The organism is Chryseolinea lacunae, from assembly GCF_016735595.1.
GTDB classification, from domain to species: Bacteria; Bacteroidota; Bacteroidia; order Cytophagales; family Cyclobacteriaceae; genus Chryseolinea; species Chryseolinea lacunae.
The window spans coordinates 669,024-784,366 of sequence record NZ_JAERRB010000002.1 but is presented as its reverse complement, the minus strand read 5'-3'; the positions used below and the strand labels follow the sequence as shown (position 1 = coordinate 784,366).

105 protein-coding genes and 1 pseudogene (2 of these 106 cut by a window edge) are annotated in these 115,343 nt (G+C 52.5%); 32 read left to right on the top strand and 74 right to left on the bottom strand.

The features are described 5' to 3' along the window. The 3 genes from JI741_RS08975 to JI741_RS08965 all read right to left on the bottom strand — a co-directional run. On the bottom strand, positions 1 to 340 hold the 5' portion of the coding sequence (locus tag JI741_RS08975; protein ID WP_202008703.1) for a polysaccharide deacetylase family protein. 299 nt of this gene lie to the left of the window's left edge; only the first 340 of its 639 coding nucleotides appear in the window; it begins with the start codon at positions 338 to 340; its stop codon lies off the left edge, out of view. Between the two features lie 68 nt (positions 341 to 408). Further along, on the bottom strand, positions 409 to 1,635 hold the full coding sequence (locus JI741_RS08970) for a GAF domain-containing SpoIIE family protein phosphatase (protein WP_202008702.1): 1,227 nt from the start codon (positions 1,633 to 1,635) through the stop codon (positions 409 to 411). Between the two features lie 68 nt (positions 1,636 to 1,703). Beyond that, the gene (locus JI741_RS08965) at positions 1,704 to 2,837 is read right to left on the bottom strand and encodes a glycosyltransferase (RefSeq protein WP_202008701.1); all 1,134 of its coding nucleotides are present in this window, start codon (positions 2,835 to 2,837) and stop codon (positions 1,704 to 1,706) included. Between the two features lie 53 nt (positions 2,838 to 2,890). Between JI741_RS08965 and ruvC the strand changes: the two genes are divergently transcribed. Then, positions 2,891 to 3,436 (top strand): crossover junction endodeoxyribonuclease RuvC, encoded by a 546-nt coding sequence (gene ruvC / locus JI741_RS08960; protein WP_202008767.1) that lies wholly within the window; start codon positions 2,891 to 2,893, stop codon positions 3,434 to 3,436. A gap of 30 nt (positions 3,437 to 3,466) precedes the next feature. Beyond that, positions 3,467 to 4,615, top strand: a complete 1,149-nt coding sequence (locus JI741_RS08955) for a glycosyltransferase family protein (RefSeq protein ID WP_202008700.1) — start codon at positions 3,467 to 3,469, stop codon at positions 4,613 to 4,615. 6 nt (positions 4,616 to 4,621) lie between these two features. Here the strand turns inward: JI741_RS08955 and JI741_RS08950 are convergent, their stop codons facing one another. The 8 genes from JI741_RS08950 to miaA all read right to left on the bottom strand — a co-directional run bounded on the left by JI741_RS08950 (position 4,622) and on the right by miaA (position 13,819). Further along, the gene (locus tag JI741_RS08950) at positions 4,622 to 5,260 is read right to left on the bottom strand and encodes a PIG-L deacetylase family protein (RefSeq protein WP_202008699.1); all 639 of its coding nucleotides are present in this window, start codon (positions 5,258 to 5,260) and stop codon (positions 4,622 to 4,624) included. A gap of 33 nt (positions 5,261 to 5,293) precedes the next feature. Continuing rightward, positions 5,294 to 7,096 carry a T9SS type B sorting domain-containing protein gene (locus JI741_RS08945; protein ID WP_202008698.1) on the bottom strand — a complete coding sequence of 601 codons (1,803 nt, stop codon included), beginning with the start codon at positions 7,094 to 7,096 and terminating at the stop codon, positions 5,294 to 5,296. 105 nt (positions 7,097 to 7,201) lie between these two features. After that, a complete protein-coding gene (locus tag JI741_RS08940; RefSeq protein WP_202008697.1) occupies positions 7,202 to 8,290 on the bottom strand; it encodes a TDP-N-acetylfucosamine:lipid II N-acetylfucosaminyltransferase family protein in 1,089 nt (362 codons plus the stop codon). A gap of 3 nt (positions 8,291 to 8,293) precedes the next feature. Beyond that, a complete protein-coding gene (locus JI741_RS08935; protein ID WP_202008696.1) occupies positions 8,294 to 8,956 on the bottom strand; it encodes an acetyltransferase in 663 nt (220 codons plus the stop codon). A 7-nt stretch (positions 8,957 to 8,963) separates the two neighbouring features. Beyond that, complete coding sequence (locus JI741_RS08930; protein WP_202008695.1) at positions 8,964 to 10,046, bottom strand: DegT/DnrJ/EryC1/StrS family aminotransferase; 1,083 nt, start codon at positions 10,044 to 10,046, stop codon at positions 8,964 to 8,966. A gap of 40 nt (positions 10,047 to 10,086) precedes the next feature. Next, positions 10,087 to 11,532, bottom strand: a complete 1,446-nt coding sequence (locus JI741_RS08925; RefSeq protein WP_202008694.1) for a lipopolysaccharide biosynthesis protein — start codon at positions 11,530 to 11,532, stop codon at positions 10,087 to 10,089. A gap of 55 nt (positions 11,533 to 11,587) precedes the next feature. Beyond that, positions 11,588 to 12,913: a glycosyltransferase family protein gene (locus JI741_RS08920; RefSeq protein ID WP_202008693.1), complete on the bottom strand. Its 1,326-nt coding sequence runs from the start codon at positions 12,911 to 12,913 to the stop codon at positions 11,588 to 11,590. A gap of 3 nt (positions 12,914 to 12,916) precedes the next feature. After that, positions 12,917 to 13,819 (bottom strand): tRNA (adenosine(37)-N6)-dimethylallyltransferase MiaA, encoded by a 903-nt coding sequence (miaA, locus tag JI741_RS08915; RefSeq protein ID WP_202008692.1) that lies wholly within the window; start codon positions 13,817 to 13,819, stop codon positions 12,917 to 12,919. Between the two features lie 186 nt (positions 13,820 to 14,005). Here miaA and JI741_RS08910 point away from each other — a divergent pair, with 186 nt between their 5' ends. From JI741_RS08910 to JI741_RS32475, 3 genes are read left to right on the top strand one after another with little or no spacing between them, the layout of a single operon-like run. Then, the gene (locus JI741_RS08910) at positions 14,006 to 14,275 is read left to right on the top strand and encodes a hypothetical protein (protein WP_202008691.1); all 270 of its coding nucleotides are present in this window, start codon (positions 14,006 to 14,008) and stop codon (positions 14,273 to 14,275) included. Further along, on the top strand, positions 14,272 to 15,036 hold the full coding sequence (locus tag JI741_RS08905) for an MBL fold metallo-hydrolase (protein ID WP_202008690.1): 765 nt from the start codon (positions 14,272 to 14,274) through the stop codon (positions 15,034 to 15,036). Before JI741_RS08910 ends, JI741_RS08905 begins: the two co-directional genes overlap by 4 nt. 60 nt (positions 15,037 to 15,096) lie before the next feature. Then, positions 15,097 to 16,647 carry an NFACT RNA binding domain-containing protein gene (locus tag JI741_RS32475; RefSeq protein ID WP_202008689.1) on the top strand — a complete coding sequence of 517 codons (1,551 nt, stop codon included), beginning with the start codon at positions 15,097 to 15,099 and terminating at the stop codon, positions 16,645 to 16,647. Between the two features lie 86 nt (positions 16,648 to 16,733). Here the strand turns inward: JI741_RS32475 and pyk are convergent, their stop codons facing one another. After that, the gene (gene pyk, locus JI741_RS08895) at positions 16,734 to 18,164 is read right to left on the bottom strand and encodes a pyruvate kinase (protein ID WP_202008688.1); all 1,431 of its coding nucleotides are present in this window, start codon (positions 18,162 to 18,164) and stop codon (positions 16,734 to 16,736) included. Positions 18,165 to 18,223: 59 nt separating this feature from the next. After that, on the bottom strand, positions 18,224 to 18,646 hold the full coding sequence (locus JI741_RS08890) for an IPExxxVDY family protein (protein ID WP_202008687.1): 423 nt from the start codon (positions 18,644 to 18,646) through the stop codon (positions 18,224 to 18,226). Between the two features lie 115 nt (positions 18,647 to 18,761). Here JI741_RS08890 and JI741_RS08885 point away from each other — a divergent pair, with 115 nt between their 5' ends. From JI741_RS08885 to JI741_RS08840, 10 genes are all read left to right on the top strand, one after another. After that, positions 18,762 to 19,001 (top strand): acyl carrier protein, encoded by a 240-nt coding sequence (locus JI741_RS08885; protein ID WP_025537672.1) that lies wholly within the window; start codon positions 18,762 to 18,764, stop codon positions 18,999 to 19,001. Between the two features lie 39 nt (positions 19,002 to 19,040). Then, complete coding sequence (gene fabF, locus JI741_RS08880; RefSeq protein ID WP_202008686.1) at positions 19,041 to 20,291, top strand: beta-ketoacyl-ACP synthase II; 1,251 nt, start codon at positions 19,041 to 19,043, stop codon at positions 20,289 to 20,291. A gap of 129 nt (positions 20,292 to 20,420) precedes the next feature. Further along, positions 20,421 to 21,155, top strand: a complete 735-nt coding sequence (rnc, locus tag JI741_RS08875) for a ribonuclease III (RefSeq protein WP_202008685.1) — start codon at positions 20,421 to 20,423, stop codon at positions 21,153 to 21,155. Between the two features lie 55 nt (positions 21,156 to 21,210). After that, positions 21,211 to 23,046, top strand: a complete 1,836-nt coding sequence (nadE, locus tag JI741_RS08870; protein WP_236675963.1) for an NAD(+) synthase — start codon at positions 21,211 to 21,213, stop codon at positions 23,044 to 23,046. Between the two features lie 139 nt (positions 23,047 to 23,185). Beyond that, positions 23,186 to 24,301: a prolipoprotein diacylglyceryl transferase gene (locus JI741_RS08865; protein WP_202008684.1), complete on the top strand. Its 1,116-nt coding sequence runs from the start codon at positions 23,186 to 23,188 to the stop codon at positions 24,299 to 24,301. Positions 24,302 to 24,417: 116 nt separating this feature from the next. Further along, on the top strand, positions 24,418 to 25,824 hold the full coding sequence (locus tag JI741_RS08860; protein ID WP_202008683.1) for a POTRA domain-containing protein: 1,407 nt from the start codon (positions 24,418 to 24,420) through the stop codon (positions 25,822 to 25,824). Positions 25,825 to 26,187: 363 nt separating this feature from the next. After that, on the top strand, positions 26,188 to 27,009 hold the full coding sequence (locus tag JI741_RS08855; RefSeq protein ID WP_202008682.1) for a PorV/PorQ family protein: 822 nt from the start codon (positions 26,188 to 26,190) through the stop codon (positions 27,007 to 27,009). Beyond that, positions 27,006 to 29,054, top strand: a complete 2,049-nt coding sequence (locus JI741_RS08850) for a helix-hairpin-helix domain-containing protein (RefSeq protein WP_202008681.1) — start codon at positions 27,006 to 27,008, stop codon at positions 29,052 to 29,054. Before JI741_RS08855 ends, JI741_RS08850 begins: the two co-directional genes overlap by 4 nt. A gap of 255 nt (positions 29,055 to 29,309) precedes the next feature. Next, on the top strand, positions 29,310 to 30,044 hold the full coding sequence (locus tag JI741_RS08845) for a head GIN domain-containing protein (protein WP_236675962.1): 735 nt from the start codon (positions 29,310 to 29,312) through the stop codon (positions 30,042 to 30,044). Between the two features lie 63 nt (positions 30,045 to 30,107). Then, a complete protein-coding gene (locus tag JI741_RS08840; protein WP_202008679.1) occupies positions 30,108 to 30,935 on the top strand; it encodes a maleylpyruvate isomerase N-terminal domain-containing protein in 828 nt (275 codons plus the stop codon). A 5-nt stretch (positions 30,936 to 30,940) separates the two neighbouring features. Here JI741_RS08840 and JI741_RS08835 read toward each other — a convergent pair whose 3' ends face one another. After that, entirely contained in the window at positions 30,941 to 32,125 is a 1,185-nt protein-coding gene (locus tag JI741_RS08835; protein ID WP_202008678.1) for a DUF5009 domain-containing protein, read from the bottom strand. Positions 32,126 to 32,470: 345 nt separating this feature from the next. Between JI741_RS08835 and JI741_RS08830 the strand changes: the two genes are divergently transcribed. The 4 genes from JI741_RS08830 to JI741_RS08815 all read left to right on the top strand — a co-directional run bounded on the left by JI741_RS08830 (position 32,471) and on the right by JI741_RS08815 (position 36,390). After that, positions 32,471 to 33,601, top strand: coding sequence for a glycoside hydrolase family 18 protein (locus tag JI741_RS08830; protein ID WP_202008677.1), 1,131 nt, complete (start codon positions 32,471 to 32,473; stop codon positions 33,599 to 33,601). Between the two features lie 184 nt (positions 33,602 to 33,785). Beyond that, complete coding sequence (gene rbp / locus JI741_RS08825; protein WP_202008676.1) at positions 33,786 to 34,112, top strand: RNA-binding regulator; 327 nt, start codon at positions 33,786 to 33,788, stop codon at positions 34,110 to 34,112. Between the two features lie 232 nt (positions 34,113 to 34,344). Next, positions 34,345 to 34,797 carry a DoxX family protein gene (locus tag JI741_RS08820; protein ID WP_202008675.1) on the top strand — a complete coding sequence of 151 codons (453 nt, stop codon included), beginning with the start codon at positions 34,345 to 34,347 and terminating at the stop codon, positions 34,795 to 34,797. Between the two features lie 96 nt (positions 34,798 to 34,893). Further along, positions 34,894 to 36,390, top strand: a complete 1,497-nt coding sequence (locus tag JI741_RS08815) for a gluconokinase (RefSeq protein ID WP_202008674.1) — start codon at positions 34,894 to 34,896, stop codon at positions 36,388 to 36,390. Position 36,391: 1 nt separating this feature from the next. Here the strand turns inward: JI741_RS08815 and JI741_RS08810 are convergent, their stop codons facing one another. From JI741_RS08810 to JI741_RS08755, 12 genes are all read right to left on the bottom strand, one after another. Beyond that, positions 36,392 to 37,666: a metallophosphoesterase gene (locus JI741_RS08810; protein ID WP_236675961.1), complete on the bottom strand. Its 1,275-nt coding sequence runs from the start codon at positions 37,664 to 37,666 to the stop codon at positions 36,392 to 36,394. A gap of 106 nt (positions 37,667 to 37,772) precedes the next feature. Then, entirely contained in the window at positions 37,773 to 39,008 is a 1,236-nt protein-coding gene (locus JI741_RS08805) for a metallophosphoesterase (protein ID WP_236675960.1), read from the bottom strand. Positions 39,009 to 39,408: 400 nt separating this feature from the next. Then, complete coding sequence (locus tag JI741_RS08800; protein ID WP_202008672.1) at positions 39,409 to 42,825, bottom strand: efflux RND transporter permease subunit; 3,417 nt, start codon at positions 42,823 to 42,825, stop codon at positions 39,409 to 39,411. Positions 42,826 to 42,870: 45 nt separating this feature from the next. Further along, positions 42,871 to 44,001 (bottom strand): efflux RND transporter periplasmic adaptor subunit, encoded by a 1,131-nt coding sequence (locus JI741_RS08795; protein WP_202008671.1) that lies wholly within the window; start codon positions 43,999 to 44,001, stop codon positions 42,871 to 42,873. Between the two features lie 31 nt (positions 44,002 to 44,032). Continuing rightward, the gene (locus JI741_RS08790) at positions 44,033 to 45,493 is read right to left on the bottom strand and encodes a TolC family protein (protein WP_202008670.1); all 1,461 of its coding nucleotides are present in this window, start codon (positions 45,491 to 45,493) and stop codon (positions 44,033 to 44,035) included. 11 nt (positions 45,494 to 45,504) lie between these two features. Continuing rightward, entirely contained in the window at positions 45,505 to 46,146 is a 642-nt protein-coding gene (locus tag JI741_RS08785; RefSeq protein WP_202008669.1) for a TetR/AcrR family transcriptional regulator, read from the bottom strand. 126 nt (positions 46,147 to 46,272) lie between these two features. Continuing rightward, complete coding sequence (locus JI741_RS08780; protein WP_202008668.1) at positions 46,273 to 46,644, bottom strand: hypothetical protein; 372 nt, start codon at positions 46,642 to 46,644, stop codon at positions 46,273 to 46,275. Between the two features lie 12 nt (positions 46,645 to 46,656). Further along, entirely contained in the window at positions 46,657 to 47,220 is a 564-nt protein-coding gene (locus JI741_RS08775; RefSeq protein WP_236675959.1) for an RNA polymerase sigma factor, read from the bottom strand. A gap of 568 nt (positions 47,221 to 47,788) precedes the next feature. Further along, positions 47,789 to 48,688, bottom strand: coding sequence for a bestrophin family protein (locus JI741_RS08770; protein ID WP_236675958.1), 900 nt, complete (start codon positions 48,686 to 48,688; stop codon positions 47,789 to 47,791). 95 nt (positions 48,689 to 48,783) lie between these two features. After that, a complete protein-coding gene (locus JI741_RS08765) occupies positions 48,784 to 49,251 on the bottom strand; it encodes an adenine nucleotide alpha hydrolase family protein (RefSeq protein ID WP_202008666.1) in 468 nt (155 codons plus the stop codon). An 86-nt stretch (positions 49,252 to 49,337) separates the two neighbouring features. Beyond that, complete coding sequence (locus JI741_RS08760; RefSeq protein ID WP_202008665.1) at positions 49,338 to 50,708, bottom strand: HAMP domain-containing sensor histidine kinase; 1,371 nt, start codon at positions 50,706 to 50,708, stop codon at positions 49,338 to 49,340. Continuing rightward, the gene (locus tag JI741_RS08755) at positions 50,705 to 51,391 is read right to left on the bottom strand and encodes a response regulator transcription factor (RefSeq protein WP_202008664.1); all 687 of its coding nucleotides are present in this window, start codon (positions 51,389 to 51,391) and stop codon (positions 50,705 to 50,707) included. The genes JI741_RS08760 and JI741_RS08755 overlap by 4 nt, the downstream gene beginning before the upstream one ends. Before the next feature lie 261 nt (positions 51,392 to 51,652). Between JI741_RS08755 and JI741_RS08750 the strand changes: the two genes are divergently transcribed. Continuing rightward, a complete protein-coding gene (locus tag JI741_RS08750; protein WP_202008663.1) occupies positions 51,653 to 54,139 on the top strand; it encodes an ATP-binding protein in 2,487 nt (828 codons plus the stop codon). A gap of 6 nt (positions 54,140 to 54,145) precedes the next feature. Here the strand turns inward: JI741_RS08750 and JI741_RS08745 are convergent, their stop codons facing one another. The 3 genes from JI741_RS08745 to JI741_RS08735 all read right to left on the bottom strand — a co-directional run bounded on the left by JI741_RS08745 (position 54,146) and on the right by JI741_RS08735 (position 56,658). Further along, positions 54,146 to 55,504, bottom strand: coding sequence for a sigma-54-dependent transcriptional regulator (locus tag JI741_RS08745; protein WP_202008662.1), 1,359 nt, complete (start codon positions 55,502 to 55,504; stop codon positions 54,146 to 54,148). A 95-nt stretch (positions 55,505 to 55,599) separates the two neighbouring features. Beyond that, positions 55,600 to 55,902: a hypothetical protein gene (locus JI741_RS08740; protein ID WP_202008661.1), complete on the bottom strand. Its 303-nt coding sequence runs from the start codon at positions 55,900 to 55,902 to the stop codon at positions 55,600 to 55,602. Positions 55,903 to 56,316: 414 nt separating this feature from the next. Then, on the bottom strand, positions 56,317 to 56,658 hold the full coding sequence (locus tag JI741_RS08735; RefSeq protein WP_202008660.1) for a DUF6249 domain-containing protein: 342 nt from the start codon (positions 56,656 to 56,658) through the stop codon (positions 56,317 to 56,319). Positions 56,659 to 56,873: 215 nt separating this feature from the next. Between JI741_RS08735 and JI741_RS08730 the strand changes: the two genes are divergently transcribed. The 4 genes from JI741_RS08730 (at position 56,874) to JI741_RS08715 (ending at position 59,776) form a co-directional block, all read left to right on the top strand. Further along, positions 56,874 to 57,434: an RNA polymerase sigma factor gene (locus JI741_RS08730; RefSeq protein WP_202008659.1), complete on the top strand. Its 561-nt coding sequence runs from the start codon at positions 56,874 to 56,876 to the stop codon at positions 57,432 to 57,434. A gap of 3 nt (positions 57,435 to 57,437) precedes the next feature. After that, positions 57,438 to 57,968: an anti-sigma factor family protein gene (locus JI741_RS08725; protein ID WP_202008658.1), complete on the top strand. Its 531-nt coding sequence runs from the start codon at positions 57,438 to 57,440 to the stop codon at positions 57,966 to 57,968. Between the two features lie 106 nt (positions 57,969 to 58,074). Further along, positions 58,075 to 59,409: a sugar porter family MFS transporter gene (locus JI741_RS08720; protein WP_202008657.1), complete on the top strand. Its 1,335-nt coding sequence runs from the start codon at positions 58,075 to 58,077 to the stop codon at positions 59,407 to 59,409. Between the two features lie 34 nt (positions 59,410 to 59,443). Continuing rightward, on the top strand, positions 59,444 to 59,776 hold the full coding sequence (locus JI741_RS08715) for a hypothetical protein (protein ID WP_202008656.1): 333 nt from the start codon (positions 59,444 to 59,446) through the stop codon (positions 59,774 to 59,776). 30 nt (positions 59,777 to 59,806) lie between these two features. On the opposite strand, the gene JI741_RS08710 is transcribed toward JI741_RS08715, so the two are convergent. Together JI741_RS08710 and ahcY are read right to left on the bottom strand one after the other, a co-directional pair. Then, complete coding sequence (locus JI741_RS08710) at positions 59,807 to 60,109, bottom strand: hypothetical protein (RefSeq protein WP_202008655.1); 303 nt, start codon at positions 60,107 to 60,109, stop codon at positions 59,807 to 59,809. A gap of 121 nt (positions 60,110 to 60,230) precedes the next feature. Next, on the bottom strand, positions 60,231 to 61,541 hold the full coding sequence (gene ahcY, locus JI741_RS08705; RefSeq protein ID WP_202008654.1) for an adenosylhomocysteinase: 1,311 nt from the start codon (positions 61,539 to 61,541) through the stop codon (positions 60,231 to 60,233). A gap of 254 nt (positions 61,542 to 61,795) precedes the next feature. On the opposite strand from ahcY, the gene JI741_RS08700 reads away from it, so the two are divergent. Next, positions 61,796 to 62,491 carry a DsbA family oxidoreductase gene (locus tag JI741_RS08700; protein WP_202008653.1) on the top strand — a complete coding sequence of 232 codons (696 nt, stop codon included), beginning with the start codon at positions 61,796 to 61,798 and terminating at the stop codon, positions 62,489 to 62,491. A 53-nt stretch (positions 62,492 to 62,544) separates the two neighbouring features. On the opposite strand, the gene JI741_RS08695 is transcribed toward JI741_RS08700, so the two are convergent. Beyond that, positions 62,545 to 63,840: a sialidase family protein gene (locus tag JI741_RS08695; RefSeq protein WP_202008652.1), complete on the bottom strand. Its 1,296-nt coding sequence runs from the start codon at positions 63,838 to 63,840 to the stop codon at positions 62,545 to 62,547. A 290-nt stretch (positions 63,841 to 64,130) separates the two neighbouring features. On the opposite strand from JI741_RS08695, the gene JI741_RS08690 reads away from it, so the two are divergent. Together JI741_RS08690 and JI741_RS08685 are read left to right on the top strand one after the other, a co-directional pair. Further along, the gene (locus JI741_RS08690; protein WP_202008651.1) at positions 64,131 to 64,718 is read left to right on the top strand and encodes a hypothetical protein; all 588 of its coding nucleotides are present in this window, start codon (positions 64,131 to 64,133) and stop codon (positions 64,716 to 64,718) included. 245 nt (positions 64,719 to 64,963) lie between these two features. Continuing rightward, positions 64,964 to 65,710, top strand: a complete 747-nt coding sequence (locus JI741_RS08685; RefSeq protein ID WP_202008650.1) for a hypothetical protein — start codon at positions 64,964 to 64,966, stop codon at positions 65,708 to 65,710. A gap of 62 nt (positions 65,711 to 65,772) precedes the next feature. Here JI741_RS08685 and flxY read toward each other — a convergent pair whose 3' ends face one another. From flxY to flxA, 26 genes are all read right to left on the bottom strand, one after another. Further along, on the bottom strand, positions 65,773 to 67,068 hold the full coding sequence (gene flxY / locus JI741_RS08680) for a flexirubin biosynthesis putative acyl-CoA ligase FlxY (RefSeq protein WP_202008649.1): 1,296 nt from the start codon (positions 67,066 to 67,068) through the stop codon (positions 65,773 to 65,775). Next, positions 67,065 to 67,421 carry a holo-ACP synthase gene (acpS, locus tag JI741_RS08675; protein WP_236675957.1) on the bottom strand — a complete coding sequence of 119 codons (357 nt, stop codon included), beginning with the start codon at positions 67,419 to 67,421 and terminating at the stop codon, positions 67,065 to 67,067. The genes flxY and acpS overlap by 4 nt, the downstream gene beginning before the upstream one ends. A gap of 14 nt (positions 67,422 to 67,435) precedes the next feature. Then, on the bottom strand, positions 67,436 to 69,097 hold the full coding sequence (locus JI741_RS08670; RefSeq protein ID WP_202008647.1) for a C45 family autoproteolytic acyltransferase/hydrolase: 1,662 nt from the start codon (positions 69,095 to 69,097) through the stop codon (positions 67,436 to 67,438). Then, a complete protein-coding gene (locus tag JI741_RS08665; RefSeq protein ID WP_202008646.1) occupies positions 69,090 to 70,601 on the bottom strand; it encodes a phytoene desaturase family protein in 1,512 nt (503 codons plus the stop codon). The genes JI741_RS08670 and JI741_RS08665 overlap by 8 nt, the downstream gene beginning before the upstream one ends. Positions 70,602 to 70,657: 56 nt before the next feature. Then, positions 70,658 to 74,491 carry a trifunctional MMPL family transporter/lysophospholipid acyltransferase/class I SAM-dependent methyltransferase gene (locus tag JI741_RS08660; RefSeq protein ID WP_202008645.1) on the bottom strand — a complete coding sequence of 1,278 codons (3,834 nt, stop codon included), beginning with the start codon at positions 74,489 to 74,491 and terminating at the stop codon, positions 70,658 to 70,660. Between the two features lie 3 nt (positions 74,492 to 74,494). Next, entirely contained in the window at positions 74,495 to 74,830 is a 336-nt protein-coding gene (locus JI741_RS08655; RefSeq protein ID WP_236675956.1) for a DUF2062 domain-containing protein, read from the bottom strand. A 14-nt stretch (positions 74,831 to 74,844) separates the two neighbouring features. Further along, positions 74,845 to 75,675, bottom strand: coding sequence for a glycosyltransferase family 2 protein (locus JI741_RS08650; protein ID WP_202008644.1), 831 nt, complete (start codon positions 75,673 to 75,675; stop codon positions 74,845 to 74,847). Continuing rightward, a complete protein-coding gene (locus JI741_RS08645; protein WP_202008643.1) occupies positions 75,675 to 76,043 on the bottom strand; it encodes an ApeI family dehydratase in 369 nt (122 codons plus the stop codon). Before JI741_RS08645 ends, JI741_RS08650 begins: the two co-directional genes overlap by 1 nt. After that, positions 76,040 to 76,663, bottom strand: coding sequence for a flexirubin biosynthesis protein LolB2 (gene lolB2, locus JI741_RS08640; protein WP_202008642.1), 624 nt, complete (start codon positions 76,661 to 76,663; stop codon positions 76,040 to 76,042). Before lolB2 ends, JI741_RS08645 begins: the two co-directional genes overlap by 4 nt. Then, positions 76,644 to 77,234 carry a flexirubin biosynthesis/transport protein LolA2 gene (gene lolA2, locus JI741_RS08635; RefSeq protein WP_202008641.1) on the bottom strand — a complete coding sequence of 197 codons (591 nt, stop codon included), beginning with the start codon at positions 77,232 to 77,234 and terminating at the stop codon, positions 76,644 to 76,646. The genes lolB2 and lolA2 overlap by 20 nt, the downstream gene beginning before the upstream one ends. Positions 77,235 to 77,286: 52 nt before the next feature. Further along, positions 77,287 to 78,060, bottom strand: coding sequence for a polysaccharide deacetylase family protein (locus tag JI741_RS08630; RefSeq protein ID WP_202008640.1), 774 nt, complete (start codon positions 78,058 to 78,060; stop codon positions 77,287 to 77,289). Next, a complete protein-coding gene (locus tag JI741_RS08625; RefSeq protein WP_202008639.1) occupies positions 78,054 to 79,085 on the bottom strand; it encodes a beta-ketoacyl synthase chain length factor in 1,032 nt (343 codons plus the stop codon). Before JI741_RS08625 ends, JI741_RS08630 begins: the two co-directional genes overlap by 7 nt. A gap of 38 nt (positions 79,086 to 79,123) precedes the next feature. Beyond that, the gene (locus JI741_RS08620; protein WP_202008638.1) at positions 79,124 to 80,320 is read right to left on the bottom strand and encodes a beta-ketoacyl-[acyl-carrier-protein] synthase family protein; all 1,197 of its coding nucleotides are present in this window, start codon (positions 80,318 to 80,320) and stop codon (positions 79,124 to 79,126) included. 2 nt (positions 80,321 to 80,322) lie between these two features. Next, positions 80,323 to 80,580, bottom strand: a complete 258-nt coding sequence (locus JI741_RS08615; RefSeq protein WP_202008637.1) for a phosphopantetheine-binding protein — start codon at positions 80,578 to 80,580, stop codon at positions 80,323 to 80,325. Continuing rightward, a complete protein-coding gene (locus tag JI741_RS08610) occupies positions 80,555 to 81,193 on the bottom strand; it encodes a beta-ketoacyl-[acyl-carrier-protein] synthase family protein (protein ID WP_202008636.1) in 639 nt (212 codons plus the stop codon). The genes JI741_RS08615 and JI741_RS08610 overlap by 26 nt, the downstream gene beginning before the upstream one ends. After that, on the bottom strand, positions 81,193 to 82,437 hold the full coding sequence (locus JI741_RS08605; RefSeq protein WP_202008635.1) for an NAD(P)/FAD-dependent oxidoreductase: 1,245 nt from the start codon (positions 82,435 to 82,437) through the stop codon (positions 81,193 to 81,195). Before JI741_RS08605 ends, JI741_RS08610 begins: the two co-directional genes overlap by 1 nt. Positions 82,438 to 82,462: 25 nt before the next feature. Next, positions 82,463 to 83,533, bottom strand: a complete 1,071-nt coding sequence (locus JI741_RS08600; protein WP_202008634.1) for a methyltransferase — start codon at positions 83,531 to 83,533, stop codon at positions 82,463 to 82,465. A 3-nt stretch (positions 83,534 to 83,536) separates the two neighbouring features. Beyond that, the gene (locus tag JI741_RS08595; protein ID WP_236675955.1) at positions 83,537 to 84,637 is read right to left on the bottom strand and encodes a beta-ketoacyl-[acyl-carrier-protein] synthase family protein; all 1,101 of its coding nucleotides are present in this window, start codon (positions 84,635 to 84,637) and stop codon (positions 83,537 to 83,539) included. An 11-nt stretch (positions 84,638 to 84,648) separates the two neighbouring features. Beyond that, positions 84,649 to 85,062, bottom strand: a complete 414-nt coding sequence (locus JI741_RS08590) for an acyl-CoA thioesterase (protein WP_202008632.1) — start codon at positions 85,060 to 85,062, stop codon at positions 84,649 to 84,651. A 78-nt stretch (positions 85,063 to 85,140) separates the two neighbouring features. Beyond that, a complete protein-coding gene (locus JI741_RS08585; RefSeq protein ID WP_202008631.1) occupies positions 85,141 to 85,785 on the bottom strand; it encodes a hypothetical protein in 645 nt (214 codons plus the stop codon). A gap of 9 nt (positions 85,786 to 85,794) precedes the next feature. Beyond that, entirely contained in the window at positions 85,795 to 86,220 is a 426-nt protein-coding gene (locus JI741_RS08580; protein WP_202008630.1) for a hotdog family protein, read from the bottom strand. 18 nt (positions 86,221 to 86,238) lie between these two features. After that, positions 86,239 to 87,123: a lysophospholipid acyltransferase family protein gene (locus JI741_RS08575; protein ID WP_202008629.1), complete on the bottom strand. Its 885-nt coding sequence runs from the start codon at positions 87,121 to 87,123 to the stop codon at positions 86,239 to 86,241. 4 nt (positions 87,124 to 87,127) lie between these two features. After that, a complete protein-coding gene (locus tag JI741_RS08570; protein ID WP_202008628.1) occupies positions 87,128 to 87,385 on the bottom strand; it encodes an acyl carrier protein in 258 nt (85 codons plus the stop codon). 2 nt (positions 87,386 to 87,387) lie between these two features. After that, on the bottom strand, positions 87,388 to 88,611 hold the full coding sequence (locus JI741_RS08565; protein WP_202008627.1) for a beta-ketoacyl-[acyl-carrier-protein] synthase family protein: 1,224 nt from the start codon (positions 88,609 to 88,611) through the stop codon (positions 87,388 to 87,390). Between the two features lie 167 nt (positions 88,612 to 88,778). Next, positions 88,779 to 89,507: a flexirubin biosynthesis SDR family reductase FlxB gene (gene flxB, locus JI741_RS08560; RefSeq protein WP_202008626.1), complete on the bottom strand. Its 729-nt coding sequence runs from the start codon at positions 89,505 to 89,507 to the stop codon at positions 88,779 to 88,781. A 1-nt stretch (position 89,508) separates the two neighbouring features. Next, complete coding sequence (flxA, locus tag JI741_RS08555) at positions 89,509 to 91,050, bottom strand: flexirubin biosynthesis tyrosine ammonia-lyase FlxA (protein ID WP_202008625.1); 1,542 nt, start codon at positions 91,048 to 91,050, stop codon at positions 89,509 to 89,511. Positions 91,051 to 91,272: 222 nt separating this feature from the next. Between flxA and JI741_RS08550 the strand changes: the two genes are divergently transcribed. Both JI741_RS08550 and JI741_RS08545 read left to right on the top strand, forming a co-directional pair. Continuing rightward, entirely contained in the window at positions 91,273 to 91,467 is a 195-nt protein-coding gene (locus JI741_RS08550; protein WP_202008624.1) for a hypothetical protein, read from the top strand. Between the two features lie 356 nt (positions 91,468 to 91,823). Continuing rightward, complete coding sequence (locus JI741_RS08545; RefSeq protein WP_202008623.1) at positions 91,824 to 92,468, top strand: hypothetical protein; 645 nt, start codon at positions 91,824 to 91,826, stop codon at positions 92,466 to 92,468. An 81-nt stretch (positions 92,469 to 92,549) separates the two neighbouring features. On the opposite strand, the gene JI741_RS08540 is transcribed toward JI741_RS08545, so the two are convergent. The 6 genes and pseudogenes from JI741_RS08540 to JI741_RS08520 all read right to left on the bottom strand — a co-directional run bounded on the left by JI741_RS08540 (position 92,550) and on the right by JI741_RS08520 (position 98,374). Next, positions 92,550 to 95,390: a tetratricopeptide repeat protein gene (locus tag JI741_RS08540; RefSeq protein ID WP_202008622.1), complete on the bottom strand. Its 2,841-nt coding sequence runs from the start codon at positions 95,388 to 95,390 to the stop codon at positions 92,550 to 92,552. Between the two features lie 369 nt (positions 95,391 to 95,759). After that, positions 95,760 to 95,927, bottom strand: coding sequence for a hypothetical protein (locus tag JI741_RS08535; RefSeq protein ID WP_202008621.1), 168 nt, complete (start codon positions 95,925 to 95,927; stop codon positions 95,760 to 95,762). A gap of 34 nt (positions 95,928 to 95,961) precedes the next feature. Beyond that, a pseudogene (locus JI741_RS33240) lies at positions 95,962 to 96,403 on the bottom strand (DUF6934 family protein). A 194-nt stretch (positions 96,404 to 96,597) separates the two neighbouring features. Continuing rightward, positions 96,598 to 96,738, bottom strand: a complete 141-nt coding sequence (locus tag JI741_RS08530; protein ID WP_202008620.1) for a hypothetical protein — start codon at positions 96,736 to 96,738, stop codon at positions 96,598 to 96,600. A 139-nt stretch (positions 96,739 to 96,877) separates the two neighbouring features. Continuing rightward, positions 96,878 to 97,315 (bottom strand): hypothetical protein, encoded by a 438-nt coding sequence (locus JI741_RS08525; RefSeq protein ID WP_202008619.1) that lies wholly within the window; start codon positions 97,313 to 97,315, stop codon positions 96,878 to 96,880. 135 nt (positions 97,316 to 97,450) lie between these two features. Further along, positions 97,451 to 98,374, bottom strand: a complete 924-nt coding sequence (locus JI741_RS08520) for a lysophospholipid acyltransferase family protein (RefSeq protein ID WP_202008618.1) — start codon at positions 98,372 to 98,374, stop codon at positions 97,451 to 97,453. A 39-nt stretch (positions 98,375 to 98,413) separates the two neighbouring features. On the opposite strand from JI741_RS08520, the gene JI741_RS08515 reads away from it, so the two are divergent. Beyond that, positions 98,414 to 98,917 carry a SixA phosphatase family protein gene (locus JI741_RS08515; RefSeq protein ID WP_202008617.1) on the top strand — a complete coding sequence of 168 codons (504 nt, stop codon included), beginning with the start codon at positions 98,414 to 98,416 and terminating at the stop codon, positions 98,915 to 98,917. On the opposite strand, the gene JI741_RS08510 is transcribed toward JI741_RS08515, so the two are convergent. The 4 genes from JI741_RS08510 to lon all read right to left on the bottom strand — a co-directional run bounded on the left by JI741_RS08510 (position 98,918) and on the right by lon (position 104,974). After that, positions 98,918 to 99,976 (bottom strand): DUF4421 family protein, encoded by a 1,059-nt coding sequence (locus tag JI741_RS08510; RefSeq protein WP_202008616.1) that lies wholly within the window; start codon positions 99,974 to 99,976, stop codon positions 98,918 to 98,920. Between the two features lie 72 nt (positions 99,977 to 100,048). Next, positions 100,049 to 101,455: an ATP-dependent protease ATPase subunit HslU gene (hslU, locus tag JI741_RS08505; RefSeq protein ID WP_202008615.1), complete on the bottom strand. Its 1,407-nt coding sequence runs from the start codon at positions 101,453 to 101,455 to the stop codon at positions 100,049 to 100,051. After that, positions 101,452 to 102,453 carry a type IX secretion system protein PorQ gene (gene porQ / locus JI741_RS08500; protein WP_202008614.1) on the bottom strand — a complete coding sequence of 334 codons (1,002 nt, stop codon included), beginning with the start codon at positions 102,451 to 102,453 and terminating at the stop codon, positions 101,452 to 101,454. Before porQ ends, hslU begins: the two co-directional genes overlap by 4 nt. 61 nt (positions 102,454 to 102,514) lie before the next feature. Then, a complete protein-coding gene (lon, locus tag JI741_RS08495; protein ID WP_202008613.1) occupies positions 102,515 to 104,974 on the bottom strand; it encodes an endopeptidase La in 2,460 nt (819 codons plus the stop codon). A gap of 157 nt (positions 104,975 to 105,131) precedes the next feature. On the opposite strand from lon, the gene JI741_RS08490 reads away from it, so the two are divergent. Next, positions 105,132 to 107,102 carry an OmpA family protein gene (locus JI741_RS08490; protein WP_369411738.1) on the top strand — a complete coding sequence of 657 codons (1,971 nt, stop codon included), beginning with the start codon at positions 105,132 to 105,134 and terminating at the stop codon, positions 107,100 to 107,102. A 67-nt stretch (positions 107,103 to 107,169) separates the two neighbouring features. Here the strand turns inward: JI741_RS08490 and JI741_RS08485 are convergent, their stop codons facing one another. The 4 genes from JI741_RS08485 to JI741_RS08470 all read right to left on the bottom strand — a co-directional run bounded on the left by JI741_RS08485 (position 107,170) and on the right by JI741_RS08470 (position 110,365). Beyond that, entirely contained in the window at positions 107,170 to 107,988 is an 819-nt protein-coding gene (locus JI741_RS08485; protein ID WP_202008612.1) for a DUF4097 family beta strand repeat-containing protein, read from the bottom strand. 109 nt (positions 107,989 to 108,097) lie between these two features. Beyond that, entirely contained in the window at positions 108,098 to 108,988 is an 891-nt protein-coding gene (locus tag JI741_RS08480; protein WP_202008611.1) for a DUF4097 family beta strand repeat-containing protein, read from the bottom strand. 33 nt (positions 108,989 to 109,021) lie between these two features. After that, positions 109,022 to 109,807 (bottom strand): HEAT repeat domain-containing protein, encoded by a 786-nt coding sequence (locus tag JI741_RS08475; RefSeq protein ID WP_202008610.1) that lies wholly within the window; start codon positions 109,805 to 109,807, stop codon positions 109,022 to 109,024. Positions 109,808 to 109,810: 3 nt separating this feature from the next. Further along, the gene (locus tag JI741_RS08470) at positions 109,811 to 110,365 is read right to left on the bottom strand and encodes an RNA polymerase sigma factor (protein WP_236675953.1); all 555 of its coding nucleotides are present in this window, start codon (positions 110,363 to 110,365) and stop codon (positions 109,811 to 109,813) included. A 348-nt stretch (positions 110,366 to 110,713) separates the two neighbouring features. Between JI741_RS08470 and JI741_RS08465 the strand changes: the two genes are divergently transcribed. Then, on the top strand, positions 110,714 to 112,606 hold the full coding sequence (locus JI741_RS08465; RefSeq protein WP_202008609.1) for a CHASE3 domain-containing protein: 1,893 nt from the start codon (positions 110,714 to 110,716) through the stop codon (positions 112,604 to 112,606). A gap of 114 nt (positions 112,607 to 112,720) precedes the next feature. On the opposite strand, the gene JI741_RS08460 is transcribed toward JI741_RS08465, so the two are convergent. Beyond that, a complete protein-coding gene (locus JI741_RS08460; protein WP_202008608.1) occupies positions 112,721 to 113,320 on the bottom strand; it encodes a hypothetical protein in 600 nt (199 codons plus the stop codon). Between the two features lie 202 nt (positions 113,321 to 113,522). Further along, positions 113,523 to 115,343, bottom strand: partial view of a transglutaminase family protein gene (locus tag JI741_RS08455; protein ID WP_236675952.1) — the 3' portion only. The gene runs 156 nt beyond the window's last position; only the last 1,821 of its 1,977 coding nucleotides appear in the window; its start codon lies beyond the right edge, outside the window; it ends in the stop codon at positions 113,523 to 113,525.

Sequence of the window (115,343 nt, the reverse complement as noted above, 5' to 3'; positions counted from 1 at the left end):
TGGCCTGGAGTGTCATTTCCTCCTGGCAGCGTTGCACGTTTTGTTTGTAGTCGGTGGCGTTGTTCTTCCAGCCGTTCATGTGGTTGAAGGTGTGGTTGGCGGTGACGTGTCCTTGCGCTGCGATTCGCCTGAAGATGTCGGGGTGTTTGCGCACGTTGTCGCCTATGCAAAAGAAGGTGGCTTTGGCCTGATAAGCCGCCAGGGTTTCGAGCACAAATTCTGTGGGGCCGGGCACGGGGCCATCGTCAAACGTGAGGTACAATTCTTTGCGGGCTCCTTCCACTCTCCAGGTGAGCGAAGGATAGAGCATGGGCAGAAAGAACGGTGTGCGATGGAGCATAAGCAAAATCCGGAAGTTGTTTCGGAAGCCCGAAACAACACAGTGTTTAAAAACTTAAGTCGAAGCCACTAGCCTACTTTGCACGACAAGATGGTGATGTCGTCGTTGTAGCCATTCTTTCCCTTGAACGTGTCGAGCGCCACGATGATGTCCTGGTGAATCATGCGCAGGGGTTTGTTGAAGGTTTCCTCGTCGCTGAAATAGCTCAGCAACGCTTCCACGCCAAACTCTGCATCTTTTTCGCTGCGTGTTTCGGTGAGGCCGTCGGTGTAGCAGAACAGCAGGAAGTCGTCGAGGTCGGTCACAAAACCTTCGTTCAGAAACGGCAGCGGGTGCATGGCACCGAGCACGGTCGATCCATCTTCCAACAACCGAAGGCCGTTCTTGCGATCGATCAATATCGGCGGATTGTGTCCGGCATTCACATAGACCATGGTCTTCAACCGCAGGTCATAGATGGCGGCAAAGAAGGTGATGAACTTTTCGCCCTTTGTGTTTTCCAACACCTGGAAATTCAACGCCTCAATGATGTCGGTGAGGTTGGGTGTTTGGCGCAGCAGTGTGCGCAACGACGCCTGAAAGTTAGACATCATCAAAGCCGCGGGTATGCCCTTGCCGCTCACGTCGGCCACGCAGATGAGGAATTGATTTTTGTTGATGGGTATGTAGTCGTAGTAGTCGCCGCCCACCATGTCGTGTGGCAGATAGCTGGCTTCCACTTTCAACAACTCGGTGTTGGGAAGTTTGTCGGGGAAAAGAAATTGCTGCACGTCGCTGGCAATTTCGAGCTCTTTGCGAAACGATTCCTGCTCCAGTTGTTTGCGCACCAGCTTTTTGTTTTCGATGGCAACGATAATGATGTTGCTGAGGGCTTGTATGAATTTGATGCCGTCTTCGTTTTCGTAGCGCAGATCGTCTTTCTCCAGGCCGCCCACAAACACCAACGCCAGGGTTGTGCTTTTGTGCGTCACGGGAATGATGATGTCGAACACGGTGAAGTCGCAGTCTTCAAATTCGCGCAGGTGCGTAATGTCTTGTATGGTCTTGAATGCCGGCAGGAGGTCGGCGCGGTGAAAATGTTTTTTGGTGCCGAAGCTCACTTTGCAACTCCACTCGTCGTCGAGCACAAACAGCGCGAGCTTTTGGATGTTGAGGTTTGAGCGAAGGGTGAAGTTATAAATTTTGTAGAGCGACTCTTCCGGCAGGTTACTGTTTATAGCTTGAGTGATCTCCAGCAGCGCGTTTAGCTCGAGCTCTTTGATTTCAAATTTAGCCTTGAGGGTTTGTTCGGTCATGTTACGGTAAAGTTAAACTGAAAAGCGAATTGTACACAACCCTTTTAACAGGCGTTAACATGTTTTACTCACTTCGTGCTGATATGACTGACGGTGAGGGATTTTAGTTTTCTTCCCTTCCACTCAAACGAATGAAAGTTCGAAATCATGCCAATCGTCAAAATATAAAGTGGATAAACAACCAACAACGATAGAAAAGCGGGCCACCTCCACGAAAGGCGAAGAAACGCCGACACACTGCGCAAGAAGCCATATTCAACCAGTGCCTTTGCACTCCACAACACCAACGCCACCGTGGGCGACAGAACACCCCAAAACGCAAGCACCGGAAGAAGAAACACAAGGCATTGAAACACGGCAATGAAAGCCGCCAGCGCTTTGCTAACAAACGATTGGTGATGCCGCCACTTGCCGGCCCAACGAATGCGCTGCTGCACGAAGCTATGCAGGCTTGGGCTGGGCAGTGTGCTCACCACCCCGTGCGGGTCCCGCACAAACGCCACACCACCCGGAAAAGCATGCGCAATTTTACGCAGCAGAAATTCGTCGTCGCCCGAAGGGATGTGCAGGTTGCCGCTATAGCCGCCCACGGCATCGAAGGCCTGCTTGCGAAATGCGAGGTTTGCCCCATTGCACATGGTGGGCGCACCCAACGCCAGGGTGGCTGCCCCCGAACCGATGAGGCTCACAAATTCCAGCGATTGCAGCGACGAAAAATAATGATGGGGTTCAATGCGCACACCGCCAAACACCATGTGTATGCCCTGTGCCGAAGCCGCGGCCACCAGGGTCTCGATCCATGCCGGTGGCAGGCTGCAATCGGCGTCTGTGGTGGCCACCAGCGTTCCCTGCGCCGACTGAACACCCAGCGTTAGCGCCGCCTTCTTTCCCACACCGGTGTTCTTCAGAATCTTGATGGAAATAACTTCGGAGTGACAACTCGCGAGTGCAGTCAACGTCTCGTCTTCCGAATGGTCGTCGACAAAAATCACCTCCAACTTTGCATAACGTTGGGCTTCCAAATCGCGCCACAGCCGCGCGATGTTTGGCGCTTCGTTTCGCACGGCAATGACCACCGTCACCAGCGGTTGTTCACCCACCTGCACCGGTGGCTTTTCGCGAATGGCTTTGCGCCAGCCCGCGAGCAGTGCCAGCACCAGGGCGGTGTAGAGGGCAAATGCGATGAAGATGACGGTGGCCATGCCTTGCAATTTCACTAATTTATAAACGCTACCTATCTTGGGCCGTGGTAAATATTGTGAAAGAGAAGATCATCCTGGGCCTCGATCCCGGCACAAACGTGATGGGCTATGGCGTCATCCTGGTGCGGAAGCCCAAAATCGATCTGTTGCAGTTTGGGGTTATTCACCTCAGCAAGTATGCCGGACACGAGCTGCGGCTGAAAAAAATCTTCGAACGGGTCATCAGCCTCATCGACGAGTTTGGTCCCGACGAGGTGGCGCTGGAGGCTCCCTTCTTTGGCAAGAACGTGCAGTCCATGCTGAAGCTGGGGCGCGCACAAGGTGTGGCCATGGCCGCGGCGCTGTCGCGCGAAATTCCCATCATGGAATATGCTCCCAAGAAAGTGAAGCAGTCGGTCACCGGCAATGGCAACGCCTCCAAAGAGCAAGTAGCCAAAATGCTGATGATGCAGTTTGCCATAAAAGAAGTTCCCAAACTTCTCGACGCCACCGACGCACTGGCCGTGGCCTTGTGCCACCATTTTCAGAAAGGCGATGCAAAAGCCAAGAGCAAAACATGGGAGTCTTTTGTGAAAGAAAATCCGGGCCGGGCCAAATAAAAACACACATCTTTACGAAATTTTTTCCGCATGAAGTCCCTGCTTGTTCTCTGCTTCACCGACCTTAAGAACGACGCCCGCGTGACGCGTCAGGTAAATTTTCTGAAAGAAACCTATCGCGTCACCGCCGCAGTTTTCGATGCCTATCCCGACCCGGGGCGCGAGTTATTTGTGATCAAAAAAACAAACCTTACTTTTTTGCGGAAAGCCGTGGCCTCTGTTTTTCTGTTGCTGGGCATCAACCGCATTGCCTATGCGTTGCTGCACAACTATCAGTCCTATGTGCCCACGCTTCGCGACCGCAAGTTCGACATCATTGTGGCCAACGACATCGAGGCCCTGCCCCTCGCCTTCTCTATTGCCGGCCAGCACAGCAAAGTTTTTTTTGATGCCCACGAATACGCACCACGTCATTTTGAAGACCGTCTCTACTGGCGCATCTTTTTTCAACGCTTCAACACGGCGTTGTGCCGGCACTACATTCCCCGCGTGGCGGGCATGTCTACCATCAACAATGGGCTGGCATCGGAATATGAAAAACATTTTGGTGTGAAACCCATCATCGTCACCAACGCGTCGCCGTTCATCGACCTCCACGCCAACGCCTCCGTGGCCAATCCCATCCGCCTGGTGCACCACGGCATCTTCAACATGTCGCGCCGGCCCGAGCTGATGATCGACATGATGGAAGCACTCGACAACCGGTTCACCCTGGATCTGATCTACCTCCTTCCCGGCAGCGCCTCACCCCAAACCAAAGAATACTTCGAAACCTATAAGGCGAAAGCCGCTGCCACCGGCAAGATCAACATCCTGCCCGCACTGAAGGGCAGCGAAATTGTGCCGTCGTTGCATGCCACCTACGACCTGGGCATCATTCTGATACCGCCCGTGAATTTCAATTACGAAAACGGCTTGCCCAACAAACTCTTCGACTGCATTCAGGCCCGCATCGGCATGGTGGCCGGCCCGCTGCGCGAGATCGCACAAATTGTGAAGCACTATGACATCGGCGTGGTGTCGGAAGATTTCACCGGCCAGGGCATGGCCAACGCACTGAAGGCGCTCACCACAAACGACATTGCCCGCTTCAAAGCCAACACCGACGTTGCCGCCCGCGAGCTGAGTGCAGAACACAATCAGAAAATTTTCCTGGAAGCGCTGGCACGCATCGCCTGAGCGAATTTAGAATATGAGGCGGATCACTTCGAACGCCTCCGCATAGGCGCTGCCGATCTGCACACCGCGTGCTTTGGCCAGCGAGAACACAAACTCTTCGGAGATGTAGTCGCGATGTTGCTGCGATTCGTAGGCTTTGAGGGCATCGCATTTGCGCTGGATGTGTTCCTTGTTCAACTGCACAAAGCAGCTGGTGCTGAACGTGAGGTTGTTCCAGATGAGCTCATAGCCAAGAATGGTGCGTTGCTTGAAGGCCCGCAGTCCCTCCTGTGCCACGGTGCTGTGGTCCTGGTGGATGTCGTGAAGCGAGGGCAGCAACACCAGGTCGGGATTTATTTGCTTGCGCAGCTGAATGAGTCCTTCCAGAATTTCCTGGCGAACATAGTTGAGCTTGCGCACTTCATAGTTGTAGATGATGAGGTTTTCGGGTTTGATGCCCAGGCGAAGGGTGGCGTTCTTCACTTCCGTTTTCAGAATGTCTTTGGGAAAACCGTCGGGCACCGATTGCTCGGCTGTGGAGAAGGCCGCGTAGTATACGTCGGCTCCGCCTTCAATCAGTTTGGCAATGGTTCCTCCGGCGCCCAGCTCACCGTCGTCGGTGTGTGGTGCCAGCACAAGTACTTTGCTGAATTTGGTGATGTCCATGCGAGTGCAGTAAAAGCGAAAGTTAAGGATTAATCAGTTGCCTTTTATTAGCGTGACACTGCCCTTTATTTTTCCAATGCAATCGCCGGTGAGCAGGTAGAAGTAGATTCCGTTTGTCAGGCCCGCCCCATTCCAATCGTTGCGATAGTTCGGGTTGTCATACACCTGTTCGCCCCACCGGTTGTAGACCGAGAACCGCGCGCCAAACAACGATTCCTCGATCATGAAATGTTCGTTAAGCAAATCGTTTCCGGGGGTGATGATGTTTGGAATCTTGTTTTTGTCAAACAACACGGGCGTGAGCGTGATCTTGTCGCTGCTGGTGCCACAAGCGTTTGAGACGGTCACGGCGTATTCGCCAAAGGTGTTCGTTACAAACGTGGAGTCCGTGGAACCATCCTGCCACACAAATTGGTAGCCCTCCGGATTTTTGAGGGGGCTAAGCTTTCGCGGTGTGAGGATGCAAAGTGTCTCATCATCGCCAAGCGAAAACGGTGGTGGGGGTTTCAGGTAGGCAACGGAAATGGTGTCGCGCCCCTTGCTGCAGGTGCCCCCTGCGCGAAGCCAATAGTTGCCCGACGTGGAAACCACGATGGATGCCGATGTTTGGCCAGTGCTCCACAACAAGGACTTGCCGGAAACCGAAGCGGGGGCAGAAAGCGTAATGGCTTTTTGATCGCAGACTTCGATGTCGGGACCGAGGTCGAAGTCTGCATTGCTTGCCGGTATTTTCACAATCTCTGTTCGGTTAAGAATGCTTGTCAAAGGTTGTTCGGCCCAGACATCAACGCTGTTGTTGTTTCGCTGAAAGTTCTTGCAGATGGAAACGCCATCGTACTGATAGTTCAGGTCCATCACATTGTTCACGTCGAAGGCAGCGGCGAAGGTGCCCATGTAGGGCTTCTCGACTTCGGCCAGGTTTAGTCCGTTGGTTTGGGAAGGAATGTCGTTCACGGTGTAGACGTGAACGCCCTCGGGTGTGCCCTGCACGTTAGACACGGTTAGTTTGTCGAGTCCATTCACCAGCGAAACCGTGTTGCCTCCCCACGACGCCGGATATAAATACACGCTCTCATCGCCGATGGGTGCACTGGAATAGACACGTTGCGGATTGCCCATCAATGTGCCATTAAAACCTTTCACCGATTTGTCGGCCACTATGTTTCCCGAAGTCTCATCAAAGTTCCAGTAGCCGATGAGGCCGGTCTCATTGCCTTTCAATTTCTTGCACATCGTTTCGCGGATCTCAGACTCGCTCAAGGCGCGATTCCAGATGCGGAATTCATCCAGCTGGCCCTTATACCGAAAATAGTTTCCGTTGCTAAACCAATAGCCCATCTTGGCCACTTCGCCCGGAGAGTTCGAGTTCATGGGATCATTTGAGTAGCCTTCATAGTCGCCACCTGCATTGATTCCATTCAGATAAATATCCATGTTGGTGGCACCTCTGAAAACCACTGTGACGTTTATCCATTTCCCGGTGGGGTCGCTCATGAGCGCGGCTTTCGATCGGCGGAAGGCCGGGTTGTTTCCTCCCTTGCCATCGCCATAGGTCATGCCCACATGCACATGCGAAGCCACCACGGCAAATCCATTGTAGACAGACGAACCATCCTGGTTGTCGAAGATCGGCACCAGTGCCGTGATGGACGGATCGATGTAGGCCCAGAATGAAACGGTGATGGGAAGGGCGACGTCGTCGTAGATATTTCCAAAGTCAATGTAGTCATCCACCCCGTCAAAGGATATAGCTCTGCCGGCACCGACGTTGTCGACCTGACAAAAGCTTTGTATTGCAGAGAGTAGCAACAACAGAATTAAAACGTATTTAGCCATAACGCCCGAAGGAATAACGTGTACCGGCACGATGCCAATAGCTCCGGCACAAAGCTAAAAACTTAACCGTTATGTTAGGGGTATCGCCGGGGGCGATGTAGTATTTCACTGACTATTGCTGAATAATCCCCTATAAACTTCCAGAAGCCGATCGTGCGAGAAGGCTTGCTGAACCTGAGTCCGGTTCAGGGTCTCCCCTCCTGCGTTTTCGGGAATGGCCTGAAGGGGATGCCATTTGATGTTGAGTTTTGTGAGGTCGGGCAGCGAGATGTTTTCGGTGTTGAAGAACACGGGTTTGTTCATGTACATCATCATGAGAATGTTGCCATAGCCCTGCGGCCGAATGGTGTTCATGACCAACCCGTCGGCTTCGGAAAGAAACGACACATACTCTTCAAATTTCATATACCGATCCACGAACTCCACGCTTCCCAGGCTGTAGCGGAGATTGTCGCGTAGAAATTTTATATAGGTCTTGTCGCCATACGAAACCGGGATCTGAAGATTGGCCTTTATGCCCTGCGTTTCCAGGTAGTGAACAAGGTCGAGGTGATTGTTGGCCGGCGATCCTGAGTTCCCTACAATGAGTGTTGGCGTTTCACGGCGTTGCGTGGAGGCCGACACCAGCGAATCGATTTTGTGATAGGCCTGGTTGTTCTCATAAAAAAAGAACCGGTGTGCGGCGTTCACCGGAAGGTGGTGCTGCGCAAACTGGTATTCATGCTCCATCCAGGTGAGGATGTTGGTGACTTTCGAAAGGGCCTTTCGTCTGTAGGGTGTTTGCGTAACGGCTATCTTCAATTCATAGAGCAGGTTCATCAACGATGTGTTGCGCTTCACATAACGCTGATAGGTTAACGGCAAAAAACAAAACCGCTCCAGCGACCTGAGGTTATACACATCGCCTCCCCAGATCATCCAGTGCAAGGCCTTGAAATTATGTTGCGCTACCCAACGGTAGAGCAGCGGTGTGAAGTAGTGGATAAAGACCTGGTCATACTGCAACGTGTCGCCTACAAGCGCAGCGAATTTGGTGCTGTTCAATTTTGCAAACGGAAGGTCGTGGCGGATCACCGACAGTTTGGCGGCGTTTGTCCGAACCACAAACCGGTTGTTGGGTAAAAGCCCGAGCTCGTTGAGATTATCGTAGAAGGCATTGATGAAACTACTGTCCGGTACGATATGAAGGTTCATGCTTTAGCGAAGAGCGGTGTTAGAAAGTGGCGCGAGGGCTCTTTTGAAAACGGCAGGCACACCGGCCACAACGCAGTTGTCGGGAACGTCTTTTGTGACAACCGCCCCGGCACCAACAATGACGTTGCTCCCCACCGTTACTTTTGGCAGAATCACGGCGTTTGTGCCCAGCACCGTGTAGTTTCCAATCGTGCAATTTCCCGTGATTCTGACGCCCGGCGACAACTCTACAAATTCGCCCACCACGCCATCGTGCGAGAGAATGCATCCGGGGTTCACCAGGCATCCCCTGCCCAGCACAACCTGGCTGGTGATTACCACACCCGAAAGAATGTTGCACCCGTCGCCAATGGAAATTCCATAGCGACCGATATCGGCTTTCGGGCTTATGGTTGAGGTGAGAATGCCACCGGCGTCCAGAAATTTTCTGTACAACTTCAGGCGCAGTGCAGGGTTGCCGAGGCCGAGTGTGAACCGTGAATCGCCCGTGGTTTGAAAGATAGTTTTCACATCTTCCATGGAACGCAGAATGGGAAATGTGTCGAAAAGTTTTTCAGGAATGTCGGCCGACAGGTCATCAAAAAAATAGAGGTCGTTCACGTCGCCACAGAGCGTCAGCACTTCCAGCACTTCTTTTGCAAACCCCTTTGCGCCCACAACCACCATAGCGACCTCAGTTGTTTTGAACTCTCAGAATGATTCTGAAGATCATATCGATTTCTTCAGGCGACAGCGTGTCGTAGAGCGGCAAGCACAGCGCCCGTTGGGCAATGGAGTTTGCCACCGTGCACACGCCGCGCTTTTCCACATAGGGAAGATTTTCCAGCGAGGGAAAGAAATAGCGGCGGGGGTGCACCCAGTTTTGTTGCAACGTGTCGAGCACGCGAACCAGGAGCTTTTCAGAATCAAAGATCACCGGATAGTAGGCATAGTTATAGACCACATCTGCCGAAACTGAAGGCTTGCTTCCCTGGAAGGTGCCCATGAATTTATCGTAGTGCGCCGACAGTTGTTTCCGGGTTTCGATGATGCGGTCAACATAGCGAAGGTTCACCAACCCCATGGCCGCATGAAACTCGGAATTTTTGCCGTTGATGCCCAGCTCGGCAAACCGCTCCGGCCCATCGTGACCAAAGTTTCGCAGGTAGGCCATGCGCTTCAGCAACTCCGGATCTTTTGTGACCACCGAGCCGCCTTCTATGGTGTGGAAAAGTTTTGTGGCGTGGAAGCTGCACGTGCTCACATCGCCATAGTCAAAGATGGAGCGGCCTTTGTATTTCACACCAAAGGCATGCGCGCCGTCGTAGATAACTTTGAGGTTTCTTCGTTTTGCAATCTCATCAATCGCCTCCACATCGCAGGGATTTCCATAGACGTGCGTGGCCAGGATGGCCGACGTTTGGGGTGTGATGGCCGCTTCAATTTTGGCGGGGTCGATGTTGCAGGTAGCGGGGTCGATGTCTACAAACACCGGTGTGCAACCTTCCCACACAATGCTGCTGGTGGTGGCCACATACGAGAACGGTGTTGTGATGATTTCGCCTTTCAACCCCAGCGCCTTTATGGCAAGCTGTATGGCAATGGTGCCGTTGGTGACGTAGAGGAGATGTTTCACCTCCTGGTAGTCTTTCAGCTTCAGCTCCAGTTCGTTCACCAGAGGTCCGTTGTTGGTAAGCCAATTACGCTTCCAGATGTCCTGGAGGTATTGCTCATATTCCTGAATCGGTGGCAGAAAAGGTTTCGTGACGGGGATCATTTTTTACAAATTGCAAATTAGCATTAATTCGGAGGCAATGTTACAAATTTCTGCGGAGGGGGTTGATGAGGGGCAGCTCTTTTCGATAGGCCCACCACAGCAATCCACCACAGCAGACCAGGTAAAATGCATGCGTGATGAAGGGATAGTCTTTTGCCAGCGTCGGCTCCAGCACCACGATGAACGCAAACATGATGAGCGGCGCCAACACAATTTTGAATACGTTATAGCGAAAGGCGAACATGCCCCTGATGTTGCTGCCCAGCAACACAATTTCGATTGCCGCGCTCAACAGCGAGGCCACAATAACGCCATACACATTTAGGTAGCGGATCAACACAATCATGCCCACTACTTTGACAGACGAAATCACCAGATAGATCACGGGCAATGGTTTTGAATATTTCAAGATGCCATAGGGCACCGAGAAAAACAGGCGCATGGTCCGGAAGAAATAAATCAACCCGATGTAGGGTATGTAGGGAATGGCCTGCTGATAGGAAGCCTTGCGCGCAAACAGGTGAATGCCCCAGGGGAGCGCGAGGATGCTGCCACACACCAGCAACATCACCACGGCGGTGAGGCCATGATAGTAGCGATTGATTTCGGGCACAGAGCCTTTCTCTTTCTGCGCAATGAGCGTGCTCACCACTTTGGGATAGAACGAACTGTGAAGACTGTTCATGAGCAGCTCGACGGGAATCAAACACTTGATCGCAAAATCGTATACCCCCACATCGCCCAGCGTGAGAAAAAAAAGCATGAGAATTCTGTCGAACTGGTTGATGACCCACTGCTGCACCTGGTAGATGAACGTGTAGGCGTTGAAGCTGAACGACGACCGAAGCCACGAGAAGTCGTAGTGAAAACCAAACTCGCGAAAAATGCGGGCCAGTGCCCAAAGACCGGGAATGAGCGACGCCAGAAATCTTCCCACCAAAGGTCCGATCAGACTGCCCGGATACAACATCAACCCGATGATGGTTAACGTTGCAATGAGCGAGAAAGAAAGAACATTCGAAAGCAGAAACACTTCGGGCTTCTCACGGCTTTGCAGCAAACTGCTGTGCACTTTGAAGATGGCCTGAAAGATGCCCGCCCCAACCGAAACCAGACCGTAGGGATAGAACGCCACATTTTTTTCGGACAACACCAATCGGAAAACAAAATCGCCGGTGAACGTCAGCAGCACCCCCACGCCCAGCCCCATCAACAACATGAACACAAAGGCCGAACTGACAAAACGCGCCAGCTTTTGCGCGTCGGCCTTCAGCTCATGAAAATGTATGTAGACCGAGGTGTCAAAACTGAACGTGACAAGAATCTGAACCAGCAGCGAAAAAACAAGATAGACCGAAAGTGCACCGTATAGTTCTGTGGACAGTTGGTTGATGTAGAAGGGCAACAAAATAAATCCACTCGCCATCGGCAACGTTCCGGCCACCGTGTAGATAAGTGAACTTTTGATAAACCCTTTGCTAATCACTGTGCGTATCGTTGTGCGTGCAAGTAAATCATTTCATAGAAAGCGGTGGACCGCGTCATAACATTTCCGTGAGTTTGCGGGCAATGGCGCGGCGTGAATATTCTTCGCCCGCATGTTTCTTCGTCTGCGCCGTGCCCTGCTTCCAGTGTTCAAAATGGTGCGCCAGTGTTTCGATGATCACGGCTTGTTTGTCGCCATCGATCATGCGGCCGGCGTTGGTCTTGTTGAGCAGCTGTGCCGCGTCACCGGCTTCGGGGCCGGTGGCCAGGATGGGTAGACCGGTGGCGAGATACTCAAACAGTTTTCCGGGCATGTAGCCTTCGGCATCTTTATAGCCTGTGAGCACCAGCAGCAACAACGCCGCGTCGCCATACTTCGCGATCAACTCGCGGTGTGGCACCGAGGCCGTGAAGGTGGTGATGCCGGCCAGGATAGTTGAGGCCATCACAAACGCGCGGAACTGAGGATGTACTTCGCCCACAAAATCGATCTGCACCAATCTTCCAAACTCCGGGTGGGTTGTTGCCAACGCTTCCACCGCGCGCATGAAGGGACGTGGATCGCACTTCTCGTTCACGATGCCCACGTGGCGGATCACAAACGTGTCGGGCCGGCGGATGACGAGTGTTGCAAAATCATCTTCATCATAGCCGTTGGTCAGCAACGTGACGGGGCGTTTTGCAAGTGCTTCGAATCGCCGCACATAAAACGGCGTGATGGTGGTGACGGCATCGGCGGTTTGCAGCACGCGTGCTTCCCACTGCTGATGTTGCCGCAGAGCGCGCTTGCCCACCATGAGGCTTTCCAGCAGGCCCCACTCGCTCCACGGGTCGCGAAAGTCGGCGATCCAGCGCAGGGTGGGATTTTTCTTTTTCAGCCGGTAGCCAATGAGGTGCATGCTGTGGGGCGGACCGGTGGTGATGATGGTGGTGATGTTTTGTTCTTTTAAAAACGTGTCCAGAAATTTCACAGAAGGCTTCACCCAAAACACACGCGGGTCGGGCACAATGAGGTTGCCGCGCACCCAGGTGCTTAAGGTTTGAAAGAGTGATTTATTTTTTCCCGACACCAGGTCGGTGGGCCTGGCCGATTTCTTTTTGCCGAGCAGCGACGAGATGGCGAAGAAGGCTTCGTAGGGTTCCCATATGGGAAAGCGGATCACCCTGGCTTCAGGGGGCACGTTGCGGGCAAGCGATTCGTCGCGGATGTCGAACGCGGGATTTTCGGGTGTGAACACATAGGGCGTCCATCCCAACCCCGGAAGGTATTTCACAAACTTCAGCCATCGCTGCACTCCGCTGCCGCCGCTGGGGGGCCAGTAGTAGGTTACGATCAATACTTTATTTTCCTTCATGCGATGGCGCAGAATTTTCGATGACACGATTTACGCATTCTTCACGACTTCTATAATCTTTTCAACCTCCCCGGGCGAAAACCACTGCACCCCGGGGTCGCGAGTGAACCACGTGAGCTGACGTTTGGCATAGTGGCGCGAGTTGCGCTTCAGCAAGCGGATGGCTTCTTCGCGGTTGTATTTTCCTTCCATGAAATCAAAGATCTCCTGATAGCCCACGGTTTGCAAGGCGTTGAGTGCCCGCAGCGGAAAGAGCGATTCGGCTTCGGCAAACAGGCCATCGGCAATCATCTGGTCCATGCGCGTGTCGATGCGCCCGTAGAGTTCTTCGCGGGGAAGTGTGAGCCCGGTTTTGATGATGGTGAAATTGTGGGTGCGTTTATTTTGCTTGCGGAAGAAGGCGATGGACTGGCCCGTGCCGATTCTCACCTCGAGCGCGCGCATGAGGCGTTGGGGATTCTGGCGGTCGATCGTCGCGTAGAGTTCAGCGTCGAGCGTCTGCATTTTTTCCTGCAGCACGGCGATGCCGTGTTCCTGAAATTCGGCGGTCAGTTTTTCGCGCACGGCCGGGTCAATTTCGGGAATGTCGTCAAACCCTTCGCACACGGCTTTCACATAGAGACCGGAGCCTCCGCACAGAATCACTTCGTTGTGTTGTGTGAACAGTTCGTGAATGAGCGCCAGCGCATCGTGGCCATACTGGGCCGCGTCGTAGTCTTCGTGGATGGAGTGGCTGTCGATGAAATGGTGACGCACCTGCCCCAATTCATCAGCCGATGGCTTGGCGGTGCCCAGGTGGAGTTCGCGAAAAATCTGGCGCGAGTCGGCAGAAACAATCTCGGTTTGAAAGTGTTTTGCCAACGCGAGGGCCACTGCCGTTTTTCCCACGGCGGTCGGGCCCGCCACCACAATAAGTTTTTTTCTGTTCTCCAAGACCGCAAGTTACGCCACAAGGCATCAATCCTGAAAATATCAGCGCCAAACTTCGGCTAGTGATCGCGCTGCAAACAGACCCGTTTGCCCTGGTTCACAGCCTCTTTTGCCGGGGGTAAACTTCCGGTGGGCGGCTTTCGGACTTCCCCGGTTTCTTGCTATCTTGCCGTCGAAAATATCTGTAGCATGATCAAGTACACAACCCAGTTTTTGACCAAATTCGAGGATATGATCGCAGAATCGGACTACACCCTGCGGTATGAGAAAGGCACGTTCAAGTCGGGTTATTGCGTGTTGAAGGATCAGAAGATCATCATCATCAACAAGTTCTACACCACCGAAGGCAAAATCAACGCCTTGCTGGAAATTATAAAGCACGTGGTGCTGGACGGCACGCGGTTCACAGACAAAAGCCAAAAGCTTTACGACGAACTGCATCACACCGAAGCCGCTTGAAAATAACATTTCTCGGCACCGGAACATCGCAGGGGGTGCCCGTGATCGGCTGCACCTGCGAAGTGTGCCAATCGCTTGACTTCCGCAACAAACGCCTCCGCACCTCCATCCACGTAGAAACCGGGGGACAAAGCTTCATCGTCGACACCGGCCCCGACTTCCGCCAGCAAATGCTCCGCGAAAATGTGAAACGCGTCGATGCCGTGCTGTTCACGCACGCGCACCGCGACCACACGGCCGGCCTTGACGACGTGCGGGCCTACAACTTCATGCAAGGCACCGACATGCCCGTGTTTGGCACACAGCAGGTGCTGGACCAGCTGAAAGTAGAATACGCCTACGCCTTCAACAAAGACGCCTATCCGGGCATCCCGCGCATAACACTCAACCTCATCTCTGAAAAACCATTCGAAGTGGGCGGCGTGCCCATAACCCCCTTGCCGGTCATGCACCTCCACCTTCCGGTGCTGGGCTTCCGGTTTGGCGATTTCAGCTACATCACCGATGCCAACGCCATCGCCGACGAAACGCTTGAGCGCCTTCGCGGCACCAAGGTGCTTGTGCTGAATGCGCTGCAGATTGAACCCCACATTTCGCACTTCAACCTCGACGAAGCCCTGAAGATGATTGCACGCATCAATCCCGGCCGCACCTATCTGACCCACATCAGCCACCGCCTGGGGCTGCACGGCGCCGTAGAAAAAAAATTGCCCGACAACGTGCTGCTCGCCTACGACGGCATGCAGCTTGAAATGAACTAAGCCGATCGTTGTTGCGCACACCGGCCGCGTGGTGCGCGAATAAACTCTTACCTTTCGGCTGTGCACAACAACTATTTCTTCCTTCGTCAGCTCACCACCTCGCTCGAAAAGCGATTGAAAGACACGGTCGTGTCGGAATGTTTCAGCCAGAACAAAGACGAGCTCATCATCCGGTTTGAAACGGCCGGCGATCCGTTTTTTATAAAAGCCAGTTTGCTGTCGTCGTTTTCGTGTGTGTCTTTTCCCGAGAATTTTCATCGTGCGCGCAAGAACAGCGCCGACCTTTTTTCGAACCTCATCGGCCACCGGGTGGCGGGCATCACGCAGTTTGAGAATGAGCGCAGCTTCTCGATCGACTTCAACAACCACGTGTCGCTGCTGTTCAAACTTCACGGCAACCGCTCTAACATCGTGCTGTTTGTGGGCGACAGCATTGACGAACTTTTCAAAAACAACATTCTCGAAGACGAAGCGATAGACCGTACCAAACTTCACCGCACCATCGACTGGTCGTTCGAAACATTTGCCCAGCACATCCAAAATCCGGGCGGCCTCTACTTCACGTTCGGGAAACTGGTGTGGCGCTATCTGGATCTGAAAAATTTTCAGACACTGGCCGACAAAGAAAAGTGGGATGCCATACAAACCGTGTTGCAGGAGCTTGAGCACCCCCACTATTTTATCACGTCGTTCGAAGGCAAAGTCGCGTTTTCGTTGTTGCCCATCGGGGACATCGCGAAAACTTTTTCGGATCCCATCAACGCCATCAACGAATTTTTCCTCACCTATTCGCAGCAGGATGCATTGGGGCGCGAACGGTCGTCGCTCCTGGCTTCGCTCAAGGCAAAGCTCCACAGCAGCGAAGAGTATTTTGCCAAGACCTCCGAAAAACTGGCGGCCCTTCAGGGCGACAACAACTATAAGGTGTGGGCCGACCTCATCATGGCCCACATGCACGAAATCAAAACCGGCATGGACCGCGTGGTGCTTCCCAACTTCTACCTCGAAAATCATCCCACCGAAATCAAGCTGAAGAAAGATCTTTCACCACAGAAGAACGCCGAAGTGTTCTATAAAAAATCAAAAAAGCAACAACTCGAAATGCAACGCATCCAGCAACTGCTGGATGCGAAACAAAAGGACATCGCCAAACTGAAACGCCAGCTGGCCGACGCCGAAGCCCTGAGCGGGCTAAAAAACATCCGCTCGTTTTCGGAAGACCTGGGATGGACCAACGTCAAAGAAAAACAACCCAAGCCTCTCCCCTACAACGAAACTGAATTTAACGGCTATCGCATCTGGGTGGGCCGCAACGCCGAGAGCAACGATGTGCTCACGCTGAAGTATGGCTTCAAGGAAGATCTGTGGCTTCACGCCAAAGACGTGGCAGGTTCGCACGTGCTCATCAAACATCAAGCGGGCAAAAATTTCCCGAAAGATGTAATCGAACGCGCGGCGCAATTGGCGGCCTATCACTCGAAACGAAAAACTGACACGCTGTGTCCTGTGGTGGTGGTGCCGCGAAAGTTTGTTCGCAAACGAAAAGGCGATCCCGCGGGAGCGGTGGTGGTGGACCGTGAGGAAGTGATTATGGTTGAGCCGAAGCGTTAGAAAAAAATCAGTCACAAAAAAAGATGCCGTATCCATCACTGGTCTACGGCATCCTTTGTATGAGCACCCTGAATCAGGGCTTTGCTTTATTTCACAATGTTAATCTTCAACGTGTTGGTTCTTCCCCTTTCCTGGATTGGCATGCTGGCCAGGAAAATGAAGATGTCGCCAGACTTCACGTGACCTTCGGCTTTCAACACGGCCTCTACGTCGGCAATGGTTTCGTCGGTGGAGTTGGTCTTTTCGTAGTGGTAGGCTTGTGAGCCCCACACGAGGTTGATCTTGTTCAACAACGACTTGTTGGCCGTGAACACAAACACATTGGCGTTGGGGCGATAGGCCGACGACTGGTAGGCGGTGTAGCCCGATTGCGTCATGCCCACAATGGCTTTGGCGCCCACGTCTTTGGCAAGCTTACACGCCGCGAGCACAAAGTTGTCGTGAATATAGGTAGGCGATTTTTTGTCTACTTCGCGGAATCTGTAGTAGATATCCGCGTTCTTTTCTACGGAGGCAATGGTGCGCACCATGCTGCGGATAACCTCCAGGGGATATCTTCCCGAGGCGGTTTCGGCCGAGAGCATCAGCGCGTCGGCTCCGTCCATCACGGCGTTGGCCACGTCGTTGGTTTCGGCGCGTGTAGGGCGCGGGTTTTCGATCATGCTTTCCATCATCTGGGTGGCCACGATCACGGGTTTGCCGGCGCGGTTACATTTTTCCACGAGCATTTTCTGCACCATGGGCACTTCTTCCATCCAGATCTCTACACCCAAATCGCCGCGGGCAACCATCACCCCATCGGTGGCAGCAATGATCTCGTCGATGTTGCTGAGGGCTTCGGGCTTTTCGATTTTGGCCACGATGCGGGCCTGCGATTTGGCTTTGTCCATGATGGCGCGCATGGAGTGAATATCTTCTGCCTTGCGCACAAACGAAAGGGCGATCCAGTCCACGTCGTTGGCCAGGCCAAACTCAAGGTCTTTCATGTCCTTTTCGGTGAGCGAGGGTGCCGACACTTTGGTGAAGGGCAGGTTGATGCCCTTGCGCGATTTGAGGGGGCCGCCGTATACCACTTCGGTCACCACATCATCGCCGCGGATTTCGGTTACTTTCAGTTCTATTTTACCATCGTCAACCAGAATCATGTCGCCGATCTTCACGTCTTTGGGCAATGTTTTATAGGACGTGCTCACGATCTCGCGGTTTCCCAGGAGTTCGCGTGTGGTGATGATGAGGGTTTGTCCGCCTTCAATGACGATGCCGGGCTCCATTTCGTTAACACGAATTTTAGGGCCTTGCAAATCCTGCAGCAAGCTGATCTGTGAACCCATTTCGGCGTTCAGTTCGCGCACGTTCTTGATCACTTTGAGGTGATCTTCGTGTGTGCCGTGAGAGAAGTTCAGACGAAACACGTCCACGCCCTCTTTAATTAAAGAGCGAAGCATTTCCTTCGAGTTTGAGGCAGGGCCGACGGTGGCAACAATTTTCGTTTTGTTGAACGATACTTTTTCTAGCATAAGGTTAAAGGTAAAATCAGTGGTGAATGGTCGTTATGAAAAGGCGTACGCATCGCGATTCAGAAGATAAAATTCGATTTGGATTTAAGTCCTTCTAACGGGATGAGGGATACTAACTGAATGGAGGCGATCGGTTTGATCAACTGAATCAACTGCTGATGAGCGTACTGTTCTTCCATAGCAGCCAAAATTATAAAATCGAAGTGAGGAAATTCAGGGATTAGGAAATACTTTCCGGGATCGGTCTCGGAAGGGCGGTTTTTGAACATTTTCAAACGATTGAGCTGAGTTTCGTAGGCATAGTAGGAAAAGCTCTTTTCCTCGTTATTTTTGAAGCCGACCACCAAATCGGGCTGTTTCACCAACTGGATGTTCAACGCTTGGTTCACTTCCCACGCCAGTTTATAGCCTTTTGCCGACGAGGTTAGCCCGAGCAGTTCGAAGTCAAATTCATAGTCGATCACTAATCTGCTTTTCTTCATTTTCGGGCTCTGGAAGCTGGCTTTGACACCAAACAGGCAAGATCAAAAAAGTTTGACAATATTGCCGCAAATCTCTTTATTTGCACAGATTTTTAAATCACTAAACCGTAAAAACATGTCTGAAATTGCACAAAAAGTAAAACAGATCATCATCGAGAAACTTGGTGTTGAAGAATCTGAAGTTACTCCAGAAGCGAGCTTCACCAACGATCTTGGCGCGGACTCCCTTGACACCGTAGAACTTATCATGGAATTTGAAAAGGAATTCAATATCTCCATCCCCGACGATCAGGCTGAAAATATTTCGACTGTTGGCCAGGCTATCTCTTACCTGGAGCAAAACGTGAAGAAATAATTGGTAACTGCCTCAGTACAAACACACACCCCATAAGACATGACATTGAAACGAGTAGTCGTTACAGGACTAGGTGCACTCACTCCCATCGGCAATACCCTTCAGGAATTTTGGGAAGCTTTGAAAGCCGGTAAGAGTGGTGCAGCTCCTATTACGCGGTTCGATGCCACACTTTACAAGACCAAGTTTGCCTGCGAAATCAAGAATTTCGACATCGGTAATTTCATGGACCGCAAGGAGGCCCGCAAAATGGACCCATTCGCGCAGTATGCTATGGTGGCGGTGGATGAGGCCATAAAAGATTCAAACCTCCCGATAGCTGAAGTTGACCCCGACCGCGTTGGCGTGATCTGGGGCTCGGGTATCGGGGGGTTATTAACTTTTCAGGAAGAAGTGAAGTCGTATGCCAGAGGCGACGGAACTCCCCGGTTTAATCCCTTCTTCATTCCCAAGATGATTCCCGACCTCAGCGCAGGCCACATCTCTATTAAATATGGCTTCCGCGGTCCGAACTTCGTAACGGTTTCGGCCTGCGCTTCGTCTACGAACGCGATCTACGATGCTTTCACCTACCTGCGCCTGGGCAAGGCCGACATCATTGTGTCGGGCGGCTCCGAAGCAGCCGTATGTGAAGCCGGTGTGGGTGGCTTCAACGCCATGCGCGCCCTGTCGGAGCGAAACGATTCGCCCGAAACAGCGTCGCGCCCGTATGATAAAGACCGCGATGGGTTTGTGCTGGGCGAAGGCGCCGGTGCCCTCATCCTGGAAGAATACGAGCACGCCAAACGTCGTGGCGCCAAAATCTATGGCGAAATTCTCGGCGGCGGCATGTCGGCCGATGCCTATCACATCACCGCACCCCATCCCGAAGGCGCCGGCATCACCAAAGTAATGAAATATGCCCTCGAAGATTCCGGTGTCACACCCGAACAGATCGACTACGTGAACACCCACGGCACTTCCACACCGCTGGGCGACATTGGCGAAATCAAAGCCATCCAAAAAGTATTCGGCGAGCATGCCTACAAAATGAACATCAGCTCCACCAAATCCATGACCGGCCACTTGCTGGGCGCGGCCGGAGCGATTGAAAGCATTGCCTGCCTGCTGGCCATCAACCAATCGGTGGTTCCTCCCACCATCAACCACTTCACCGACGATGTGGATCTGGATCCACGCCTCAACCTCACCTTCAACACCGCACAAAAACGCGATGTGAAGATTGCCTTGAGCAACACCTTCGGCTTTGGTGGCCACAACTTCTCCATCATTCTGAAAAAAGTGGACTAAGCCACACCTTTCAGCTTGTCTTTTCCCTTCTCATCTTTCTTTGTCGCACCAATCGATTTTCAAGACCCTTGCAGGCCTTTACCGATATTTATTAAATTAGCAGCCGGTAAAACTCAATTCGAATAACACTTGGTCTGGAAGATCCTCACTATTCCGAAAGGAAAATCGAAAACGGATAAACAGCTGGTGGCGGCCATCCAAAACATCGCCGGCTTCACGCCATCCAATCTCGAACTTTACCGTCTCGCCACGGTGCACAGCTCCATTGCCAAAGAAAATGGCACGGGCTATAAAGAATCAAACGAACGCCTCGAATACCTCGGCGACGCCATTCTCGGCGCCGCAGTGGCCGACTTCCTGTTCAAAAAGTTTCCATTCAAGCCCGAAGGTTTCCTCACCGAAATACGCTCACGCATCGTGAACCGCGAAGCCCTCAACCTGCTGGCCCGCAAAATTGGCGTGGCCAACATCGTGCAATACGACCAGAAAAACGCGCACCTGCAACAGGTCATCCTCGGCAACACGCTCGAAGCCATTGTGGGCGCCATCTACCTCGACAAAGGTTATCTGCGCACCAAAAAATTTGTGATCGACAAGCTCATCAATCCCAACTACGATGTTGACGACCTGGTGAACTCCGATTCGAATTTCAAAAGCAAGATCATTGAGTGGGCACAACGCGAAGGCAAAGACGTGCGCTTCGAAATTCTGAACGTGAAAAAAGGACGCAACCACAAGGAATTTACCGCCCAGGTGCTGGTGAACAGCGAAGCCAAAGGCACCGGCTATGGCAACAGCAAGAAAAAAGCAGAACAGGACGCTGCCTTCAAAACCTGCGAGATGCTGAATTTATTGAATAGCTGACACGTTATCTCAGCACCTGCCATCCGGCATTTGATTTCACCGAAATTGCACGATCTTGAAAATAGGAGGAGCCACCGTCAACCAGATTCCGTTCGACTGGAATCATAACACCACCAACATCATCGACGCCATCACCGAAGGCATCCGCCAGGAGGTGAAGATTTTGTGTCTGCCCGAGCTGTGCATTACCGGCTATGGCTGCGAAGACCTGTTCCTGAGCGAGTGGCTCTCGGAGCGCGCATGGCAGGAGTTGCTGCGCATCCGCGAACATTGTCAAAACATCACCGTGAGCGTGGGCCTGCCCATCCGCATGAACGGCATCACCTACAACGGTGCCTGTGTGATCAGCAACAAAATCATTCAGGGCATCACCCTCAAACAAAACCTGGCCCGCGACGGCGTGCACTACGAACCCCGTTGGTTCAACGCCTGGCAGAAAAACGAAACCCGCGACATCGTCTACGGCGGCGAACCCATCACCGTGGGCGACCTCATGTATACCATCGACGGCGTGCGCATGGGTTTCGAAATTTGTGAAGACGCCTGGCGCAAACACAACCGCCCCGGCTACCGGCTCTATGAACGCGGTGTGGACCTCATCCTAAACCCCAGCGCCAGCCACTATGCCATGGGCAAAAGCCTGTTGCGCGAAGACGAAGTGGTGAACGAAGGCTCGTCAAAATTCAATTGCGTCTATGTGTTTGCCAACCTGCTGGGCAACGAAGCCGGCCGCATGATCTACGACGGCGACATCATCATCGGGCAAAAAGGCAAGCTCGTGGCCGTGAACAAACGCCTCTCCTACCAGCCCTTTAACGTGCTGGCTACCGAGGTGAACTTCCAGGATCCCAGCAAAACCGAGGCACTCATTTCGGCAGACATAAAAGAACGAAATGAAGAAGTGACCCAGGCGTTGTCGCTGGCGTTGTTCGACTATGTGCGCAAAAGCAAAGCCAACGGTTTTGTGCTCTCGCTCAGCGGCGGGGCCGACTCCAGCATCTGCGCCGTGATGGTGGCCGAAATGGTGAAGCGCGCCGTGGCCGAGCTGGGATGGGAGAAAACCAAAACCATTCTGCGCCTCAACCCGCAAACCGAACATTGGAAAGCAGCCGTGGGACAAATTCTCACCTGCGCCTATCAGGGCACACGCAACTCATCGACCGACACCTTCGAAGCTGCCCACACGCTTGCACTCTCCGTGGGCGCCGGGTTTCACCGTTGGGACATCGACGAAGAAGTGTCGTCCTATTCTCAAAAAATAGCCCGCGCCATTGGCCGCGAACTGAAGTGGGAAACCGACGACATCACGCTGCAAAACATACAGGCCCGCTCGCGCTCGCCCATCATCTGGATGCTGGCCAACGTGAAGCGCGCCGTGCTGCTCACCACCTCCAACCGCAGCGAAGGCGACGTGGGCTATGCCACCATGGACGGCGACACCAGCGGAAGCCTCGCCCCCATTGCCGGCCTCAGCAAAATCTTTATCCTGCAATGGCTGCGCTGGGCCGAAGAAGCCTTGCAACACGAAGGCCTGAACCCCGTGAACAACCTGCAACCCACAGCCGAACTCCGCCCCCTCGAACGACAACAAACCGACGAGTCGGACCTCATGCCCTATCGCGTGCTGGCCGAAATAGAGAAGCATGCCATCCAGGACCGGAAGTCGCCCGTGCAGGTGTTCGAAGCGATGCGCGGCGATCATGAACCCGAAACCCTGAAACGTCACCTCAAAAAGTTCTTCACCCTCTGGGCGGCCAACCAGTGGAAACGCGAACGCCTGGCCCCCGCCTTCCACCTCGACGATATCAACGTGGACCCGCGGTCGTGGTGCCGCTTCCCCATTCTGTCGTCGGGCTTTGCCGACGAGTTGGCACAGCTAAATGCGCTGTAGGACTGTCTGAGGATGTATTTCGCGCCCTCAGACATCAAACCAACGCCGGCGAACAACCCCTGTTTCCTTCTTTATTTTTTTGTGAAGCCGGGCAGGGCAAACGCTAAGACTTTCGATTAAGGGATTATATTTGCCGCCTATGGCTATCCTGAATTATATCATTTGGAACGGCAGTCCCGAGATTTTCACCCTCGGCAGCTTTCCCCTTCGCTGGTACGGTCTCCTGTTTGCCCTTGCGTTTCTCATCACGCAACAGATCCTGTATTACATCTACAAGCAGGAGGGCAAACCCGAACGCGACGTCGACACCCTCACCATCTACATGGTCATCGCCACCATCATTGGTGCACGCCTGGGCCACGTCATCTTCTATCAGCCGGAATTGATTCTCGAAAATCCTCTGGGCATTTTTCTGCCTTTCAAGCTTCATCCTTTTGAATTCACCGGCCTGCAAGGGTTGGCCAGCCACGGTGCCGCCATCGGCATCCTGTTCGCGTTGTGGCTCTACAGCCGCAAGAACAAGCCGGGTCAGTCCTACTTTCAGGTAGTCGATCGCATTGTGATTCTCGTGGCGCTGGCCGGCGCATTGATTCGTCTGGGAAATTATTTCAACTCCGAAATCATTGGCCTGCCCACCGAAAAACCCTGGAGCGTGGTGTTTGTGAACCGCTTCACCGAAGCCATCACCAGCCGCCACAGCGACCCCGAAGGCATCATCGACAACGTGGCCTACAAAGGCAACGACTCGCTGCCCAAAGGCGCCAACGGACGTGTGCCCATCAACATCTACATCTTCTTCAAGAAAGGCGCATCGCCCACGGCCGCACAAAACATCACCGACATCACCGCGCGCGGCCTGCTCAACAACAGCCTCTATGAATACTTCGACGCCACCGGTGTGAACACCACCACTCAAATGTCGAAGCTGCCCGACGGAACGCTGTCGGCGCGCATTCAAACCTTTGGCATCGCGCGCCACCCTGCACAGCTCTACGAATCCATTGCCTGTGTTATCCTCTTCCTTTTCCTGCTGTGGCTCTGGTCGCTCTACAAAGAAAAGCTGCCCCCCGGACGACTGCTGGGAATCTTCCTCATCTGGTGCTTCGGACTGCGTTTTGTGTTTGAATACCTGAAAGAAAATCAGGAAGCGTTCGAAAACGAATTACCACTCAACATGGGGCAGATTCTGAGCATACCGCTGGTCATCGTCGGCATCATCATCCTGGTGTGGTCGTTCCGAAAAAAGGAAGCCTGAAATTCCAGATTTTTCGAAAAGTAACGTTAAACTTGTTACAACAGTGGGGGTCTTAGCGGTACACAATGCGGGTTGTTTTCTTCCTTTTTGCAAGCTTTTTCTGCGTCTCCGGTGCTTTGGCGGCATCGTTGCGGCCGGCTGTTTCCGACTCGGCCAAACGCGCCGCGCGTCATAAACCGCCGGTAGCCGACACGTCGCGCCACATCCTGCACGTGAACCGCATTTTCATTGTGGGCAACCGCATCACCCGCGACCGCATTGTGCTGCGCGAGCTTTCACTCAAACCCGGCGACACAGTGTCGACCGCCATGCTGCCGCTGGTGATCGAGCGCGACAAACGCAAGCTCATCAACACGCGACTGTTCAACACCGTCGAGATCAAACCTCTTGAATACGAGTCGGACCACATCGACCTGCTCATCGACATCAACGAACGCTGGTACACCTTCCCGTCTCCCATCTTCGAACTGTCGGACCGAAACTTCAACGAGTGGTGGCAAAACTATAACCACGACTTCAACCGCGTCAACTACGGCCTGCGCCTCTATCAATACAACATGCGCGGTCGCAACGAAACACTGCGCCTCACGGCACAATTCGGCTACCAACGCAAGTTCGACATCACCTATCGCTTCCCTTACATTGACCGTCGTCAGCGCCAGGGCCTCATCATCAACGCCGACTTCAACGAAACCAAAAACCTCGCCTACAAAACCGCCGACCACAAACTGGTTTTTGCCGAGGCCGACCAAATCCTGAAAACCACCAGCGGCGGCGGCATCACCTACACCTACCGCGGCTCGTTCTACGACACCCACGCCATACGCGTAGAATACCGCAGCTCCACCATCGCCGACACCATTCAATACCTCACACCAAACTATTTCACCAACGAACTCAAGAAACAACGGTTCGCCATCCTCGGCTATCAGTTCACGTCAGACCACCGCGACTACATCGGCTATCCGCTGCGTGGCTATCACTTCACAGCAGGCCTCGTGAAAGTGGGCTTCAGCAAACACGACGATGTGAAAAAGTTTGAGCTAAACGCCTCCTACTCGCACTTCATCGAATTCAAACGAAACTACTTTCTCTCCAACAACAGCCTCGTGTTTTGGAGCACACCACAAAACCTGGCCTACGCCAACTACAGCGCGCTGGGCTATGGCCGCCAATACGTGCGCGGCTATGAGCTCTACATCATCGAAGGTCCGTGGCACCTGGTGAACAAAACCACGTTCAAGAAGCGCATCTTCTCAAAGGTCTACAACCTCAACGCCATGCCCATACGCCAGTTCCGCTACCTGCCGTTGTCTATCTACATAAAAACCTACGCCGACCTGGGCTACGTTAAAAACTATCCCAACTACACCAACAGCATGCGCCTCACCGACAAAGTGATCTCCGGTGCCGGTGCCGGCCTCGACATCGTGGCCTCCTACGATTCCGTTTTCCGCCTCGAATACACCTTCAACGGCGAAGGCGACCACGGCTTCTTCTTCAACTTCCGCCGCGAATTTTAAAAACTCAACACCACTCCACCATTCTCAGAAGTTCCTCGTCCAGGATTTACAAAGCATATCAGGCGGCCGGACGGGCTATCCACTCCAAGTCCTCGCCCTACCGCACACGCCCACGCAGCTCCGGGCTTTCCGTTGCTATCCCTGGCCGGGCAACATCAAACACCTGCATTCGAAAGCAACAGCTCACAATTCGTTAGTCATTCACCGTTATTCGCATCAGCGTTTCTTTCACACGTGTTCCTTCATCAATTTTCTTTTCATCACACATCATCAACGTTCAAACACGCGCTCAACGATTTCATAAATCTTTGTTGATTTTCCAGTAGCTATTCCGTTACTTCAGAATAACAAATCACCGTTGTCATGAAAGCCACACCGATAGCCTTCGCCATGCTGATTGTTTCTCCGCTCTGCATCGCGCAAAGTTCCTCCACACAAATGAGTGCCCGCGCCCTGGGCATGGGCTACGCTTCCGGTTGCTCGGCCGATGAGTGGTCGCTCTTCAACAACATCGGTGGCCTTTCGGGAGTGACACAAACTACCGCCGCCTTCACCTACAATGCCGTGCCGTCGTTCAAACCTTTCAATCGCACGGCGGCGCTTGTGGCCACACCGCTTTCATTTGGTGTGGTGGGTGCGGGCGTCTATCGTTTTGGCGACGATGTCTACAACGAACACATGCTCAGTGTCGGGTTCAGCAATGCGTTTGGGTTGGCGTCGCTCGGGGCAAAGGCCACCTATGTGCAATACAACATCACCGGGTTTGGCACAAAGGGTGTCGTGAGTGTCAGCTTCGGTGGCATTGCCACGCTCACGTCCAGGCTATCGGTGGGTGCCTACATCACCAACCTCACACAACCCCTACTCTCCACCACAGACAACGAGCGATTGCCTACTGTCATCACGGCTGGCGTCGCGTTCAAAGCGTCAGACAACACCAGCGTCACCACCGAGTTGCAAAAAGATCTAGACTATGCGCTGCTGTGGAAAACCGGGTTGGAGTGTCGCGTACACAAAAAAGTTTTTGCGCGCACCGGCTTCAACCTCCACCCCAACGCCGCCTTTGCAGGCCTGGGCTTCCGGCCAAAACGATTCGCGCTCGACTATGCCTTTCAATACACCGGCACGTTTGGCGCACACCACGAAGCCACCGTTGCCTATCGCGTAAACAGCAAGCAACCATGAAGCCGTGGTTTGTCATCGTTGTTCTTTGCTGGAGCCCGTGGGTTTCGGCGCAGGAATATCCGCGCCAGGATGTGAACCTGAACCAGCTTGCCGACGAATGGTATGGTGTGCCCGATCAAGACCTCGACTACAGCGACCTCTACGAAAACCTGGCACAACTGCTGGCCCATCCGCTCAACCTCAACACGGCATCCGAAGAAGATTTTCGGTTCATCAAAATGTTGTCGGAGCAGCAGATCAAAAACCTGATCGCCTATCGCAGCAACCAGAGCAACTTCATTTCGGTCTACGAACTTCAGGCCGTGCCCGGCTTCGACGTGGAAACATTGCACAAGGTGGCACCCTTCGTGTTCGTGACCGACCCCACCATTGCGCTCGACAAATCTTTTCTCGAACGCATCCGCACACAAAGCAACAACTACATGCTCGTGCGCTACGGACAAAGTCTGCAACATGCACAGCAATATTCCGCGCAGGCCGACTCTGCTTCGCGCTTCACCGGATCGCCCGGCAACCTCTACCTTCGCTTTCGCAGCAGTCGACCTAGTGATTTCAGTTTTGGTTTCACAGCCGAGAAAGACGCCGGCGAGCCGTGGCGATGGAATCCGTCACAACAATATTATGGCGCAGACTATTTTTCGTTTCATGCACAGATTCAGAACAAAGGCCGTCTCAAAAATCTCGTGCTCGGCGACTATCAGAGTCAGTTTGGGCAAGGCCTCATGTTGGGCGGCATCTTTGGCATTGGCAAAGGTGGCGAAACCATTACCACCGTGCGCCGCACAAACATCGGCGTGCTGCCCTACACCTCGGTCTACGAAGCCGGGTACCTGCGCGGTGCCGCGGCCACCGTGGAGGTGAACAAGCATGTGCACATCACCGGCTTCTATTCGCACAAACGTCGCGACGCCGCGGCGTCGGCCGATGCAGACGACGCGTTCATATCGTCGTTTCAAAACACAGGGCTGCACCGCACCGAAAAAGAACTGGCAGCCCGGCACCAGATCGCCGACCAAAGCTGGGGCGGTGTGGTGCAATTCAAAACCGGCATGCTCGATGCCGGCCTCATGTACAATCGCGTCGACTTTGGCGTGGCCGTCCAACCCAACCCTGCACCCTACAACCAGTTTGCCTTTTCCGGAACACAAAACCAGAACGCGGGTGGCTTTCTCAACTACACGTTTCAAAACCTGACGTTCTTTAGCGAATATGCCCGCTCGCTCAACGGTGGGGCTGCAGGCACAGCGGGATTGCTGTGGAGTCTTTCGCAACAACTCGATGTGTCTATGCTCTTCCGGAAGTTTGCAGCCAACTTCTACGCCTTCTATTCAAACGCCTTTGCCGAAGGCAGCACCACCCAAAACGAAGAAGGGTTTTACGGCGGATGGAAATATAAACCAAGCCGCCGCTGGACTATGGCCGGCTACATCGACCTGTTCCGGTTTCCGTGGTTGCGCTTCCGTAGCTATGCGCCCTCCGCAGGACACGAAGGATTGTTGCGCGTGGCCTACCAGCCGTCGCGCACGGTGGTGTTGTTTGTGGAAGCGCGCGAAGAAGTGAAGGCCCGCAATGCATCAAACACCTCGCCCCTCTATGCCACCGCCGACGGCACAAAGCGACTCTTCCGGTTCAACATCGAATATGGTGTGGCGCAGTCGCTTCACCTGAAAACACGCGGACAGCTGAGCACCTTCACCTTCCAGGGCAAACAAACGCAGGGCTTTGTGTTGATGCAAGACCTGGGCGCAAACCTCGGCAGCCTGGAAGTGACCGCCCGCTATGCGCTGTTCGACACCGACGACTACGACAACCGGCAGTATGTGTATGAGAATGATGTGTGGCTGGCCTACTCCATGCCCGCCTACTATGGCCGCGGCGTGCGCAAGGTGCTGATGATGCAATGCAAAGTGAGCCGTGCCCTCACCCTGTGGTTGCGTTATGGCTACACCCGCTATGCCGACCGGCAGGAAATTGAATCTTCTGCGGGCACCATAGCGGGAAATGTGCAAAACGATATTAAATTTCAGCTGCGGATCACCTTTTGAAAACCGTGATCTGAGTTTATCCCCGAAAGGCATGCACGCAACGAAAATGATAACGCCGGACGTCCTGTTGGTAATGTGCATCGGCGGCATTGCCTTTATTCTGATCATGAAAGCCATCTTTCGTAAACCGAAGTAAGATTTCCGGACAATTGTGCGGGGATTTGAGGTAGGTGGCCGACAAACTTCATTTTGAGTCGTCGGGCTGCTTTTCTTATCCCGCCCTCCTGCTGTTATTTGAAACTCTAATTTTAATCCATGGATATGAAAATCAGGCCCATTATCGCCCTTGCCCTGGTTCTTGCTGCTCAGTTATCGCTGGCGCAAACCACCAAGAAAGTTCTTGAACTCCCCGAATTCAAAGGCATCTATGTAAACTCCAACTACACGGTCTACCTGAAGCAGACCAACAAACAGGAAGTGACCGTAGAAGCCCTCACGGAAATATTCTCCGTCAGCGACATCAAAGTGGAAAACGGTATCCTCATGATCAACGTGGACCGCAAGCCCGACACCTCCAACAAAAGCCTCTGGGCCAAAATAGACGACATCAAGCTGAACCCCACCATGAAGCTTTATGTGAGCGTGAAGAACGTGAACGACCTGCAAGTGAACGGCGGCGGCAAGATCATTTCCGAAAACTCCATCGCCACCGACTATGTGACCGTGGGCGTTTCGGGCTCCGGCTCGCTTGACGTCGACATCAAAGGCAACACCGTGAAAGCCGAAGTGAGCGGCAGCGGTTTGCTCACCCTCCGCGGCTATGCCACATCGGTAGACGCTACCGTGAGCGGCACCGGTGGCATCAACGGTTTTAACTGCCCCGTAGAAACTGCCAAAGTGAAAGTGAGCGGCACCGGCTTCGCCAACCTGAACGTGTCGAGCAACATCGACGCCACCGTGTTGGGCAGCGGCACCGTGAAGCACAAGGGCAACACCAAAACTGCACAAAAGAAAATCTACGGCTCCGGCATCGTGGATCGCGCGTATTAAATCAACACACTTTCTAGGGACTGATGCATCGCCTGCTATATTTACAGGCTGATGCACCGGTCCATGAAAGTTCCCATCCCAACCCTGCACCTTTTTCCCCTCCTCGATCAGAAGCTGATCGAACTGCTGCGTTCCCTTTCGCCCACCGAATGGCAGCAACATACCCGCGCCAAACTCTGGACGGTAAAAGACATTGCCGCACACCTGCTCGACGGCAACCTGCGCACCCTCGCCATGTCGCGCGACCGCTACTTTGGTGAGGCGCCTCCCGAACAAAATACCTATCCGGTTCTTGTCAAGTATCTCAATCAACTCAATGCCGATTGGGTGCGCGCCGCCAAACGCGTCAGTCCCATTGTGCTCATCGAGTTGCTGGAGAGCACCGGCAAGGCCTATGCCGAACATCTTCAAACCCTGGATCCTTTTGGCGAAGCCATTTTTTCTGTGGGCTGGGCGGGCGAAGAACGTTCGTTCAACTGGTTTCACATTGCGCGCGAATACACCGAGAAGTGGCATCACCAGCAACAGATTCGTGAGGCCGTAAACAAACCCGGCATTGCCTCGAAGGAGTTATACTATCCCGTGCTCGACACGTTTGTGCAGGCGTTGCCCCATCACTATCGCGATGTGATTGCGCCGCTGGGGGCTGGGCTCAAAGTAAACATCACGGGAGAAGCCGGGGGATCGTGGTTTTTGCTGCGCGAAAATCAACACTGGCGCATCACGAAAGAAAGCGTGCCACATCACGCCGAAGTTATCCTGGACGACGACACCGCCTGGAAGCTTTTCACCAAAGGACTATCGTCTGCCGAAGCCCACCACCATGTGGTGCTCAAAGGCGATGCAGCGTTGGTTAATCCTTTCCTTTCACTGGTGGCCGTTATGGCCTGAGCAACCTAAAGCTGCAATTTGATCTTCAGTTTGTTGAGCACCGTCACCAACGACATCACGGCCACGGCAAACACCAGCGCCCAGACAATGCCCGCAACACCTTGATAAAAAACATCAGGCCACGACACGTGCAGCAGGTGCATGAGCGCGGCGATCACAAACGGAATGATGTAGGTAAGCAATGGATTGGACGCAGCCGGTTTGAAGAACGTTGTCCACGCGCTCTGTTTTTTCAAATCGATAAGCCAATACAAAAACGAGAAGATGATGGTGCACGCGGCTGCGCTATACAAACACCACGTGGGTGTGGCGTAGATTTTTGAAATGTGAAAGTAAGGTCGCAACAGAAAGCCGGCCACCAGCAAAATCACGGTATACACAGCCGCCTCTGCAAAGCGTCGGTTGTCCTTTTTTCCTTTTCCATGAAAGAAGATGATCGATAGGATTATTCCCATCAACACAATGGACGTGTGCGAGGCATGACCTCCCTGGCTAAACAACACCTGCAGACCGGAGTCCTCATTGAGCGTGCGCCCGATGGCATAATATCCCAAACAAAAAACCACGGCGCCAAACAACGCTGCCAGATTTCCTTTCGACACCTGATAGATAATGCAGGCGATAAGATAGGCCCAGCCTATGAGTCCCAATATGCCCCACCACTGCGGCGTCATGTGTCCCGCTCCATCGTCGCCGCCACGATAGAGGAATGCCAGCGCAATGAGCAGCACAATGCCGGCGCCACGTAGCACATACTTCAGCGTTGCGTTGGGAGTTGTGTAGACATTCCAGATAAGGATCACACCCGCATAGAACAACAGCGACCACAACGCGATGGGCATACTCATCGCGGCTTCGTTATATCCTCCTTCAGCGTTCACCATGAACACACCCAACACCACCAGCCCAAGTGTGCGAAACAGGATGTGTCCCTGCAACTGCGCGGTGCTGTCGCCTTTGGCTTTGCGGTTGGCAATGGCGAAGGGAATGGACATGCCCACAATGAACAGGAAGGCGGGGAACACCGCATCCACAAAGGTCATGGCATCGGCATCGGCAGGCATGTGTTTCATCCATGCGGAAATACCCTGCACGCCGGCCAGCTCGTTCACAAAGATCATGGTGAGAATGGTGATGCCGCGCAAGGCGTCGATGGAGAGAATGCGTTGTGTGGTGAGCCCGTGGTTCATAGGGTGGTGTGTATTACGTTGTTTTCGATTGACGTGATCGTGTTGAACTTCCGGCAAACTGCATCCTCAGCACGTTAGCGTGTGCCTGCGCATCAGAAGGTGTTTGTGTTAAAAGATGAATAACCGTGCGTGAGAAGAAGAGAAACAAAAAATAAATGCGCATCATTGCCGTTCCATTTTACGAAAGGCCAAATTAAATTAAATTGAAATCTAAGCGAGACCTCACTGTAAATTATTTTGCAACACACAGCACACACCACAACAATTGTTCATCATGCACATCACACACACGTAACACACGCGCACATTTACCATTTATAAAATCCATCATCCACTGAACACATTATGAAACACAACATCTCCGGCAGCATCCTGTTGCTACTTTTTCTTTGCAGCATACATCCCGCACACGCCGTTGTTCCACCCAAAACCAAGAAGGTGGTGATCGCCTACGTGGGCGGCTTTCACGGGCTTGTCGATGCCAGTGTCATCGACGCGAAGAAGATCACACACATCAACTATGCCTTTGTCAACATCAAAGACAACAAGGCCTGGCTCGAAAATGAAGCGACCGACTCCACCAATTTTCGCAAGCTCAATTTGCTGAAGCGCATCAATCCCGATCTGAAGATTCTTATCTCTATCGGAGGCTGGGCCTGGAGCGACAAATTTTCGGACGCCGTGCTGACGGACGCCACGCGAAAACTTTTTGCCAAGACATCGGTCGACATCGTGCGGCAGTATAAGCTCGATGGTGTTGACATAGACTGGGAATATCCCGGCTTGCCCGGCGAAGACAACGTGTATCGTCCGGAAGACAAACAAAACTACACGCTCATGTTCAAAGCCATTCGCGAAGAACTGAACGTGCTGGAAAAACAAACAAAGAAAAAATATTTGCTCACCACCGCAGTGGGTGGCTTCTACGATTTCATTGCACACACCGAGATGGACAAAGCACAAGCGTATCTGAACTATGTGAACATCATGAGCTATGATTTCAAAACAGGTGTCGATACCATCACGGGCCATCACACCAACCTCTATCCTTCTGTTGGACATGCGGCAGAGTTGTCGACCGATCGCACGGTGAAAGAATTTATCGCGGCCGGTGTGCCGTCTTCAAAGATCGTGATGGGTGTAGCGTTCTATGCAAGATCATGGACAACCACCACCCCCACAAACAGGGGTATGACGCAAAAGGCCGTGCAAGCGCGGTGGGGCGGCGGCTATTCGGTGTTGAAAGACAGCACGGTGAACAAGAAAGGATTCACACGCTATTGGGACGACAAGGCCAAGGCTCCCTATCTATTCAATGCAGAAAAGAAGATCTTCATCTCGTATGACGATGAGATGTCTATCACTGAAAAGTGCCATTATGCCACGAACAACAATCTTGGGGGCATAATGTTTTGGGAATATACGGAAGACCCCAAAGGCTATCTTTTGACCACCATCAGCCAGGAACTGAAGTAATCAGGGTTTAATGGGTGTAAAAGAAGGTGAATGGAGGTCATATCTTTTTCCATTTCATTAAAATTCTTATTACATTTAAATGTTTATTGTCACGCTTTACTGAGGCCCTCTCCCCTTCGAGCAGTAGTTCCAGCACAAGTCTGCCAGTTTACATTAACTAATTTCTCATTTATTCTTTTTAACAATGAACATTTACGTTGCCAACATCCCTTTTAAGGCATCCGAACAGGAATTGAAGGGATTATTCGAAGAGTATGGCGAAGTTTCTTCTGCCAAGATTGTCATGGACAAAGTAACTCAGCGTAGCCGCGGTTTCGGTTTTATCGAAATGTCGGATGATGCTGCTGCCCGTCAGGCTATCACTAGCCTAAACGGTTTCAACTTCCTGGGGAAAACCTTGGTAGTGAACGAAGCAAGACCGAGAACTGATGCACCCCGCAGTGGTGGCGGTGGTGGCTACAGAAGTGGCGGTGGCGGTGGTTTTAACCGCAGAAGCAATAACGAGTATTAATATTCATCGATATTGTATCAGAAAAAGCCCCGGACAACCGGGGCTTTTTTGTTGTCTACCCCTACCGTTGTGAACTATACTTAGTCTATCAGAAAACTATCTTCCCGGTGTGTATCTTTCTCTACACAATCTTGCCCGTCCGTCCTCTTGTTTCAAATTTTAATCTTGCGATAAGCCTTGATTTTGGCTGGGCAGTTTTGTAAACTTTGTATCTCACCAAATCGGAAATGCTATGAATATGATCACCAATGTGGAGCGGTGGGGCAATAGTCATCGCCCTGGATTTCTCGATGCCTTTCGTGTGCTGTTGGGCGTGTTCATTACCTACAAGGGATTGTACTTTATAACCCATATGCAAGATCTGGAAATGACCACGTCGGGTATCAACGTGTATTTTGCTGGTCTCACGCTGGCGCATTATGTCGTGTTTGCACACATCCTCGGCGGTCCACTCATCATGGTGGGGCTGTTCACGCGGATTGTGTGTCTCATCCAGTTGCCCATTCTTATCGGCGCTGTGTTCATGGTGAATTATCCGAAAGGGTTTCTCTCCATCGGGCATCATATGGAACTCTGGGCTTCTCTTGTTGTCTTGGTTGGTTTGATTGTCTTCATGGTGTTTGGTGCCGGGAAATACTCCATCGACGCGAAACGCAGAAGAGAGATGGAGGCAGCTTCTATGTAAAAAATACCTCTATCTAACCTAAACCGAAGGGCATCTGTACGACAGGTGCCCTTTTTGCTTTTATTCTCTATCTTCATGCCCCTTAAGTTTTCGCGCATGAAGTATACCATCGGCATCGACATCGGCACAGGCAGCACCAAGGCGGTAGCTGTAGACACCACCGGCCATGTGCTGGGCACGGCGCAAGCCGCCTACCCCACCCTAAACCCGGAACCGATCTATAGCGAACAAGATCCGGAGAAGATCCGGGCCGCATTTGTTTCGTGTATCAACACCCTTGTGGCCGAGGTTGGACACACGCCCGCGGGCATCGTGATCAGCAGCGCAATGCACAGCCTGCTGTTTGTGGACGCACACGCAAAGCCTTTGCACAACATGATCACGTGGGCCGACAACCGCGGCGCGGCCATCGCGCGGCGCATCAAAGACTCGGCCGAAGGCGAAACCATCTATCGCCAAACCGGAACACCCGTGCATGCCATGGCCCCGCTCAGCAAGGTGGTGTGGCTTAAAGAAAATGATCCCGCCCTTTTTCAACGCGTGGCCAAATTCATCTCCATCAAAGAATACATTTGGTTCAACCTCTTCGGTGTTTTCGAAGTGGACTACTCCATTGCGTCGGCCACGGGGTTGTTCGACATCGCGGCGTTGACCTGGAACAGCACGGCCCTGACGGTGTGCGGCCTCACGCCAGAGCGTTTGGGCACGCCCGTTCCCACGCATCATTCGCGCACGGGCCTCTCGTCGGTGCTGGCCAGCGAACTTGCCGGGGTGAAGGACGTTCCCTTCTTCATTGGTTCGAGCGATGGCTGCATGGCCAACCTGGGCAGCTTTGCCGTGTCGCCGGGCATTGCCGCGCTCACCATCGGCACCAGCGGCGCCATTCGTGTGGCCAACGTCACGCCCACGTTCAACTTCAAGGCCATGACGTTCAACTATCGCCTCAACGAGAACACGTTCATCTCGGGCGGCCCCATCAACAATGGCGGTTATGTTTTGAAGTGGTATGCCGAAGTGTTCCTCCAGCGAAAGCTCAATTCCTCAAACGACTATGCCGCGTTGCTTGACGGGCTAGATCAGGTTGAGGCCGGAGCCAACGGGCTCATCTTCCTCCCCTATCTGCTGGGCGAGCGCGCACCCATCTGGGACAGCGACGCCAGCGGCGCATTTTTCGGGATCCGTAATTTCCACACCCAGGCACATTTCACGCGCGCCGTTGTGGAAGGCATTTCGCTGGCGCTCTACAGCATTGCGCGCGCCATGGAACAGGCCGGCCTGGTTATTCAGCGCGTGCATGTGAGCGGCGGCTTTGTGCATTCCAAAGCCTGGCTACAAATTTTGGCTGACGTGTTTGGCAAAGAGATCTGTCTCATCAACCCCGAAGATGCTTCGGCCCTGGGTGCAGCTTATCTGGGATTAAAATCGCTGGGGCTTGTTCCGGACTATGAAGCCTTGCGTCCCGCAGAACGTGTGTCATATTTTCCAGTAGCCGAAAATCATGAGCGCTACACCAAGACCTTCGCGATGTATGAACGGCTTTATGAAAATCTGAAGGATGAGATGACGGACATTCAGGCGCTGCGGCATTTGTGATCTAGCCGCGCTTCAATTCGATCAAGGTCAGTTCGGGGGGCATGCCGATGCGGCCCGGATAACCCACACAGCCGAAGCCACGGTTCACGTAGAGATATTGCTTGCCTTCCTGATACAAGCCAGCCCATTGCTTGAAGCGATATTGTGCAGGACTCCACGTGAAGCTGCCCACGCTCACACCCAATTGATAGCCATGGGTGTGGCCTGAGAGGGTGAGGTCTATGTCGCCATAGTCGGGTCTGATCTGCGCGTCCCAGTGTGTGGGGTCGTGCGATAGCAGTATTTTCAACGGAGCTTCTTCGGTGCCCGCATGGGCAAGATCGAGCTTGCCGTATTTTGGAAACCGGAGCGGCGGGCCAACACCCCAGTTCTCTACGCCCAGGATTGCAATTTTGTCGCCACCCATTTCCAGGAAACGATGTTCGTTGATCAGCAGGTCGTAGCCCATTTGTTTGTGGGCCGCAATCATGTCTTGCTGATTTTTGCGCTTGGCTTCTGGTGTGGGCCAGGTGCGATAGTTGCCATAGTCGTGGTTGCCGGTCACCGATATCACGCCCAGGTCGGCCTTCAGCTTGTCGAACACGCCGATGTAGTCGTTCACTTCTTTGGTTTCGATGTTCACCAGGTCGCCGGTGAAAAAGATCACGTCGGGTTTTTCCCGCATCAATAGCTCAACCCCACCCTGGATGGCGGTCTTGTTGAAGAGCGAGCCTGTGTGGATATCCGAAATTTGACCCATACGGAGGCCGTCAAACGCTTTGGGAAGATTGGGCAGGTAAATGGTCTGTTTGCGCAAACGGAAGTCGTGAGCCCCCGAAAGAATGCCAAACGAAAGGCCTGCCAACGGAATGCCACCGGCCACCAGGGCGGTGCGCGTCAGAAACTCCGAGCGTGTGATGTGGCCTTCGTCCAGCGTTTCGCCGGGCTTCAGTTTTCGTCGCTTGAAATAGCGTTGTGCCATGCGGATGGCCCGGCGAACATCGTCGGCCAGAATAAACACAATGAGCAGGATCTTGGAGAAGTAGAAAATGGCCAGCACGATGACGACCCACTGCCGCAGCTTTTCGTTCGAGATGTCGATGATGACAACCCAGGCCACAGCCACCACGGCCAGCAGGGTGAATAACCAGAACAATCCCCGCGTAGTGTTTTTCACGAGGCGGTGATAGGCATGGCTCAGGGTGCGTATAGCCTGATAGGTATAGAGGTCAACCAGCACCATCAGCAGGATGCCGCCCGCTGCCATTCCGATCCGATACCAGAGTCCATCGCCCATGCTGTGGTGTTTGATGGTAAAAGTAACGAGAAATCGAAAACTTTTCCTTCAAAACCTGTCGGCTCCGGGAGGACCCTTTGAGCGGGGAATAGGCGATGTGAATGACCTACACGCGCTTCAGCTCAAGGATGGTTAATTCAGGGGGCATCCCAATCCTGCCGGGATAGCCCAGGTAGCCAAAACCACGGTTCACATACAGGTATTGTGAACCTTCCTGATACAGTCCTGCCCATTGCTTGTAGGCATACTGCGACGGGCTCCACTTGAAGCCACCGATCTCCACGCCAAACTGAAAGCCGTGGGTGTGGCCGGCAAACATGATGTCGATGTCGGAATATTGGGGGCGCACTTGTCCATCCCAATGGCTGGGGTCGTGCGACAGCAGGAGCTTCACAGCGGCTTCGTCTGTGCCTGCATAAGCTTTGTCGAGGCGGCCGTATTTGGCAAAGCGTTTCTCGCCCCAGTTTTCGTTTCCGAGGATGGCAATTTTCTCGCCGTTCTGTTCCAGGAAACGATGCTCGTTCATCAGCAGGTCGAAGCCCAGCACACGGTGTGCTTCCATCAGGTCTTTGAAGTTTTTTTGTTTGGCTTGCTGACTGGCCCATGCTTGATAATCGCCATAGTCATGGTTGCCCGTGATGGAGAATACGCCCAGCGGTGCTTTCAGTTTATTAAAGATGTCGATGTAGTCTTTCACTTCGGCCGCTTCATTGTTCACGAGGTCGCCGGTGAAAAAGATCACGTCGGGTTTTTCGTTCAGCATCATTTCAACACCGCCTTTCACAGCCACTTTGTTGAAGAAACTTCCGGAGTGAATGTCGGATAGCTGACCGATGGTTAAACCATCAAAAGCTTTGGGCAGGTTGGGCAGCTTCACCACCTGACGACGCACGCGATAATCGTGTGCACCCGAGATGACACCGTAGGCCATAGCTCCCAGCGGAATGGACGCCGCCACCATGGCCGTCTTCGCCAGAAACTCCGAACGCGGAATGGCCGGGCCCGATGTGTCGCCGCTTGCACCTTTGTTGAAGAACTCCACAACCCAGCGCACACCGCGCTGAATGTCGTCGATGAATAAAATGACGACGGCAAAAATCTTTGAGAAGTAGGTTGCCACAAGGCCCGTCAGCACAAACGTGCGCATCTGGGGTGGATAGTTGTAGGGATCGGCAAACGTCAACCACAGCAACGCGAAGACGCTTAGCACAGTGGGAATCCAGAAGCCGTAGCGCAGGCCATCTCGCCAACCCGGTGTCCAGTTTTTCGACACCACCACGATGGCTTGAAAGACATAATAATCGATCAACAAAAAAATAAGGAAGACAAAAAACATTGTCATAATACGGGGTTTCATCGTTGCATTGATTTCGCAGTGGGCGTGTTGTTTCTCACGGGACGTTTCGCGTGCGACAAATGGCTCACTGGAAAAACTGGATTGTGTGCGGGAATTTTTCCTCACTAACGGAGCCTTGTCAAACCGAGTTGCCCTTCATCCAACACATTTTGATGAACGGCTTTTCAAAAACGTTAAATCCTGGATTCACCGAAGTGAATCCAGGATAACGCGTCTCTTGTTTTTACATCAACACATACTCTTCAACGTTCCGGTGCGCTGTCCCTACATCCTTCACACTTCAGCGCATTCGGAAAACCCAGTAAAAAACAAAAGTCGTCTTACTTTTATAAGACGACTCTTGCTGAATTTTAGTCTACTGTATTTTACTTTTTATGCATTGCGTTTAGTTCAACGCCACGTCACCTTCTGAAACAGTACCTTCTGCTACATGATGCTCGTCGGCGGGTTTCGCTTTGAAAACGCGGGCTTTCAGGCGGGCCACCAACAGATACATTACCGGCACCATAAACAGGGTGAGGAATGTTCCGAAGATCAATCCGAAGATCATCGTCCACGACAAAGGTCCCCAGAAGGCTACGTTGTCGCCGCCGAAGAAGATGTGCGGATTCAATTCCGTGAACAAGGTCACGAAGTCGATGTTGAAGCCTACGGCCAGCGGAATAAGACCCAGTGTGGCCGCCATTGCCGTCAGCAACACCGGTGTCATACGCGTCTTCGCGGCTTCAATGATGGCGGCTTTCAGTTCAATGCCTTGCGAGATGAGCAGGTCGGTGAACTCCACCAACAAGATACCATTCCGCACCACGATGCCGGCCAGCGCCATAACACCCACGCCCGACATAACGATGGAGATTTCCATTTTGAAGAGCGAGAAGCCGATCAGCACCCCGATCACGCTGAACACAATTTCCAACAGGATGATGAGGGGCTTGCTGGTGGAGTTGAACTGGATTACCAGGATCATGAAGATCAATCCCAACGCCACCATACCGGCCACGCCGAGGAAGTCGGAAGTTTCTTTCTGGTTCTCCTGTTCGCCCGTCATCTTGATAGAGATGCCGTCGGGTTTCGAGAGCGACTTCAGGCTTTCCTGAATCGCGGCCACCGTTTCGTTCGGGTTAAAGTCCGACAACACGTTTGACGACAGTGTGATCACGCGTTTCTGATCGATACGCTTGATGCCGGCAAAGCTGTTTGAATATTCAATCGTAGCAAAAGCCGACAGCGGCACTTGTCTTACCACACCCCCCTGACTCATGTCGCGGTAGGTGATGGGAAGGTTCATGAGTGTATTGATGTCGTTGCGTTGGCTTTCCTTGATGCGGAGTTCGATCGGATAATCGTCGTTCACATCGCGGAAGCGCGACACTTCCAAGCCATAGATGGCGGTGTTGAGTATGCTTCCGATTTTCATGGTGGAGATGCCTTCGCGGTTTGCTTTTTCGCGATCGATCTTGATCACAATCTCCGGCTTGTCGCTTTGGAAATCGGATTTCAATTCTTCCACACCGGGTATCTGCAGCGAGTCGAGATAACGTTTTGCACGATCGGCCGTGACCACGAGCAAATCAAAATCTTCGGCGGCAATTTCAATGTTGATGGCTTTGCCGGCGGGAGGTCCGCCTTGTTCCTGGTCAACCGAAATTTCTGCACCACTAATGCCTTTCACAGCATCGCGAATTTTGTCGAGGTAAGGTCGCGACGAACGGCCATTGCGTTTTGCAAAGCTCACGAAGGCCACCGTCACCTTTCCTAGGTGCGGCTGCACCTGGCTTCCGGCAAACTGATCTTCGGATGCACCGATCGACACGTTGGAGATAACCGATTCTACAATGGCGGTGTCCTGACCAATGGTCTTGATCACTTTGTCTTCAACCATGTTGGTGATGGAGTCCGTCACATCCTGGTGTGTGCCAATGGGCATGCGCACATAGGCATAGATAAAGTTAGGATCGCCTTTCGGGAAGAACACCACGGGGGGTTTGCGAATGGCGGTGAAGATGATCGAGAAGATGAAAAGCGCCACCACACCAACAATGACCAGATACGGTTTCCAGCTTTCGAGGCACCAAGTGATCATGTTGGAATAGCCATGCTGCACGGCAGGCCATGCTTTGGTCTGGAAGTTCGAAATGACACGCTCCAGCACAAAGCGATGCAGCGAGTAGATTCCGAACATGAAGACGGTGAAGTTGCCCAACCCGATCGATCCGGTCATATAGAACAGGAATGCCACGGCGGCAAACACCACCAGCGATATGCGAAATCCTTTTGTGAATTTTTTCTGATTCTCATGATCGTGATCGTGTGGCTTCATGAAGTCGGCCGCGAACACGGGATTCATAATATAGGCCACCACCAGCGATGCCAACAGGGCTACAATGAGTGTGATGGGCAAATACATCATGAACTTACCAATAACACCAGGCCAGAAGGCCAGCGGCACAAACGGTGCAAGCACCACCAACGTACCCGACAACACGGGCATGAACACTTCGCCTGCAGCAATCTTGGCGGCTTTGCGAATAGGCACTTTGCCGTTGTCGAACACACGGTGTGTATTTTCAATTACCACAATCGCGTCGTCCACCACAATACCCAAGGCGAGGAGGAACGAGAACAGCGTCATCAGGTTCAGTGTGAACCCGAGCGTGGGGAAGGTAAGGAAGGCGATAAAGCTTGAGATGGGAACCGACAACCCTACAAAGATGGCATTGGTTGCCCCCATGAAGAACATGAGGATGATGGTTACCAGCACAAAGCCGATGATGATGGTGTTGATCAGATCGTGCAGTGTGGTGCGCGTGTTTTCAGACTGATCGCCCGTGATGGTGATCTTCAACCCTTTGGGAAGAATGTTTTCTTCGAAATCTTTTTTGATTTCCAGGATTTGGTCGGACGCATCGATGAGGTTTTCACCACCGCGTTTCACCACGTTCAAGGTCACTACATTCTTTTCGTCGAGGCGCGCAAAGCTTTCCTGTTCGTGGTGTGTGTCGGCCACTTCGGCAATGTCTTTCAAATATACTTTGCCACCTTTGGTAGAACCCACCACGATATTGCCCATTTGTTCGGCCGACGTGAATTCGCCGTTCACACTCATGGAGCGTTTCATACCATCGACGGAGAGTTGGCCGCCGGCAATCAGAATGTTTTCACTGCGCAATGCGCCGGAAATGTCGTCCAGGTCCACACCGGCTTGCGCCATTTTGAACAGGTCGGCATTCACTTGAATTTCGCGGTCAAGGGCACCCACAATGTCGACGCGACGAATCTCTTTCAGCGATTCGATGCGGTCTTGCATTTGCTCGGCATATTCTTTCAGAGTTGCCAGGTCATAGTCGCCCGAAAGGTTCAGGAACAAAATGGGAACCTCTGAAATGTCTACATCCTGCACGATGGGGTCGTCCTGCAAATCGGTGGGCAGGTCGTTCTTTGCTTTGTCTACCGCTTCCTGCACTTCGCGTTTGGCTTCTTTCACCTGCACATCGGTTTGAAATTCGATGATCACGTTCGAGAAGTTCTGCAGCGAGTTGCTGGTCACTTTTTTCACACCGGCAATCGACTTCACCTGTTTTTCGATTTGTTTGGAGATCAGGTTTTCGATGTCTTCGGGAGCACCGGGATAAATGGTAGCCACATAAATTTGCGGGAACACTACTTCGGGAAAGTTCTCCTTCGGCAGGGTGTTATAGGTCATGATACCCGCCAAGCAGATGATAACGGTGGCCACATAAATGGCAACCTTGTTATCAATGGACCAGCTGGTGGGTTTAAATTCTTTTTCTACGTCATGCATAAGGGTATTGGGTTATAGCATTTCATGGGAGGTCACGACCTCCTCTTAGTTTGTTTTGATCACCTGGCCATCGTTCAGGCCCTGGTAGCCAAACGAGATAATTTTGTCGCCGGCCTTCAAGCCCTGCACTTGTGCAAGGTTGTCGTAAACACCGTCTACCGTCACCACTTTTTTACGGGCTACGGCGTTCTTGCCGTCGTTCTCATAGACAAACACCACTTTTTCGTTGTTGATGTTTTGCACCACGTTCACCGGCACCGTGATGGCGTTGGGCTCGGTGTGGAAAATCACTTTGATGACACCGGTCATGTTGGGGCGCAGGTTGGCTTCCGAAGGCAGTTTCACTTCCACGGGGAATGTGCGCGACAGCGGGTCGATGCTTTTTCCAACAAAGGTTACGGTCGCCGAAATTTCTTTCTTCAACTCGGGGATGCTCACCACCACCTTGTTTCCTTTTTTGATTTCGGTCACATAAGCTTCCGACACTTTGGCTTTCAACTTCAGGTTCGAGGTGTTCACGATGCGCACAGCGGGCATGCCGGGTGCGATGTTCTGGCCTATTTTGGCAGTCACTTCATCAACGGTTCCGCTGAACGGTGCCGTGATGCGCGTCTGGCTGTTTTGTTCCTGAATAGACTCCAGTTGTTTTTCCAGGCTTTCCTTGTTGGTCTTGGCTTGCAGGTATTGCACTTCGGTGCCGATCTTTTGTGCCCACAGATTTTTCTGACGTTCGAATACGGTGTTGGCCAGATCGAGTTGTGACCGCATGCCTTCGATGTTGCGTTGGATAACCGAGTTGTCGATTTGCGCGAGCGTCTGGCCTTTCGACACGGCATCGCCTTCTTTCACAAACACGGCCGTGATCACGCCCATGGCTTTTGAGCTTACCTGGATGTTGTCTTCGGCATCAACGCTGCCTTGTGTTTGCACAAAGTAGTCGAACTTACGCGCGGCGAGTTCGGTAACGTTCACTTCTTTGGCTCTCACGGTCACGGAATCCGGATTGGCTTTGGCAATTTCAGTTTCCAGTTTCAAAATCTGTTTGCCGATGTCTGCCTGTTGTTGCTTCAACTTGGTGAGTTCGGCTTTTTTGTCATCCGGGGAGGCGGCACTGCAAGCAACCAAAATGCCGGCAGCGACAATGACAACGAATCGAGTGTATATCGTGGATTTCATAGAATGGTTATTTTTCATTGGGTTTGGTTCTTTATTTAGCCGGTTGCTGAGCGGCATATTTTGTAGGGTCAAGTTTTGCATACGCTTTGTCGAGGTCTACTTTGGCGACGATGGCATCATAGAGCGCGTTGTAATAATTGATCTGCGCTTCTTTGAGGCTGTTCTCGGCGTCTGTCACTTCGATGTTTGAGCCAACGCCCTGTTCGTACTTGATCTTTGTGACGCGTGCTACTTTATCGGCCAGCGCCATGTTTTCACGTTGCGACTTTAATGTCTCCAGTGAGTTCTTGTATACGGTTGTGTTCTGCTCAATGCTGAGGTCGATCGTTTGCTTCAGCGAGTTGTAGTTGTTCTGAATCTTCAACAACGACAGCTTGGATTGCTGAATCTGATAAGTATGCTGCAAGCCTGTGAACAGCGGAACATTCAACGTTATGCCAAAGGCCGTATAGGGATACCATTTGTCGGGACCGAACTCGCTTGTGCTGGGGATGTTGCTTTCAGTTTTGAAGAGACCACCGATGGTGGGCGATTGTGTGCCATAGCCAAGGTTCAAATATCCGGAAAGGCTTGGCATGGAGTTGGAGTATTTATTCTTAATGTCCAACTCCTGCAACTTGCGTTGTGTATCCAGCAATTTGTATTCAATCCTGTTTTTATAGTCCCAGCCTTCTTCGTACTCATTAAACAAATTTTCGTTCACCGTGAGGTCTGTCAAGTTTCCCACAACCGTCAGATCTTTTTCCATCGGATAGTTCATCTGGAATTTCAACAATCCTAAACTGAGGTTTTGAGAATTCAGAAATTTCAAACGTTCGGTCTTGAGATTGTTCAGCGTCACCTGGATGCGATCCACGTCGATAGCCTCAGCAAAACCATTTTGATTGAGGGCCGTCGTGTTTCTCAACAGCGTGTCTACGCGCGCAATGTTATTATCAAAAAGGGAGATGCGTTCGTTGTTGATCAGCACAGCGTAGTAGGCTTTTGTCACATTCTCCAACACCTGGATTTGTGTTTGCTCTTCGGTTTTGTAGGCGAGATCCTTATAGGTTCCTGCAGCTTTCAATCCCACGAGGTAGGTGCTGCTGAACAACAGTTGATTGATTGTGAGGCCTGCCGTGCCGTTGCTGGGCAATTGAAAAACGTTTTGAAACGCCACAACATCGCCGTTGGAAATGCCGGGGATCGTGCTCAGGTCAATGATGCTCGGTTGACCTTCGGTATACTTGGAATAGAACCGGGGCAGTTTCGGGTTGTGCTGCAAGGCCACGCTGCCGCTAACCTGTGGTAGACCGATGCCAAATGTTTCTTTTACTTTGGCTTCAGACATCTGCGCATCAATACGCGCATTCTTCACGCTCACGGTATTTGCTAGGGCATACGAAATGCTTTCGTCCAGGGTGAACGAACTCTTCTCGTCGGGCTGGGTCTGGGCGTTGACCCACAAAGGCACAACTAGACTTAGTACTAAAATTCGATAAAAGGGTTTCATGTTGTCGAGGTTTATCGTTGGTTGATCGGGGTTTCTACTGCTTTCTTGGTTTTATATTTTTCGTAGAGCTTCTTTCCTTTTTCGGTCACGATGCCGTGCACGAAGTGGTCGAAAAGTTGCATCTGCACGTCGGTGAGGTTGAACTCCTTTTGCGGAAACGTGTGGTCGTCGAAGGCAATTTCTACCGTGGCCATTCTCACGAGGCTGAGAATTTTGCTGTTGAGCTCCGGTCTGTAAAAACCTTCTTCTATGCCCTGGTCAAGGTTGGCCTTCACGGAATCATAGATGCACGTGCGCTTGAACTCCTGCCAAAGGGCCCACGCTTTGGGATGGTATTTCTGCAAGTCGAACAACAGAGAAGGGTTGATCTCTTCCATGTTGCGCTTCAGGCACACCGACAGTCCGGCCAGTTCGTCGATGGCGTTTTCGGCGTTTGCCCGGATGGCGTCAAATTCCTTTTGGCCTTCCTGCAAATGCACCTGGCACACCATGGTCACCATGTCTTCCTTATCAGCAAAATGCTGATAGAGGGTTTTCTTGGAGACGGTGAGGTGGCGGGCGATGTCGTCCATCGAGATGCTGCGCACGCCGTAGCGCATAAAGAGGCCTTCTGCTCCTTTTAAAATCTTCCATTTGACGTCTTGTTCTTCCATAAGGGCTGCAAAACTATGGAAACTATTTACATTTTAAAAGTTTCCATAGTTTCCTTGAACGCTCAGTTTGCCCTATGGTTCAGCTTTTTTCAGATTTTTTTGGTGGATTTTTACCGAAATGTCTCCTCAACCGTTTGAACCGGTCGAATCTTTGGCCGAAGCGCCCTCTTCCCAACGACACCACTTATCCTTCATTTTTTGCTTGAGGGCAGCCCGCTCTTCGGGGCTCATAGACGAGAACTTGTTATAGAATTTTTCTTTCCAGGCATAGGTCTCTGCGGAATGTCGGTGACATCCCCGTTTTCCACCACCACCCAGGCCTGAAAACAGAATCTTAGATAACAGCAGCAGCCCCATGGCCTGCCAGAATGTGATGACCGGACCGGCAAACAACACGGGTATGAGCCAGTTCCACAGCGACATTGTGACCCATCCAAACAGGAAAACCGCCAACACGCCCAACGCCACACAGGCCACAAATTTCAATACTCGGTTCATAATTCAAATTCTTTAAATGTCTTTATACAGTCGTTGTAGTTTTTTACGTAAAGCGAGGATGGCATAACGCTTCCTCGACAGCAGGGTGTTGATGGACACGCCGGTTTCTTCGGAAATTTCGCGGAAGCCGCGTTCTTCAATTTCGTTCAGGATAAAGATCTGCCGCTGTTCGGCGGGCAGGTCGTCGAGGGCGTCCATAATGGCATCCCAGATCACGTCGCGTAAGTAGGCATCTTCGGGAGTATTGCCCAGGTCGGGCAAAATGTCTTGCAACGTCAGGGGCGCGTCGTCGTCGGAGCCGGCCAGCATTTCAAGGTCGGCCCGTTTCGGACGGGCTGCGTCACGACGATAGCGGTCTATGATCTTGTTGCGGGCTACCGAAAACAGCCACGAGGTTACCCTGTCGAGGGATTCTATGGTGTCGTAGCCGGCTACGAACTGATAGAATACATCCTGCATAATGTCTTCGGCTTCCTCCACGGAGTTGACGCGGTTGCGGATAAACCCCAGCAACTTGTCTTTCTCCCGGAGAAATGTCTCTTCCTTCATCTGCATGGCCACGTCCATTGCTTTCATCACGCTTAGTTACTCCATGAGTCGCATGGTGGCGGTGGATTATTGTGCCATTTTCTAAAAAAAGCCCTGTTGTTGGGTATTTTTTCAGGTAGCGGAAAGCATTTGGATGTGCAAAATACCCATTCCGGAGCAAATGCACTGGGGTTTGGAGGTTTTGTTCGCGATGAAAGGGGTTCGGTTGACCGAGGGAGGGTGTGCGTCGAGTTCGGTGTGGCGTGTTCCGCTCACGAGCGTGAGTATTTTATGGAAAGCTTATCAAGGTGAGCGTTTGGGGGAAACAAAGCGAGGTGCTGATTTTGGTTCGCCAAAATCAGCACCCCGGCTTTGTTTTGAAAGGGCTTAAAACACGCCGTGTTTTAAGCGTTGAATTGGACCTTCAGTTTGATCCATTTGCGCAGGACTCCGCATTGGACAACACACTGCTCTCTTTCATTTAGCTGCACGTCCATTCTTCGTCATCCTACTATTCACTATCCAATAGTCACTATTAACTATCCCTCTATCCCACTATTCACGATCCTCTCTTCACTATTCACACTATCCTATTTCAACTATTCATTCTTCATTTCTACAGCACATAATACACCTGCTCCATCTCGCGTTCGCTGCTTCTTTGCTTTTCGGCTTGGGGGGTGCGTGTGTCGTCGTTCATCATCTGGCGAAGGTCGCGTTCGATGGTTTGGGCGATGGCGGTGACCGGGGTGTCGGTGGGTTTGTTTTCGAAAGGGTCCTGCAAATAGATGGCCATTTTTTCGATCAGCAAAAATGCCGACGAGATGGCGACCATCAGGGGAACCTGAACAAAACCCATGGACGCGGTGAGGCCGAAGGGCAGCAACACGATGAAAAGGTACAATGCGAAGTGAATGTATAAACTATACGTCGTGGGAAACACGGTGTTTTTGATACGCTCGCATTTTCCCATGGAGTCGCACAAGCGCGTGACGGTTCTGTCCAACTCCACCTGTTGATAAGGGTTGATCCATTCCGATTGAAAGGCGGTGCGGATGTCGCGCGCGTGGAGAGACAACAACGCGTTAGGCACGTTGGAGTGTTTGCCGGCCCAGATCCGTTCCTCGGCGGTGAGCCAGAGTTCTTTTTCTTCGAACGCTTGCTGCCCGCGCAGTGTGCGGCCAAGCGAATAGGCCCATGCGATCTGGCGGTTGCCAAAACGTTCGATGAAACGGTTCACGTTCACGGAATAGTCGGGGTCGCTTATGAAACTTTGCATCTGGCGCATCAGCGACCGCGAGTCGTTCACAATAGAGCCCCAGATGATGCGCGCTTCCCACCAGCGGTCGTAGGCCTGGTTGGAACGAAACGCCAGCAGCAACGAAATGATCGTGCCCAATATAGTGGGCACGGCCAATGGAATGGAAATGTGATTGATATCCAACTCACGATGCCACACAGCCATGAGCGTGGAGTAGATCAACACGAGGCTGGTCTCCACTTTTATTTTCGCCATCAAGTACACCCACGGTATTCTCTTTCTCAGCAACATATCGTCTCTTCTTTAGCGGTGTTTAAAACTTCTGAATTTTGTTTTGCCTGGTTGTATCACTACACCGACAAATGGGTTTCCGTTAAACGGAACGGCACGGCGATTTCGCGTTCGGGCATCCACGTCACTTTTGCTTTGGCCCGGTTGAGCGACCGCATGGCTTGTTGGTGAACAAGGCGTTCGCTTTTCTGAAACGAGTGCGGCACAATGGTGTCGTTGATATGGAAGAGCTCCATGATTTGTTGAAGGATGGCGGGTGTTCCTCCGTAGACGTGATACTCGATGAGTTGAATATTCGTGTCGAGCAACGATTGTCGCATGTTCCATTCATCCACAATAAATTTGCGCCGTTCGCTGGTTAGTCCCTCGTTGGGAGGCAGAAACAAATTTTCGGCGAGCACGTCGGGAAGGGGCGAAAAACTTAGCAGCACCACCTGAACCGGTGTGTCGCCAACGTTGCGCAAGGTCAGTTCCAATGCCTGGAGCGTGTCTTCAGAATAATCGGTCGGGATCAATATGCTTTTCATAGTCTTCCTGTTTTAATTTTCAGAAAGAAGCAGAATCGCTATTAGAGGGGCGTTAGGCCGACATTAGAATGTGGTTAATTTTTCTCTTATCGTTTTCTAATCTGGTTGCGGTTGAAGTTCACCACCACCGTCGTGCCCTGATTGGGCCGCGACAAAATGTCGATTCTGCCCCCGTGGAGGCGGATAATCTTGTCGGCCAGCGGAAGGCCGATGCCGTGGCCCACATATGCCTGGCTGTTGCTGCCGCGGAAGAACAATTCAAAAACATGCTTCATGTCGGTTTCCGAAATGCCGATGCCCAGGTCGCTGATGCGGATGCTGAGTTCATGTTCGGTGGCCGACAGTGTGACCAGCACATCTTTGTTGTCGGAATATTTGATGGCGTTGTTCACGATGTTCAGCAACGCCAGTTCCATCCACGTGGGGATACACATGAGCACGAGCGCATCCGGATTTTCGGGCACGTCCTTCAACTCGATGTGCAGGTGGTTGTTGGGGAAACGTTTGTTGATCTCGTTTTTGATTTTCATCAGCAACAGATCCACGCTCACCGGCTCCAGCATCTGCCGCTTGCCGTCGAAGCCCACTTGTGAAAGTTGCAGCAGGCTGGTAACAAGATCGTTCAGCTTTTCGGCCTCGGTGCGAATGGCCTGTATGGATTTTTTATACTCATCGCAGCTCCGCTCTCCCGACAGCGTCACGTCCGACTCCCCGAGTATGGCGGTAAGCGGTGTGCGCAGTTCGTGCGAGGCATTGCTGATGAAATTGCTCTGCAACTGAAACGCCACGTGCAGGCGGTCGAGCATGCTGTTGAAGGTTTGTGCGAGGGCGGCGATCTCGTCTTCACCCTTTGCGGTAGAGAGCCGCTTGTCGAGACTGGATGCGCTGATGCGGTTCACTTCTTCGATGATGTCGGACACCGGCTTGATGATCTGCGCCGCCAACAACCGACCTAAGCCAAAGACAAAAACACTTCCAAACACCACGGCCAGCATCAGCAGGTTGAGCAGCGATTGCATTTGCACCGCCCCTTCATCGTCGCGAGCCGTGGCCACGCTGATGACGCCCGGCGCCGTGGCGTCGTTCACGCCCACGTAGTGCACAAAGTCGTTATCCCACTCGGCATAACCACTCTCCTGCACGCCTGCATAAAAGGTTTGAGAAAGCATCGGCAGTGCATTTCCCTTCCATTGCCGGGTTGTGGAGTCGTAGCGCACAATGTATTCGCGTTCGTCGGGCAGCATCTGCAAGTGGCGTTCGCGCAGCTCCAGCACGCCTTCCGACTGGCCTTCTTCCAAATAGCCGTGCAACGCAATGGACGCGCGCACTTTGAGGCGTGTATAGAAATAGCGATGCGCGTGGCGGATGGAAAACAGATAGATGAACACGCTTAGCATCACCAGGGTGACAGCCGTCACCACCACGAAGATGAGCACTATTTTATTTCTGATCCTCATGCGTTTTTGTCATCGCGCAAAACATAGCCCATGCCCACCACGGTGTGGATGAGTTTGTCGGGATAGTTCTTGTCAATTTTCTTGCGCAGGTAGTTGATGTATACGTCCACCACGTTGGTGTTCATGTCGAAGTTCACGCCCCACACGTGTTCCAGGAGTTCGGCGCGTGAAAGCACCCGGCCTTCTTGCTGCATGAGAAACTCCAACAATTTATATTCGGTGGCGGTGAGGTCGATCTTTATATCTTGCCGGCTCACGGTTTTGCTGCGTGTGTCCAGCGCGATGTCGGCAATTTTCAGCACATGGTTCGCGACGGGAACGGCTTTGTTGCGTCGCGACACGGCGGCGATGCGCGCCAGCAGTTCGGCAAACTTGAAGGGCTTCACCAGGTAGTCGTCGGCGCCGTTGTTCAGGCCGGCCACAATGTTTTCGGTCATGCCCAGCGCCGTGAGCATGATCACGGGTGTGTCTACTTTTTTCTCACGAAGCTTTCGGCACAGGTCCACGCCGTTCATGGCGGGCAGCATCACATCGAGCACAATCACGTCGATGGCTTCGGCCTGCGCCATCTGAAACCCGGTGTCGCCATCCATGGCCACCAGCACATCGTGTCCAGCTTCCATCATGCCACGACGGATAAACGACACCACGGCAGGCTCATCTTCTATGACTAGTATTTTCATGCGCGAGGGTTAACAGGTTTGAAAGTAAAGGATAGCCTTCAAAATTTCCTAGCGGTTTAATGTTAGCGGAACGTCCCGCAGCACCGCCGTAATGGTTCATCCTCCACTACACAAAGCCAACGGCGATCGCACCCGCATATCGGACCGTGCTGAATTTTGTGTTTTAAACCGCTTAAAAACACGCACGAAACACAATCTGTCGTTAACTTGTCGGGTCGGATTTTTGTTAAGGATGACAGGATGCGCGAACCGCAAAAGCCTATGCAGTATTTCAGAGACAAATTCTATCCAACATCGGTAAAGGGAAAGATTCTGGCGGGGTTCCTGCTGGCGTTTGTGGCCATTCTGTTGGCCCTGGGCATCACGCACTTTGGTTTTCGCGAAATGATGGACACCGTGAACGAACTGTCGGCGCCCAACCCCAAGCTCAACACCCTGAACGACATTTTCCAGGAAATCACGGCACTCGACCAAACCCAGCGCGCAGAGGCCATCCGAAACCCGAAAAAGCCCTATAAAGCCTTCCTCAAACAAACCACCTCGCTGAGCGACAAAATAGACTCGCTGCGGTTGCTGAAGTGGGACTCGGCCCAGCAAAGCCGGCTGCTCAACATCAAACAAGTGCTGCAAAAACGCAACAGTCTTTTCTTTGCCTACCTCAAACTGAAATCGACCCTCACCGACAACCGTCGTCTGTCTGTGCGGCTCGACACGTTGTCGACCATTCTGCAACACGAAAAAATATTGGTCGACACCAGCGTGGTCACCACCGAAAAGAAAACCATCACCACCTACACCCGCGACTCGGTGCCCGCCCAAAAAGAACGCTCGGGTCTTGGCAAACTCTTTGGCAAAAAGAAAAACAACACCGCACCCACCACTCACATCAAGGTGCAGGAAGAATTGAGCGTGACCGTCGACACGCTTGCCGTGGCACGCCAGAACAAGGCGATCGACGAGGTGGAAAAAATCATGACCGACCTGGAAAACGACCAGCGCGCCGAAAACAAAAAACTGCTGCAACAGGAACTGGAGTTGATTCATGCCAATAGTTTGCTCATCAACAAACTGCTCAGCATCCTGCACGAAGTAGAGAAAGAAGAGCTTGCCCACATGCGCGACAAAAACGACCGTGCCGTGGCACTGGTCACCAAAAGCATTTCGAACATCGGCTTCCTGCTGGTGGCGTTCTTCCTCGGTGCCGCCTTGCTGGTTTATCTTATCTGGGTAGACATCGGCCGAAGCAACTACTACAAAGAGCAACTGGAAAAAGCGAAAGACGAAGCCGAAGAGCTGAGCCAGATCAAACAACGCTTCCTGGCCAACATGAGCCACGAAATCAGAACGCCGCTGCAATCCATCATCGGCTTTGCCGAACAATTGAAACAACGGCAGGGCACCTTGCCCGAAGCCATCGACGCCATACACAGCTCGTCAGAACACCTGCTGCACATTGTGGACGAGGTGCTTGACTACAGTCGCATTTCGAGCGGCAGCTTCACGCTGCAAAAAGAAAATTTCAGCTTGCGCTCCCTCCTCTCCGAAGTAGAGGCAGCGTTGCGCGTGCAGGCCCATCGCAAACACCTCACCCTGTTGCTGGAAGTTGAACAGCCCAACGGCTATCTGCTACATGGCGACGCCTTCAGGCTGCGCCAGATTTTATACAACCTGGTGGGCAACGCCATCAAGTTCACCACCAAAGGCTATGTGAAGCTCGCCGTGAAAACAATCGAAAACGATGGCGACATCCGCTGTGTGTTCGAGATCAGCGACACGGGCATCGGCATTCAGCGCGAGGATCTTGAAAAAATCTTTAACCAATTCGAGCAAGCCAATGCGCTCATCGCCCGTCACTATGGCGGCACGGGGCTGGGGCTTACCATTGTGAAGTCGCTGGTGGAGGCGCAGGGTGGCACGCTTGACGTTCACAGCGAGTCGGGCATGGGTTCAACCTTCACCGTCACGTTGCCGTTCGACCGGGCCGATGGCGAAGCCGTGCGCCAACCGCTGAAAGAGAAAGCAACAAAACAATCCTTCACCGGAAAAGTGATTGTGGTCGACGACGACCTCATGATTCTGCGGCTGTGCAGCCTCATCCTTCAAAAGCATGAAGTGGATTTCACCACCTACAGCGAGGCCGAAAAACTTATCCATGAAAAACCGCAGGCAGGCGTCTCCCATATTCTTATGGACATTCGTATGCCGCACATCAATGGCGTGGAGTTGTGTCGTGCGTTGAAGAAGACCTATCCGCCAGCGACACGCTTTGTGGCGCTCACGGCACATGTGTTCCCACAAGAGCGCCAGCAACTGCTGGACGAAGGATTTGATGTGGTGTTGTCGAAGCCCTTTCGCGAACATGAATTAATGGATGTGTTGGGCATTGCTACCGACATGGCCGATACCATCGAAACAGATCTCTCCACGCTGCGCCTGATGACCATGGGCGACGAAGCCCTGTTTCAATCGGTGCTGCAACAGTTTATGGACGAAACAAAGACTGATGTGGTGAACCTCGAAAAACACCTGAAGCATATGCAGGCAGGTCCTGTGCGCGAGATCGTTCACAAACTGGCGGGTCGCATCGGGCAGATGGGATCGTCTGATCTCTCCACCACATTGCGCGACATTGAAGTTAAACTTCAGGACGAGGTGCCCCTTTCCGATCTGTTGCCGGCGCTCACGCAAGCCAAAGACGATGTGGAAGCGTTGCTGATGAACATCCAGGTAAACACCCTGTCGTCGTAAACGATTCTATTCGATACCGTATTTTTCGATTTTCAGGTAAAGCGTCTTCCTATCGATGTTGAGGATGCGGGCGGCTTTCGATTTGTTATACCGAACTTCTTTCAGGGTCTTGATGATCATTTCCTTTTCCTGCGACTCTTGCAGGGCCTTGAGGTCATAGACCGGTGGCTCGTTGTTTGGCTTGGGTTGGGGATTGCGCACGGTGTCGAGCATTTCAACGGGCAGGGCCTCCGTTGCAATGAGGCCTTCGTTGGTGAGCAGCACGGCACGCTTCACCACATTTTTCATCTCGCGCAAATTGCCAGGCCACTCATAGGCGCGGAAGATGTCCATCACCTCTTTGCTGAAGCCCGTCACGTTGCGTTCCAGCTCGGCGTTGGCCGACAGCCGGAAGAAGTTAAGAAACTCATCAAGGTCATCGTGGCGGTCGCGCAAGGCGGGCACCTTTAGTTTGAACTCGTTGATGCGGTGATAGAGGTCTTCGCGGAACGTTCCCTTCTTCACGCTTTCGGCGAGGTCGTCGTTGGTGGCGGTGATGATGCGCACATCCACCTTTGTTTCCTTGTTGCTGCCAATGGGTTGAATGATGCGTTCCTGGATGGCCCGCAGCAATTTCACCTGCACCTCGTAAGAGAGGTTGCCCACCTCGTCGAGAAACAGGGTGCCTTTGTGCGCTTCCACAAATTGACCAACCTTATCCTGCACGGCACCGGTGAACGCGCCCTTCACATGTCCGAACAGCTCGCTGGCCGCAAGTTCTTTCGACAGCGCGCCACAGTCAACCGCCACAAACGGGGCTTTCGCGCGGGCGCTGAGGCGGTGAATGGTTTGGGCCACGTTTTCTTTCCCCGTGCCGCTTTCGCCTTCTATAATCACCGACATGTCGGTGGGCGCCACCAGGCGGATGTATTCGTGAAGTTGTTTGGCCGAAGCACTGGTGCCCTGCACAAACTGCTTGGGTGCCTCTATCTTGGGAGCCACCGACACCGGTGTGCCCGTGTTGTTGTCGCGCTTCAGCGCCTGTTGCACCAGCATGAGCAACTCGTCGGGATTGACCGGCTTGGTGATGTATTCGTATGCCCCCATCTTCATGGCCTTTACGGCCGTGCGAATGTCGGAGAAGCTGGTCATGATGATGACCTGGGTGGTGGCGGTAGTTTTTTTTATCTCGTTCAGCACGTCCATGCCCGTCATGTCGGGCAGGCGATAGTCCAGCAACACCAGGTCAACGGCGTTGTCTCTGAGGGCTTGAAGTCCTTCGTTGCCCTTGTGGCGAACCGTGACTGCGAATCCTTGTTTAGTGAGAAAGCCCTCCAGTATCCTGGAAAAGGTCAGATCGTCTTCAATTACTAGAATGGAGGCCATATTCAGGGCCAAAATAAAAAAGAAAGCTGGAATATTTTCCAGCTTTCTTCCAATCGGTGTTTACAGGTTGTGAGGATCGTTTCTGAGCTAAACGATTACTCAACTTTCTTGCCGTCTTTGTTGAACTTAACGGTTTTGGTTTCAGCGCCGTTTTTCAATTCGATTTCATACACATCGCCAGCTTTGTATGCGGTGCTGATCATCCATCCGCGGTATTCTTGAGCTTCGAGAGACTTCTTAACAGCTTCAGGAAGTTCTTCAGATTTGATTTTTGTTTTTTCAGTTTGCTGAACTTCGGTAGGTGCGGCTACGGCATTATTGCTTTCAGTAGCTGTTTGAGCATTAACAAACGCTACACTTCCTACCATGGCTGCAAATGCGAACATTACTTTTTTCATGACTTTTATAAGTTTAGTTGAACATTTAATTTGATTAGTCTATTACGAAAGACGGTGCCAACGAAAGCGCAGAAAATAAGCAACTGTTTATCAGCGCTTTAAAAAATTGATAATCCTAATGTGTTGACTGAAAGTTGTAGGATGATTCTACAGGGTGAGATTATAGTTCTACATTCCACACCCGACGCGTGCAGCGATAGCAACTAACATGGCTCGCCAACGGAAGAAACTGAACTGCAGATGTAGGCCGATGCCTGAATGCAGGGATGCGCGAAGTGAAAGGATTCCACCGCGCTGCTACTGACTGTAAACGAAGGGGACTAAACGACGGTTACAGCACGGAGCGGATCCGATGCTGTAACGTGTCAGGGGGATGCCCTGCTTGCGGAATATTATGTTACACCAGGGTGCTTGCTATTTGCCGGCTTTGAGCTTGTTTTCTTCGATGATGTAGGAACCGCCCAGGCCCAGACCGCCGAAGATGAACAGCATGGAGAAATAGCCGGCTTCTTCCATGTTAAACGAACTGTCGAGCACATAACCCATCAAAATGCCAAGCCCAGCGCCGATCAACAACAGCGACGCCCGGAGCGGGATGGACGTATTGCTTTTGGGGGTGTGAACATGCGGGTCCATGCCTTTCTCGATCATGGCCAGCCGTTCTTCGTTGGCATATTTGCGCAGATAGATCACCATGATGAATGTGCCTATTGTGGCCACGATGGGGATAAACACCCCGATTATCTCGACTTCCATAGTAGTTTGTTTTTTGTTGAATCTGCCTCTATGACGCCGGGTTTTTTCGCGAGGTTACCGGCCCTTCAAAAAAATATATGATCTGGTTTTAAGCGGCCGTCGTCGGATCGTATAGCGTCCATTCAAACGTCCTTAATAAGGGCGCTTTCCGGGGTCGTTGAATTCCCGATGATTCGCTGTAACTTGGCCATAGGCGTTTGCGTCAAAAGGTTGTCATGGCAAGTAGTAACCCGGAGCATTTGATAATCGACAGGATTCTGGCCGGTGAGGCCGGAGCCTATGCGGAGCTTGTGAACAAGCACAAAAGCTATGCGTTCACGCTGGCCATGAAGATACTGCAAAACCGTGGCGAAGCCGAAGAAGCCGCGCAGGATGCGTTCATCAAAGCCTATCATCACCTGAACACCTTCAACCGCGACGCAAAATTTTCAACGTGGCTCTATCGCATCGTGTTCAACACGGCCATCAGCTATAAGCGCAAACACCGGCAAACATTTCAGTCTATCGAACACACCGTGCTGGAATATTCGCCCGACGCCGAAGGCTCGCTGGAGCGCATGGACAAACGCAAGTATCTGGCACTGGCCATGGCCAAGCTCAACGAAGCCGACCGCACCGCGTTGACGTTGTTTTACCTCAACGAATTTTCGCTGGAGGAAATCGCCGACATCACGGGCCTTGAGGCAAACACCGCGAAAGTGCGCATTCACCGCGCCCGACTGCGGCTTGCCGACGAACTGAAACTGATATTAAACCAGGAAGCGTTAACTTTATAACGTATGAAAAAGAATTCACCAGCCGACGAAGAACAACTGCTGCACTACATAGACGGAACGCTGAGTGCTCCCGAACGGCAAGCGCTGGAAATCTTGCTGACCCACGATGCTGCCCTGAAAGCACGCCTGGAAGAATTGCAGGCGGCCGACGCGTGGCTGCACAACATTCCGCTTGAAAACCCTTCGCGCAACTTCACTCAACAAGTGCTCTCCAAACTCGATCAATATCCCGCCAGTCGTCAGACGTCGTTCACATCGTGGAAAGGGATATTTTTACTGGCCGGCATGCTGGTGGCGATCGGCATAACTTCGGTGCTGGTGTCGGCGGGAGTGTTCGATGGGGTGCACACCTCCATCAACCTCAATCAGGAACTGCCCGAGAAGTTTGTGCAGCGAAGCCTGCCCACAGTCGACTTCAGCGGCAAGACCATGATCAACGTCATCATCGCGCTCAACCTCGTGCTCGCCTGGCTGGTGCTCGACAAAGCAGTGCTGAAACCACTCTTTCAACGGCGAATGGCCAACCTGCACTAGCCGGGATCGAACGTAGCACGCACAGTATATAATCAAAATCATTGGCAATTCCTTCATTGTTCGTTTGACGGTGGATCGTTACCTTAATCGTAACAATTCATGAACCATGAAGACACCCCTATCCGCATTTCGCAATGCACTGGTCGCTGCTCTGGGCGGCTTTCTTTTTGGATTTGACACCGCGGTTATTTCCGGTGTAGAAAAATCAATTCAACAACTCTGGATGCTCGACGAAGTGTCCCATGGCTTCACGGTAGCCACCGCGCTGATGGGCACCGTGATTGGTGCATTGGTGGCCGGAAGACCCGCCGAAAAATATGGACGCCGCAGGGTATTGCAAGCCATTGGTCTTTTGTACCTGGTCACATCGCTGGTCACCGCGCTCACGTCCACATGGTCCATCTTTGTTTTGTTCCGTTTTCTCGGTGGTGTGGGGGTTGGTGCTTCTTCGGTGGTGGGACCGATGTATATTTCAGAAATATCGCCGGCCCATTCGCGTGGTCGTTTGGTGGCGCTGTTTCAGTTTATGGTGGTGAGTGGCATTCTCATCGCGTTTGTGTCGAACTATGTGCTCTACGGTGTGGGCGAAGATTCTTGGCGGTGGATGCTTGGTGTGCAGGCCGCGCCGGCATTGCTCTATTTTGTGATGGTGTTCTTCGTGCCCGAAAGTCCACGGTGGCTGGTGAAGCAGGGACTGGCGGACGATGCCGCGAAAGTGTTTGCCGAAATCGGCGAGCCCAAACCGGCGGAGGCCATTCAAAAAATCAAGGCGTCGCTTCACTACGATGTGGGCGCTGTGAAGGAGAATGTATTCAACGGGCAGTATAACAAACCCGTGTTCTATGCCGTGGCGCTGGCCATGTTCAACCAACTGTCGGGCATCAATGCCATTATGTATTACGCGCCGCGCATTTTCGAAATGACGGGGCTCGCCAAAGACACGGCATTGTTGCAGGCCGTTTCCATTGGTGTCACCAACATGATATTCACACTGCTCGCCATTTCCGTCATCGACAAGTTCGGCCGAAAAACATTACTCATTGTGGGCTCGGTGGGCATGGTGGTGTCGCTGGGGCTGGTCACGCACGCGTTCTACACACAACAGTTTGGCGGCTATGCTGTGATGCTCTACCTCGTGGGCTTCATCGCCTTCTTTGCCTTTTCGCAAGGCGCCGTGATCTGGGTTTTTATATCCGAAATTTTTCCCAACAAAGTCCGCTCACAAGGACAAACCCTGGGAAGCACAACGCACTGGGTGATGGCCGCGGCCATCTCGTGGTATTTTCCTGTGCTCGCCGAAAAGTCGGAGATGGGTGGATTCTATGCGTTCCTGTTGTTCACCGTCATGATGATTCTGCACGGCATCTTTGCGTGGAAAATTTTACCGGAGACAAAAGGAAAATCGCTGGAGGGAATTCAGGAGTCGTTGGGAATTCACTAACCGTCTAATTCAAAAGAACTAATCTGTTTCTTTCATGAACAACGTACTTCTGTTCTCTTTTAAATCCGATTCGGTTAAGGTCTCCATTGAAGCTTACTTTAATGAAGAAGACAGCTTGATCGTTGAAGGCTACGACATCGGCAAAAGCGTGGAAGAAATGTGGGGCGATAGTGACTATGAATACATCACCACAATTAAGGCTGATGCGGTGAACAAACTCTATGCACTAGTTCACTTGCCCGCCGGATCTAAAGAAGCCCTCCTCTCCTATCTCCAATCGCGCTTTAACACCAACAGCTGCTACAGCGATATCCGAAACTGGCTTGATGAAAACGCTGTGGCGTATGAGAGCTTCTCGTGGACATAGCGACTACGTGTGTCAGTCGCCCGCACTTATTTAAAAATCCTTTCCGTCCTTTTTTTCCTTTGGCTCAGGACATTCTATTTTCCAGTCGAGGGCCAGGGCCAGCGTACCTTCCTTGGCTTTTTCGACCACCTCGCTCACCTTCTTGCTGTATTTGCAGCCGATGTCTACGAAACGGTACTTGGCGCCGTCAACTTTGAAATTGAAGTGACAGGTGTTGCTGGCCTTGTGGGTCTTCATGCAAACAAACTCAACGTTCTCGCCCTGCTTCGGACGGAAGGAGAAGCAAACGATGCATAACACCAGGGGAAGGATGCGAACGACGATGGATCTCATAGACTGGGCTTGGGGATAATGTTCCTGATTAGAATGCGAAGGTAAAAACAACCAACGTGCCACAAAACAAAAAAAACCCGGGATGGCCCAGGTTTTTTGTGAATGCAATTTTGGATACAGATTAATATCTGTAGTAGTCCGGTTTGAAAGGACCTTTCACGTCCACGCCAATGTATTTGGCTTGTTCGCCCGAAAGTTCTTCCAGTTCCACACCGATTTTCTTGAGGTGCAAACGTGCTACTTTTTCGTCGAGGTGCTTGGGCAGCATGTATACTTTGTTTTCATACGACTTCGTATTGGTCCAAAGTTCAAGCTGTGCAAGGGTTTGGTTGGTGAACGAGTTCGACATCACGAACGAAGGGTGGCCCGTAGCGCAACCTAAGTTCACCAGACGTCCTTCAGCCAACAGAATCACCTGACGGCCGTTCTTCAGTGTATACAGATCCACTTGGGGCTTCACTTCATCTTTCGATGCATTTTTGTTCAGCCAGGCAACATCGATTTCGTTGTCGAAGTGACCGATGTTACACACGATGGTTTTGTCTTTCATCGATTCGAAATGGTGGCCCAGCACGATGCCGAAGTTACCGGTGGCAGTCACCACGATATCTGCATCTTTCACAGCGTCATCCATTTTCTTCACGGCGAAGCCATCCATAGCGGCTTGCAGTGCGCAGATCGGGTCGATCTCGGTCACGATCACACGTGCACCGGCACCGCGCAGCGAAGCTGCAGAGCCTTTGCCCACGTCGCCGTAGCCGGCAACAACCGCTACCTTACCGGCCATCATCACATCCGTAGCGCGACGGATCGCATCTACCAATGATTCTTTACAGCCGTATTTGTTGTCGAATTTTGATTTGGTTACAGAGTCGTTGATGTTGATGGCAGGAAGGGGAAGTTTGCCATTGTGCATACGCTCGATCAGACGGTGAACGCCTGTGGTAGTTTCTTCAGAGATGCCACGGATGCCTGCTACGAGTTCGGGGAAACGATCCAACACCATGTTGGTAAGGTCACCACCGTCGTCAAGGATCATGTTCAACGCCTTGCCGCCTTTGAAGGCGTAGAGGGTTTGCTCGATGCACCAGTCAAATTCTTGTTCGTTCATTCCTTTCCAGGCATAGACAGGTATGCCGGCAGCGGCGATCGCGGCAGCAGCATGGTCTTGCGTAGAGAAGATGTTACAAGACGACCAGGTCACTTCGGCACCAAGCTCAACCAGGGTTTCGATGAGCACGGCGGTTTGAATGGTCATGTGGAGACAGCCGGCAATGCGGGCGTCTTTCAATGGCTTTTGCTTGCCAAATTCGTCACGGAGTGCCATCAAACCGGGCATTTCGGCTTCCGCCAGTTTGATCTCTTTGCGTCCCCAGGCAGCCAGTGCCAGGTCCTTCACTTTGTAAGGGAGTTTTTTCTCGTCAACAGTCATTTTTTTGATTTTTTGCTTTAATAGACCTTCAAAAGTACGATAAAGGTTTTTAATTAACTAGATGCAGAACGGCAAAGCCCGTGGTCGGGTTGGCCCATCTTGCGCTATTCTTAAATTAGGCCACTTTTAATGCCCATCCTAAGCCGATTTTTTTTCAGGGAGTCATGGCTCACGCGACCGTTATCAAACGCTGCAGCCTTGCCGAACCATAAACAAAAGGCTGCTGTTATGGTCCAAGTTGTTAAAACCAAGTAATGAAAACGATCATAAAACCTGTTATCAGAGTAGACATTGTCTCCGATGTGGTGTGCCCCTGGTGCTATATCGGCAAACGCAGAATTGAAAAAGCCATGGCCGAAGTTGCCTCCGAATACGATTTCGATGTGCATTATTTGCCCTTCGAGCTCAACCCCGGCATGCCCGCGGAAGGTGCCAATCAAAAAGAATATTTGGCCAACAAGTTCGGAAGCGAATCAAAATATCACCAGATCACGCAACACGTCACGGGCGTTGCCAAAGAAGACGGGCTTGCGTTCGACTTCAGCCGCCAGACCGTGTCGCCCAATACGCGGAAAGCCCACAGCCTCATCCAGGCCGCAGCAAACGAAGGCAAGCAGCTGGCCATGACCGAAGCTTTCTTCAAAGCCTATTTCACCGAAGGCGTAGACCTTTCGAAATCCGAAAACCTGGTAGCCGTAGCGGTTGGCGCAGGCATGTCTAAAGAGACGGCCGAAGCCGTGCTGGCCGACACCACGGCGCTTGAAAAAATTGAAGTCACCGAAAAAGAAATGTCGAAGCTGGGCATCAGTGGTGTGCCCTTCTATATTATCAATAACCGATACGGTGTGTCTGGTGCGCAGCCTTCCGATGCCTTTGTGCAGGCGTTCGCAGAAATTGGCACCGAGATGGCCAAAGGCGCCGCATGCGATGTGGACGGCACCAACTGCTAGCAGCCCGCATTCACAGAGTAACCTTTGTCTTATAAAGAAGAAGCAGCCTTGAGCTACTTCTTCTTTTTTGTTTTACCCGCTGCCACAGGCGGGGCAATGATGTCGGTTTCTTTTATCACCGCGGTCCACACGCTGGCCTTGCCGTCGTCGATGCGGGTCCACAACGGAGTGATGATGCCTTTGCCTGCGGCGATGCTGTTGCGCATCTCAACGCCGGGCATTTCGGTGGGCACAAAGGAAGTCTCGCTCACTTTCACATTTTGAAAATCCTGTCCGCCGTTCGATGAATACGCCAGATACACATCGGTCTGTGTGTCGGTGGTGGCATGACGATCAAAGTACAGGATGTAGAGGTTGCCGTTTTCCGGATCGATGGTGAAGGCCGGCATGAATTGATGGCCTTTGCTTTCCTGGCCGATGCGGATGGGCGAAGTCCAGTTGTCGCCATAATTCAGTGAGCGCATAAACCACACGTCGGTGTCGTCTGTGCCGCTGCGTTGATCGGCCCACACCACATAGAGACTGCCGCGCAGCTTGCCTTTGCTTTTGTCGACCATAAATGTAGGGAGACTTCTCACCTGGGCATAGCCCGGCACTTTAATGTTCCAGCCCCCGCGTTGTTCGGTCACACCGATGTCGTTAGTCAGCCACATGTCGCCGCCGTTAAAGGAGCGGTCCATAAATATCTTATTCTGATTGGCCCATGCCACAAATGCTTTTCCATCGGCCGTCATGCCGGGCATCGATCCTTCGGCGCTGCCGCTATCGTCTTTGCAGTCGCCCGGTGTTTGCGAGAGGGCTACGGGTTTTGCCCATTTCTTTCCATTCGACGATGTGCTTATCATGATGCGCGACTGGCACGCGGCATCGTCGCTTTTAAATTTATCGAACTCGGTCCACGTCAGCATCAGGTTGTTCTTGCTGTCGAGCGACACGCCGGGGTTGAGCTGATCTTTCGGAGGATTGCCGCCTGCGCTGGCGCCCTCTTCCCAGGTTTTGCCACCGTCTTTCGAAATGTGACACAAGATGTGGCTGAAGTTGTTTTCATTCTTCGCCGTGTGAAAGGCATAGAGTCCGCCATCGCTGTCGGCCAGCAAACGCGGGCTTCCGGCAACGACCGATGTTGATGTGAATTTTGCAGGTGTCCACGTTTGCGCATCCTGCGAAGAGAGGACGCGATCGGGTGGGATAGCCACCACGATGCTTGGTATTTTATCGGCCGTGATGGCGATGGTGGCGTCGAAGGCCGTGGCGCCGGCAGGAGCATCTTCGACCTTTATGTTCTTGATTTGTGCGGTAGCACCCATGCTCACACAGCAGAGGGCAGCAAGCCACGGCATTTTTCTCATACGTTCTTCATTATTCGCCCTGAATATACGCAACGTTCGTTCTTCGTATCTACATTTTTGCTTTCATTTTCATCCGGCCTTCAACAAACGGCAACGCACTCAGCATGCTCCCTCTGGATTTGCTGCATATTCAACGGCATAACCCGAAGCCCTATACCGTGAAAGGCGTCTTCATAGAATATTAATAGAGCACCTGTTTATGGAATGGGATTTTTTTTATTTCTTCGATGCGGCAACGATGACGCTTGCCCGGTCGTTCAAAGATCATTTTTACATTAAAAAACACATTCATGAAAAAAATCTTTCTTATCGCATGCCTTGCCTTGTCGCTGACAGGCTATTCTCAAAAGATTAAGCTGATCGATGGCGACCTCTCTCCGCTGAAAGGTGTGAAAGGCGTCAGCACTGAATTTGAGTACGATAAAATGTCGGTTGGAAAATTTGACACAGAGCCTGAGTATGTGGCGCAAAAGATTAAAGACTACAATGCCAAAGAACCAGGCCAGGGCGACAAGTGGGCGGTGAAGTGGAAAGAAGATCGCAAAGACCGCTTCGAGCCTCAGTTCCGTGAATTGTTTTCAGAAACTTCAGGCATTTCCACAGTGGATGAAAAATCACCTTACACGCTTATCTTCAAAACCACGAAGACCGAACCGGGCTACAACATCGGCATCTCCCGCGCCAACGCCTACATCGACGCCGAAGCGTGGATTGTAGACGCGAAAGATCATTCGAAAGTGATTGCCCGCATCAGCATCACCAAGTCGCCCGGCCGCACGGCCATGGGCTATGACTTCGAAACCGGCACACGCATCCAGGAAGCCTATGCCAAGGCCGGTAAAGAACTGGGCGCGTTCATTAAGAAGGCGCTGAAATAATTTTGTTTTTCAATACGTATTGATAAAGCCGGGCGGAAACGTCCGGCTTTTTGCATGTTTGTGGTACCCAGGTTGTGGAAATAGTCCCCACAAAACCGGACCTCACCAAGGCCAAATGTCCCTCCCTGACCTGCTTTTTGTCGTTCAACCCCCGATATCATCCATTCGTCGCCATAATTTGAGCTGGCCGTTTTCTGTCGCTCCGTTTGTAATTCACTGATCAGGAAACTTAAACTAATAAGGTTATGATCAGAAAATTCGCATTAGCATTACCTGTAGCAGGTATGATATTATTGGGAAGCTGTGACAAGAAAGAAAAAGAACAGCTTAAAGCACAAGTTGACTCGCTGAAGACTGAACTTCAGACCAGCCAGCAAACGGCAGCGCAACTGAATGAAATCGGTGTGCTCATCGATTCAATCGACGCGAGCCGCCAGTTGCTCCGCACCGATGTTGTGGAAGGCACTTCGTACACAGACTACAAGAGCCGTCTGCAAAGCATCAACAATCACATCAAAGACACACAAGACAAGATTGCTCAACTTGAGAAATCCGTGAAGTCTGCGAAAGGTAGCTTCGGCGCAACCATCAAGAAACTGAAATCAGATCTTGAACTGAGCACACAACAAATCGCTGCTCTGCAAACTGAAGTAGAGCGCATGAGAGGCGAGAACACCGCCCTGGCAAGAACGGTTACCGAAAAGGATTCGATCCTGACCACCAAGCTTGAAACCATCAAGATGAAGGAACAAGATGTGGCCAACCTCGAAGCCCGCGTTGACGAAGTGAACGCACAATCGAAAGCCAGCCAGGCCGACCTGTATTTCGCACAAGCTCAAGCTTTGGAAACGGCTGCATCACGCACCAAGTTTGCCCCTAAGAAAAAGAAAGAAACACAACGTGAAGCCCTTGAGCTCTACAAACTGTCGCTTTCTTTAGGCAAAGCCGAAGCACAAGCAAAGATCGACGAACTTGAAAAAAGATTGAGCTAATCGCTTAACGATTCTTGGTAGTAGGTTTGAGGAGGCTGATGTTGCAAAACATCAGCCTTTTCTTATTTTTTACGGCTGTCGATAAATTTTTTAATCTTCCTGCCGGCATGCTGCAATTTCTCCAACACCGGCTGCGTGGTGAACACGATAGACGGCACCACCCGCAGTCGCGATTGAAACGCTGCACGCAGGTGTTCCTGCGTCTTGGGTTGCTGTTCTGGCTTGGTCAATATGTGCAGGTTCAGTTCGTCCGTTCCCAATTCTCCCGTCACCACCTCCACGGCATAGTCGTCAACACCCGGCACCTGGTTTAATATTTCGAAAATTCCGGGGGGATATAGTGTGGTGCCCTTCAGTTTTATCATTTGTTGTTTGCGACCCACAATGGGGCCGAGACGCAGCGTGGTGCGTCCGCAGGCGCAGGCTTCGGTGTGGGCCGTGGCCATGTCGCCGGTTTTGTAGCGCAGCAGGGGCATCGCTTCCACACCCAGCGTGGTGATGGTGACCTCTCCCACTTCGCCGGGCTTCACGGGTTGATTGTTGTCGTTGAGCACTTCCACAATGATGAGCTCGGGGTGATGATGGCCACCCTTGCCTTCGCCGCATTCCGTGAATGCGGTTTGCATTTCGGTTGACGCATAGGTGCCATAGAGTTTGATGTTCCAGGCATCGGCAATTTTTTGGCTGAGCGCATTCAGCGAGAGGTCGGCTGTGCGTAGGCTTTCGCCAATACACACGGCTTTCTTCACCGAGCATTGGTTCAGGTCGATGCCGTTTTGTTCAGCATACTCAATGAGCTTCACCAAAAACGACGGCACGCCCACCAGCACTGTGGGCTTCAGCCTTTGAATCGTTTCCCACTGCATAGCCGGCAACCCGGGTCCTACACGGATGAGGCCCGCGCCAAGTTTGTGAATGCCCTGATAGTAGGCGATGCCCGCCATGAACTGCCGGTCCAGCGTCAACATCAATTGATAGAGGTCGGCCGATGAACCGTCGGCACAGGCAAACGATATGCTCTCGTTGTAGGCCAGGCGTTGCAGATCGTTTTCTGTGAGCGCCACAATCACGGGGCTGCCCAAGGTGCCGGAGGTGCTGGTGTATTCGGCGATGCGCTCGCGGGCAACACACAGAAAATCCCAGTTGTGATTTTGAAAGTCGTCTTTGGTGGTGACGGGCAGTGTTGCCAAATCATCCAGCGACGTAATATTTTCGGCCACCACGCCGTGTTCTGAAAACAGTCGCTGATAGAACGGCGAGTATTGCGCGAGGTAGCGCACCGTGGCGGTTAATTTTTCTTCCTGAAAACGCTTTACAGCGTCGGGTGATTGTACTTCTATTTCGGGGAGGTGGTTCATTGCTCAAGAATAACTACCGCACACGCCACATGCTGGAGGTGCGAAAGGGACAAATGTATTTTATTCCAGTTGTTTTGACGCGCGATGGCTTTAAAATTTCCCAGCAAATTGAGCGACGGCCGCCCATTCTCATCGGTCACTACTTCGATTTCGGCCAGTTCGTAGCCCAGCAGCAACCCCTGGCCCGTGGCTTTCAGAAAGGCTTCCTTGGCGGCAAAGCGCGCGGCATAACTTTCGGCGGGTTTGGGTTGGGCTTCGCAGTAGGCGATCTCTACGGGCGAAAAAATCTTCTCGCGAAAGCCGTTGGGCTTGCGCACTTTTTCCAGCACGCGCTCCACTTCAATCATATCCATGCCCACGCCCACAATCATTTGAGGCTGGCTTTTGCGTGTTCAAGATTCCGTTGCATGTGCTCGCGCTCCTGCACGGTGGCCACTTCTTTCTTCAGGCCTTCCTCATAGAAGGGTATGGCCTGCTGCCACGCCTGGTGGTCGTAGCAAAAATCGCCAGCCAGCATGTAGGCATGATACGATTGTGGATTCCATTTCACCACGCTGTCGGGCACAAGGTCGTGACGCGGGTTGAAGGGAAAACGGTAAGGACTAAACTTGAGGTATTGCGTATAGGCAGATGTCAACAAAAATGAATCGGCAGGAAGGGTGCGATCCTGTTCTATAATTTCCTCGTTCACGGTCATGTTGCGGGCAAACACTTTGTTGAGGTCGTAGCAAACAAATTTCCCAAGTTGCCACGGTGCCGTCGATATCCACACCAGACGTTTTTCGGGTTGGAAGATGATGCCGTGATGGGCCACCAGTTGGTTGATGGCTTTCTCGTTGCCAAGGCCGATGTCTTCGCCCAAAAGTCCTTTTTGGTTCCGGAGTATCTTTGCCGTTTTGGCAATTGTGTTTGGGCCTTGCGCGTTCAATAATTCTTCCACGCGCTTGTAGCGATAAGGCGACGCGCTGGTTTTCACATGATCGCGGTTGAGCTGTGTGTTGCCCAATGTCTCGCCTTGAAAATGATTGGTGCTGACGATGCGATTTCCGGTAGCCTCATACACGTCCATCGCTTCCGGCGACTTCTCGATCAACACGGCTTTGCCGTCTTTGGCGGAACCGATGAGGAACGATTCGGCCACAAACATTTTCCGCTTTGATGCAATGGCTTTTGCTTCTTCAATGTCCGTAGCATACTGCAATATCTCGCGCGCCACAAGCGACACCGGTGTGGCCGACGCCGTGGGGATTTCCGATTTGGCGGCGTTGATGGTTACGGTGAGGCCCGCGTCGTTCATGCCCGACAACACACCGGTCATGCCACCAAACGTCACCATCATAAACTTGCGTCCCTTGGCGGGATTGTAGAATGCAATAATTTTGTCGCGGGCAAATTCATCGCCCACATAGAAGTCGAAGTTCCGGCCCACGATGAGTGTGCTGTCTTCCGACTGATCGCCCCACGTGGCAAACGATGTGCAGCCCACCAGCGACATGTTTTGCAACGCATGCCCGATGTCGTGTGCAGCGTGGTAGTTCAGGATGCGTTGATAGGGTTGCGCGATGTCGTCGAAGTTGTGTGAAGCCACTTGCGACACGCCGTAGATTTCCTGTTTGTATTCTTCCGAAATATTGTCGGTCAGGTCGCGGTTAAACCAGCCTACCATATACTTTAACATGCCCAGGTAGAAATTTGAAGGCACAAGGCGGTGTATCTGATCGGTGAACACCTGCTCCTGATATTGCACCAGGTCGCGTGTGAGCTTTCCGTTGGCCACGCCGCGTTCATACGGTTCGCCTTCCACATAAAGTTCGTACAGGCCGCTTTCGCTTTTTCGAAACCAGTTGTTTTTCACTTTATACAAACCGGAATCCGGCTCCGTAACCAGCGCATCCACGTCGGTGTTTGTAGTGGTGATTTCCGGAGGCGTCGTCACGGAAACGATGCGCACATAAATGACCAGTACAATCAGCAACAGCACGAGGAACCCGAAGAACCAGGCCAGTATTTTTATGATCTTTTTAAGCATTCTTGATTTTTTCCACCAGATAGTCCATTCCCACAAGCTGCGAACACGTGAGCACCGCGCTCACGGTAACGCCCAACACACCGTGCAGATTGAGGTTCTGTCCCGTTAACAACAAGTTGGGGATTTTGGTGCGTGGCGATATGAAGGTCTTCATGGGGTCGCGATAGTCTTTGGTAAGACCATAGAGCGAACCGTCTTCGGTGCCGATGTAGTCGCGGGCCGACAACGGCGAGGCCGACGTGTAGGAATGAACGGCCGCCCGGAAGCCCGGAAACCTCCGTTCCATGAGGTCGATCAGCATTTCCGATTTCTCTTTCTTAAACGCTTCATAGTCGTCGCCCCGGCTCGTTTCGCTCGACACCGTGTTGAACGTGTCTTTCCATTTCTCCACGTCTTCGAAGCGCATGTAGGCCATGATGGTGACGCCGTCGGTATAGACGTCGTTGTCTGACGAGGTGGTGAAGAAGACACCGATCACCAGCGGCCAGTTGTCGGGCGTGTAGTCCTGCGCATGCCACGGGTCACTGTTCTGAAAAATGTAGTAGTTGTGATTAAAATGCGGGAAGCTGTCTTTCTTCATCACGGCATTCACATAGAATGTAGACGTCGAATTTTCCAGGCTCTTGATGCGGCTGCGATAGGCCTTTTTGATCAGCGAGCTTTCCACCATGTCCATGGTTTGGGATGGATGCACGTTGGAGATAAATTGTTTGCCATAGAAACGGCGACCGGTGTCGGTTTCCACATAGCGCACCAGTCCGTCTTCTTCCTTGATCTTCACCACGTTCATGTGCTTGATCACTTTTCCACCCAGCAGGTTTATTTCGTGGTGTAGAAAACGTGCAATCTGCGAGCCGCCGTCGATGAACCGCCACGAACTTTCGATGTAGCTGTTCATGATGAGCGCATGCACATAGAACGGTGTTTTGTTCGGCGTGCCGGCATACAAAAGGTTGGTGCCCACCAGCACGTCCTGCAGTTTTTTATTTTCGGTGAGCGAGTCTACAAATGTTTTTGTATCGAGCTCAAGTGCGCTCATTTTTTCGAGAAAGCTTCCGCCGCTTTGCAGGTTGTAGAGTGGAAACTTGGCGCACATTTCTTTTATGGCCTCGCAGTATTTGCGGATGGCGGCTTCGTCGTCGGGAAATTCTTTTGCCAGTGTGGCGATGAAATTTTCGTAGCCCTGGGCAAACTTATAGACCACCGGGTCGCCCTCAAAAATCACGGCGTCGAAAACGTCCTCGTCCATCTTGCGGATCTTCAGCTTGTCCATGATGCCGAGGTAGCGGAAAAGTTGATAGAGGTTCTGACCCTTCTCCAATCCCCCCACATAATGAACACCCGAATCGAAGATGACCCGGTCGCGCACGTAGGTTTGCAGGTTGCCGCCAATCTGTTTGTTCTTTTCCAGCACCAGAACTTTCTGGCCTTCTTTCGCCATTATCGTAGCACACGCCAACCCTCCCAGGCCGCTTCCCACAATCACCACATCGTATTCGTCCATTGATTCTTTTTAAGGTTTTCCGGAGCCCAACGCGGGCTTTCCGGGTGGTTTATTGCCTATGGCTTTTCCATCACAAAAATAACATTCGAGGTAAACTTTGCATCATCCTGTTCGGCCACTTTCAGCCCGTGACGCCGGGCGAGATCGGTTAGCTTTTGACCGGACACAAAATTGAGCGCGTTGGTCGATTTGTTGAACTTCAGCACTTTCACCGAGAAAAACTCCGTGAGCTGTGTGCCCTTGTGGCGTTCCTTCAAATCGGCGTTGCCATCACGCACAATCAGTTTGCCACCGGCATGTAACGCATGGAAACAGCGTACCAGCAATGCTTCCTGCGCCTCGGCCGGAAGATAGTGCAACACATCGCTGATGATGATGACATCGTAGGTGGCCAGCGGAAACTGCGTGACGTCGGCACAAAAGAAATTGAGACGGTCGGTTTTCTGATAGCCATTTTGTGCTGTTTCAATTTTTTCCTCGTCATAGTCAACACCCGTGATGACGCGATCGGCCGACAGGAATTGCAGCATGTAGCTGAGAAACCCATAGCCGCAACCCAGGTCCAGGATGGTCGCTTGAAGGGGGATCAGCCTGTGAAAGGGGGCGTAGTTCTTTTCCAGGCGAAGCTTCACCCGCATATACCACTCCAGCACAGGCCCCTTGTAGAGGTAGTTGCTGATGAGCCGATGTGAAAAATAGTCGGCGGTTTCAATCTCGCGGGCGAGTGCGGCATACTCCTGCTTGAAATGGCGGCTGATGCCCTTGGTCCGCTCCGAATAGGTGGCGCCAAACCGCGCATCGTCGGGCTCAATGGGGGGAAGAAATTTCAGCGTGAGCTGGCCGGGGTTCAGGTAAAATGTCCCCTTCGGAATGGCGTCGCTGGCACCGTGAATGAGCAAGGGTTGGATGGGCACATTCATTTCCTGCGCCATAAAGAAAGCGCCCTTGTGAAAACGTTTCAGCTTGCCGTCTTCCGAACGGGTGCCCTCGGGAAACACCACCACCGAATAGCCCTCTCCCACCCGGTCTTTCAACCGGTCAATGCTGTCTTCGGCACCTTCCGACACGGGATAGTAGTCGGCCAAGCGCACCACGCCGCCAAACACGGGCGAGTTCCAAACCCACTTGTTCGTGAGCAGAATCAGTTTGGGATGGAGCATGGTGGTGAGCAGAATGTCGAGGAACGACGCGTGGTTGGCGATGATCACGTGGGCACGCAAAAAGGTGTCGGGCGCTTTTCCGATGATGCGCTTGCGCACGTTCGGCTCCATGTAGATGACCGACCAAGTGAGCCAACGGATGAGCGTGTGAAAGAAAATGCGTATGGATTTTTTTCCAACGGGAATCAGCCGCAGCACAAACCCGATCAGCGTCAACACAAATGCACCCGTCACAAAAAATCCATAGGTGAACGTGGTTCTGAAAATGCCCGCCCACGTCATGGGCGTGAAACCTTTCTTTGTGCGGTTGGTGATGAGCCACCGGAACAGGAACGGCTCCAGCGTCTGCGCCATCACAAACACACACACAATGCCGATGATGGAAATGGCCGCGATGGAACGCAGCGCCGGATGCTTTGCAAAAATCAAAACACCCAACCCGGCAATGGTGGTGACGGCCGAAAGAAAAATGGATGCGCGTATCGACGGAAGATTTTTACGATTGTAGGCATAGTCCTGTTGCAATCCATCCATGATAAAAATACTGTAGTCATCGCCCAACCCAAAGATGAACGTCGACACCATCACGTTGATGATATTAAACTCGATGCCCACCAACGCCATAATCCCCAAAATCCAGATCCACGTGATGAACATGGGCACGAACGTGATGAACGTGAGTTCGATGCGCCCATAGGAAAGAAACAGTGCACTAAAGACCAGCAACGCCGTGAACGTGACAATGAAATTAAAATCGGCATGCACATATTCCACAAACAGGTTTGTGAGCATCTGGCGGTCGAAGGCTTGCACGGGCGCAGGTTTCAACGCCGCATAAGCTATAGCTTTGTGTGCAGCGTCTACGTTGGCCAGCGAGATCACCGTGGCGCGTCCGTCTTTTTCGATAATGTAGTCGTCGAAGAAGGCGTCGCGGATGGTGGACATGTCGTCGCGTGTGGCGGGGTGATATTCTTTGGTGATCAGGTGTTCAAAATTTCCGATGACCTGCTGCGAAAACTTCAGCGCCGTTGCTTCCGTGTTCACGGCGGCGAGCAGGGAGGCTTTGCGCTGTGGTGTCCAGAAAACATTCCACCGGTCTATGCGCAGGCGTTGCAGCGAGTCGGACAGCAGGAAGAGCGACACCGACGAAAATTTATGAATGGTGCCATTGTCTTTCAGTGTCTGCAACACCGGCGTGGCCTGTTCATTCTTGCGGAGTGCTGCCTCCAATGTGTTGCCGGTCGACACAACATACACCGCGCCAAGCGAAGCGTTGTTGATGGTCTCTAACCGCACCTGCGCGTTCCGGGTGTCGTCGTGCATGAAGTTGAGCTTGCCCATGTCGCTGTTGAACGACACGCCTTGCGCAAAATACAGAAACACCGGTGTGGCCAGGAAAATAATCAGCACCAAAACACGGGGCGATTCAAACGACATCAGCATGCGTTCCAACCGGCTCTCCGATTCATCGTGCGCCGGAAACATGGTTGCTGACAGAAAGTGGGGCAGGAAAATAAGCGAACACAAGGCGGCACCGATCAAGCTGAATCCGGCAAACAACCCCACGTCGCGCAACACGGCCGCGTTGGCAAATTGCAGACAGAAGAAGGCCAGCACCGTGGTGGTGCTGCCCAGCGTCATGGGGGCCGTGAGGTCTTTGATCACCGTCTTCACATCGTGCGTATGCTTCAGGTGGGCGAGGAAATGCAGGGAATAGTTCACGGCAATGCCTAGGATTACTGCGCCCGCGGCGAGCGCCAGTATCGACACTGTGCCCTGCACCAGGTAGATGCCGCAAAGCGAAAACACGCCGCCAAACGCCACGGGTATGAAGATCAGAAACGGAACGCGCTTCTTGCGGAAATAGCCAATGAGCAACACCCCCAGCAACACCACCATGATGCTCACCGTTAGCATCGAGTCCTTTCGCAGTTGTGTGGCATTGCCCACCGCCACGGCCGACGCACCAAAATAGGAAGCCATCACCGGCGAACCTTGTGGCGTGGTTTCCTGCATGATCTTTTCAAGGCCCGCCACAAAGTCGGTGTTCTTGCCCGTTTCACTGGGACCATAAACCGGTTGCAGAAAAAACAGCAAGTGCCGGTGATCTTTGGTGACGATGTAGCTGTCGTATAATTCAAAGTTTTCGTCGTACTGAAGCTGACGAAGTTTCTTCAACGCCAGAAATGAAAATCCCAGCGGGTCCTGAACAATGATTTTTTTCAACGCCATGCCTGCCGGCGAAATCAGTTGCTGGTAGTTTTGTTCCAGCACGCTGCGCACTTTTTCGGGGCGGCTCAGCGAATCAAGTTGGGCGTAGTCGTCTTCGGTGAGAAAGATGGGAAGGTAGTCGTGCACCGACTTGAACACCTCCATAATCTTCTCGTCGTCTACACGCGTGGTGATTTGTTTCACATAGGGCTTCAGCTCGCTGTGGATGCGGGTCACAATGGTTTCGGCGCGGGCAATGAGGCTGTCGGCATCGGGTGTCGTGGTGCTGTCTTTCATAGACACCATCACCACCATGCGCTCCACAAACTTGGAGTTCTGGAACACATAGTTCAGTTTTTCAACACGCGGATCGTCGGGGAAAAATTTGGTAATGTCTTCCTCCAGTGTGATGCGCGACGCACCCACGGCAAGCAACGCCACGGTGCCGACAAACACAGTCCAGAAGAGCGGCTTGCGTCGCTGAAAAAAATCGTATAGGGAAAGAAACAACTGGGCCATGGGTCAGGATCGGGAACGCTTAAACAATTTCAAGGCGGCATACGTCACCAGCCCAAAGATAACACCGGCCACGACGGCCAGCGTTGTGGCACCCAGCACATACTGCAAAAAGTTCTGCTGCATTTCCTGCAGGTTGATGTCGGTGCTGAACCGCAGCGTTTGCGCGTGCGCGCCCATCCAGATCCTGCCGGTGTAGTAGCTGAGGAATAGAATGAACGGAATCATGGGCGGAATGCTGATGTTGGCGGCGATGATGACCAACGCCTTGTTGAGCTTGAACACAAACGACAACGCGATGGCCAGCGCCAGCTGAAGCCCCCACAACGGCACAATGCCCATAAAAATACCAAAGGCTACAGAGAAGGCTTTGACCCGGTCGGATTCATGTGCACCGAAGAGTTGTTCGCGGACGAACTCACCGAAATTTTTTTTTTAAAGCTCCGGAAGAAATCGCGGGGCTTGATGTAGAGAAAGGCAATGGTGACCAGCACCGTGTTGAGTATGCTGATGCGCGTAAAATCTTTGAACGGTCTGAAGTGCGACACGCGTTCTTCGCGCGTTGCATAAAACACTTTCACCGGCACTTCGGCCATGTCTATGCCGCGCCACGATGCCCGCACCAGCACTTCAATTTCAAATTCAAATTTGCGGGTGATGAACGTGATTCCCTGAAGGGCTTTCACCGGATAGAGGCGATAGCCGCTTTGTGTGTCGTTGCGCTTCAAGCCCGTCTCCACCCAAAACCAGAAGTTCGAAAATTTATTACCAAAGCTGCTCTTGCCCGGCACACTGGCCTGCTCCATGTTGCGCGCACCAATGATGACGGCGTGTGGATGTTCTGCTAGAGCATGCATGAACTTTGGCAAGTCGGCGGCAAAATGCTGACCGTCGGAGTCGATGGTGATGGCGTAGTCGTAGCCCGCCTCCACGGCGCGCTTAAATCCCTGACGAAGGCCATAACCTTTGCCACGGTTGGGCAGATAGCTCACGAGGTCGATCTGCGGAAACTGTTGTAGAATTTGTGGGGTCGTGTCTGTGGCGCCGTCGTTCACCACAATCACCTGGTCGGTATAGTCAAGTACATCGCGCACTACCTGCCCTACCGTTTTTTCATTGTTGTAGGTGGGCACCAGCACGCACACTTTCTTTTGCTTACATAACGCACGGAATTCTGCAGGTTCCATCAGGCGGTTTTCAGCGTAGCTTTAATTTTGAAGAAGGTGACGGTGTCGGCAAACAAGGTGGCATTCACCACCCATTGGTCCGCGCCCTCGGTGTAGGTAACAGCGGCCTCCACTTCTTTGTTATTGTCGGGATTGATGACCGACAGAAACTTCATGTTGTCGGCCTCTGCGATGCGCAGTGTTCTTTTGGTGGTGATCTCCATAAGCTCGCGGATGATCTGCATCATGCACACGCCGGGCACGATGGGCAGCCCGGGAAAGTGACCGTCGAAAATGCGATGGTCGCGGCGGATGGAAATTTTTGCTTTCACGACGCCGGGTGTGGCTTCGTGGTGCACGAGTGTATAAAAGTCGTTGAGCAACATCATTCTTTTGTGAATCGGGCCAGTTTAATCTGCATGTTGAACGTGTGGTGTTTCAGTTCCAGCACCTCGGGCGAAGGATAAGGCGATCCCGGCAATAGCACCGTCACCTTTCGTTTGCGGGCGGCGCCCCATTCCAGCCTGCGCAAAGAAGCACAATCTTTACTGGTTATAAAATAGGCCGTTTCCTTTTTTTGAACCACGCCATAGAAAACCTCGTCGTCCTTCGTCCAGCGTTGCACCGTTCCCTTCCGGAAGGGCAATCCCAGGATCAATTCAAAATCTTTTCGCAGGGTTTGGATCACCGCTTTTTTGTTCAGCTGGTGTATGGCATTGTGCACCTTGAACTCGCCGTTGGCCAGAAAGCCAAAGTCAAAAAACGTGACGCCTGCCTCGTTCGTAAACACCACGCGGAACGAACTGTCGGGCATGTTTTTGATGAGCAACAGCCCGCTGATGTGGCGGCCATAAACATCCACATTGGCGTTGTACCAGCCGGTGTTGAATTGGGTTGGAGCGATCTTCGCCGCGCAGGCCGCGTCGGGTGTTGTGGCCTGCAGTCCCTTGTAGTCGGACGCGCAGCGCATCAGCAACAGGCAGCAGGCGCTAAAGAGCAAACATCGCATCGGGAATGGGTGCGTTTAATTTTTTATCAGAGAACGATATGGTGGTTTTGTCGCCACTGGGTTCGTTCATTTCGATCGACTTCACCGCATAGTCTTTTTTCTCTACCAGCAACACAATGGTTTGAAAAAATTCTTTCAGCGACTTCGACACGGGTGTCATCTCCAGCAGGTAGAGTTTGTCGTTCTCAAAAACCTTTGTCGTGAAATCTTTGCTATCGAGAATGGTTCCCTGCACACAGTCGATCATGATGCGGTTCACTTGCTGAAAGAGCTTGTTCGACTTCACGTTGATGCGATTTTCTTTCTGATCATTCTTCACCAGCATCTTGTCGCCGTTCATCACCATGAGGTATGAGAACGGTTTCACATATTCGATGCGCACGCGGTTGCTGCGCAGAAACCAGAACTTGCCGGTTGACGTGATGGTTTCCGTGAGCGCCGTCAATGTTTTCTCCTGCGTGAAGTTGCTGGTGATGGACGACACCTTGGACGACTCGGTGGCAAATTGTTTCTTGAAGGCCGCGAGATCCGTCACGGATTTATAGCCTGCATATTGCGCTTTCGCAGTCACAGACAACATCGTTGTCAACACGAAAAACACTCCACAAATCAACTTCAGTTTATCAGCCATACGCGCGTTCATTCAATAGTTCATCTACCCTCACAATTTTCAATCCAACCTTCGCCACGTGGTCGAGAAACGCCGGCAGAATTTCCAGCGTGATGTCGCAATAGTCGTGAAACAACACCACGTCGCCGCCTTTCAGCGAACGGGTCACGCGGTTCATCAACGTCTGTTTGTCTTTGCTCACGGTGTCGAACGAGCGCACGCTCCAGCCAATGGTTTTGTAACCGCCGCGCTTCACGGCCGTGGCCAGCATAGGGTTGGTTACGCCATAGGGCGGGCGGAAAAAATTCGGTTTTGCGCCAATGGTTTTTTCGATGGCGGCGTCGGTGTCCACCAGTTCTTTTTCAATCTTCGAAGCGGTTTGCAAATCGAACGTGGCGGCGTGCCAATAGCTGTGGTTGCCCACCAGGTGGCCTTCGTCGTGCATGCGTTTGGTCAGGTCGGGATGGGCATTCACGCGGTGGCCGATGCAGAAGAAGGCCGCTTTCGCGTGATGGGCTTTCAGGATCTCGAGTGCCCGTTCGGTGTTGCCGGGAATGGGGCCATCGTCGAACGTGATGGCAATGCTGCGCGAGGCCTCGGGGCCTTTGTAGTTCACCGGCAGGAAGAAGGCCGCCGACAGCACGGTGGCACCATACGCCAGCGCAGAGAGGTAGAGCACGCCCCACAAAACAAAATACCACCACGCCAACGTCTCCATCGCGTCATAGACCAGCATCGCCGCCAGTCCGGCCACAAAGAGCAGGGTTATGGTTCTGTAGTTCAACATGCCTCCAGTAAAATCAAAGAATGGTATTTGGTGAAATAGGGATTGTATACCAGCACGCGCTTCACCGGTCTTCCCGAATTTTTCACCACAATGTTTTGGGGCACGGCTTTGGTTTCGAGAATGCGCGCGGCCAGCCACACGGCAAAAGCCGAAGCGGTGGGATATTCGCCCGACAAATGTTTAAAGTGCGCCTGCGTGCTGTTTGCAAAATGAGTGGTGGCTATGGTTTCCGCGAAAGCGTCGTGCGCGGCATTACCACTAGTGCCCAGCAACAACAGATCGATGTCGCTTGCGTTGATGCCGGCGTCTTTCAAAAATCGTACGATGCCGGCTGACAACGTGGCTTCGTCGGCGTTGTAGAGTGTGGTCACGGCGGTGATGGCCACCACGTCGCTGGGTCCTTTCTCGCCCGACAAAACAAAATACGCCACGCCCTCGCCGTTCACCGTTTCGAGTGTGTTGTGTTCGTCCTTGAATATTCCGAAGCGTTGCTGAACGGTGTGGCTGGTGTTGGTGATTTCGTCGGCAGCGCCCACGAGCAACGCCTGGTTCGGTTCGTCGGCGAGCAGGGTCAACGCATCCAGCAGCGCGTGTTCAAACGAGAATGCGCCTTGTGTGTAGGTTTGGTTATAGCCCTGGCACTGCAGCAGCAACGCGATCTGCGAGCCAATGGTGTTGTGTGTCGATTGAATGAAGGGTGTGGGGTTGAGGGCATACTCCTTGTTCTCGATCATCTTGCCGAGAAAAATGCCCGTGTCTTCCAGGCAGCCATAGCTTGTGCCGGTAATGATGCCGTCGGGCACCGTGATGTTGGCTTCCTTCAGGGCCATGCTTCCTGCAGCCACGCCCATTTTGAGGATGCGGCTCATGCGGCGCAGCTGGCGAACGTCCATGTACTGCGTGTAGTCAGGCTCCACACACGCCAGGCGGTTGCCCGCTGCAGGCTTGGGCTGGTCAAGCAAGGACGCGTCGCCCCAGGTTTGCTGTGGTGAGATGTTGCCTTTGCCTTTCAGATAGATCGCCATACGTTCTTGCTTATTCGATGCCGGACTGCCGGTGTGTGTTAGTTCCGGGAAAATATGATGGACGAGCAGTTGCCGCCAAAACCAAACGAGTTGCTCATGACGTGTTTCACGCTCACGTTTTCTTCGAAGGTGCGCTGTGGCACAAGCCCCACTTCGGGGATCGGCGTTTCGAAGCGCAGGTTGGGAAACACGCATTGGTGCTGAAGGGCCAGCACCGAAAACACCGCTTCAATTCCTCCACTGGCGCCAAGCGTGTGACCGGTGAATGCTTTTGTTGAACTCATGCGCGGATACTTCTCACCATACAAGCGCGCCACGGCCGTACCTTCCGACAGGTCGTTGTTCAAGGTGCCCGTGCCGTGCAGGTTGATGTAGTCGATGTCCTGCGGCAAGAGGCCACTCATGGCCAGCGCTTTTTGCATGGCACCAAAAGAACCGCGGCCTTCGGGCGACGATGCCGTTTGGTGATAGGCGTCGTTGGTGTTGGCATAGCCGTTCACCAGCACACGCGAAGCTACACCTTCGGCTTGTCGCACTTCATCCGAAACCAGCACCACAAAGCCCGCGCCTTCGCCCAGGTTCAACCCGCTGCGGCTTGCATCGAAGGGACGACACGGTTGCTGATCCAATATCATGAGGCTGTTGAAACCGTTCAGGGTAAATTTTGAAAGGGCATCGCTGCCACCAGCAATCACCACGTCGAGCAGGCCGTGTTTGATGAGGCGCGAGCCCAGCGCGATGGCGTTCACAGAAGATGAACACGCCGTGTTGATGGTGGATATAAATCCTTTCACCCCCAGATCGTCGGCAATGATTTCGGTTGACTTGCCACATTCGTGGTTCACCACGTTCCGAAGTTTTCCGGCGTTGGGATTGTTGAGATAGTCAATAAAAAAATGTTCCGTCTTGTCCATGCCGCCCACGGTGGTGGCCGAGATGAGGCCGGTGCGCCAGCGCTTCACATCCACGCCGGAACTCTTCACCGCTTCGCGCGCGGCGTGAATGCCGAGCAGTGCGGTGCGCGTCACGTGGGCGCCTTGCCACAGGATGTCGCACAGGGCTTCGTTGGGGAGTTTCACCTCCCCTACCGGCAACACGTTTTTGTGCACCGAATCGAAATGCGTGATGTGGCCTATGCCCGACTCCTGTTCGCGAAACGCCGCCAGTGTGGCCGACGCCGAACTTCCGATGGCTGATATGACGCCGATGCCGGCTACGTGCACGGAACCTTTCAAGATCAGGAGGGTTTGTTGGCTTGAATATACTCCGCGATGGTCCTCACACTTTTGAAGATCTGCGGACCGTCTTGCGGGTTGGCAAGCTTGATGTTGTAGTGTTGCTGCAGCAGCACGATCAATTCCAGGGCGTCGATGGAATCCAGGCCGAGACCTTCCACAAAAAGCGCCTGGTCGTCGCCGATGTCTTCGGGTTTCAGGTGCTTCAAATTCAACGCCTCAATGATCTGTTTTTTAAGATCGGCCATCAACTGTTCCATAGTGCTCGTAAAGTTTTTGAAGTTGTTCTGCGGTATGTTCCAGCGCGTTTATGTGCTGTTGTTTTTTTTCCACCAAATATAAGAAAACATCGTGTTGGTCGCCCAGCACATCCACCCATCCTGCCACACAAGCCTGTGTCTTTTCGGTTGCCATCACCATCGTCACGTAGTCGTGCAACTGTTGTGCGTCGAAGGCGGGCAGCACAAAACATGCGTTCTCGCCCTTGATGCCGTGCCGGATGCAGATTTCACCGATCACGATGTTGGGTAGCGTATACACAAACAAGGCAGGACTGGCCATTGTTTTGGTCGTCTCAAAATAGCGGATGTCGGTGTCGAGGCTGGCGTGGGCATTGGCCACCACCAGGGCTACCCGGGCCGGTTCATAGCCCGACAGCACGGCCGTGTTGTTCACCAGCATTTCGGTTCCCAGAAAGCCCAGCTTGGCAGCGCGGTCCATCTTGTAGAATTTCGGATAGGCAATGTTCAGCGCTTTCAGGGCGTTGTCCAGAAAGTCGTCAAAGCTTCCGTCGGCGCCGGTGTGCACCACCTCGCCCTGCCGCACCAGGGTGCGGTCTTTGATGCGGCTATATCGTGTAATGCCCAGTGCCATTAAAGCGCGTCGAGGCGTTCCTGGATGTCGATGAGTTTCACCAATCGTTTCAGCGACTGTGCGTGATCTTTTACATAGGCATTGTCCTGATCCCATACGTAGCCGGCCAACACCGAGCAGATCTGACGTTTGATTTCGGGATCGGGATTTTTCGAGAAGAATATTTTTTCGAGGGTGCCGTCATACCACGCCATCACATAGGTGCGGAACGTGTCTACGCCCTGGCGGATGAAGTTTGTGTAGTCGTTGTCCCAGTCCACGTTTTCGCCCTTCAGTTTCCGGATCACCATTTTGCTGGCGATGTGGCTCGACACGGTGGCAAACATCACACCCGACGAGAAGATGGGATCGAGAAATTCGGTTACGTTGCCCGTGAGCACAAAACCTTTGCCGTAGAATTTGTCGGTGGTCGCCGACCAGGCTTCCAGCTTGCGCGGCTCAAACACCCACTCCACATCGCCGAAGCGTTGTTTCAGATAGGCATTGCCGTCGATGAATGTTCTGAACTGCGAGGCCTGATCGCCACCCATGGCATTAAAGTAGTCGAAGCTTCCCACAAACCCCAGCGAGGTGACGCCGGTAGAGAACGGGATGATCCACGACCACACGCCGGGTGCATACATCACGGCGATGATGCGATTGGGTTCGTCGTGGTTGTTCCGGTGCACATCCTGCACGTGGGCAAACACCGCTTTGCGCGGGTCCAGGTTGGATGGTTTGTCCAGGTTGAACAGGCGCGGGATCACCCGGCCATAGCCGCTGGCGTCGATGATGAAGCGGGCTTCTATCGTTTCGGTTGTGCCGTCTTTGTGCTCCACGGTGGTCACCGAGCTTTCGTCTTCGTTGAAGGCGATGGCGGTCACGGTGGTTTCAAAATCTACGGGCACACCGCGGCGTTGCACGTCGGTGATGAGCGTGAGGTCGAACTCGGCGCGCTGCACCTGCCACGTCCACGTCCACCCTTTCGAAAACTGGTCGGAGAAATTAAAGTCAGACACCTTGTCTTCCTTCATGAACTTGGCGCCGAACTTTTGCTGAAAGTTTTTTGCTTTCACGGCGTCCAGAAATTCGGCATCCTCCAGCACTTCCATGCAGCGCGGCAACAGGCTTTCGCCGATTACGAAGCGCGGAAACTTTTCGCGTTCCACCACGCGCACAGACAAACCTGCCTTGTGAACCATTGCGGCCGACACAGACCCTGCGGGGCCCGCGCCGATTACCAGTACATCTATTTGTTTGCTCATGTATTTGATCGGGATATGCGTTTTGTTATTTCACCGGCTTGCACACCAGCAGGGTGTGGCTCACGCCAATGTAGTCTTTGTCTTCCACCACGTCCAGGCCTGCGCGCTTCACGCATTCGAGAAACACTTTCGAGTCATACATCTGGCTGTTGCCGTTGGCCATCACCGTGAAGTAGAGCGAGGTTTGCTGCAACGAAAATGCCGACGCTTCGAAGCGTTGACGGTCCCAGAAGGTTTCGAGAATGAAGATGTGTCCGTCGGGGTTCAGCGCTTGTTTGGCACGGGTGAGGATCGACACAATTTCGTCGTCCGAGAAGCAGTCGAGGAACTGGCTCATCCACACGGCGTCGAAGCCCTGGGGAAACTTTTGTGTTTCGTCCAGCACGTTGCCGGGGTGAAACGAAATGCGATGGCCATAGCCCAGCTCTTCCAGTTTGCCTTTGGCACCTTCCACATAGCCCGGCAAATCCATGATGGTGATGTTCACATCCGGATCAAAGGCAAAGCTCGCCATAGACCATTTGCCAGTGTTGCCACCAATCTCCAGCATACGCTTGGGTTTGAAGGCATACACATGGGGCAACACTTCGGGGTATGCATAGTCGGAATAGAAATGGTCGAACGCGAACCAGCTCTTCTTGGCCTTGTCGGGAAGGTTGGTCGACAACGCTTCATAGATGGTGGGCCATTGGCCAAACACTTTCAAGCCTTCGGGCTTTTGGTTCTTGATGCTTTCTTCCAGGAAGTACATGCCGTTGTAGCACACGTCGTGGGTGAAGTCCATGTTCACCTTGGTGAGCTCGTCGTGCAGAATGAAGTAGGTTGTTTTGGTGATCTTGTATTTTCCTTCCGACAACACCAGCAAGCCAATGCCCAGACCGGCTTCCACCAACACGCGAACACCGTAGGCCGGCAGGTCTATTTTTTCAGTAAGCTCCTGCAGCGTGATGCCCTGGCGATGGGCTTCCACCGTGGTGAGGATGCCGCTGTTGCGAAGCACGCGCGTAGCCTGAAACACAAACGGCGCGAAAGTGATCCATTGCGCTTCTTCCTTGGCCTGTAGTGCCGTGAGTCGTTCTTTGTCGTAAAAATCCATGTATCAAAAATTATGTTCCTGTAAAATAATCGCAGCATTGCATCCGCCAAAACCCGACGCTGTTTTGAGGCAGGTCTTCAGCGGGCGTTGTTCCAGGGTTTGAATCACGTTCACAGCTTGCGACGTGCCCGGAGTTTCAAATCCACGGGTGGGCAGCAGTTCGTCGTGCTTCAGGCTTTCGGCGCTCATAATCATCTCCACCACGCCGGCGGCGCCAAGGGTGTGTCCGAAATATCCTTTCAAACTGTTCAGCGGTGTGTTCTCCAGCCCGGTGCGGTTAAAGGCCTTCGCTTCCATCTCGTCGTTGTAGAGTGTGGCTGTGCCGTGGGCGGAAATAAAATCAATATCGTTTTCGGTAAGGTTCGATTCTTCCAGTGCCTGGCGAATGGCGTAGCCCAGTTCTTCGCCGGTGCGCGAAGGTCCGGAGATATGGTTGGCATCGTTGCTCAAACCTCCACCTTCTATGCTGATGACCGGTTTCGCACCCAACGCATCGGGGTTCACCGTCAGCACCATGGCCGCGGCGCTTTCGCCGAGGTTGATGCCTTTGCGGGCCGCATCGAACGGGCGACATACTTCGGGCGTGAGGGCCTGCAGGCTTTGAAAGCCCGACACCACAAAGCGGCTCACGGCATCGGCACCCAGCACCACGGCATGATCATACTGTCCCGCCAGCAACAACCGCTTCGCCACAATGGCGGCCATCACACCCGAGATACAGGCGTTAGACACCACGCGATAGTTGGTGAGGCCAATTTGCGCAGCCAGCATTTTGGCTACGGCGTGCAGGTGTATGCGTGGATGATCGGCGCGACCTTCTTCCAGAAAAGAGATGTTGCCTTTGGTGGTGGATAAAATAAAAACCGTGCGCGTCGGGGGAAGGGCCACCGTCTGCATCAGCGATTGCAATGCACGCTGACATAAATATTCAAAGCGACTCACCTCCTCGGTAGACGACACGCCCTCGATCAGGGCACCATAGAAAGGATCTTTGCTAAACGACGCGTCGTTGATCTGACGGATGCCCGTGCGACCGGCGCGAAGGTTTTTATAGTTCTCCGCGGTGGTCCAGCCCAATGGCGACACGATGCAGTCTGCAACCATCCACACCCGCTTCATCCGATCTGTTTTGATTTCCAGGCTTCGAAGAAAGCCGGTATGGTAAATTGTAGTTCAAAGCTCTTGGCATCCACAAACACTTGTGTTGACGAGCCGGTGGCCACCAGGCTTCTGGTTTCCGCGTCGTAGATGCGGTAGTCGAAGTGCAGCTTGGCGGCGCGTGTGGGCATGTAGATGGTTTCCACAATCACCGAGTCGCCATAGCGCAACGGCTTTTTGTAGTCGCAGTTCACAGACACCACCGGAACGGCCAGGCCTTGTTTGTAGAAGTCGAGGTAGGATATGCCGTGCACTTTGCCAAAGGCTTCGCGGCCGTCTTCAAAGTAGCGCAGGTAGTGTCCATGCCAGACTATGCCCAGGGGATCGGCTTCATTGAAGCGTACGAGTATTTCGGTTTGGTGTGTCAGCACGTATTCTGTAAATCGTTTGGTTTGTTCCGGATTTGTTGGCGACGTTCGGTGTCACGCGCTTCCTCACAGGCCGTGTCTCTAAGGGCGATAGTATTTCTTTCGCCACGCTTCAAATCCATATTTTTTGTTGCCGATCTTCTCGATCACTTTCAGCACACAGCCTGCCCAATAGTTGCGCAGACCGGCGCCGCCCGGAGGGGCCGTGAGCCGTTCGGTGAACAGCACTTCTTTCGAATCAAGGTTGATGAAGGTGGCATAGATCGAACCTTCGGAGTTTGTTTTGCTAAAGCTCTCCACGTTAAACATGAGGCCGATGCCCGTCAGTCCGTGAAAGTCGTAGCCGGCAATGATCTCTTCGATGTCGCTCACCTTCAGGCGCAGGTAGTCTTTCTCCTGGTCCGAAAACATACTGAGCGCTTCCAGTTCGGAGTTGCGTCCCTTCACGGCTTCGATCGAGTTCTCTACTTTCTTGCGGTCAATCACTTTGGCGATGTCGAACTTGTCGGATTCTTTCAGGATCAAATCGTTCCACGAATCCATCAGGTGATGCACGTCCGATTCGGATCCGAATTTCTCGCGGTCGCCAATAAATTTTGCATTCGAAAAATCCAGACCCAGCCAGGTCACCGTCACTTCCGGACGAAACACATCGCTTTTGGTCTGTGCCAGCGCCGGCAGCGTGGCCAGCAGTGTGATGAGCAGAAATATTCTTTTCAGGTTCATATTCAAAAATCAGGATTGCAGTTTAGCGAAGATGCGCATCTCGCACGAGGCAAGCACTTTCCCCTCCTGCTCCACTTTGCCCTGCACCACCGTGATGTCGAGCACCTTGTTCACAATTTCCACCGACGTGGTGATGGTGGTGTTGTGTTTGGGCAGCACATCGATCTTCAAACTTTTCACCGCGGCAATGTAGCCGATGGGAATGGGTATGTTTTTCTTGGAGCACTGATAGCCCACGTGCACGGCGGCCGTCTGGGCAATGTTTTCAACAAGTCCGGGTTCCATAAACTGGCCGTCTTTCACAAAGATATTCGCGGGATCGATGGCCAGTTGGGTCACGGCGTGGTCGTCGCTTGCTTCCACCAGGTTGTGCACCATCACGATGGGTGTGCGCTGGGGGATGTATTGAATGATTTCGTCTTGGTTTGCTAACATTGGCAGCGCAAAAATTGATTATTTTCCCCAAAAGTTAAAATAATTAAACCACTGATCGGGGTAGGCCTTCACTTTTTGTTCCAGCTGTTCCACGAACGCCGACAGCAGTCGCTGCATGAATTCGGCCTTGGTTTCGTCGTCGCCCCGGGTGAACGGTGAGCTGCCGTAGAAGTGATAGTGCGTGGCCGTTTCCTTGAAGGCAAACACGATCGACACCGGCACGCGGAAACTCGCCGACAACAGGAACGGCCCCACGGGAAACGGCGCATCTTCTCCCAGCAAGGGCATGCGCGCGGTTTTGTTGCCCTCCAGAAACCGGTCGGCGTGCAGGCAGATCAGCTCGTTGTTTTGCAGCGCCTCGCCCATGGCATACACGTGCGACATGTCTTCTTTGATGACGATGATGCGCAGGTTGCGGCCACCCGTCACACTCTCCAGATAGTCTTTGATGCGCTGGTGTTCGCCGTCATACATCACCACGTTTACGCGTGTTTCCAGGCGGCGCAACAGATGGCCCGCGGCTTCCCAGTTGCCCACGTGGGCGCTGATGAGAATGCCACCCTTGCCGCCCTTCACCATGTCGCGCAGGTTCTGTTCGCCGTCAAAGTCGTAGGTAAAGCGATTGCCGATGCCGGCCATCACCACCACTTTGTCGAGCAGGGTCTGCCCGAACACATAATAGTTTCGATAGAGGTGCACCCACGATTTGAAGGTGCTATAGCCATGACGGCGACGGAAGTAGTGGAGAATGTGACGCGACGAACTCCACGAAAAAAGGAAGTAGTAGAAGGCCACAAAACGCAGCACAAAGTAGGCCGGCAGCACGCCAAGCGTTTTGATGATAAAAACAAAAATGCGGTACCCCAGCGGATTGCCCTTGGATCTGCCTTGCCAGCGCGGCATAGGCTTAGGACGCTACTTTCTCAGACAGGCGGTGCTCCACGTAATCGTAGAAGCTTTGGAAGGTGTCGATGTTTGTGAAATCCTCGGGCTTCACCTTGAAGCCAAAGTTGCTTTCAATCACCACCACAAGATCAATATAATCGAGGCTATCGAGTTCAAGCGTTTCCCGGAGGTTCGCGGCGGCCGTGATCTTCCCGGGGTCTACTTCGAATTCGTCTACCAGAAAACCGTTGATCTTTTCAACTATAACTTTTGTTTCCATCACTAGTTGCTCCACTTTTTAACAATCAAACTCGAGTTTGTTCCTCCAAATCCGAAGGAATTTGACAAAAATACATCAATATTTTTATTCATTGTCTTCGCGATGATATTCAAACGGGCCGAATCCTCGTCGGGTGTTTCAAAGTTGATGTTAGGTGCAATGAAAGAATGCTCCATCATGAGCATGGAATACACGATTTCACTGGCTCCAGCCATCCAGCACTCGTGTCCGGTCATCGATTTGGTTGAGCTGACCGGTGTATGATTTTCGCCAAAAACATCGAATATGGCGCGGGCTTCGCTGGCGTCGCCGGCCGGTGTGGAAGTGGCGTGGGCGTTCACGTAGTCGATATCGGCCGAATTGAGCCCCGAGCTTTTCATGGCCATGCGCAACGAGCGCGCGGGGCCCTGCACGGTGGGGTTCGAAATGTGTTCGCCGTTCGACGAGAAGCCGTAGCCAATCACCTCGCCCAATATTTTTGCACCGCGGCGCTGTGCCGACTCCAGGCTCTCCAGAATCACCGTGGCCGCTCCCCCGCTGGGCACCAGGCCATCGCGGTTTTTGTCGAACGGTCGCGACGCTCCCGCGGGGTTGTCGTGACGGATAGAGAATGCACCGAGGGCGTCGAAGTTGCCCATCGAGAACACGTTCATTTCTTGTGCGCCACCACACACAATGCAGTCCTGCATGCCGTTCCGGATAAACATGGCGCCCAATCCGATGGCGTGTGAGCCGCTGGCACAAGCCGCGCTCACGGTAAAGTTTATGCCCTTCAGCCGGAAGATGGTGGCGAGGTTCATGTTCACGGTGGAGTTGAGCACCTGAAACACGTTGCCCGAACCCACCAGCATGGTGTCTTTCTTTTCGCGTATGATGTCGATGGCTTCGATCACCGGCGCGGCCGAAGTGTCGTTGCCGTAGATAATGCCCAGCTCGTGTTTGTCGATATAGTCCTGGTCGAGACCGGCCTGTTGCATCGCTTCCACGGTGGCCATATAGGCATACTCGCCCTGTTCGGGCAGCATCACGCGCGCACGACGATCCAACACGCCCTTCAGCACGGGTCTTTCCACAAATCCCGTGAGGCTGGAGCGATAGCCCATCTCGGTGCGCTTCGGGTCGACAATGATTCCGGATTTGCCCGCATGAAGCGACTTTAGCACCTCATCGCGGTTTTTGCCGATGCACGAGTAGACCCCCAAACCAGTTATAACAACTCTGTTCATTCAGAAATCAAATGCTTGTAAATGTTAACAGTGACGCCGCCGCCTTGTTTATCGGCATGCATACCTTTCACTAAACCGCAAAAATATAGTTTAAATTTGTGATTATCCTAACGGGCCCGCGCAAAGTGAAACCTTTCGTTTTCGGCCCCGGAATTCGGAAATCCGGATCAGGAATATAGTCCTCCGTTGATGGAGATCACGTTGCCCGTGATGTAGGACGCCCGGGCGGACGCCAGGAACACCACGGCATCGGCCACCTCTTCGGGTTCGCCAAAGCGTTTCATGGGCACCAGCGCTTTCAGCTCGGCCTCGTTCAGATCCTGTGTCATGTCGGTTTTGATAAATCCGGGAGCCACGGCATTCACGGTCACCCCGCGACGCGCCACTTCCTGGGCCAGCGCTTTGGTGGCGCCGATCACCCCGGCTTTGGCGGCCGAGTAGTTTGTTTGACCGGGCATGCCTTTCAGACCCGACAGCGACACCACGCTCACAATGCGGCCATAACGGTTGGCCAACATGCCGCTCACCACCTGGCGCGTCACATAGTAGAACGCGTCGAGGCTTGAGCCCAGGACATTTTTCCATTGCTCGTCGGTCATCCAGATCATGAGGGCGTCTTCGCGGACGCCGGCGTTGTTCACCAGCACTTCCACCACTTTCTCTTTGTTGGCTTCAATCCAGCCACCCAACACGCTGTCGACTTCGGTTTTGTTAGACACGTCGAACTTCATCAGTTCGGCCGTCACATTTTTTTCGCGCACGAGGGCCGCGGTTTTTTCGGCTTCGGCGTCGTTGCTTTTATAATTGATGAGGATGTGAAAGCCCGCTTCGGCAAGCTTCACACACACGGCACGACCAATGCCGCGCGATCCTCCGGTAACTAAAGCGTATTTCATTTTATAGTTTCGTGGTTGCTCCCAACGTCACCAGGTATTTGCGCACCGCCTGTATGTCTTTGTAGAGCGGCTTGTCTTCGAGGATAGGCCCCACTACACCGCGCACTTCTTCATAGAATTTGTGCGTGAACGTAGACAGGCGTGGCTGCACTTTCAGATAGTCGATGGCTTGCGCCAGCGCCATGGTCTGGATGGCCAGCACGTCGAAGGCGTTGTCGATGACCTTGCGTGTCATGAGGGCCGCGTTGCAACCCATGCTCACGATGTCCTGGTTGTCGTTGTTGTTGGAGATGCTGTGCAGGTACATGGGGAACGACAGCGTCTGGTTTTCGGCGGTAGTGCTGGTGGCGGTGAACTGCATGCCCTGCAAGCCCAGGTTCAACCCAAGCGTGCCCAGGTTGATGAAGGGCGACAGCTTCTGGTTCAGCTTGTCGTTCAGCAGGTAGTTGAGCTGGCGTTCCGACAGCATGGTGAGCTTGGTCATCACGATCTTCAGCTTGTCCATGGCCAGTGCCACATAGTCGCCGTGGAAGTTGCCACCGTGATACACGTTCTCGCGTTCGTGGTCAATCACGGGGTTGTCGTTCACGGAGTTCACTTCGTCTTCCACCACTTTGCGCACTTCGGCCAGCGTGTCGAACACCGGTCCGAGAATCTGGGGCACACAGCGGAGCGAGTAGTATTCCTGCACCTTGTCGGTGAAGATGGCCTCCTCGATCTTGCGATGGTAGAGGTGGTCGGGACGTTTGCGTATGAGTTTGCTATCTGCCAAAAGTCCGCGGATGGCTTCCGCCACCTTCGACTGGCCGGGGTGATGCTTCACGTGGTTGAGTTCTGACGAGAAATGGTCATCAAACGATTTCATCAGCTCGTTGGTGATGGCCGAAAGGATCACCGAACAGTTGAGCAGATATTGGGCGTGGATGAGGTTCACCATGCCGATGCCGGTCATGGCCGAGGTGCCGTTCATGAGGGCCAGGCCTTCGCGCAAGTGCACGTCGAGCGGCTGGATGTTTTGTGCGGCATACACATCTTTGGTAGACTGCAGCTTGCCGTCGGCAAACACTTCGCCTTCGCCAATGAGGTTCAGCGCGAGGTGGGCCAGTTGCACCAGGTCGCCGCTGGCGCCTACACCGCCGCGTTCGAAAATGCAGGCGGTAATTTTTTTGTTCAGCAAGTCACGCAACAGCGACACGGCCGTGGGATGCACACCCGACGATGCCTGCATGAGGCTGCTGAGGCGGGCCAGCATGGTGGCGCGGGCCAGGTCTTCGGCAATGGGCTGACCTGCACCCGAGCTGTGGCTGCGGATGAGGTTGAACTGCAACTGGCGCTGATCGCTTTCGCTGATCTTGTATTGCGCCATAGGGCCCAACCCGGTGTTTATGCCGTAGATGATCTTGTGCTGAGAATATGTTTTGAGAAAGGTAAAATTGCGCTCCACTTTATCTACCGCAGCAGTATCCAATTCCACACGTTCTCCCTGATAGAGAACCTTTTCGAAATCTGCGACCGACAGTCTTTCCTGTCCAACTTTAATCATATGCGCGTATCCAGGTTTAAAAAATTAGGCTTAAAAACGGCCGCAAAATAGCAAAGCGACGGGGATATTCATAAAGGATTCACAAAGGAGGAATATTTTGTTGGAGGGTGGAAACCACACACACCGATAAGAGACTGAGGCTGTGGCCGATTTCGGGTAGGGCACCAACCACCCCGCCTGTACTTTTTTGTACTTTTGGCTCCCGCTCCAACAAATCGTCACATGATTTTCAACATCCTCTATGCATTGATCGTGCTGGCCTGGCTTGCCAGGATTGTCCGGCATGTTCTCATTTCTGTAGAAAACAAGGAATCGCCGAAATACATCACGGTGGTCCGCTATTCTATCCTTGCCGTGCTGGCCCTCGCGGCGGTGCAGTTGGTTGAATATTTACTCAACACGGCGTTCGCGAAGTAGATCAACATTAATCCGCCTCCCTGTTTTCATTTGGGCCAGGGCAACATGTTACAATCAGAACATGAATTGGGACAAATCCGATATCCCCTCGAATCATTCTGATCATACTTTTAGTTCACGTTTTGCATCCGGCTCCGGAGCATTTGCAAAGACATCTATCTATACGCTTTAATCGATAGACCGGAAGGTCGTGGGTAACGTCTCGTGGCGATGTGAACCCAGGCCGCATGCTGCGCTGCCCAGGGCAAACACCACGCGGTGAGCGCTCGGGCAGCGAGGTGTGCTCGTCCGGGGCCGTGACTGAACTGTGATACTGTTTTATTCAGAACCAAAATCAAACTAACCCTCTCCTCATCATGAAAAAAACATACTTCCTTCTGTGCCTGCTGCTGGCAACCTCCTGTTCAAAAGATTCGGACGTAGATCCGGATGTGAACCCTGCAGAGGAACTTGGCTATCCTCACGACTGGGTTTTCACCAAAGATGAATCCACCCAGGAACAAGACCCGTCGGTCGCCAAGTATACCTACATCTACACAAACCTGACGGCCATGTTTCGCAAGGATATATTAAAATCATATCCCCTGAAAGAACTGGTGAAGGAGAAACACTGCCTGTTTCATGTGGCCGAGATTCCTTGCGACGGCGCGAAACCATGCTATAGCATTCAATTAGTCGACGACGAAAGACTCTTCCTGGGCGCTGGTCCTTCCACGAACAAAGAGGAGGTGCACCTTTTCATTCTTCACGGCGAGAAAATTGTTCCAGTGGGCAGCCCGGCCTATTACATTCCCACGGGTGAGGACTATTCTATGTTTTACATCCACAAAATGCCCGACGAAAAAGGAGTGAAGACCGTGGCTATAGAATGTGTGGGAATGCCGGGGTGGTTTATTTCCGATACGCAACCCGGCTTCAACTACGCGGCGAATGTAATGACCCTGCAGCACGAATCCAGCCCCGAGGACGCACCCAAGTGGCAAGTGCGAAGCGTCAATTGACATTTCGACACGTCGTGACATACTGCGAACGTGCACAGGCAAACCAACCAACAGGGCTGCGCACCGCGTGGCCCTTCATGGCTACACGCTCACTGCGCTGACCACAAACTCGGAGGGCGTCATGCCGGTATGGTCTTTAAACGTCTTGCTGAAATGCGACACGTTGTTAAAGCCACAGTCGTAGGCTACCTGACTTACCTGTGCGTCTTTCAATACCAGATATTGCTTCGCTTTTTCCAGCCGGAAAGTTCTGATAAACTCTCCTGTGGACTGATCGGTGAGCGCTTTCAGTTTACGATGCAGTTGCATGCGGCTCAACCCAATCTCGCGGTTAAACTCCTCCACGCCAAAACCGGAATCCGAGAACTTGTTTTCCAGAATGGTCCGTATCTTCTGAAGAAATCCCGCATCGACCGATGTCACCACGATGTCTTTGGGCTGTAGTGTAAATTCCTGGCGATAGAGTTTGCGCAGTTTTCGTCGCTGTTCAATGAGGTTACCCACGCGCACCTGCAATTCCTGCACATCAAAGGGTTTCACCAGGTAGTCGTCGGCACCACGCTGCAAGCCATCAAGCTTACTTTGCTGACCGGTCCGTGCGGTGAGCATCACCACCGGGATGTGACTTGTCGCCAACGTCTCCTTCAATTTTCCGCAAAAGGTGGTGCCATCCATGCGTGGCATCATCACATCGGTGATCACCAGGTCAGGAATGATTGCCTGCGTTTTTTCCCAGGCTTGCACGCCGTCTGCTGCTTCGGCTATCCGATAGTCGGCTTTCAGGATGTTGCGAATAAACGATCGCATGTCTGAGTTGTCTTCTGCAACTAAGATAAGGGGACGTTCTTCGTTTGTGTCTTCTTCCATTGCCGGGTGATCTTCCGCATTCGTCAGTTCATACCAAGAAGAGTTTGTAGCGACATGCTCGCTGCGGGCTTGCAAGAAATCTTCTGGTTGATAGTGATCGCGCGCTATGGGCAAGGTGAGCGTGAACGTGCTTCCCGAACCTTCTGTGCTGGTTAGCTGTAGCGTGCCGCGATGCACTTCGGCCAGTTCCTTTGCCAACGCCAGGCCAATGCCCGTGCCCTCGGTTGAGCGCGTGGGCGAATCGTCAACCTGATAAAAACGATCGAAGATAAACGGAACGTGGTGCGCGGGTATTCCAATGCCATTGTCGCTGACGCTGAGTGTGAGCACCGATGTCATGCTCACGTCCACCACAATCTGCCCGCCATCGGGGGTGAACTTAAACGCGTTCGACACCAGGTTATAGATGATCTTTTCCAGTTTATCGCGGTCAACAAAACCGGCGGCAACGTCGCTGTTCACATTCACCAGGTAGTCGATGCCCCGCTGATCGGCCTGCGATTGAAAGACCGAACACAACGTGTCAATCAGGCGACGCACATCCAGCTCCTCCAGTTGCAATTTCATCTTGCCCGACTCGATACGCGACAAGTCCAGCAACTGATTGATGAGCACATGCAGTCGCGTGGCATTGCGATGCATCATGCGGATGTCGTCGGGCGGCAAACCGGCTTCGGGTTGCGACAGGTATTTTTGAAGCGGACTGATGATGAGCGTCAACGGTGTCCGGAATTCGTGCGAGATGTTGGCAAAGAACCTGGATTTTGTGGAGTCTAGCTGTTTCAGTTTTTCGGCCATACGTTGTTTAATCCTATAGCGATTAAACAACACGCCGATCAACAACAGCGACAACACGGCAACCCCAACGAGGTAGGCCCGCTGGGTTCGCTGCTTCTCCAGTTGCAGGGTTTTGATTTGATTTTCTGCGTGAAGCGCGTTGATCTCGCTCTCCTTTTTTTCGCTTTGATATTTTGCTTCAAGTTCATTGGCCGCCTCTTCATCGCGAAGTTTCTCCAGGCTGTCTTTCAGGGTTGTGTAGTGCACATAATTTTCATGTGCCAGGCGATACTGTTTTTCTGCCGAATAGATTTTGCTCTTGCCCAGGTACCCATCCATCACCAGCGACACGAGGCGCTTCTTCCGCGCAAAGAGCATGGCCGAGTCAAAGTAAACTATGGCCTTGCCGGGTTTGTTCAACTCAAACAAGGCGTCGGCACTGGCGTTGAAGTCGTAGGTCATGCCCACCGAATCGGGTATGGTTCGTTTGATACGAAGCGCCTTTGCATAATAGTCCAGCGCGACGGTGAATTTCTGAAGTTCAAAATAGATGTTGCCCACGTTGGTGTAGGTCTCCCCCAACTCTCTTCGCTCGCCCGACTTCTGATATACGCCCAACGCCACGTCGTATTTTTTCAGGGCCTCGTCAAATCGTTTCTGCTTGCGATATATTCTGCCCAGCAACCGGTTGGCATACGCGATAGACGATTGCCTTTTTAGTCTCACCGCAATGTCGGCACACCGCAGCGCGTAGGCTTCGGCCTTGTCGTGGTTCCCCAAAAGATATTGGATGTTGCCGATGTTCGACAGGCTTTGTGTGAGCCCATCGTCGTTGTGAAACTTCTCGAAGATTTCTGTGGCGCGGATATAGTGTTCCGATGCGACCTCAAAATTATTTTCTTCCTTGGCCACATTCCCCAGCATGTTGTATACAAAACCGGTGTTCACTTCATCTTCCTTGCTTCGCTTCAGCGCCAGGCTTTTGGTTAAGGTTGCGCGGGCAGAATCCAGCTTTTGTTGTCGCACATAAACGATGCTTAATTCCAGATAAACCGTAGACAACAAGGACGTGTGTTTTTCGGTCACGCCAATACCAACCGCCTTGCTCAGGACTTCGCGTGCCTCTTCATAGTTGCTGGTGCGGGCATAGAGCGCCCCCAGTTTTGTCAGGCTTTCCATAATCAACTTGCTGTCTTTTGTTTCTTCAGCAAGGCCTAAGGCTTGTTTGCTATACCCGATTGCCAGGACGGGCTCCAGGGCATCGGCGAGCAGATGCAACGTTCGGATTTTTATATCGGAAGAAGTGGCCTGTTGCACTTGCCCCTTCAGGCTATCGACACGGTGTGTGTTTTTTTGTGCGGTAGAAATTCGGCAGAGAAAAGTCAATAGGATCAATACCGAAACGAAAGCCCGGGTGTTTACATAGTTCGCTATGGAATATAAAGCCCCCATCCGTTTGAACGGCATCCGCATAAGCGGTCTGTCTAAGCAATTTAAGACAATTTCAGGACTTAACTTGAGGATGGATGTTTGAATCCGGAGAGGATTCTTAGAAGGAGCGTCGGGGCATGCTTAGGCAAGATCTCCGAACCAGGAGCCCGAAGGAGATCACACCCGTAGAAGTGGTGACTTGTGGGAAGTGAATTATTATTTCAATCCTTTCACAAACTCATCCCAATTGGAGTTCTTCAAGATCTCTACGGCCTTCTCATCTTTTTCCATGAAGTGAGGACTATTCAAAGCGCGATTCATTTCAGCTTTGGAAATAGTGCTTCTTTTCAGGGTTTCGGTTTTGCTCTTTTTTGATGCAGTCATTTTCATATCTGTTTGTTTTGATAAAGTTACTAAATTAGATGGTCACCATAAAACCGTCGTAGTTTTGTCTCTTACGAAACTCTTCCCATTCCGTCCTCCGCAAGCCATATACATTAAAGCGTAGTGGAATTTCCTCTAAGTGTTTTGATAGTAGAATTTGATAAAGTCTGTTTCTGGATGGAGAATTGCCGAATGCGAACACATAGGTGTTTGGATGATGCTGAAAAAAAATCCGAATAGACTCAACAACTGTCATCAAAATCTTGTCTCTGTCACCATTGTTTGACACTACGTCATAGCGTACCGTATTGGTTTCATGCTCTACATCTCCCAACGATATTAAACATCTTGGATGAGTATGTCCGAAGCAATCTATACCGAATTATTTTGCCGATCCTGCCCCGGGGCCCCTCGCTACAAAAGGTATACGTTAAATATTCATGATCGGGTGAAATGTCGTAGTGAGGCAAATCCATAGCACAACTTTTTTAAACAGGGGGGACACGAAAAATCCAGCCATAAGATTAATCGTCACCACTGAAAAATTCTTGCAGTGCATAAAAATTCAAGAATATTTTGTAAGCCTACGAAATCACCCAAAGGCTTTCACGCTTATTGCCAAAAATGCTCCGCTTATCTAGCGCATCTCCGAGCCAGAGCCCGAAGGAGATCACAACACCTTCATCCATTCGTCCCAGTCTGCGTTCTTCATCATCTCCGTCGCCTGGTCATCTTTTGCTTTGAATTGCTCACTGCTTAGAACCCGACCCAACTTTTCCTTGGATGGTCCCTTCTCCTGAAGCTTCTTCACTGTTCGTTTTTTTTTGCGACGTTTTCATTGGTTTAAAATTACTAAATCAGTTTCTGTTCCTGCGAAATGCTTTTAGAGACAGAACCCTTCACTGCTCCGTAAGGCAAGAGTAAGCCCTGACACTGAAAAAACTTTGCAGTTAAGTAAAGAGTCGCACGAGGGCATATACAACAAGGTTGGGCACTACCGTGCAAAGGTTCTCGTCATATACAACAGTATTGAGCACTACCGTGCCAGTATTGGGGCTTACCACGTCAGTGCAAACGTCTGGTGTGTCTTGCATGAGCCTTACCGTGTCAGTGTAAACGTCTGGTGTGTCTTGCATGAGCACTACCGTGTCAGTGTAAACGTCTGGTGTGTCTTGCATGAGCACTACCGTGTCAGTGCAAACGTCTGGTGTGTCTTGCATGAGCACTACCGTGTCAGTGTAAACGTCTGGTGTGTCTTGCATGAGCACTACCGTGACAGTGCAAACGTCTGGTGTGTCTTGCATGGGCACTACCGTGTCAGTGCAAACGTCTGGTGTGTCTTGCATGAGCACTACCGTGACAGTGCAAACGTCTGGCGCGTCTTGCATGAGCGCTACCGCAAGAGTTTAAACGGCATTCGCGAAAGTGTTGAGCCCTGCGGTAAGCGTGCAAACGCCTTTTGCGGGAGTTTTGGGGGCCGACCATCGCCGCCCAAACGGACCTGCTCAAAAATGACGCTTTGCCTAGCTTATCTCCTCTCCCGGCTTCGTTTTCCAGCGTTCGTGCATCCACACCCATTGCTCGGGGTGCTGGCGAATGGTGGCTTCGATAAAATTGGTGAGCACCTGCGTGTTGTAGACCATGTCCACTTCGTCGTCGCCGGTAATTTTCATGGGCACTTCGGGGAGGATGTGCATGTGTTGGAGGCCGTCGGCCCCGAGGTAAACATAGGTGGGCACAACGGCGGCGCCGGTCTTCAGGGCCAGCACGGTGGCGCCAACCGGGGTGGCGGCGGGTTTGCCAAAGAAGTTCACAAATCGGCTTTTCACTTTTGTGTCCTGGTCGATGAGCAGGGCCACCGAGCCACCGGATTTCAGCACCTTGATGAGGCGGAACGTTTCGCGGCCGCGCTCAATGGCCACGGCGCCATATTTGTTTCGATAGTCCCACAGCAGGGCGTTGAGGCGCTCGTCTTTGAGGGGTGTGCCAATGATGTTGGGGTTGAGGCCGCGAAGGGCCATGTTGCTTACCTGCAGGTCGAAGGCGCCCATGTGCAGCGTGAGAAAGATCACGCCCTTTCCTTTTTTGGTGGCCACTTCATAGTGCTCGAGGCCTTCGGTTGTCAGAAAGGCTTCGAGGCCGGCCAGGTCTTTCACACGGGTGGCGCGCAGCATCTCGCCGGTGTTGGCGCCCAGCATGCGGAACACTTTCTTGGCCATTTTTTTGACCTGGGATGGGGTCAATTCGGGGCCATAAGCAAACGCCAGGTGATCCAGCACCTGGTGACGCGTTTTGGTGGCAAACGTGTAGGCGATGCGTCCCAGCCCTTGGCAGAATTTCAGCCACCAGCGGCGGGGCATGGCCGCCGACAGAGAAATCAAAAACTTAACAAATCGGTAAACTATGGCGTACCGTATCTTTCTTCTTATTTCTTTAGCATTCGACATGAAGGGCCAAAGATAAGATTTAAGAAGTAAATTTAAGCTGTGAAAACACTCTACATCATACGCCACGCCAAATCCAGCTGGGAAGATCCGCTGCAGGGAGACCACGACCGTCCCCTCAACGAGCGGGGCAAACGCGACGCACCCCGCATGGGCAAGCGTCTCAAAGAAAAGAACATTCATCCCGATGCCATGGTGTCGAGCACGGCCAAACGCGCGCTGTCCACCGCCAAGCGCATCGCCAAGGTGCTTGAGTTTCCAAAGGATTCTATCAAGAAAGAAAAGACGCTCTATCATGCCGACGAAGTGACCCTGCTCTCGACGGTGCAGGAACTCAACGACAAACTCAACACCGTGATGCTGTTCGGACACAACCCCGGCCTCACCGACTTTGTGAACACCCTCATGGATCGCGAACAGGACATCGACAACGTGCCGACCTGCGGCGTGGTGGCCTTTGAATTTGATTTCGACAAATGGAGCGATGTGAACTGGGGCAAAGGCACGATGTTGTTCTTCGACTACCCCAAGAGCAAGGAAGACTAGCTAGAAACCCAACGCCCGGGGCAGATCACGGACGCGTTTTGTTAACACGCCAAACTCTTTGAAGCGATAGCCAAAGAGTATCTTGAATGTTCCGGTGGAGCTGGTAAGTTTCACATCGTCGAACTGGGCCGTGTGATTTTGCGTCACAAAACTCATCCCGCCAAAAAACCGGTCGCCGCTATAGCCCAGGGCAATGCGCGCCGTGATGAAACCCGAAAACTTGATGTCGTTTTTTGTGCTGCCGTCTTCCAGGCGATAGAACAGCCAGTTGTGTGCCGGCCCCACGGCCAGCGTGCCGTTCAGAAAAAATCCCCGTTGAATGAGGCTGTAGGTATAGCCCGGCGCGATGGCAAACGTAGTGGACTTAATCTGCATGATGTGCGAGTCGCCGCCAAACTCCGCGGCATACTGTTCGCCGAGAATGGCCGAATCGCCCTGCGCTTTGAACCACGTCACCGAACTGAACAACAGGAACGAACCTGCGCTGCGCAACTGGCGTTCGGCAAAGTTGTAGGCCGAGCGAAACGAAAATTTCTTGTTGCTGAAAACATAGTTGCCCGTCAGCCCCACGTTGCGCGTCTCGATGTCGGGACGTTGGGGGAACGGGGTGTTGGCCGGTATTTTATCGGCAGGGTCGTCGATATAGAAACCTTTGTATTTCTGATGATAGACGTCGAGGCCCCATTGCTTGCCCAGGATGTTCAGTTGCAGGTCGCTTGCTTTGGACTCGCCGTAGAGATCTTTTTGTTTTTCTTCTACCGGAATGGAGAAGGTGAGCTCGGCCGCAATCTCGAAGAGATAAACGCCCATCCCAAACCCGAAGGGCCGGTTCGATTTGTAGGCCACCTTGCGATTGGGCGCGGCCAATGTTTCCATGGTGAAGTCGAGCCGCCGTTGCTTCAACACCGGCCACACAAAAAAATGATCGGGATAACGTTTGATGTTAATCCCGCGCAGCGAATCATACCGTTCCCGCGGACTCACCGACACCTCGGCGTCGCCCTGTGCCCACAACGTGACGGCACTCAACCAAAACCCTATGCACACAACAACCTTCATCTCCGTTTGAAACCTTGAGGTGAAAGCCTTGACGGCACGTGATATGAGTTAACGTTGAGCCTGTGCATCCGATCAAAGAATAAACTGGCTCAGGTCTTTGTTTTTCACGAGGTCGCTCAATTTCTCGCGCACCATCACAGCGTTGATGCCAATGTGGGCGTTTGCCGAAATCTTGTCGGGCACGTCGAAGAGAAACTCGTTCAGCAATTTGCTCATCACCGTGTGGAGGCGACGCGCGCCGATGTTCTCCACTTCGGCGTTGATGGCGAACGCGGTGCTGGCAATTTCCTCCAGCGCGTCTTCCGTAAACACAATGTCCACCCCTTCGGCGGCAAACAACGCCTGGTATTGTTTGGTCAGTGCATTGCGGGGTTCTTTCAGAATGCGGATAAAGTCGGCCTTGGTGAGGTTGTCAAGCTCCACGCGGATGGGGAAACGTCCCTGCAATTCGGGAATGAGGTCCGAAGGTTTTGAAATGTGAAACGCACCCGCGGCAATGAACAACACGTGGTCGGTTTTGATGACGCCGTGTTTCGTATTCACCGTGCTGCCTTCCACGATGGGAAGCAGATCGCGCTGCACGCCCTCACGGCTCACGTCGGGGCCGCCGCCACCCTTCTTGCTGCCCGAGGCAATCTTATCTATTTCGTCTATAAAAATGATGCCGGCATCTTCGGCGCGCTTGATGGCCTCTTCCTTCACTTCATCCATGTCGATGAGTTTGGCGGCTTCTTCTTCCAGCAAAATCTGGCGTGCTTCGGCCACGGTCACTTTGCGCTTGCGGCTTTTCTTGGGCATCATGCCGTTGATCATCTCCTGCAAATTCATCATCGACACTTCGTCTACCATGCCGCCGCCCACCATGCCGATGTTGCTGCCGCCGGTGCCCTTGATGTTGATGTCGATCTTGCGGTCTTCCAGTTCGCCGTTCCTGATTTTTTCACGGAAGTGATGACGCGTGCGCTCGTTCAGCTCCACATCGCTGGTGGGTGTTTCCGATTCCGACGGTTCGCCCTGCGAAAAACCCGTTGTCGGTTTAATAGTCGTTTGGCGCATCGGGGGTATGAGTGCATCGAGTATAATCTCCTCCACGGCTTGCGCGGCCTTCTCTTTCACTTCTTCCTTTTTCTTGGCCTTCACCAGGTTCACGGCTTGCTCCACAAGGTCGCGCACCATGCTCTCCACGTCGCGGCCCACATAGCCCACTTCGGTGAACTTCGAGGCTTCCACTTTTACAAACGGAGCATCGGCAATTTTTGCAAGACGGCGCGCAATTTCTGTTTTGCCCACACCTGTGGCACCGATCATAAGAATGTTGTTGGGTACAATTTCGCCCTGCATATCCGACTGCACGTTCATGCGGCGCCAGCGGTTGCGCAACGCAATGGCTACATTCCTTTTGGCTTCGTATTGGCCGATAATGTATTTATCAAGCTCTTCAACGATCTGTTTCGGTGTTAAATATTTTGAATCCATCATAGGTCTCTTCGCTTCAACAGTGAATCAATATTTTTAGAAAGGGTGAAGGTGTAGCCCGCATTGCCCACCACATAACCGCCGCGGCTAAACACAAACTCAACCGACTTTATGCGCGCCGAAAATCCGAACGAGAGGCCCGCGCCTCCCCCGGCATTGGCCAGCTTCAGCTCCTGGTGCACCAGGTAGTTATAGCCCAGCAGCACGTTCACATTTTTGTGCAGCAACACCTCGGCTCCAAAGGTAAGGCGGCGCAGCACCTTATCAAACGATCCGGGCGCGGCGTCGGGGTCGTTGTAGATCACGTTGCGTCGCGCCAGGTTATAGCCGGTTATAGAAAAGCGTAGCGGCATGTGCTCGGGCTTGAAGGTAACACCCAACTGCACATCGAAGGGCAATGTGGCACTGCTGGTGGGCGAATATTGCGACAACACGGCGCCAAGGTTCTTCACCGCCAGGCCCACACGCAAATCTTGCGACGGGTGAACAAACAGTCCGCCCACGTCCATCATGAGGGCGCTGGCGCGATAGCCGGCAATGTTGGAGAACGCCATCTTCACATTCACCCCCAAACGGAAGTGCCGCACCTGGTGGCTCTTGCCCACCACCAACACGGTTTCGCCCGACTTGAAATCGTCGGTGGGTGCGCCGGTGGCGTCGTAGCCGTTAATGGTGCCGTAGTTGAGGTGCTGGACGCCAAAGTTGAGCGTGCCCAGTTTTTTAAATTTATGCGCGTAGGCCACAGTGGCCTGGCCGATACTGGCCACATAGAATTGATAGGATGCAGAGGCTGTTCCGGCGAGCGAATCGCCGCTGAGGGCCGGGTTGCTGAAAAAGAAGTTGAGGTCGCGATCGGCCAGCGAAACATTGGGGCCGCCCAGGGCTGCCTGACGTGCATTGTTGGGCATGTGCAAAAACTCGAACGACTTGCGCACGCCGTCCTGCGCAAACGCAGGTGTGGTTAGAGCCACCAACAGGTAAAGTAAAAGTTTTCTCCGCACGGGCACGCCTTGATCTTTACAAATGGGTGGGGGTTATCACGACGCCCAAAAATAAGAATTTTCAGGCGTTAACCTTCTCCTGGGCAAAGACAAACTTCATGGGCTTTTCCACCTGTTCCTTCAACAACGCCACCTTCAGCACTTCGTCTACCGATTCGACATAGTGGAAGACCAGGCCTTTGATGTAGTGTTTTTCGATTTCTTCGATGTCGCGACGGTTCTTGCTGCTCAGCACCAGTTCTTTGATGCCACTGCGTTTTGCGGCCAGAATTTTTTCTTTGATGCCGCCCACGGGCAACACTTTTCCCCGCAGCGTGATTTCCCCCGTCATGGCCAGCTTTGCTTTCACTTTGCGTTGGGTGAAGATGGATGCCAGCGACGTGAACATGGTGATACCCGCCGAAGGGCCGTCTTTGGGAACGGCACCCGCCGGCACGTGTATGTGCAGGTCGTATTGTTGAAAAATACGATAGTCGATGTTGAGCGATTCGGCGTTGGACTTCAGATACGACAACGCGGCAACAGCCGATTCTTTCATTACATCGCCGAGCTGACCCGAGATGGTGAGCGCGCCTTTGCCCTTGCTGAGGCTTGATTCTACAAAAAGGATTTCCCCTCCAACTTGTGTCCACGCCAGGCCAGTGACCACCCCGGCGATGTCGTTGCCCTGATACAGTTCTTCGTCGAAGATTTCTGTGCCCAGCACTTTCACCACGGTTTCTTCCGTCACCATTTTGTCGAAGGGCTCTTCCATGGCCACCGATTTGGCGATGCTGCGGATGAGGGTTCCGATTTTGCGTTCCAGGTTTCGAACACCCGATTCGCGCGTGTAGCTGTTCACCACTTTGGTGATGGCCGCTCTCGATATTTTCACATCGGAGGTCCGCAGCCCGTGTTCTTTCAGCTGCTTGGGCACGAGGTGTTTTATGGCGATCTCCACTTTTTCTTCCAGCGTGTAGCCCGACACTTCAATCACCTCCATGCGGTCGCGCAACGCGGGATGTATGGTGTCGAGGGCGTTGGCCGTGGCGATGAATAAAACTTTCGACAAGTCGTATTCAACCTCCAGGTAGTTATCGCCAAAGGTATTGTTCTGTTCGGGGTCCAGCACTTCCAGCATGGCCGACGAAGGGTCGCCACGGAAATCGGATTTCACCTTGTCGATTTCATCGAGTATAAACACCGGGTTCGACGACTGTGCCTTCTTGAGGTTTTGCAGGATCTTGCCCGGCATCGCGCCCACATAGGTTTTACGATGGCCGCGGATTTCCGCTTCATCATGCACGCCGCCCAGCGACATGCGTATGTATTTTCGTTGCAGTGCCTTTGCAATGGAACGGCCCAGCGATGTTTTGCCCACACCGGGAGGTCCATAGAGACAAAGGATGGGACCTCGCATGTCGCCTTTCAGCTTCAGCACGGCGAGGTATTCGAGGATGCGCGTCTTCACTTTCTCTAACCCGAAGTGATCGTGGTCTAGAATTTTCTTGGCGCGCTTCAGATCGAAGTCGTCTTCGGTATAGTCGCCCCACGGCAGGTCGAGCATAAACTCCACGTAGTTCATGGCCACGGGATATTCGGCGGCCATCGGGTTGATGCGCAATAGTTTGTCGAGCTCTTTGTTGAAGTGGTCTTCAACGGTTTTGGGCCACACTTTGCTTTCGGCACGCTTCCGGAGTTTTTCAACTTCCTTGTCCGGTCCGTCAAAGCCCAACTCGTCCTGCAACACTTTTATTTGTTGACGCAGGAAATAGTCGCGTTGTTGCTGATCGATGTCGGTGTGCACCTTCTTCTGAATTTCATGCTTGATCTCCAGCATCTGGATGTCTTTCAGCATGAATTGCAACAGCAGTGTGCCGCGGTCGATGAGGTTTTGTGTTTCTAATATCTTTTGCTTGTCGGCCACTTCCACGTTGAGGTTCGATGCCAGAAAATGGACGAGGAACGACATGCTCGAAATGTTGTCGAGGGCCACCTGGGCTTCGATGGGAATTTCGGGATTGAGCTTCAGGATTTTGGTGGCCGCATCTTTCAGCGACTGCACCAGCGCCTTGGTCTCTTTGTTGTTGGCGTTGAGCTTGGGTTCGGGTTGAAGTTGAATGTGGGCAGTGAGGTAAGGTTCCTCCTGCACAAATTCCTTGATGCTGAAACGGTTCTTGCCCTGGATGATGATGGTGGTGTTGCCGTCGGGAAGCACCAGCATTTTGATGATGCGGGCCACGGTGCCGGCGCGGTAGAGGTCTTCGATGGTGGGCTCTTCGGCCTGCGAGTTTTTTTGCGCCACCACGCCAATGATGCGATTTCCCTGGTAGGCCTTCTTCACCAGCTTGATAGACTTCTGGCGCCCCACCGTGATGGGGATCACCACACCGGGAAACAATACGGTATTTTTGATGGGCAAAATCGAAAGTTCTGCTGGTAGATCTTCGGGCTTGAGTTCGGAGTCCTGCTCAGGATTAATCAATTGAATGAGGTCATCCGATTCTTCCTGAACGAGTTGTATGGGTAGTGCCTTAAACATGGTTCCTTTTAATGTCAAACTGACGGGGCCTGCGTCCCGCTGCCGGGAATTGGGCAGGCGTGGGTAAAGGACAATAGTAGTGCCAAGAGAGTTGTAAAAGAAGCAAAATTGTCTCAACTTTATCGGATTGGCGTGATTTTTTACCAAACAAGGTTCCGTGAAAACCTACTTTTTAATCTTTATCACCGCCCTTTGGCTGGTGGCTCACGCTCCGCTCATGGCCCAGAAGCCGAAGAAGAAATTTAAAAAAGGCGGAGTTGTTCAGTTGGACGATAGCCTGACACGCTACAGCCAATCTGACATCTTTCTATTTCCCAACCTGGTCAAGGTCCGCTACTATACCGACCGCGAAAAGCTCCAGCACATCAAAGCCCTGGCCGCCGTTGGCGACTACGAAGGCCAATATGCCGCCCTCAAACCCTACGTGAAAAACTTCGGCCCCGACAACTTTTCGCGCGACACGCAACTGCTGTGGGACCTGGCCAAACTATCGCAGCGACTGGGCCCTCCCGGCGAAGCCGTGCTCCTCTACAAGCTTGTGCTCAAGCACCTCCCCCAAACCATTGACGGCAAACAGGTGAAGAGCGAGTTCGACACCCTCACCCGAAACGACAAGGATCTGTATGTGCCCCTGAAAGACTACTACGAACTGGTGGCCTATCGCAAAGAGATCGACACCCTGCGCCCTCCCCAGGGCGTGTTGCTCAACATGGGCGAGGCCATCAACTCAGACAAGGAAGACTATGGCCCCACCATTGGCCATGTTGACAACATGCTGCTGTTTACCTCCAAGCGCAACAAGGGCAAGGACCTGATGAACAAAACCTACAACGAAGATCTGTTCTACACCCTGAAAGTTGACGACAACAACTGGGGTTTTGCCGAAGAATTCAAGACCATCAACACACCCTACAATGAAGGCTCAGCCTGCCTCAGCAAAGACGGCAAGCAGTTGTATTTCGCACGCTGCAATTCGCCCGACTCGCACGGCAGCTGCGATATCTTCATGGCCGTGCTCAAACCCGACAGCACGTTTGGCGATGTAAAAAATCTTGGGCCCAACATCAACAGCATTTCGTGGGATTCGCAGCCGTCGCTCTCCCACTCGGGCGACACACTATTCTTCGCCTCCGACCGGATCGGCGGCTTTGGCTATTCGGATATCTATTTTTCGGTGAAAGACAAAACCGGCGCATGGCAGCGGGCACAAAACCTCGGCCCCATTGTGAACACCCGCGGCTTTGAAGTGAGTCCGTTTTTTCACCATGCCTTCAATGTGCTTTACTTCAGTTCTAACGGGCAGCCACTCACGTTTGGAGACTTCGACATCTATAAAGCGCAGAAGTTCAGTGTGGCGTGGGAAGAACCCAAAAACATTGGCCCGCTGGTGAATGGCCCCGGCAGTGAATATTATTTCACCATCGACTCCGAGTCACACTTTCTCTACTATGCGCGCTCCGCAGCCGACGACATCAACAACCTCGACCTGCATTCGTTCCCCGTGCCCATGGAAGCTCAGCCCAACGCCACGGCGCGACTGAAAGGGTCGCTCATCAATTCCGAAACCAAGAAACCTTTCAAGGGCATTGTGTCGGTGATAGACCTGGACAAGGGTGTGGAAGTGGCGCCGAAGTTTTTGCGCGAAGACGGGTCGTTCGATTTCAACCTCATCAACAAACGCAACTACCTGCTCATCATTCAGGGCGACGACTTCTTCCGCATCGAAGAATTGTTCTTTATGGATGGCGACACCGAAATGAACCGCGAGGCCGATCCGCTTGAAAGCAGCATCGCGTTCAAATCGCTGGAGTTCGAAAACGGCAAGGCCGATATCCTGCCCACCATGCACCAGGATCTTGACAAGCTGGCCAATTTCATGATCGACCATCCCAAGTTCAAGCTCAACATCTCGGGCCACACCGATTCGCAGGGCAAGGAAGAATCGAATCTCCGGTTGTCGCAGGCGCGCGCCGATGCCATCAAGGCCTATCTCATCTATCAGTTCAAGATCGAAGCCGCCCGCATCGATGCGCACGGCTACGGAAGCTCCAAACCTATTGTGGGCGAAGAAACCGACGAAGACCGCAAGCTGAACCGCCGCGTGGAATTTGTGATCACCCGCGACTAAAAAAAAAATCTCTGTGCCACAACCGGTTTGCCGCACAGAGATGTGTCTCCTGAATTTTTACTGACGCTTATTTTTTACGAAGGAAGATGTCGCCGTTGTAGTTCTTGATGGTAACTTCGGGGCCACCGCCATTCACATCGCCGCGTTTCCATTCGTCGATCACGATTTTATAGACACCCGACTTCGTGTCCTTCTTTTGCACGGGTCCCGTGCTTTGAAAGTTCACATCAAAACCCGAGTAGATGTCGCCTTGTTCCGTTTTCATTTTGAAGGTGGCCTTCACCGTGGCCGGGAACGTGAGGTCCACATCGCCGTTGTAGGTTGAGTAGGACATCGGGGTTCCTTCAGTCACTTTGTCGAACGTCACTTTGATGGTGCCGTTATAAGTAGTGGCCACTACCGATCCGGAAATGCTGGTGGCCGTGATTTCGCCGTTGTAGTTGGTGAGCTCGATGGTGCCTTGAATGTTGTTCACCACAAGATCGCCGTCGTTGTAGGTCTTCACGTCGAGGTCCATGCCGGAGGGCACTTCAATTTCAAGACTCATTTTGTGGCTCCACGAATCGGACGACACTTTCACATTGTTTTCGTTCTCGGTCACTTCCAGGTCCATGCCACTGCCGCCCACACGGCGCAGCCCGTCTTTGGTGGCGCCACCTTTGTCTTCGTCTGCTTCTCCCGAATATTTCACCAGGATGTCTTTGCGCGCCGTGCCCTTCACGGTAATGGATCCATAGTTGATGTGTGCTCTCAGTTTTCCTTTCTTGCCAGGATCGGTGAGCGGCACGGTGAATTGGTTGCTGGTTTGCGACCACGCGATGGAGGTGGCGATCAGCATGAGCCCGAGGGTTATGGAGGAGATGGCTATTATCAGTTGCTTTTTCATAGTCGTTCTTGTCTTGAATACGTGTCCGTTTGTTTTGATGGAGACACACGCCTCGTGTCGAAGGTGCACCTTCGCCGGTGTGGGCTCCGTTGTTTTTACTTGTTGATGCTTAATTTGTTTTCTCCTTCAGATAGACATCGCCGTTAAACGTTTCGAAGTCGAGGTTTGCGCCGCCGGTTCCTACTTTGAAGCGATTGTCGTTCACTTTATATTTTATGCCCTTGTTGGAATCTTTCTTCTCGACCGTTACCGGCATAGGCTCCAGCTTTTCGATGTTGGTGTAAAAACTTCCATTGAAGCTCTCGAACGAAAGGTTGGCCGCCAGCCCTTTTTGAAACCAGGCATTGATGTCGCCGTTGAGCGTGTAGAAGCGGCAATCCTGTGGCGGGTTCTTTGCATACTCCACATCCACGTTGCCGTTGATGGTGCTGGCCTCGGCCTCGCCAATAAGATTCTGCAGGCGGATGCTTCCGTTCACGTTGTTGGCCATCACGGCGCCTTTCACATTTTCAACGTCCACATCGCCGTTGTTCACCGTGCTCACCGAAAGGTTGATGGAATAGGGAACCTTCACCACAAAATCCATTTTGTAGTCGTAGTCGTGGCGGCAATTGTCGCAGTTGTTGTTCCACGAATAGCCCCAGTTCCGGTTGTTGTGATTGTTGTGTTTGTGATCTTGTTTGCCAAACGATCCACATTCGCCGGCCACATAGAGGATGAGCGAATCGGCCAGGTCGACCACACCAAGTTGAATTTCACTCTTGCCTTTTTCGAGGCGCGCGGCGCTTTTGGCGTTGATGGTTTTGGTGACCTCCACCAGAATTTTTTCGCCTTCATAGCCCACCACCTTGATGCTTCCGTTGATGTTGGCAATCATCACCGCGTTGGCGGCATTCTTCTTTTCGAAGGAGAGTTCTTTTACCACTTTTTCGGTGTGTGTTTGGGCGGCCAGTGGCAGCATCGCCATCGCCATAAGTCCCAGGGTTATCCATGTTTTCATACGGTTGTAGTTTTCGATTTTTTTTGGAGACCGTTATATGATCACCTGAATGCTTTCGCGTATTTTCTTTTTCACGTCCACGGGTGTGTTCTCGTTCTTGAGAATTTTTTCCAGTTCCTTCACCGACGACTTCACTTGCAATTGCGCCATCACTTCGGCCAGCGACAACTGCACCAGGGGCGAGTCTTGTTTGCTGATGGAACGAATCAGTTCTTCGCGCACTTTGCTATCCTTCACATAAGGCTTCAAGGCTTCCAGGGCGGCAAGGCGCACGTTCACGTTGTCGTCGTGGTTAAGGGTTTGCAACAAGGCGCTGGTCACTTTATGGCTGGCCTGATCCATGTCTTCGGTGAGGCTCACTGCTTTGAGACGGTCGGTGGCCGATTCCTTTTCGAGCAACGACAGCATCATCATTTCTTTCAAGTCGCGCACTTCTTCACCCAGGCGTCCGATCTGTTCATCTTTCTGTTGCCCCGGTGCCCGCAGCAAGAAGCCCGCGGCCAAACCCAACAGCAGGGTTACCGAAGCAAAGGCCAGGCGGGGTGCAAAGTCGGGCCATGCAAAAAATGCTTTCCACGAAAATCCGGCTGCGCTTTTCTTCTCCTGGGCCAGCATGTGATAGAAGGTGTCGTTGAGCTGCATCGATGGGGCCGGCAGGGTCATGCGGTCGAGCCGCTCATCCAAAGCCTGCAATTCGTGCAGTTCGCCAAGGTCTATCAGCCCCTCTTCAATCAGCTTTTCAATGAGCTTCAGTTCCACGGGGTCGGCCTGGGCGGCGTTATATTTGGCGATCAGTTCTTGTATTCTCTCGGTGTTCATAAATCACATGTGTTTTTCCAATTCCCTATACACAGCCTTCAGATCCTGCAGGGCTCTGAAGACTTTCACTTTCACGGCACCCTCGGAGCATCCGAGGATTTCGCCGATCTCTTTATACTTCTTGTCCTGAAATTTGCTGAGCAGCAGCACCTCGCGTTTGTCTTCCGGCAATCTGTCCATGGCCATGGAGAGAAGTTGCAATTCTTCATCTTTCTGATATTCGGTCGACCGGTTTTCGTCTGTGCCCAGGCGTTCCTGCCAGTTTTCGAGTGAATCTTTTGCCTTCAGTTTGTCTTTGCGGAAGTGGTCGTGGTTCACATTGCGCGCGATGTGATACATCCACGTCCGGAAGTCGCCCTCTCCGCGGAAGAGGTAGCGGTACTTCAAAATCCGCAGGAAAACATTCTGCACGAGGTCTTCGCTCAGTTCGGCATCCTTGTTCATGCCATAGAAGAAGCCAAACAACGGCCTTTTGTAGCGCTCAAAAAGCAGTCCCAGCTTGTCAAGGTCGTTGTCCTTGACCTTCAGCATCAAGGCATTGTCGGTCAGTGCTTCCAAATCCGGAGGTAAAAGTTTTCAAGATGGGAAACTCAGGGTTTCCTATTAGGTTACAGCTAAAGGTAAGGTTTCCCGAAATTTTATAAACCGCCTCAACACACCATTGGGTGTGCATCCCCTGCCACCATGAGCATTCCGGCAGCGCTGCCGGTCCGGGCCGCAAGAGCTTGCTGGCTCTGAAAGTGATAGAGAACTGGCCAGCGTCCTTACGGGGGTAAGATTAATCCGGCAATACTAATTTAAGTACCATGCCAAACCAAGGATGGTCACCGCGGGCGAACCGGCATGATTTTCTAGCATATACGCATTAAATTTTGTATCTTATTGACACGCCCATTCCAACCTCACATGCGTCGTGTAGCAAACTACCTCGTAGCATCCATACTGCTGACGCTGCTCAGCGGCGCCATTAAGTATTATAATGTGGCCGAGAAAAAAGAAACTACACAGTTGTTGAATCATGCGCACGAGGTAATTCATGAATCCTATTCGTTGCTCACCACCTTGCTGGATGCAGAAACCGGGCAACGTGGCTTTGTGCTCACCGGCGATTCGTCCTACCTGCTGCCTTACGAAACCGCCATTGCCATCGTCGATGCGAAAGTGAACACGCTCAGCAGCCTAACCGACGACAATCCGGTGATGAGCGATTTGTTTCATCGCGACATCGTGCCCCTGGTGCAGCAGAAGCGCCAGGAACTGCGGAAATCACTCACGCTGCTTCAAACGCAAGGACAAGCCGCCACTGTGGCCTTTATTAAAAACGACTCCGGGAAAATCAGCATGGACCATTTGCGTAGCGCTCTGGACCGCATCCGCGACTATGAAGACACGCAACTGAACCTCCGGAACAACCGGCTGCGCACCATCTATTTTATCAACGACACCATTCACTACGCCAGCTTTTTCCTGATCAGCCTGGTGTCGGGCTATGCACTGTATGTGCTGCTGCTGCAAAACCGGCGCAACCGCGAATTGCTCACAGGTCTTCACGAAGCTAACCGCACGCTGGAACAAAAGGTGCACGATCGCACCCTGGAACTGGAAAAGAAAAATCATCTCACCGAAAAGCTGAACAAAGACATCCAGGAAAATTTCGAAGAGCTCGAATCGTTCTACGACGCCCTTCAAACCAGCAGCGCCTTTGCCGAAGACACCCTGCGCGAAATCCGCGACCTCTACGACAACGCACCGTGCGGGTATCATTCGCTTGCAGCAGACGGCACCTTGCAACGGATGAACGCTACCGAACTGAACTGGCTGGGCTACACACGGGAAGAGGTTGTTGGCAAATTGAAGTTCAAAAATCTGATCACACCCACCAGCGCGAGATTGTTTGATAAAAAATTTCAGACCTTCAAGCAACAAGGAGAAATCAGAAACCTGGAGTTTGAAATGCAACGAAAAGACGGCACATGCTTTCCAGTGCTCATCAACGCCACCGCCATCTACAACGCCCAAGGTGAATACATCTCCAGCCGGAGCGCGGTTATTGACCTCACCGAACGAAAAAAGCTGGAATTGCAACTGCTCGATGCCAATGCCGTGCTGATCCGGCTGAACGAAGAGAAGAACCACTTCCTCGGCATCGCCACCCACGATTTAAAAAGTCCGCTCAATGGTGTGCTGGGGCTGATCAACCTCATCAAGATGCAGGCGCACAACCTCACGGCCGATCAATTGCAGTATTTGCGCATGATGGAAGACTCCAGCATCAACATGCAAATGCTTATCAAAAACCTGCTGGACATCAATCGTATCGAGCAAGGGCTCAACACGGTGAACAAGGAATACGTAGCCATCAGTGCCCTCCTGAAAAAACAGTATCAGGTGTTTCGGGAAAGTGCCCAGAAGAAAAACATTTCCCTCATCCTCCAGGACCATGTGCCCGATTTTCATTTCCATACCGACCCCGAAATGCTTTCGCGCATCCTGGAAAATCTGATTTCGAACGCCATCAAGTTTTCGCCGTCTTATCGCGAGGTGGCCATCTCGGTTATCCGCACCGAAACCTATATCCGGTTCGAGGTGCTCGACCAGGGGCCGGGCATTTCGAAGCAGGACCGCGAAAAACTGTTTGGCAAATTTCAACGGCTCTCGGCCCGGCCCACCGCCGGCGAAAGTTCGTCAGGCCTGGGCCTGTCTATCGTGAAAGAGTTGGTGAACGCCCTCAATGGAAATATCGTAGTGGAAAGCGATGAGAACCGGGGATCAAAGTTCATTGTGGAACTGCCCCTTTGATTTTTTACTGGCAACAGAACCTTCCGGAAAGCAGAAGGCCCGAACCGCCGCAACACGTTGCGTCCGACCCAGGCCTGCCTTAAATTCTTATGGTAGTTGTCTTCCCGAATATTTCTACGAATGCCGCATAGACGCCAGCTTGTTGCGTTCGTCTTGCAGCTCGCGCGAAAGTTTGGTTTGCTTGTCCATGGCGCGGTGCTTGTATTCCTCAAACTCGTTGGTGAGGGCACTCACGGCCAGGTTTCTTTCGCTCAACGATTTGCTTTGCAGTTTCATGCGGCCAAAAACAATGGCCACAAACGCGATGAGCCCGCCGAGAATGGAGGCGACCACGGTGAGAAAAACACCTTTGTTAAAATCTATTCCCAGCACCGTGATGTGCGTGCTGGCATACATAACGTCCTCCATGGATTTTTCTTTGGCATTGAGGGCGGCCACGGTTTTGCTCAACTCGGCTTTCAGACCGTTCACATTGGCCTGGCCGGCGCGGATCGCAGCGTCTTTGGCGGTGAGCGAATCGGTCACAATTTTCCAGACCCCGTCCAGCACAAACTCCTTGATAACTTTATAGTCGCCATAGCTTTGCGACTTTGACTTCATGAGCAGGAAGCGTTCGCGTAAGGTGTGGGCACCTTGAACAGCTTCGGTGGCCGTCTGCGCAAAAGAAAGGGAACAAGCCAGCAGACAAGCACACAACACCAGAGACGTTTTCATAGCTGATCGTTTAAACCAAAGATGGTTCAAAGGTAAGGCACGGTTCCTATAAAGGCACACCATTCTTGTATTAATCTCAAAATAAATCGATCAATGCCCGAATGTGGAGATTAAGGGAACAGCCGGCCTGCATTAGGCCCTCAGCCAGAACCTTCGGCGGACCCGGCAACGCCAACAAAGTCGCCGCGAATGGTCGCATCGCTCAGGATTTCTTTTTGAAGACAAGATCCGTTCTCTGTGCTGCCACCACCCGGTCGAAAAGCTCTTTCAGATAATGATATTCCGCGGGGCTATAAACGGTTTTGTTGATGAGGAACGAGCTGTTCACGGTCACCGTATGGCCGACATTCTGCACATTGTACATGTAGCGTCCGCCTGCGGCCGGCAATGCCAGTCCAACCTTTTCCGGCAATTCGCTCAGTTCCAGTTCTTCGGGATAGTCCATCACCAGCACCACGGTTTGTTCGAGGGGCGGGCCAAAGTCGACGGGATAGAGGCGTTCGGGCGACTTGAACGGGTTGTTGTTCGTGCGCTCCATGAGGAAGGGATTGAACAGGAAGTTGTCGTGGGCCGAGGCGTCATAGACCTCCGCCTCCACATCGTATTTCACAATGAGGGGCTTTTTCAGGTCGTCCACGTTTTCGAAATGATAGCCGGTCACCGTGATGCCGTTCAAGTTTTTGGTGACCTTGCCCACGTATTCCTTTTCGCTTCCGTAGGATGCAATCAAGGCGCGCTGGGTGGCTGCTTCATAACCGAAATAGGTATTGTTGATGGTGCCCTTGGCCAGACCGGTGTTTGCCAGCGCGAGGTTCACAATGGTGACCGTGCGCTCCTTGTCTGCGGGTTTCAGGTCATACCAATACGATTCCTTCTCGGCCATCACACGTCCCTTGCCATTGAGGCAGCGCTCGGGCAACATGCCGAAAGACGCAAAGTCTTCTGTGGCGTCGAGCAGGTAGACCTTGTCTTTAATGTTGACCTTGGCCACCACGTAGTTAAAATCCGTCACCACCGGGTAGAGTTCATTCACCAGTCCGTTTTTCCGTGTCGACAAAATCAACGGGTCGGCCGAAAGGCCCGCATATTTCAACGCCGCCACCAGCGACAAATTGATGTCGCCCACGTTTCCGGTTTTTGATTCGAAGGCTTTCCTGATTCCAAACTCACTGTAGATGCCATAGACGTCGTTCCAGCGATAGTGCGCTTTTATGAAGTCATATATTTTCTGGGCCTTCGCGAGTTCGTCGGTTTCGCCGGCAATGACCACGTTCACGTGTTGGTCAACAATGTCTTCTCCCCTTCTCACCTGGATGCCAAACTTGTTTTCCCTCCTCAGCTCGTCGTCGATGTCTTTCCATTCGCGGGTGATCTTGTCTTTGTGCCCATCAAAATAGTGAACCTCGGCCAGTTCAAAATTCACAACCGAGAGGAAGTTCGATTTTGCCGTCATGTATTCTTCTTCTTTGAAGGCGGGAATGTCGACCATGGTGAACTTCATCAACACACAGTCGGCCGACTGACCTCCGGGTTTGAAACAATCGCGTTTGATTTCACTATCGTTGCTTTTCAACGAGAGATAACCTCGCAGAGAAATGTTGTATTTATAGTTGGCGGGAATAAGCGCCCAGTATTCGCTGGCGATTTTCGGAATGTCAGACTGAAACTCCCACGAACGGAAGTTGAAGCGAAAGGGCGACGCAATCTCATACGACACGTCAATGACGCTTCCCACGCGCACGTTGGGGAGCGCGAACTTCTTGATGTCGTAAAACTTGCTGTAGTTCTCTAAAAATTGTTCCTTCTGTGTGAGCTTCACTTCGCGCATCGAACCATTTTCCACGTTGAAGGTGGAGGCCTGCACATTCCGGACAAACTCTTTTCGCTCGTCTTGCTTGCGCAACGGTATTTCGAAATTGGCGCGCTCAAGCCCTGCCTTTTTCAGGATCTTTATTTTCACGTGATAGCGGAAAATCAGATTCATATCGTCGTGATCTTCCATGTAGGCCTCGCCAAATTCTTT

Coding starts and splice junctions, on each gene's coding strand:
- JI741_RS08950 (WP_202008699.1), bottom strand. CDS start 5,260: ATGGACATCACCAAATTCAGCAAAGTACTTGTGCTGGCACCACACACC.
- JI741_RS08940 (WP_202008697.1), bottom strand. CDS start 8,290: ATGAACCTTCATATCGTACCGGACAGTAGTTTCATCAATGCCTTCTAC.
- JI741_RS08765 (WP_202008666.1), bottom strand. CDS start 49,251: ATGAAAAGCATATTGATCCCGACCGATTATTCTGAAGACACGCTCCAG.
- JI741_RS08645 (WP_202008643.1), bottom strand. CDS start 76,043: ATGATGTTGCTCAACGACTTTTATACACTCGTGCACCACGAAGCCACA.
- JI741_RS08600 (WP_202008634.1), bottom strand. CDS start 83,533: ATGGATTTTTACGACAAAGAACGACTCACGGCACTACAGGCCAAGGAA.
- JI741_RS08630 (WP_202008640.1), bottom strand. CDS start 78,060: ATGTTGAACTACAGAACCATAACCCTGCTCTTTGTGGCCGGACTGGCG.
- JI741_RS08965 (WP_202008701.1), bottom strand. CDS start 2,837: ATGGCCACCGTCATCTTCATCGCATTTGCCCTCTACACCGCCCTGGTG.
- JI741_RS08545 (WP_202008623.1), top strand. CDS start 91,824: ATGAAAAAAACATACTTCCTTCTGTGCCTGCTGCTGGCAACCTCCTGT.
- JI741_RS08755 (WP_202008664.1), bottom strand. CDS start 51,391: ATGAAAATACTAGTCATAGAAGATGAGCCTGCCGTGGTGTCGTTTATC.
- JI741_RS08910 (WP_202008691.1), top strand. CDS start 14,006: ATGATCAAGTACACAACCCAGTTTTTGACCAAATTCGAGGATATGATC.
- JI741_RS08605 (WP_202008635.1), bottom strand. CDS start 82,437: ATGAGCAAACAAATAGATGTACTGGTAATCGGCGCGGGCCCCGCAGGG.
- JI741_RS08595 (WP_236675955.1), bottom strand. CDS start 84,637: ATGGTTGCAGACTGCATCGTGTCGCCATTGGGCTGGACCACCGCGGAG.
- JI741_RS08935 (WP_202008696.1), bottom strand. CDS start 8,956: ATGGTGGTTGTGGGCGCAAAGGGGTTTGCAAAAGAAGTGCTGGAAGTG.
- JI741_RS08660 (WP_202008645.1), bottom strand. CDS start 74,491: ATGGCCCAGTTGTTTCTTTCCCTATACGATTTTTTTCAGCGACGCAAG.
- JI741_RS08655 (WP_236675956.1), bottom strand. CDS start 74,830: ATGGGCATTGTGCCGTTGTGGGGGCTTCAGCTGGCGCTGGCCATCGCG.
- JI741_RS08760 (WP_202008665.1), bottom strand. CDS start 50,708: ATGAGGATCAGAAATAAAATAGTGCTCATCTTCGTGGTGGTGACGGCT.
- acpS (WP_236675957.1), bottom strand. CDS start 67,421: ATGGATATGATTGAAGTGGAGCGCGTGCTGGAAAAAGTGCGCAAGCCC.
- pyk (WP_202008688.1), bottom strand. CDS start 18,164: ATGCTAGAAAAAGTATCGTTCAACAAAACGAAAATTGTTGCCACCGTC.
- JI741_RS08625 (WP_202008639.1), bottom strand. CDS start 79,085: ATGGCGATCTATCTGAAAGGCAAAGGCAACATCTCACCACAGCAAACC.
- JI741_RS08970 (WP_202008702.1), bottom strand. CDS start 1,635: ATGACCGAACAAACCCTCAAGGCTAAATTTGAAATCAAAGAGCTCGAG.
- JI741_RS08525 (WP_202008619.1), bottom strand. CDS start 97,315: ATGCAAGACGCGCCAGACGTTTGCACTGTCACGGTAGTGCTCATGCAA.
- JI741_RS08840 (WP_202008679.1), top strand. CDS start 30,108: ATGAAAGTTCCCATCCCAACCCTGCACCTTTTTCCCCTCCTCGATCAG.
- lolB2 (WP_202008642.1), bottom strand. CDS start 76,663: ATGCGATGTTTGCTCTTTAGCGCCTGCTGCCTGTTGCTGATGCGCTGC.
- JI741_RS08650 (WP_202008644.1), bottom strand. CDS start 75,675: ATGGAACCTGCAGAATTCCGTGCGTTATGTAAGCAAAAGAAAGTGTGC.
- JI741_RS08805 (WP_236675960.1), bottom strand. CDS start 39,008: ATGACAATGTTTTTTGTCTTCCTTATTTTTTTGTTGATCGATTATTAT.
- flxY (WP_202008649.1), bottom strand. CDS start 67,068: ATGAACCACCTCCCCGAAATAGAAGTACAATCACCCGACGCTGTAAAG.
- JI741_RS08710 (WP_202008655.1), bottom strand. CDS start 60,109: ATGAGATCCATCGTCGTTCGCATCCTTCCCCTGGTGTTATGCATCGTT.
- JI741_RS08510 (WP_202008616.1), bottom strand. CDS start 99,976: ATGAAGGTTGTTGTGTGCATAGGGTTTTGGTTGAGTGCCGTCACGTTG.
- JI741_RS08845 (WP_236675962.1), top strand. CDS start 29,310: ATGGATATGAAAATCAGGCCCATTATCGCCCTTGCCCTGGTTCTTGCT.
- JI741_RS08665 (WP_202008646.1), bottom strand. CDS start 70,601: ATGGACGAATACGATGTGGTGATTGTGGGAAGCGGCCTGGGAGGGTTG.
- JI741_RS08720 (WP_202008657.1), top strand. CDS start 58,075: ATGAAGACACCCCTATCCGCATTTCGCAATGCACTGGTCGCTGCTCTG.
- JI741_RS08885 (WP_025537672.1), top strand. CDS start 18,762: ATGTCTGAAATTGCACAAAAAGTAAAACAGATCATCATCGAGAAACTT.
- JI741_RS08800 (WP_202008672.1), bottom strand. CDS start 42,825: ATGCATGACGTAGAAAAAGAATTTAAACCCACCAGCTGGTCCATTGAT.
- JI741_RS08810 (WP_236675961.1), bottom strand. CDS start 37,666: ATGGGCGATGGACTCTGGTATCGGATCGGAATGGCAGCGGGCGGCATC.
- JI741_RS08690 (WP_202008651.1), top strand. CDS start 64,131: ATGAAAAAAATCTTTCTTATCGCATGCCTTGCCTTGTCGCTGACAGGC.
- JI741_RS08815 (WP_202008674.1), top strand. CDS start 34,894: ATGAAGTATACCATCGGCATCGACATCGGCACAGGCAGCACCAAGGCG.
- JI741_RS08485 (WP_202008612.1), bottom strand. CDS start 107,988: ATGAAAAAGCAACTGATAATAGCCATCTCCTCCATAACCCTCGGGCTC.
- flxB (WP_202008626.1), bottom strand. CDS start 89,507: ATGAAATACGCTTTAGTTACCGGAGGATCGCGCGGCATTGGTCGTGCC.
- JI741_RS08730 (WP_202008659.1), top strand. CDS start 56,874: ATGGCAAGTAGTAACCCGGAGCATTTGATAATCGACAGGATTCTGGCC.
- JI741_RS08785 (WP_202008669.1), bottom strand. CDS start 46,146: ATGGAAGAACAAGACGTCAAATGGAAGATTTTAAAAGGAGCAGAAGGC.
- JI741_RS08855 (WP_202008682.1), top strand. CDS start 26,188: ATGAAAGCCACACCGATAGCCTTCGCCATGCTGATTGTTTCTCCGCTC.
- JI741_RS08850 (WP_202008681.1), top strand. CDS start 27,006: ATGAAGCCGTGGTTTGTCATCGTTGTTCTTTGCTGGAGCCCGTGGGTT.
- flxA (WP_202008625.1), bottom strand. CDS start 91,050: ATGATTAAAGTTGGACAGGAAAGACTGTCGGTCGCAGATTTCGAAAAG.
- JI741_RS08475 (WP_202008610.1), bottom strand. CDS start 109,807: ATGAACACCGAGAGAATACAAGAACTGATCGCCAAATATAACGCCGCC.
- JI741_RS08480 (WP_202008611.1), bottom strand. CDS start 108,988: ATGAAAACATGGATAACCCTGGGACTTATGGCGATGGCGATGCTGCCA.
- ahcY (WP_202008654.1), bottom strand. CDS start 61,541: ATGACTGTTGACGAGAAAAAACTCCCTTACAAAGTGAAGGACCTGGCA.
- JI741_RS08685 (WP_202008650.1), top strand. CDS start 64,964: ATGATCAGAAAATTCGCATTAGCATTACCTGTAGCAGGTATGATATTA.
- hslU (WP_202008615.1), bottom strand. CDS start 101,455: ATGATGGATTCAAAATATTTAACACCGAAACAGATCGTTGAAGAGCTT.
- lon (WP_202008613.1), bottom strand. CDS start 104,974: ATGTTTAAGGCACTACCCATACAACTCGTTCAGGAAGAATCGGATGAC.
- JI741_RS08955 (WP_202008700.1), top strand. CDS start 3,467: ATGAAGTCCCTGCTTGTTCTCTGCTTCACCGACCTTAAGAACGACGCC.
- JI741_RS08700 (WP_202008653.1), top strand. CDS start 61,796: ATGAAAACGATCATAAAACCTGTTATCAGAGTAGACATTGTCTCCGAT.
- JI741_RS08945 (WP_202008698.1), bottom strand. CDS start 7,096: ATGGCTAAATACGTTTTAATTCTGTTGTTGCTACTCTCTGCAATACAA.
- JI741_RS08585 (WP_202008631.1), bottom strand. CDS start 85,785: ATGAACCTGAAAAGAATATTTCTGCTCATCACACTGCTGGCCACGCTG.
- JI741_RS08465 (WP_202008609.1), top strand. CDS start 110,714: ATGCGTCGTGTAGCAAACTACCTCGTAGCATCCATACTGCTGACGCTG.
- JI741_RS08865 (WP_202008684.1), top strand. CDS start 23,186: ATGGCTATCCTGAATTATATCATTTGGAACGGCAGTCCCGAGATTTTC.
- JI741_RS08670 (WP_202008647.1), bottom strand. CDS start 69,097: ATGCTTAAAAAGATCATAAAAATACTGGCCTGGTTCTTCGGGTTCCTC.
- fabF (WP_202008686.1), top strand. CDS start 19,041: ATGACATTGAAACGAGTAGTCGTTACAGGACTAGGTGCACTCACTCCC.
- JI741_RS08790 (WP_202008670.1), bottom strand. CDS start 45,493: ATGAAACCCTTTTATCGAATTTTAGTACTAAGTCTAGTTGTGCCTTTG.
- JI741_RS08535 (WP_202008621.1), bottom strand. CDS start 95,927: ATGACTGCATCAAAAAAGAGCAAAACCGAAACCCTGAAAAGAAGCACT.
- JI741_RS08460 (WP_202008608.1), bottom strand. CDS start 113,320: ATGAAAACGTCTCTGGTGTTGTGTGCTTGTCTGCTGGCTTGTTCCCTT.
- JI741_RS08930 (WP_202008695.1), bottom strand. CDS start 10,046: ATGATCCCCGTCACGAAACCTTTTCTGCCACCGATTCAGGAATATGAG.
- JI741_RS08615 (WP_202008637.1), bottom strand. CDS start 80,580: ATGGAACAGTTGATGGCCGATCTTAAAAAACAGATCATTGAGGCGTTG.
- JI741_RS08695 (WP_202008652.1), bottom strand. CDS start 63,840: ATGAGAAAAATGCCGTGGCTTGCTGCCCTCTGCTGTGTGAGCATGGGT.
- JI741_RS08715 (WP_202008656.1), top strand. CDS start 59,444: ATGAACAACGTACTTCTGTTCTCTTTTAAATCCGATTCGGTTAAGGTC.
- JI741_RS08890 (WP_202008687.1), bottom strand. CDS start 18,646: ATGAAGAAAAGCAGATTAGTGATCGACTATGAATTTGACTTCGAACTG.
- JI741_RS08565 (WP_202008627.1), bottom strand. CDS start 88,611: ATGAACAGAGTTGTTATAACTGGTTTGGGGGTCTACTCGTGCATCGGC.
- JI741_RS08570 (WP_202008628.1), bottom strand. CDS start 87,385: ATGGAAACAAAAGTTATAGTTGAAAAGATCAACGGTTTTCTGGTAGAC.
- JI741_RS08520 (WP_202008618.1), bottom strand. CDS start 98,374: ATGTCGAATGCTAAAGAAATAAGAAGAAAGATACGGTACGCCATAGTT.
- JI741_RS08550 (WP_202008624.1), top strand. CDS start 91,273: ATGATTTTCAACATCCTCTATGCATTGATCGTGCTGGCCTGGCTTGCC.
- JI741_RS08725 (WP_202008658.1), top strand. CDS start 57,438: ATGAAAAAGAATTCACCAGCCGACGAAGAACAACTGCTGCACTACATA.
- JI741_RS08835 (WP_202008678.1), bottom strand. CDS start 32,125: ATGAACCACGGGCTCACCACACAACGCATTCTCTCCATCGACGCCTTG.
- JI741_RS08745 (WP_202008662.1), bottom strand. CDS start 55,504: ATGGCCTCCATTCTAGTAATTGAAGACGATCTGACCTTTTCCAGGATA.
- JI741_RS08610 (WP_202008636.1), bottom strand. CDS start 81,193: ATGGCACTGGGCATTACACGATATAGCCGCATCAAAGACCGCACCCTG.
- JI741_RS08735 (WP_202008660.1), bottom strand. CDS start 56,658: ATGGAAGTCGAGATAATCGGGGTGTTTATCCCCATCGTGGCCACAATA.
- JI741_RS08820 (WP_202008675.1), top strand. CDS start 34,345: ATGAATATGATCACCAATGTGGAGCGGTGGGGCAATAGTCATCGCCCT.
- rbp (WP_202008676.1), top strand. CDS start 33,786: ATGAACATTTACGTTGCCAACATCCCTTTTAAGGCATCCGAACAGGAA.
- JI741_RS08580 (WP_202008630.1), bottom strand. CDS start 86,220: ATGTTAGCAAACCAAGACGAAATCATTCAATACATCCCCCAGCGCACA.
- JI741_RS08575 (WP_202008629.1), bottom strand. CDS start 87,123: ATGCCGCGCTGGCAAGGCAGATCCAAGGGCAATCCGCTGGGGTACCGC.
- JI741_RS08775 (WP_236675959.1), bottom strand. CDS start 47,220: ATGAAAGCAATGGACGTGGCCATGCAGATGAAGGAAGAGACATTTCTC.
- JI741_RS08750 (WP_202008663.1), top strand. CDS start 51,653: ATGCAGTATTTCAGAGACAAATTCTATCCAACATCGGTAAAGGGAAAG.
- JI741_RS08770 (WP_236675958.1), bottom strand. CDS start 48,688: ATGGCGAAAATAAAAGTGGAGACCAGCCTCGTGTTGATCTACTCCACG.
- JI741_RS08780 (WP_202008668.1), bottom strand. CDS start 46,644: ATGAACCGAGTATTGAAATTTGTGGCCTGTGTGGCGTTGGGCGTGTTG.
- JI741_RS08795 (WP_202008671.1), bottom strand. CDS start 44,001: ATGAAATCCACGATATACACTCGATTCGTTGTCATTGTCGCTGCCGGC.
- JI741_RS08830 (WP_202008677.1), top strand. CDS start 32,471: ATGAAACACAACATCTCCGGCAGCATCCTGTTGCTACTTTTTCTTTGC.
- JI741_RS08740 (WP_202008661.1), bottom strand. CDS start 55,902: ATGAAAAAAGTAATGTTCGCATTTGCAGCCATGGTAGGAAGTGTAGCG.